92 protein-coding genes (2 of these 92 running past the window's edge) are annotated in these 115,343 nt (G+C 69.9%); 40 read left to right on the forward strand and 52 right to left on the reverse strand.

Going from position 1 to position 115,343, the window contains the following annotated elements; genetic code table 11:
• The 3 genes in view from ACYVOK_RS31350 to arfA are tightly spaced (at most 30 nt apart) and all read left to right on the forward strand, a layout consistent with a single transcriptional unit that may run on beyond the window.
• Nucleotides 1-871, forward strand: partial view of a carbohydrate ABC transporter permease gene (locus tag ACYVOK_RS31350; protein WP_460666193.1) — the 3' portion only. It extends 71 nt beyond the left edge of the window; 871 of the gene's 942 nt are visible here — the last part of the coding sequence; its start codon lies beyond the left edge, outside the window; the stop codon is at nucleotides 869-871.
• Nucleotides 871-1,743 (forward strand): carbohydrate ABC transporter permease, encoded by an 873-nt coding sequence (locus ACYVOK_RS31355; protein WP_460666194.1) that lies wholly within the window; start codon nucleotides 871-873, stop codon nucleotides 1,741-1,743. The genes ACYVOK_RS31350 and ACYVOK_RS31355 overlap by 1 nt, the downstream gene beginning before the upstream one ends.
• 30 nt (nucleotides 1,744-1,773) lie before the next feature.
• Complete coding sequence (arfA, locus tag ACYVOK_RS31360) at nucleotides 1,774-3,270, forward strand: arabinosylfuranosidase ArfA (protein ID WP_460666195.1); 1,497 nt, start codon at nucleotides 1,774-1,776, stop codon at nucleotides 3,268-3,270.
• Here arfA and ACYVOK_RS31365 read toward each other — a convergent pair.
• On the reverse strand, nucleotides 3,254-3,706 hold the full coding sequence (locus tag ACYVOK_RS31365; RefSeq protein ID WP_460666196.1) for a GNAT family N-acetyltransferase: 453 nt from the start codon (nucleotides 3,704-3,706) through the stop codon (nucleotides 3,254-3,256). The genes arfA and ACYVOK_RS31365 overlap by 17 nt on opposite strands.
• A gap of 49 nt (nucleotides 3,707-3,755) precedes the next feature.
• Between ACYVOK_RS31365 and ACYVOK_RS31370 the strand changes: the two genes are divergently transcribed.
• The gene (locus ACYVOK_RS31370; protein WP_460666197.1) at nucleotides 3,756-6,347 is read left to right on the forward strand and encodes a GNAT family N-acetyltransferase; all 2,592 of its coding nucleotides are present in this window, start codon (nucleotides 3,756-3,758) and stop codon (nucleotides 6,345-6,347) included.
• Here the strand turns inward: ACYVOK_RS31370 and ACYVOK_RS31375 are convergent.
• From ACYVOK_RS31375 to ACYVOK_RS31390, 4 genes are all read right to left on the reverse strand, one after another.
• Entirely contained in the window at nucleotides 6,309-6,737 is a 429-nt protein-coding gene (locus ACYVOK_RS31375; protein WP_460666198.1) for a hypothetical protein, read from the reverse strand. The genes ACYVOK_RS31370 and ACYVOK_RS31375 overlap by 39 nt on opposite strands.
• Before the next feature lie 101 nt (nucleotides 6,738-6,838).
• Nucleotides 6,839-18,217: a WXG100-like domain-containing protein gene (locus tag ACYVOK_RS31380; protein ID WP_460666199.1), complete on the reverse strand. Its 11,379-nt coding sequence runs from the start codon at nucleotides 18,215-18,217 to the stop codon at nucleotides 6,839-6,841.
• 6 nt (nucleotides 18,218-18,223) lie between these two features.
• On the reverse strand, nucleotides 18,224-18,556 hold the full coding sequence (locus ACYVOK_RS31385; RefSeq protein ID WP_460666200.1) for a hypothetical protein: 333 nt from the start codon (nucleotides 18,554-18,556) through the stop codon (nucleotides 18,224-18,226).
• Nucleotides 18,544-18,897, reverse strand: a complete 354-nt coding sequence (locus ACYVOK_RS31390; protein ID WP_460666201.1) for a YbaB/EbfC family nucleoid-associated protein — start codon at nucleotides 18,895-18,897, stop codon at nucleotides 18,544-18,546. The genes ACYVOK_RS31385 and ACYVOK_RS31390 overlap by 13 nt, the downstream gene beginning before the upstream one ends.
• Nucleotides 18,898-18,992: 95 nt before the next feature.
• Here ACYVOK_RS31390 and mycP point away from each other — a divergent pair, with 95 nt between their 5' ends.
• Complete coding sequence (gene mycP / locus ACYVOK_RS31395; protein ID WP_460666202.1) at nucleotides 18,993-20,276, forward strand: type VII secretion-associated serine protease mycosin; 1,284 nt, start codon at nucleotides 18,993-18,995, stop codon at nucleotides 20,274-20,276.
• Between the two features lie 76 nt (nucleotides 20,277-20,352).
• Here the strand turns inward: mycP and ACYVOK_RS31400 are convergent, their stop codons facing one another.
• Both ACYVOK_RS31400 and ACYVOK_RS31405 read right to left on the reverse strand, forming a co-directional pair.
• A complete protein-coding gene (locus ACYVOK_RS31400) occupies nucleotides 20,353-20,637 on the reverse strand; it encodes a hypothetical protein (protein WP_460666203.1) in 285 nt (94 codons plus the stop codon).
• A gap of 27 nt (nucleotides 20,638-20,664) precedes the next feature.
• Complete coding sequence (locus ACYVOK_RS31405; RefSeq protein ID WP_460666204.1) at nucleotides 20,665-21,000, reverse strand: WXG100 family type VII secretion target; 336 nt, start codon at nucleotides 20,998-21,000, stop codon at nucleotides 20,665-20,667.
• Between the two features lie 204 nt (nucleotides 21,001-21,204).
• Here ACYVOK_RS31405 and eccCa point away from each other — a divergent pair, with 204 nt between their 5' ends.
• The 3 genes from eccCa to ACYVOK_RS31420 all read left to right on the forward strand — a co-directional run bounded on the left by eccCa (nucleotide 21,205) and on the right by ACYVOK_RS31420 (nucleotide 27,338).
• Complete coding sequence (gene eccCa / locus ACYVOK_RS31410; protein WP_460666205.1) at nucleotides 21,205-25,206, forward strand: type VII secretion protein EccCa; 4,002 nt, start codon at nucleotides 21,205-21,207, stop codon at nucleotides 25,204-25,206.
• Between the two features lie 96 nt (nucleotides 25,207-25,302).
• Nucleotides 25,303-25,734: a hypothetical protein gene (locus tag ACYVOK_RS31415; RefSeq protein WP_460666206.1), complete on the forward strand. Its 432-nt coding sequence runs from the start codon at nucleotides 25,303-25,305 to the stop codon at nucleotides 25,732-25,734.
• Nucleotides 25,734-27,338 (forward strand): hypothetical protein, encoded by a 1,605-nt coding sequence (locus tag ACYVOK_RS31420; RefSeq protein ID WP_460666207.1) that lies wholly within the window; start codon nucleotides 25,734-25,736, stop codon nucleotides 27,336-27,338. Before ACYVOK_RS31415 ends, ACYVOK_RS31420 begins: the two co-directional genes overlap by 1 nt.
• Nucleotides 27,339-27,409: 71 nt before the next feature.
• Here the strand turns inward: ACYVOK_RS31420 and ACYVOK_RS31425 are convergent, their stop codons facing one another.
• From ACYVOK_RS31425 to eccD, 3 genes are all read right to left on the reverse strand, one after another.
• The gene (locus ACYVOK_RS31425; RefSeq protein ID WP_460666208.1) at nucleotides 27,410-27,646 is read right to left on the reverse strand and encodes an IS3 family transposase; all 237 of its coding nucleotides are present in this window, start codon (nucleotides 27,644-27,646) and stop codon (nucleotides 27,410-27,412) included.
• Nucleotides 27,647-27,748: 102 nt separating this feature from the next.
• Nucleotides 27,749-29,191, reverse strand: coding sequence for a type VII secretion protein EccB (eccB, locus tag ACYVOK_RS31430; RefSeq protein WP_460666209.1), 1,443 nt, complete (start codon nucleotides 29,189-29,191; stop codon nucleotides 27,749-27,751).
• Between the two features lies 1 nt (nucleotide 29,192).
• On the reverse strand, nucleotides 29,193-30,557 hold the full coding sequence (gene eccD, locus ACYVOK_RS31435; RefSeq protein ID WP_460666210.1) for a type VII secretion integral membrane protein EccD: 1,365 nt from the start codon (nucleotides 30,555-30,557) through the stop codon (nucleotides 29,193-29,195).
• A gap of 150 nt (nucleotides 30,558-30,707) precedes the next feature.
• Between eccD and ACYVOK_RS31440 the strand changes: the two genes are divergently transcribed.
• The 4 genes from ACYVOK_RS31440 to ACYVOK_RS31455 are packed head-to-tail and all read left to right on the forward strand — an operon-like array spanning nucleotide 30,708 to nucleotide 35,439.
• Nucleotides 30,708-31,331 (forward strand): hypothetical protein, encoded by a 624-nt coding sequence (locus tag ACYVOK_RS31440; protein WP_460666211.1) that lies wholly within the window; start codon nucleotides 30,708-30,710, stop codon nucleotides 31,329-31,331.
• Entirely contained in the window at nucleotides 31,328-31,915 is a 588-nt protein-coding gene (locus ACYVOK_RS31445) for a hypothetical protein (RefSeq protein WP_460666212.1), read from the forward strand. The genes ACYVOK_RS31440 and ACYVOK_RS31445 overlap by 4 nt, the downstream gene beginning before the upstream one ends.
• 13 nt (nucleotides 31,916-31,928) lie before the next feature.
• On the forward strand, nucleotides 31,929-33,254 hold the full coding sequence (locus tag ACYVOK_RS31450; RefSeq protein WP_460666213.1) for a protein kinase domain-containing protein: 1,326 nt from the start codon (nucleotides 31,929-31,931) through the stop codon (nucleotides 33,252-33,254).
• Between the two features lie 46 nt (nucleotides 33,255-33,300).
• A complete protein-coding gene (locus ACYVOK_RS31455) occupies nucleotides 33,301-35,439 on the forward strand; it encodes a fibronectin type III domain-containing protein (protein WP_460666214.1) in 2,139 nt (712 codons plus the stop codon).
• Nucleotides 35,440-35,442: 3 nt separating this feature from the next.
• Here ACYVOK_RS31455 and ACYVOK_RS31460 read toward each other — a convergent pair whose 3' ends face one another.
• The 5 genes from ACYVOK_RS31460 to ACYVOK_RS31480 all read right to left on the reverse strand — a co-directional run bounded on the left by ACYVOK_RS31460 (nucleotide 35,443) and on the right by ACYVOK_RS31480 (nucleotide 41,551).
• The gene (locus ACYVOK_RS31460; protein ID WP_460666215.1) at nucleotides 35,443-36,255 is read right to left on the reverse strand and encodes an SAM-dependent methyltransferase; all 813 of its coding nucleotides are present in this window, start codon (nucleotides 36,253-36,255) and stop codon (nucleotides 35,443-35,445) included.
• A gap of 80 nt (nucleotides 36,256-36,335) precedes the next feature.
• The gene (locus ACYVOK_RS31465) at nucleotides 36,336-37,970 is read right to left on the reverse strand and encodes a right-handed parallel beta-helix repeat-containing protein (RefSeq protein WP_460666216.1); all 1,635 of its coding nucleotides are present in this window, start codon (nucleotides 37,968-37,970) and stop codon (nucleotides 36,336-36,338) included.
• The gene (locus tag ACYVOK_RS31470; protein WP_460666217.1) at nucleotides 37,970-38,617 is read right to left on the reverse strand and encodes a helix-turn-helix transcriptional regulator; all 648 of its coding nucleotides are present in this window, start codon (nucleotides 38,615-38,617) and stop codon (nucleotides 37,970-37,972) included. The genes ACYVOK_RS31465 and ACYVOK_RS31470 overlap by 1 nt, the downstream gene beginning before the upstream one ends.
• A gap of 76 nt (nucleotides 38,618-38,693) precedes the next feature.
• Complete coding sequence (locus tag ACYVOK_RS31475) at nucleotides 38,694-39,953, reverse strand: type VII secretion protein EccE (RefSeq protein ID WP_460666218.1); 1,260 nt, start codon at nucleotides 39,951-39,953, stop codon at nucleotides 38,694-38,696.
• Complete coding sequence (locus ACYVOK_RS31480) at nucleotides 39,950-41,551, reverse strand: AfsR/SARP family transcriptional regulator (RefSeq protein ID WP_460666219.1); 1,602 nt, start codon at nucleotides 41,549-41,551, stop codon at nucleotides 39,950-39,952. The genes ACYVOK_RS31475 and ACYVOK_RS31480 overlap by 4 nt, the downstream gene beginning before the upstream one ends.
• Nucleotides 41,552-41,604: 53 nt before the next feature.
• On the opposite strand from ACYVOK_RS31480, the gene ACYVOK_RS31485 reads away from it, so the two are divergent.
• The 6 genes from ACYVOK_RS31485 to ACYVOK_RS31510 all read left to right on the forward strand — a co-directional run bounded on the left by ACYVOK_RS31485 (nucleotide 41,605) and on the right by ACYVOK_RS31510 (nucleotide 49,897).
• Nucleotides 41,605-42,270, forward strand: coding sequence for a response regulator transcription factor (locus ACYVOK_RS31485; RefSeq protein WP_460666220.1), 666 nt, complete (start codon nucleotides 41,605-41,607; stop codon nucleotides 42,268-42,270).
• Complete coding sequence (locus tag ACYVOK_RS31490) at nucleotides 42,270-43,526, forward strand: sensor histidine kinase (protein WP_460666221.1); 1,257 nt, start codon at nucleotides 42,270-42,272, stop codon at nucleotides 43,524-43,526. The genes ACYVOK_RS31485 and ACYVOK_RS31490 overlap by 1 nt, the downstream gene beginning before the upstream one ends.
• A gap of 80 nt (nucleotides 43,527-43,606) precedes the next feature.
• Nucleotides 43,607-44,569, forward strand: coding sequence for an AAA family ATPase (locus tag ACYVOK_RS31495; RefSeq protein WP_460666222.1), 963 nt, complete (start codon nucleotides 43,607-43,609; stop codon nucleotides 44,567-44,569).
• Nucleotides 44,570-44,581: 12 nt separating this feature from the next.
• Nucleotides 44,582-46,654 (forward strand): fibronectin type III domain-containing protein, encoded by a 2,073-nt coding sequence (locus ACYVOK_RS31500; protein ID WP_460666223.1) that lies wholly within the window; start codon nucleotides 44,582-44,584, stop codon nucleotides 46,652-46,654.
• Nucleotides 46,655-46,658: 4 nt separating this feature from the next.
• Nucleotides 46,659-47,795, forward strand: coding sequence for a DUF58 domain-containing protein (locus ACYVOK_RS31505; RefSeq protein ID WP_460666224.1), 1,137 nt, complete (start codon nucleotides 46,659-46,661; stop codon nucleotides 47,793-47,795).
• The gene (locus tag ACYVOK_RS31510) at nucleotides 47,792-49,897 is read left to right on the forward strand and encodes a transglutaminase family protein (protein WP_460666225.1); all 2,106 of its coding nucleotides are present in this window, start codon (nucleotides 47,792-47,794) and stop codon (nucleotides 49,895-49,897) included. Before ACYVOK_RS31505 ends, ACYVOK_RS31510 begins: the two co-directional genes overlap by 4 nt.
• Nucleotides 49,898-49,993: 96 nt before the next feature.
• Here ACYVOK_RS31510 and ACYVOK_RS31515 read toward each other — a convergent pair whose 3' ends face one another.
• From ACYVOK_RS31515 to ACYVOK_RS31540, 6 genes are all read right to left on the reverse strand, one after another.
• Nucleotides 49,994-50,200, reverse strand: a complete 207-nt coding sequence (locus ACYVOK_RS31515; RefSeq protein WP_460666226.1) for a hypothetical protein — start codon at nucleotides 50,198-50,200, stop codon at nucleotides 49,994-49,996.
• A 172-nt stretch (nucleotides 50,201-50,372) separates the two neighbouring features.
• Nucleotides 50,373-52,097, reverse strand: coding sequence for a malto-oligosyltrehalose trehalohydrolase (gene treZ, locus ACYVOK_RS31520; protein WP_460666227.1), 1,725 nt, complete (start codon nucleotides 52,095-52,097; stop codon nucleotides 50,373-50,375).
• Nucleotides 52,098-54,548 (reverse strand): malto-oligosyltrehalose synthase, encoded by a 2,451-nt coding sequence (gene treY, locus ACYVOK_RS31525; RefSeq protein ID WP_460666228.1) that lies wholly within the window; start codon nucleotides 54,546-54,548, stop codon nucleotides 52,098-52,100.
• Nucleotides 54,545-56,662, reverse strand: coding sequence for a glycogen debranching protein GlgX (glgX, locus tag ACYVOK_RS31530; protein ID WP_460666229.1), 2,118 nt, complete (start codon nucleotides 56,660-56,662; stop codon nucleotides 54,545-54,547). Before glgX ends, treY begins: the two co-directional genes overlap by 4 nt.
• Nucleotides 56,663-56,777: 115 nt before the next feature.
• A complete protein-coding gene (locus ACYVOK_RS31535; protein WP_460666230.1) occupies nucleotides 56,778-66,851 on the reverse strand; it encodes a calcium-binding protein in 10,074 nt (3,357 codons plus the stop codon).
• A gap of 404 nt (nucleotides 66,852-67,255) precedes the next feature.
• Nucleotides 67,256-67,732 (reverse strand): hypothetical protein, encoded by a 477-nt coding sequence (locus ACYVOK_RS31540; RefSeq protein ID WP_460666231.1) that lies wholly within the window; start codon nucleotides 67,730-67,732, stop codon nucleotides 67,256-67,258.
• Nucleotides 67,733-67,738: 6 nt separating this feature from the next.
• Here ACYVOK_RS31540 and ACYVOK_RS31545 point away from each other — a divergent pair, with 6 nt between their 5' ends.
• Nucleotides 67,739-69,817, forward strand: coding sequence for a bifunctional polysaccharide deacetylase/glycosyltransferase family 2 protein (locus ACYVOK_RS31545; RefSeq protein ID WP_460666232.1), 2,079 nt, complete (start codon nucleotides 67,739-67,741; stop codon nucleotides 69,815-69,817).
• 6 nt (nucleotides 69,818-69,823) lie between these two features.
• Here the strand turns inward: ACYVOK_RS31545 and ACYVOK_RS31550 are convergent, their stop codons facing one another.
• On the reverse strand, nucleotides 69,824-70,843 hold the full coding sequence (locus tag ACYVOK_RS31550) for a methyltransferase (protein ID WP_460666233.1): 1,020 nt from the start codon (nucleotides 70,841-70,843) through the stop codon (nucleotides 69,824-69,826).
• An 88-nt stretch (nucleotides 70,844-70,931) separates the two neighbouring features.
• On the opposite strand from ACYVOK_RS31550, the gene ACYVOK_RS31555 reads away from it, so the two are divergent.
• Complete coding sequence (locus tag ACYVOK_RS31555) at nucleotides 70,932-72,074, forward strand: LuxR C-terminal-related transcriptional regulator (RefSeq protein WP_460666234.1); 1,143 nt, start codon at nucleotides 70,932-70,934, stop codon at nucleotides 72,072-72,074.
• A 140-nt stretch (nucleotides 72,075-72,214) separates the two neighbouring features.
• The gene (locus tag ACYVOK_RS31560) at nucleotides 72,215-73,156 is read left to right on the forward strand and encodes a zinc metalloprotease (protein ID WP_460666235.1); all 942 of its coding nucleotides are present in this window, start codon (nucleotides 72,215-72,217) and stop codon (nucleotides 73,154-73,156) included.
• 48 nt (nucleotides 73,157-73,204) lie between these two features.
• Here the strand turns inward: ACYVOK_RS31560 and ACYVOK_RS31565 are convergent, their stop codons facing one another.
• Complete coding sequence (locus tag ACYVOK_RS31565) at nucleotides 73,205-74,878, reverse strand: alpha-amylase family protein (protein ID WP_460666236.1); 1,674 nt, start codon at nucleotides 74,876-74,878, stop codon at nucleotides 73,205-73,207.
• Nucleotides 74,879-74,960: 82 nt separating this feature from the next.
• Between ACYVOK_RS31565 and ACYVOK_RS31570 the strand changes: the two genes are divergently transcribed.
• The 3 genes from ACYVOK_RS31570 (at nucleotide 74,961) to ACYVOK_RS31580 (ending at nucleotide 78,079) form a co-directional block, all read left to right on the forward strand.
• Nucleotides 74,961-75,731, forward strand: coding sequence for a S1 family peptidase (locus ACYVOK_RS31570; protein WP_460666237.1), 771 nt, complete (start codon nucleotides 74,961-74,963; stop codon nucleotides 75,729-75,731).
• A 114-nt stretch (nucleotides 75,732-75,845) separates the two neighbouring features.
• Nucleotides 75,846-77,426 (forward strand): flavin monoamine oxidase family protein, encoded by a 1,581-nt coding sequence (locus ACYVOK_RS31575; protein ID WP_460666238.1) that lies wholly within the window; start codon nucleotides 75,846-75,848, stop codon nucleotides 77,424-77,426.
• A complete protein-coding gene (locus ACYVOK_RS31580) occupies nucleotides 77,423-78,079 on the forward strand; it encodes a Rid family hydrolase (protein WP_460666239.1) in 657 nt (218 codons plus the stop codon). Before ACYVOK_RS31575 ends, ACYVOK_RS31580 begins: the two co-directional genes overlap by 4 nt.
• A 43-nt stretch (nucleotides 78,080-78,122) precedes the next feature.
• Here ACYVOK_RS31580 and ACYVOK_RS31585 read toward each other — a convergent pair whose 3' ends face one another.
• The 4 genes from ACYVOK_RS31585 to ACYVOK_RS31600 form a co-directional block, all read right to left on the reverse strand.
• Nucleotides 78,123-78,347, reverse strand: a complete 225-nt coding sequence (locus ACYVOK_RS31585) for a hypothetical protein (RefSeq protein WP_460666240.1) — start codon at nucleotides 78,345-78,347, stop codon at nucleotides 78,123-78,125.
• A gap of 37 nt (nucleotides 78,348-78,384) precedes the next feature.
• A complete protein-coding gene (aceB, locus tag ACYVOK_RS31590) occupies nucleotides 78,385-79,953 on the reverse strand; it encodes a malate synthase A (RefSeq protein ID WP_460666241.1) in 1,569 nt (522 codons plus the stop codon).
• Nucleotides 79,954-80,060: 107 nt separating this feature from the next.
• Entirely contained in the window at nucleotides 80,061-80,933 is an 873-nt protein-coding gene (locus ACYVOK_RS31595) for an LLM class F420-dependent oxidoreductase (protein WP_460666242.1), read from the reverse strand.
• Nucleotides 80,930-81,481: a TetR/AcrR family transcriptional regulator gene (locus tag ACYVOK_RS31600; protein ID WP_460666350.1), complete on the reverse strand. Its 552-nt coding sequence runs from the start codon at nucleotides 81,479-81,481 to the stop codon at nucleotides 80,930-80,932. The genes ACYVOK_RS31595 and ACYVOK_RS31600 overlap by 4 nt, the downstream gene beginning before the upstream one ends.
• 81 nt (nucleotides 81,482-81,562) lie before the next feature.
• On the opposite strand from ACYVOK_RS31600, the gene ACYVOK_RS31605 reads away from it, so the two are divergent.
• A complete protein-coding gene (locus ACYVOK_RS31605; protein WP_460666243.1) occupies nucleotides 81,563-82,624 on the forward strand; it encodes a glycosyltransferase family 2 protein in 1,062 nt (353 codons plus the stop codon).
• Nucleotides 82,548-83,810: a hypothetical protein gene (locus ACYVOK_RS31610; protein WP_460666244.1), complete on the forward strand. Its 1,263-nt coding sequence runs from the start codon at nucleotides 82,548-82,550 to the stop codon at nucleotides 83,808-83,810. The genes ACYVOK_RS31605 and ACYVOK_RS31610 overlap by 77 nt, the downstream gene beginning before the upstream one ends.
• Here the strand turns inward: ACYVOK_RS31610 and ACYVOK_RS31615 are convergent.
• The gene (locus ACYVOK_RS31615) at nucleotides 83,781-84,350 is read right to left on the reverse strand and encodes a TIGR03086 family metal-binding protein (RefSeq protein ID WP_460666245.1); all 570 of its coding nucleotides are present in this window, start codon (nucleotides 84,348-84,350) and stop codon (nucleotides 83,781-83,783) included. The two genes, ACYVOK_RS31610 and ACYVOK_RS31615, sit on opposite strands and share 30 nt — an antisense overlap.
• Nucleotides 84,351-84,451: 101 nt before the next feature.
• Between ACYVOK_RS31615 and ACYVOK_RS31620 the strand changes: the two genes are divergently transcribed.
• Genes ACYVOK_RS31620 through ACYVOK_RS31630 form a run of 3 tightly spaced genes read left to right on the forward strand, consistent with a single transcriptional unit; the run spans nucleotide 84,452 to nucleotide 86,242 of the window.
• A complete protein-coding gene (locus tag ACYVOK_RS31620) occupies nucleotides 84,452-84,904 on the forward strand; it encodes an SRPBCC family protein (RefSeq protein ID WP_460666246.1) in 453 nt (150 codons plus the stop codon).
• Between the two features lie 39 nt (nucleotides 84,905-84,943).
• Nucleotides 84,944-85,885, forward strand: coding sequence for an aldo/keto reductase (locus ACYVOK_RS31625; protein ID WP_460666247.1), 942 nt, complete (start codon nucleotides 84,944-84,946; stop codon nucleotides 85,883-85,885).
• A 9-nt stretch (nucleotides 85,886-85,894) separates the two neighbouring features.
• Nucleotides 85,895-86,242 (forward strand): YciI family protein, encoded by a 348-nt coding sequence (locus tag ACYVOK_RS31630; protein ID WP_460666248.1) that lies wholly within the window; start codon nucleotides 85,895-85,897, stop codon nucleotides 86,240-86,242.
• Between the two features lie 126 nt (nucleotides 86,243-86,368).
• On the opposite strand, the gene ACYVOK_RS31635 is transcribed toward ACYVOK_RS31630, so the two are convergent.
• The 11 genes from ACYVOK_RS31635 to ACYVOK_RS31685 all read right to left on the reverse strand — a co-directional run bounded on the left by ACYVOK_RS31635 (nucleotide 86,369) and on the right by ACYVOK_RS31685 (nucleotide 98,035).
• Entirely contained in the window at nucleotides 86,369-86,653 is a 285-nt protein-coding gene (locus tag ACYVOK_RS31635) for an antibiotic biosynthesis monooxygenase family protein (protein WP_460666249.1), read from the reverse strand.
• 24 nt (nucleotides 86,654-86,677) lie between these two features.
• Complete coding sequence (locus ACYVOK_RS31640; protein WP_460666250.1) at nucleotides 86,678-87,835, reverse strand: VWA domain-containing protein; 1,158 nt, start codon at nucleotides 87,833-87,835, stop codon at nucleotides 86,678-86,680.
• A 14-nt stretch (nucleotides 87,836-87,849) separates the two neighbouring features.
• A complete protein-coding gene (locus ACYVOK_RS31645) occupies nucleotides 87,850-90,024 on the reverse strand; it encodes a DUF5682 family protein (RefSeq protein WP_460666251.1) in 2,175 nt (724 codons plus the stop codon).
• Nucleotides 90,021-91,109, reverse strand: a complete 1,089-nt coding sequence (locus tag ACYVOK_RS31650; RefSeq protein ID WP_460666252.1) for an ATP-binding protein — start codon at nucleotides 91,107-91,109, stop codon at nucleotides 90,021-90,023. The genes ACYVOK_RS31645 and ACYVOK_RS31650 overlap by 4 nt, the downstream gene beginning before the upstream one ends.
• Complete coding sequence (locus ACYVOK_RS31655; protein ID WP_460666253.1) at nucleotides 91,106-92,509, reverse strand: DUF5691 domain-containing protein; 1,404 nt, start codon at nucleotides 92,507-92,509, stop codon at nucleotides 91,106-91,108. Before ACYVOK_RS31655 ends, ACYVOK_RS31650 begins: the two co-directional genes overlap by 4 nt.
• On the reverse strand, nucleotides 92,506-93,804 hold the full coding sequence (locus ACYVOK_RS31660) for an SWIM zinc finger family protein (protein WP_460666254.1): 1,299 nt from the start codon (nucleotides 93,802-93,804) through the stop codon (nucleotides 92,506-92,508). Before ACYVOK_RS31660 ends, ACYVOK_RS31655 begins: the two co-directional genes overlap by 4 nt.
• Nucleotides 93,805-93,981: 177 nt before the next feature.
• Nucleotides 93,982-94,899 carry an amidohydrolase family protein gene (locus ACYVOK_RS31665; protein WP_460666255.1) on the reverse strand — a complete coding sequence of 306 codons (918 nt, stop codon included), beginning with the start codon at nucleotides 94,897-94,899 and terminating at the stop codon, nucleotides 93,982-93,984.
• Complete coding sequence (locus ACYVOK_RS31670; RefSeq protein WP_460666256.1) at nucleotides 94,896-95,297, reverse strand: Rossmann-fold NAD(P)-binding domain-containing protein; 402 nt, start codon at nucleotides 95,295-95,297, stop codon at nucleotides 94,896-94,898. Before ACYVOK_RS31670 ends, ACYVOK_RS31665 begins: the two co-directional genes overlap by 4 nt.
• Nucleotides 95,298-95,366: 69 nt before the next feature.
• Nucleotides 95,367-95,786, reverse strand: a complete 420-nt coding sequence (locus tag ACYVOK_RS31675; RefSeq protein ID WP_460666257.1) for an SDR family NAD(P)-dependent oxidoreductase — start codon at nucleotides 95,784-95,786, stop codon at nucleotides 95,367-95,369.
• 30 nt (nucleotides 95,787-95,816) lie between these two features.
• Entirely contained in the window at nucleotides 95,817-96,566 is a 750-nt protein-coding gene (locus tag ACYVOK_RS31680) for an SDR family oxidoreductase (RefSeq protein ID WP_460666258.1), read from the reverse strand.
• A gap of 536 nt (nucleotides 96,567-97,102) precedes the next feature.
• Nucleotides 97,103-98,035 (reverse strand): LysR family transcriptional regulator, encoded by a 933-nt coding sequence (locus tag ACYVOK_RS31685; RefSeq protein ID WP_460666259.1) that lies wholly within the window; start codon nucleotides 98,033-98,035, stop codon nucleotides 97,103-97,105.
• A gap of 91 nt (nucleotides 98,036-98,126) precedes the next feature.
• On the opposite strand from ACYVOK_RS31685, the gene ACYVOK_RS31690 reads away from it, so the two are divergent.
• Nucleotides 98,127-99,212, forward strand: coding sequence for a serine hydrolase domain-containing protein (locus ACYVOK_RS31690; RefSeq protein WP_460666260.1), 1,086 nt, complete (start codon nucleotides 98,127-98,129; stop codon nucleotides 99,210-99,212).
• 29 nt (nucleotides 99,213-99,241) lie between these two features.
• On the opposite strand, the gene ACYVOK_RS31695 is transcribed toward ACYVOK_RS31690, so the two are convergent.
• A complete protein-coding gene (locus ACYVOK_RS31695) occupies nucleotides 99,242-99,418 on the reverse strand; it encodes a hypothetical protein (RefSeq protein ID WP_460666261.1) in 177 nt (58 codons plus the stop codon).
• A gap of 233 nt (nucleotides 99,419-99,651) precedes the next feature.
• Between ACYVOK_RS31695 and ACYVOK_RS31700 the strand changes: the two genes are divergently transcribed.
• Complete coding sequence (locus ACYVOK_RS31700) at nucleotides 99,652-99,876, forward strand: hypothetical protein (RefSeq protein ID WP_460666262.1); 225 nt, start codon at nucleotides 99,652-99,654, stop codon at nucleotides 99,874-99,876.
• Here ACYVOK_RS31700 and ACYVOK_RS31705 read toward each other — a convergent pair whose 3' ends face one another.
• Nucleotides 99,877-100,248, reverse strand: coding sequence for a VOC family protein (locus tag ACYVOK_RS31705; RefSeq protein WP_460666263.1), 372 nt, complete (start codon nucleotides 100,246-100,248; stop codon nucleotides 99,877-99,879). It lies immediately after the preceding gene.
• 16 nt (nucleotides 100,249-100,264) lie between these two features.
• Nucleotides 100,265-100,411 carry a hypothetical protein gene (locus ACYVOK_RS31710; protein ID WP_460666264.1) on the reverse strand — a complete coding sequence of 49 codons (147 nt, stop codon included), beginning with the start codon at nucleotides 100,409-100,411 and terminating at the stop codon, nucleotides 100,265-100,267.
• A 199-nt stretch (nucleotides 100,412-100,610) separates the two neighbouring features.
• Between ACYVOK_RS31710 and ACYVOK_RS31715 the strand changes: the two genes are divergently transcribed.
• The 3 genes from ACYVOK_RS31715 to ACYVOK_RS31725 all read left to right on the forward strand — a co-directional run bounded on the left by ACYVOK_RS31715 (nucleotide 100,611) and on the right by ACYVOK_RS31725 (nucleotide 102,404).
• Nucleotides 100,611-101,438 (forward strand): SigB/SigF/SigG family RNA polymerase sigma factor, encoded by an 828-nt coding sequence (locus ACYVOK_RS31715; RefSeq protein ID WP_460666265.1) that lies wholly within the window; start codon nucleotides 100,611-100,613, stop codon nucleotides 101,436-101,438.
• Nucleotides 101,435-101,941: a DNA polymerase ligase N-terminal domain-containing protein gene (locus ACYVOK_RS31720; RefSeq protein ID WP_460666266.1), complete on the forward strand. Its 507-nt coding sequence runs from the start codon at nucleotides 101,435-101,437 to the stop codon at nucleotides 101,939-101,941. Before ACYVOK_RS31715 ends, ACYVOK_RS31720 begins: the two co-directional genes overlap by 4 nt.
• 61 nt (nucleotides 101,942-102,002) lie before the next feature.
• Nucleotides 102,003-102,404: a hypothetical protein gene (locus tag ACYVOK_RS31725; protein WP_460666267.1), complete on the forward strand. Its 402-nt coding sequence runs from the start codon at nucleotides 102,003-102,005 to the stop codon at nucleotides 102,402-102,404.
• Here ACYVOK_RS31725 and ACYVOK_RS31730 read toward each other — a convergent pair.
• From ACYVOK_RS31730 to ACYVOK_RS31745, 4 genes are all read right to left on the reverse strand, one after another.
• Complete coding sequence (locus tag ACYVOK_RS31730; RefSeq protein WP_460666268.1) at nucleotides 102,349-102,993, reverse strand: nitroreductase family protein; 645 nt, start codon at nucleotides 102,991-102,993, stop codon at nucleotides 102,349-102,351. The two genes, ACYVOK_RS31725 and ACYVOK_RS31730, sit on opposite strands and share 56 nt — an antisense overlap.
• 43 nt (nucleotides 102,994-103,036) lie before the next feature.
• On the reverse strand, nucleotides 103,037-103,654 hold the full coding sequence (locus ACYVOK_RS31735; protein ID WP_460666269.1) for an L-threonylcarbamoyladenylate synthase: 618 nt from the start codon (nucleotides 103,652-103,654) through the stop codon (nucleotides 103,037-103,039).
• 184 nt (nucleotides 103,655-103,838) lie between these two features.
• Nucleotides 103,839-104,456, reverse strand: coding sequence for a class F sortase (locus ACYVOK_RS31740; protein WP_460666270.1), 618 nt, complete (start codon nucleotides 104,454-104,456; stop codon nucleotides 103,839-103,841).
• A gap of 71 nt (nucleotides 104,457-104,527) precedes the next feature.
• Nucleotides 104,528-105,355: a DUF4397 domain-containing protein gene (locus tag ACYVOK_RS31745; RefSeq protein WP_460666271.1), complete on the reverse strand. Its 828-nt coding sequence runs from the start codon at nucleotides 105,353-105,355 to the stop codon at nucleotides 104,528-104,530.
• 537 nt (nucleotides 105,356-105,892) lie between these two features.
• Between ACYVOK_RS31745 and ACYVOK_RS31750 the strand changes: the two genes are divergently transcribed.
• Together ACYVOK_RS31750 and ACYVOK_RS31755 are read left to right on the forward strand one after the other, a co-directional pair.
• Entirely contained in the window at nucleotides 105,893-106,414 is a 522-nt protein-coding gene (locus tag ACYVOK_RS31750) for a hypothetical protein (RefSeq protein WP_460666272.1), read from the forward strand.
• A gap of 17 nt (nucleotides 106,415-106,431) precedes the next feature.
• On the forward strand, nucleotides 106,432-107,901 hold the full coding sequence (locus tag ACYVOK_RS31755; RefSeq protein ID WP_460666273.1) for an MFS transporter: 1,470 nt from the start codon (nucleotides 106,432-106,434) through the stop codon (nucleotides 107,899-107,901).
• A 41-nt stretch (nucleotides 107,902-107,942) separates the two neighbouring features.
• Here ACYVOK_RS31755 and ACYVOK_RS31760 read toward each other — a convergent pair whose 3' ends face one another.
• The 4 genes from ACYVOK_RS31760 to ACYVOK_RS31775 form a co-directional block, all read right to left on the reverse strand.
• The gene (locus ACYVOK_RS31760; protein WP_460666274.1) at nucleotides 107,943-108,746 is read right to left on the reverse strand and encodes a M23 family metallopeptidase; all 804 of its coding nucleotides are present in this window, start codon (nucleotides 108,744-108,746) and stop codon (nucleotides 107,943-107,945) included.
• A gap of 85 nt (nucleotides 108,747-108,831) precedes the next feature.
• Nucleotides 108,832-109,605 (reverse strand): DNA alkylation repair protein, encoded by a 774-nt coding sequence (locus tag ACYVOK_RS31765; protein ID WP_460666275.1) that lies wholly within the window; start codon nucleotides 109,603-109,605, stop codon nucleotides 108,832-108,834.
• Nucleotides 109,557-110,300, reverse strand: coding sequence for an SDR family oxidoreductase (locus ACYVOK_RS31770; RefSeq protein ID WP_460666276.1), 744 nt, complete (start codon nucleotides 110,298-110,300; stop codon nucleotides 109,557-109,559). The genes ACYVOK_RS31765 and ACYVOK_RS31770 overlap by 49 nt, the downstream gene beginning before the upstream one ends.
• Nucleotides 110,300-110,935 (reverse strand): DUF305 domain-containing protein, encoded by a 636-nt coding sequence (locus ACYVOK_RS31775; protein ID WP_460666277.1) that lies wholly within the window; start codon nucleotides 110,933-110,935, stop codon nucleotides 110,300-110,302. Before ACYVOK_RS31775 ends, ACYVOK_RS31770 begins: the two co-directional genes overlap by 1 nt.
• Before the next feature lie 89 nt (nucleotides 110,936-111,024).
• On the opposite strand from ACYVOK_RS31775, the gene ACYVOK_RS31780 reads away from it, so the two are divergent.
• The 4 genes from ACYVOK_RS31780 (at nucleotide 111,025) to ACYVOK_RS31795 (ending at nucleotide 113,944) form a co-directional block, all read left to right on the forward strand.
• Nucleotides 111,025-112,278 carry an LVIVD repeat-containing protein gene (locus ACYVOK_RS31780; RefSeq protein ID WP_460666278.1) on the forward strand — a complete coding sequence of 418 codons (1,254 nt, stop codon included), beginning with the start codon at nucleotides 111,025-111,027 and terminating at the stop codon, nucleotides 112,276-112,278.
• A complete protein-coding gene (locus ACYVOK_RS31785; RefSeq protein WP_460666279.1) occupies nucleotides 112,236-112,382 on the forward strand; it encodes a hypothetical protein in 147 nt (48 codons plus the stop codon). Before ACYVOK_RS31780 ends, ACYVOK_RS31785 begins: the two co-directional genes overlap by 43 nt.
• A gap of 213 nt (nucleotides 112,383-112,595) precedes the next feature.
• On the forward strand, nucleotides 112,596-112,946 hold the full coding sequence (locus ACYVOK_RS31790) for an STAS domain-containing protein (protein ID WP_460666280.1): 351 nt from the start codon (nucleotides 112,596-112,598) through the stop codon (nucleotides 112,944-112,946).
• A 41-nt stretch (nucleotides 112,947-112,987) separates the two neighbouring features.
• The gene (locus tag ACYVOK_RS31795; protein ID WP_460666281.1) at nucleotides 112,988-113,944 is read left to right on the forward strand and encodes a UDP-glucuronic acid decarboxylase family protein; all 957 of its coding nucleotides are present in this window, start codon (nucleotides 112,988-112,990) and stop codon (nucleotides 113,942-113,944) included.
• Here the strand turns inward: ACYVOK_RS31795 and ACYVOK_RS31800 are convergent.
• Complete coding sequence (locus tag ACYVOK_RS31800; protein ID WP_460666282.1) at nucleotides 113,883-114,806, reverse strand: glycosyltransferase family 9 protein; 924 nt, start codon at nucleotides 114,804-114,806, stop codon at nucleotides 113,883-113,885. The genes ACYVOK_RS31795 and ACYVOK_RS31800 overlap by 62 nt on opposite strands.
• Nucleotides 114,806-115,343, reverse strand: partial view of an SDR family oxidoreductase gene (locus ACYVOK_RS31805; RefSeq protein WP_460666283.1) — the 3' portion only. 152 nt of this gene lie beyond the right edge of the window; only the last 538 of its 690 coding nucleotides appear in the window; its start codon lies off the right edge, out of view — the gene reads right to left on this strand; its stop codon occupies nucleotides 114,806-114,808. The genes ACYVOK_RS31800 and ACYVOK_RS31805 overlap by 1 nt, the downstream gene beginning before the upstream one ends.

The following is a 115,343-nucleotide window of genomic DNA, read 5'->3' on the forward strand; positions in this document are numbered from 1 at the left end:
GCCGTGGAAGGAACGCTGGGCGGGGCTGTTCTTCGTCGCGCCGTTCCTGCTGCTGTTCGCCCTCTTCCTCCTCTGGCCGACCTTCTCCGGCCTCTGGAACAGCTTCTTCAACACCAGCCTCGCCGGGGTCAAGGGTGAGTTCCTCGGCCTGCAGAACTGGCGGGAGATGTTCAACGACCCGGCCGTCTGGTCGTCGCTGAAGAACACCTTCGTCTTCACCGCGATGACCACCCCGCCGCTGGTCGTCATCGCACTCGTGATGGCCTTGCTGGCCAACCGCCAGGGCCTGCTGGGCTGGCTGTTGCGGTTCTCGTACTTCGCTCCGTTCGTGCTGCCGGCGACCGTCGTGTCACTGATCTGGGTCTGGATCTACCAGCCCGGCTTCGGCCTGGTGAACGGTCTGCTGACGGCCGGCGGTTTCGCCGAGATCGACTGGCTGAACACCGAGAACCGGGCGATGCTGGCGGTGGTGATCACGACCATCTGGTGGACGGTCGGATTCAACTTCCTGCTCTATCTCGCCGCCCTGCAAGGGATTCCGGCCCAGATCTACGAGGCGGCCGCGATCGACGGCGCGAACGGGCGGCAGAAGCTGTTCCGGATCACGCTGCCGTTGCTCAGCCGCACCACCGGCCTGATCGTCGTCCTGCAACTGGTGGCCTCGCTGATGATCTTCGACCAGATCTACCTGATGACCGACGGCGGGCCGAACTACGCGACCCGGCCGATCGTGCAGTACATCTACCAGAACGGCTTCACCAACTACCGGATCGGCTACGCGTCGGCGATCTCGTACCTGTTCTTCGTGATCATCGTGATCGTCTCGGTCCTGCAATTCAAACTGTTCTCCGGCCGCAAGGAGGTGCGCTGATGGCCACCGCGACGTTGCCCGCGACAACCCGAAGCTCGGGGCCGGTGGAACCGCGCTGGAACTTCCCCAAGGTGGCGAGCATCGTCGGCGCGGTGATCCTGGCCGCGATCTGGCTGGTGCCGTTGCTGTGGGCCCTGGACACCTCGCTGAAACCCGAACCGGAGACCACCCGGACGCCGATCACCTGGTTGCCGGAGGCACCGACCCTGGCGGCCTACCAGGGCGTGATCGAGCAGGGTGATCTGCTCCGCTGGTTCCTGAACAGCACGATCGTGGCGGTGCTGGTGACGTCACTGACCCTGCTGGTCTCCGTGCTGGCGGCGTACGGGTTCTCCCGGACCGAGTTCCCCGGCCGGCGGGCGCTGTTCGGACTGATGATCGCCGGCATCCTGGTGCCGCCGCAGGTGCTGATCGTGCCGCTGTTCCAGGAGATGACCGGCCTCGGCCTGGTCGACACCTACTGGGGCATCGTGCTGCCGCAGGTGGCCGCACCGGTGATGGTGTTCGTACTGAAGAAGTTCTTCGACGGCATCTCCCGCGACTACGAGGACGCCGCCCGGGTGGACGGTGCGACCCGGTGGCGGATCGTCTGGAGTGTGATGGTGCCGATGTCCCGGCCGATCCTGGTCGCGGTCGGCATCTTCACCTTCATCGGCGCCTGGAACAACTTCCTCTGGCCGTTCATCGTCACCACCGACCCGTCGATGATGACGATCCCGGTCGGCCTGGCCAACGTGCAGGGCTCGTACGGCCTGCGCTACGCCCAGATCATGGCCTCGGCCGTACTGGGCGGACTCCCGCTGCTCATCGTCTACGCCTTGTTCCAGCGGCATGTGGTCCGCGGCGTCGGCGACGCGGGCATCAAGGGATAGATCCCCATCCATCACGACAGGAGCAACCTGGTGCCTTCTGCCAACTTCACCATCGACCCCGCGTTCACGATCGCGCCGGTGAACCGCCGTACCTTCGGCACGTTCGTCGAGCACATGGGGCGGTGCGTCTACACCGGCATCTACGAACCCGGACACGCCACCGCCGACGAGGACGGCTTCCGCAAGGACGTGCTCGAGCTGACCCGGGAGCTCGGGGTGTCCGTGGTCCGCTACCCCGGCGGCAACTTCGTCTCCGGCTACCGCTGGGAGGACGGCGTCGGCCCGCGGGAGGGCCGCCCGCGCCGGCTGGACCTGGCCTGGCACAGCGTCGAGACGAACGAGTTCGGCCTGGACGAGTTCATCCGCTGGTGCGCCAAGACCGGGGTCGAACCGATGATGGCGATCAACCTCGGCACCCGCGGCGTCCAGGAGGCGCTCGACCTGCAGGAGTACGCGAACCACCCGGGCGGCACGGCGCTGTCGGACCTCCGCGAGCAGCACGGCGCGTCACCCTACGGGATCAAGCTGTGGTGCCTGGGCAACGAGATGGACGGGCCCTGGCAGATCGGGCACAAGACGGCGGAGGAGTACGGGCGGCTGGCGGCCGAGACCGCCCGGGCGATGCGGATGATCGAGCCCGGCCTGGAGCTGGTCGCCTGCGGTTCGTCCTCGTCGTCGATGCCGACGTTCGGCAGCTGGGAGCAGACGGTCCTGCGGGAGACGTACGACTTCGTCGACTACATCTCCTGCCATGCGTACTACGGCAACGACGACGGCGACACCGCCTCGTTCCTCGGCTCGGCGGTCAACATGGACCGCTTCATCGAGGCCGTGGTCGCGACCGCGGACGCAGTCGGCGCGGAGCTGAAGAGCCGGAAGAAGATCGACATCTCCTTCGACGAGTGGAACGTCTGGTACGGCGAACGCTCGCGCCGGACCGACGGACCCGGTGACCAGTGGGAAGTCGCGCCGCGGCGGATCGAGGACGAGTACAACGTCACCGATGCCGTTGTCGTCGGCAACCTGTTGATCTCGTTGCTGCGGCACAGCGACCGGGTCGGCGTCGCCTGCCTGGCGCAGCTGGCGAACGTGATCGCGCCGATCATGACCGAGCCCGGCGGCCCGGCCTGGCGGCAGCCCATCTTCCACCCGTTCGCGATCACGTCCCGGTTCGCGGCCGGCCAGGTCCTGCGGGTGGAGGCCGACTCGCCGACGGTCAGCACCGCCAAGCACGGCGACATCACGGCGGTCGACGCGGTGGCGACGTACGACGAGGGCAAGCTGGCGGTGTTCCTGGTCAACCGGTCCACCGAGGGTCCGATCGAGGTGACCGTCGACGTCAGCCGCGCGGGAGTGTCCACGATCGCCGAGGCTTTGATCGTGAACGACGCGGACCCGCTGGCGACGAACTCCGCCGACCACCCTGACCGCGTCACCCCGCAGCCGGCCGAAGCCAAGCTGGTGGACGGAAAGCTGACCATCACCCTTCCGGCGATCAGCTGGGCCGCACTCAGCCTGGCCGGCTGAACCGCGTGACGGTGATCCCCGGCGCGATCTCGATCCGCGCGATCTCGTGGTAGCCACGGGACGTGTAGAGAGTGACCGCCGGGGTGTTCGCCGTCCCTGTCGAGACCAGGCTGGTCCGCCGCGGTTCCAGCCGGTCGAGGTGATCCAGGAGCGCACGCCCGTGACCGCGGCGGGCGTGCGCCGGGTCGACGATCAGCCGGGTGATGTCGACGGTGTCGTCGTCGGGGAGTTCGTACGCGACCGCGCCGACCAGCAGGTCATCGTCGTACCGGCCGAGCCAGTGCTCGGTGGACGACATCAGACCCTCGAGGTCCTCCTGGAGCGGTGGGATCCCGTCGAAGCCGATCAGTTCGGCCTCGACGGCGTACGCGCGATGCTGGATCTCGAGGAGCCGTTCGGCCAGGGCCCGGTCGCGGACGTCGAGAGGTCTGATCACCCGCGCCAGGTTATCCTCAGGCCTTGGCCGAACTGAAACGAGGAACGCAGTGAACGCGAGGGTCTTCCGGGACGCGTACGGCGTACCGCACCTGCACGCCGGAGACCCGTTGGCGCTGGTCTATCTGCAAGGCCGCAACGCGGCGCAGGACCGGGCCTGGCAGATCGAGGTCGAGCGCCGCCGGTTCCTCGGCACGAGTGCGGCGTTCCTCGGCCCGGAGGCCGCGCCCTGGGACGTGTTCGCGCGCCAGGCCCGGCTCGCCGACACGGCGCAGCGCTGCTTCGACGCGCTCGACGACGAGACCCGCGAGTGGATCACGGCGTACGTCGAGGGCGTCAACCACGCGATGCCGATCGGGGCCGCGCGGGCGCCCGAGTTCGAGCAGACCGGGCTGACACCACAGGCGTGGGAGCCGTGGGCACCGCTCGGCATCTGGCTCGCGGTGCACGTCCTGTTCGCCGGCTTCCCGGGCAAACTGTGGCAGACGCACGTCGCGCGACGCCTCGGCGACGACCGCATCGAACTGTTCTCCTCGGAAGGTCCCCGCACCGCGGGCAGCAACGGGTGGCTGATCCCCGGCTCCCTGACCACCTCGGGCCAGGCGATCATCGCCGGTGACCCGCACCGCTTCATCGAAAGCCCGGGCATCTACCAGCAGATCCGGCTGTCCTGCCCGGAGTACGACGTCCTCGGACTCGCCGTCCCGGGCGTCCCGGGGATCGCCCACTTCGGCCACACCGGGAAGGTCGCCTGGGCGATCACCAACGCGATGGCGGACTACCAGGATGTGTACGCCGAACAACTCCGGCGGACCGGGTCCTCGGTGGAGGCCCTCGGCCCGGACGGCTGGAAACCGGCCTCGGCACACACCGAGGTGGTCGAGGTGGCGGGCACCGACCCGATCCAGATCGAGGTGATCGAGACCGAACGCGGACCGGTGATCATCGACAACGCCGAGCAGACCGTCAGCCTGCGGTACCCACCGCGGGTGACCGGCCGGCTCGGCTTCGAGGTGCTGCCGAAGTTGCTGCGGGCAACCACCGTGGCCGACGTCGACGCCGCGCTGGATGCCTGGGTCGAGCCGGTCAACGTGGTCCTGGCGGCCGACACGTCCGGCGGGCTGCTGCACCGGACCGCCGGCCTGGTCCCGACGCGCGACCACTCGAACAAGCTGCGCGTCGTACCCGCCTGGGATCCGAAGCACCAGTGGCAGGGCTGGCACGAGTCGATGCCCCGGGCAACCGTCGACGGTCCGGCGGTGATGGCGAACGCGCGCGAGCTGGCCGAACCGCTCGGCGTCGAGTTCGCCGCACCGCACCGGTCCCGGCGGATCCGCGAGCTCCTGGCCTCTCAGCTGACCTGGTCGATCGACGAGATGCCCAGGATCCACACCGACACGTATCTGGGCTCGGCGGGCACCCTGCTGGACGTGCTGTCCGGTCTGGTGGAGCTCTCACCGGAAGCCGTTGCCCTGCGCAGCGAGCTGCTCAGCTGGGACCGGCGCATGGACGCTTCGAGTACGACGGCGTCGTCGTTCGCGGCGGTCCGCAAGGCGCTGGTGTCACGGTTGGCCGACCACTTCGCCGTACTGGAAGGTGATGCGGGCTGCCCGGAGGTGTTCCAGCCCTGGATCGACACGTTGACGCAGGTGTCGTACGCGCTGGAGAACCTGATCACCACTGACCTCCTCCCCGAGGTCAACGTGAGCTGGCTCGCGCGTGAGGCGCTGGAGGAGGTCGCCGCGCGCAAGCCTCGGCCGCCGTGGGGTGAAACCCACCAGCTGTCACCGTTGCACATGTTGCGCAGTCCGGTGTTCGCGCCGGGCGAGGAGCCGATCGACCTCGGCCTCTCCGGTGACCACCACTGCGTGATGTCGACGTCGAGCCTGCCCGGTCTGACCGACGTGTGTATCCGCGCTTCGGCGGCCCGGTACGCCTTCGACTTGGCGGACCGGTCGGCCAGCGGGTGGGTGGTGCCGCTCGGTGCGTCCGGCGTACTCGGGGATCCGCATCACCACGACCAGCTTCCGTTGTGGCTGCGCGGTGAGCTTGCTCCGGTCCTGGGTGAGCTCACCCGCGAGGAGACCCGGTTCGAGCAGGTGGTCGACGGGTTCGGCGCGGTGCGGATCGCCGAGGCGGATCCGGACCGGGATCTCGACCTGGTCCACGGCTGGGTGACGGCCGAACGGGCCGGCTTCTGGGGGATGGCGCACCTGTCGCGGGACGAGATCGCCGGGATCTATCGGTTCCTCGACTCGGTGCCGACGCATCACGTGTACCTCGTGCACCTTGACGACGTACCGATCGCTCTGCTGCAGACCTACGATCCACAGGCCGATCCGGTCGGAACGGCGTACGACGTCCGGGCCGGGGACCTCGGCCTGCACCTCCTGGTCGCACCCGGCGACCCGCGGCCGAACTTCACCGGAAAGCTGCTCGACGTGATCGTCCGGTTCGTGTTCGTCCACCTCGGCCACCCGCGCGTGGTGGTCGACCCGGACGTCCGCAACGACCGGGCGATCGACCGCTTCCACCGCGCCGGTTTCACCGCGGGCCCGGAAGTCAAGTTCACCCTCCCCGACGGCACCATCAAGACCGCCCAGCTAGCCTTCCTGACCCGCGAGCGTTTCCTTGGCCTCTAGATAGGTCTCGAGCACCACTTGCAGCCGGCCACGCCGGAACCGCCCCGGCTCCGCGTCGTACACCCGCCTGCCTTCCTCCGTCCAGAAGGCGTCCGCAGGTACGACGTCCTCGCCGGGCGGAATGAACTTCATCACCTCGGCGACGGCCGCGGCGGCGATCGCGAGTGCCTGTCGGGTTGTCTCCGGATCGTCCGGTGGCAGCATGCTCGCCAACTGGTCGGCCAGCGCGAGCCACCGCCCGGCATCCAGCAGCTGCGACGGCTCCGGTCCACCGAAGTTCGGGTAGTCACCCCCGGTCTCCCTCGGCGGCAACCCGAAGAAGTACTCCCGCTCAGCGCCACACTCCCCACAGGTGGCGTCGTACGCACTGACCAGCTCCCCGTCGACCATCCCGGTCCCATGCCGCCACTCCGCCTCGACGGACCCACACACGCACGGCGTCAAATCCAAAGACAACCGAGCCTCATCCCGAGTCCTTGCTATCGGCAACGTCACGGGAACGGCCCGTCCTCTTCCCACCGCGCTTCCTTCCATGCCTGCCACCGCTTCTCCTCCTCGAAGTTCCTGTCGATCGGGTCGTCGTACCGGCGCAACCGGTGCTCGATCTTGTCGTCGTCGCCGAACTGACGGTCGTCGGGCCACGGTTCCGGCCGGGTGAGTTCGCGGCTGATCGCCGTCAAAACGGCTTGCTGCACCTCGTCCTCCAGCGGCGGCAGGCCGGCACGCCCGTACAGCAGCCAAGCGGCAACCGCTTCGAAGCAGGCTCGTTCCAGCGGGGTCGGCGGCCGGTCGCGCTCGGCGACGTACGTCTCGCGGGCTGCCGGCTCACCTTCACAGTTGCCGTCCCCGTCTTGGTGATTCTCGTGAAGAACGTCTCCTTCAGGGGTGACGACGTAGACGTCGGTGGCCCAGTCGCCAGTCTCCATGAGGTGCACCATGTCCGGCAGCTCGGCCTCCGCGACGTCGTGCCAGTCGAGCGGGGCCCAGGGGCGGCCGCGGCTGTCGGGAATGTCCCGCCCCGACTGGTAGCCCTCGATCCGGCCGAGCAACCTGGTGGTCTCGTGCATCGCGACGTAGACGACGCTGACTCGGTAGTAGTTCACGTCGAAGTCCGCGATGTAGGACTTCGTCTGCAGCGTGTGAGCTGCCGGAACGATGATGACGACGTCGTACTGCTCAGGTCCCTTGACAAAGGCCTCCAAGCTCAGGAACCGCAGACCCAGCACGGCCAGGCCGATCAGTTCACTTCCGGCAGCACCCCACTCGCGCATGATCGCCTCGTACCGCGGATGCGCGTGATAGTCGTCCTCGGGGTCGTACCGGACCACGGAGTCGGGGTCGTCGAACCCGGCGAGGATCCGTTCCTGCATGGCCCTCAGATCTGCGCCCTGCGCCCCGTCGAGCAGGACGACTCGCGGACGACGCGAGAAACGGTGCAGCAGGGTCGGCTGCTCCGGGATCAGCTCCTGATGGCGAATCTCGGCGGCCTCGATCAGCTCCTCCTGTGTCAGCCAGGGGATCGCCGGTGGCCGGAATCCGCGTGCCTCGATCGCGCGGGCGAGGCCTTCGGCGTCGCGGCGGACTTCCTCCACCGAGTTCTGGTCGTCCTTGGCGAAGGCCTCGGACCACTGCCGGACGAGGAACCGGAACTCGTTGTACTGGGCGTCGACACAGGCGTTCTCACCATCGGTGGTCAGCGCACCGGTGATCCGCTGCAGCGGGCCCTCGCCGGACGCAGCCAGCTCCTGCAGTGTGTGGCTGATCTCGTGAACCCACACCCTGGCCAACTGATCGACAACAACTCCTGGGGCGAAGGTGACGACGTGCGGGTCGCCCTCGCTGCCCTCGTGCAACTCGGTGAAGGCCATCCCGCTGTCGACGTCCCCGACCTGCACGCTGAAGTACTGCGAGCTGTCCCCTTGCCGGACGACAACGGTCCGATCGCCGACAACGGCGGGATCGGCAGTGATGAGTCCACCGAAGTCGGCCGACCTGGTGCCCAGCGCCGCCAGCACGGCGTCCGCCGGTTTCAGCACTCCGTCCGAAGCCCGCCGCCCATCGGCGACGTAAAGCGTGTCTTCGACCTCAGGCGAGCGAACGACCTTCTTCCGGGTCAGCTTTCGGTAGTCGTGCTCGTGCAGGGTGAGGTACGCCTCGCCCGTGGTCAGGCCGGGACGGTACCGGCTGGCGAGGTTGAGTTCGGTGCCGTCCGGACCGATGGCCCGATGCACGATGGTGAGGTCGTAGTCGACCCGGACCCGGATGGTGACCAGATCGCTGCGCTCCATCCGGCTGATCTCGTCCCGGGTGCCCCAGGCGTCCGTCGTCGTGTCCGTCACCTGCTCACCGGCCGAGACCCTGACGCTGACCCCCGACTCCGGGGAGGTTCCGGTCCCAGCGCCCGTGAGCGGCAGCGAGCGGCCCGCGGTCGTGCTGGTCGAGACCGTGCGCTGGAACCGGTTGATGTCGCCGAGTTCACCGTTGGCGAGCGGCCCGCTGACCAGCTCCGGGCTGGAGATGCGCGCGTGGACCGTGACGTCGACGGTTTCACCGGCCGACCCCGGCTTGGTCATCGGTTGCAGCCGGAAACCCTCCTCGGTCGCCATCCGGCTGAACTCGCCGTGGGCCGCCGAAGCGGCGAGCTGGTTCTCCAGCTGAGCCCGGTAAACCCTGATCCCGTCGGGTCCGAGCAGGTCCGCGAACTCCCCGACGGCCGCTTCGAACAGATCCGGCCGGTCGAACCGTCCCGGACCGACGCCCTCGACGAAGTACGTCGGCGGCATCCGTACCGCCGTACCGGCAACCGGTACGGCGGTCTGATCGCCGGCCTGCGGTGCGGTCGCCTGACTCGGCTGTCCTCTGAGCATGGCAGTCGGGACGAGCTGCACCAGGTTTCCACGCAACGACCGCTTCGCGCGCGCGATCACCTTCTCGTCGGCCCCGAGGATGCGGGCGATGTCACCGCGGGTCGGGTCGACCGCATCGCGGGTGACTTCGACGACGAGTTCGAAGTCGCGACCGACGCGGGTCAGCTCGCCGAACGTGGCGATGCGTTCCAGCCGGGTCAGTTGCTCGGCCGTCGTGGTGGAGCTGCCGTCGGCGCGATCCGTGGCCGCCGATCCCGACGGCAGATCGCCGAGCAGGCCGTCGGCGCCGATGCCGGCCGCGCGTCCCGTGGTCCGGGTCCGGCTGCGGTCGTCGTACAGGTACCGCTGGACGATGCTGACGACGTCCTTCGTCGATCCCAGGTTCACCACCTCCCCGGCGAACCGGGCGGTGATCCGGATCTCGACCTGTTCGGCGGTGAGGTCGCCGGGCCGGCCGACCGGGTAGCGACGGACGAGACCGCGAGGTCCGAGCATGTCCTCCAGCCGGCCCCACCAGCGCTTGCCGGCCAGGTCCGCGAACAGGCTCTGCGCAAGCGCCGGATCGTGGTCGAGCTCCACGGGCAGGATCTCCTTCAGCATCGCCCGGACCTCGTCGAGCAACTGGACGTCATCTGTGCCGTCGTCGAGCTCTGCGCTTTCGACCAGACTCGACCCGAGGTGTTCGCGGTAGTGCGCGGGCAGGTCGACGCGGGGCAGGTCCTCCGCGCGGAGGAGCGCCTGCCGGAGCCGGCCTTCGTGATCGTCGGCTGCAGGCTGTGGCGCGTTCGGCGCCGACGGGTTCGGCGAGGGTCGCCAGAACTTGTCGGCAAGGGCTTTCGTGGTGTGCGCCGCCGACAGTTCCGGCACCGTGGTTCCCGCGTCCCTCGCCTGCGTCAGTTCCGCGTGGTAACGCCGGAGGAGACCACCGATCGTCCTGCGGTCGAGGGTCAGGTCGTCCTGCAGGTAGCGTTCGACCGCATCCGCTGCCTGGCGCAGCGACAGCGTCAGCTTGCCTTCCCCGTAGAAGCGAAGCGCGTCCCGTTCGGCGAGCTGGAAGACGACACCGGACTCGAGGTGCACCGGAGCGGCGTCGCCGATCGTGAGCTCGAAGTCGACGATCGCGTCGAACACGGTGTGCCGTCCGGTCTCGATCGTCAGCCGCTCGACACCCCAGATGTGCTGATCGGTGCGGGACCTCGCCCCGCTGCGGCCGGCGGTCACCTTGAGCCCGCCGCCGGTGGACTCCTCCGCCTCGGACGTGCCCACGTCCCCGCTGTGACCGGTCGGACGCGCGGACGAGACCCCGTGGCTGCCGAGGGCGAAGTTGATGTCACCGGCGGTCCCCTCGGTCTGTCCGACCGCTTTCGGATCCCTGATCCTGCCCGTCAACGTGACCCGAACGCGCCGTGGTGTTCCGTTCGGCCCGGCAACCACGATGGTGGTCGGCAAGCCGGTCCGCGCCCACTCCGGGTGGGCCAGCAGGTTGCGCTCGTTCAGGAACGCCGACAGCTGCTGCAGCGCGGCCGGATCCGACGTGATTGCCTCTGGCAACTGATCGACGAGCTTCGTCTCACCGACCGCGAGCAAGATCGCCCGGTCGAGCACCGCGACCGGCACCGGCCCGGGATCCCGCTGCTCGGACTCCCACGGCGACGGGTCACCGGAGGCGGAGTCGGCGTACGGGAGAAAGTCGCTGTCGATTAGGAGACGGGCGGATTCGCCGGTGCCCTGGTGGATCACGGTCCCGGTGCCGACCTCGGTGACGGTCAGGGTGTGCGGAACCTCGAACACGGCCACCGGCGAGTTGCTCTCCACCAGGGTCACCTGGTTGATCGTGCCGCCGCTGAGCCAGGAGAGCACGCGGCCGAGGAACTGCCGGCCGTACGCGAGCCCGGACTTCACCTCGGCGCCGTCCACGGACCGCTCCGGGCCGCCCCTCCCCTGCGCCGTGAACGCCCTGGTCCGTCCCCCGGAACGCCCGGCGGTGTCGGACCCGATGTTCAGGAACACCACGGCCTCGTCCGTGGTCACGCCGACCGGTGTCCGTACCTCGTGCTGGTCGATCCCGATCCGCAGGCTGATCGTCTCCGTCGGCTGCCGACTGCTCGGCAGGTTCAGCGTGACCACGATGCCCCCGCGGGCGGCGATGTCGTACCCGGCTTCGAGCCGTTCCGTCGACAGCTGCGTGCGCAATTCCTCCAGGTTGAGGATCTGCGCGTGCCGCTCGATCGGATCTGTCGAGAGCTTCCTCAGGTCGGGGTTGTGGTCGGCATCCAGTGGCGGCACGAACCCTCGTTCGGCCAGGTACTCGACGGTCTTCCGGAACGCCTTCTCGCCGCCCGTGACTTCTTGGATGTTCCACGGTCCGGCCGCCCGGAGCTTGCCGTTGCCCGCCGCCCACGACGGCAGCTCGAGCTTGCGCCCGGGGACTTCCACACCCGATTGGACCTCGCCCTGCAGCCCCGGCCGGCCGTCCGGCCGCACCAGGGCGGCGGAGTCCACGGGGAAGCCGGACCGGTAGGCGTCCTTCACCCGGATTCGCATCAGGGCATTGCTCGAGCCAGGTGTGGTCGTGGGCGCCTTGCCGTTGAGGACCACGGTGACGTCGTGATCGAGCACCATCCGGTAGCCCTGCGTCGGTCCCACGAATCGGTGCACCCCGACCTGGTACGCCGTACTCCCGCCGGACAACGACTCCGAACGCGACGCGGTCCGGCCTGCGGACGCGCCCACGGCGAACCCGATGCCGGAGCCGTCGTCTCCGGTTTCCGCACTGGTGTGCCCGAGCCCGACCGATTCCGAGTCGTTCGACCCGAAGGTCTGCTGCACACTCACCACGCTCTGGCCGACCCGGACCGACTCCTGCCAGTGCGTGACACTCTGTGCGCCGGCCAAGGTGACCGACTCGTACCGGATCTTCGTCGTCACCTCGATGTAGCCGGCCGGCTTGCCGTCCGCCATCAGCGGAAGGAGTAGGGGTCGCCGGGTGGACTCTGTCAGTCGCCCGGCGAGGTCAGTGGTGAGAGCGGCGTGGATCTGCTCTTCGACGTGCCCGCGCTGTGCCCCGAGCTGACGCAGTTCCTTGTCATTCGCCGCGATCACGTCGTCGGTGAGTTGTTCCAGGCCACTGATCGAACTGAGCAGCTGCGCAGGCAACCGCCCGCTCCGGAGATCGCGTCGTGGTGTCACGTCAGTTGCCGGGGGCACCGTATACGTGTGCGGGATCCAGGCCCGTAGCTCGTCAGTGCCGACCACGGTCTGCGCCGGACTCCACCCGGACTTCCGGTCGGTGCGGAGGTCCACTTCGTACGACGCCCTGCCGCTGAACATGACCGACTCACCGCGAATGTCCTCGACCGCACCGTCCTGCGCGAACTCGGCCCCGGTCGCCGTCACGGCCCGGCTGTCGCCGACGGAAACCTCCGCCTTGACCGCCAGCAGGGACAGGACGGCGGCGCTCAGCCAAGGCACATGCGTGAAACCGCCCAACCACTCCAGTACGTCGTTCGCCGAACGGCTGTACGTCTGGTTGAAGCGGGAGATCATCGTGGTGGCCACCCGCCGGGCCGGCTGCGGGAACCGGCCGCGCATGATCTCGCCGGCCGTCTTCGGCGGACCGGGCACCTCCCGCAACCTGGTGACCTCGAGCCGGATCCGCAGCTCCGCCGTCTTCTTCCGGCCCACCCGCAAGATCACACCGTCTTCACCGGCGAGGGCGCCGAAGCCGGCGTTGAGCCTGCTCTGCAGACCCGCGGCAGTGAACCGTTCGTCGATGCCGCGCGCCGCGAGCACCGCGTTGACCTGCTTCACCAATGCCGGCAGGTGTGGCAGCTCGTCAGTCGGCGTCATCGCGGCGACCACACTCCGCGGAGAGAGCTCGTCTAGGGCTTGCTCGTACGACGCCACCTCAGCCGCGAGCCTGGTCGCCTCGGCCAGCAGGTCCTCCGTCGTACTGGCGTCGAATCCGGCCAGCAGCTGTTGATAGCCGTCACGTGCGGCAATCGCCTTGGCCTGTTCTCGCCGGTAGTTTGCGGCGACCTGCCGATGCCACTCGGCCAGATCCTTCTGCTTTCTCGCCTCGGCCTCCGCCGCCCGTACCCGCCCGTACCGGCCTTCGTCCTTGGCACGCCCTGCCTTCTTGGCCTTCTCGGACTCCTCGTCCGCCTTGTCGACGGCCTTGCCGGCGACCGCGGTCTTGGTGTCGATCAGGCCTTGCAGCGTGGCGATCTCGTCGTCGAGTGCTTGCCGCCGCGCCTCGATCTCGGCTCGCAACTCCGCCCTCGGCCCGGCGACCGGCGGTCCCTCCCATGGCAGGGCGGGCGGGGTGCGACCGTGGTGGCCGATCGCGGCGGCGAGACCCCGGATGTCCTCCTCGAGCAGGCGAACCTCGGTGTCGTCACCTCTCTCCACAGCCGCGGCCCACTGCCGCCGGAGATACCGAAACTCGTTGAACTGCGCCTCGACACAGGGATTCGGACCGCCCCCGGTCATCTTGTTCCACAGCCGCCGTACCGGTGTCGCCTCCGCTGCCTTCACGTCTTGCAGGGTGTGAGAGATCTCGTGCACCCACAGCCGAGCCAGCTGGTCGTCCGCGACGCCAGGAGCGACCACGACCCGGTGCTCGTTCCCGGTGCCCACATGGGTGGCGGCCAGGCGGCCCGGCCGGACGGGCGCGGGCTCCTCGACCTTGAACGTGTGCACGACGCCGTCCGCCGTGACGACGACGACCGAATCGTCGGTCACCGTGATCGGCGCCTCGAGCAAATCCCCGAAGTCGGACGGCCTGAGCTGCCTGGCCGCGTCGAGAACAGCGTCCCGACTGAGCGCGCCCGCACCCTCCTCCCGCCCATCCTCGACGAACCTGGTGTCCTCGACCCTCGGAGCATGCCCGACCCGGCCGGTCGGACCGTCCCCGTCGTCTGCGGGTCGATCCGGATTCAGGGCACGGGCGATGTCGCTGCGGCGCCCAGGGTTGGCTCCGGCCGAATGGTTGCTCGGAGCATCCACTGGGTCGATCGAGGACAGATCGGAATCAGGCGCGACCGCCGGTCGGATCTGGTCAGCAAGGGCGGCGATCCCCGCCTGCGGATAGGTCACCAGCTGCCCGGTGGCCGGATCGGCGACCACGGCCTTTGCCTCTAGCGACATGGTGTCCGGATTGGTGACGAAGGCCAGATCGACCTCCTGCCCCCGCCGTACCACCTCGGCGACCGCCTCCTCCAGCCGCGCGAACGCCTCCCATGCCACGACGGCGCCGGGCGGGAATACGCTCTTCTCCGCCGCGTCCAGGAAGAATCCCCAACCGGGCACCCTGCCGTCCACTACCGGCCGGCCCGTCAGGCCCGCGTCGCCGTCCGCGGGCTGTGGGTGAACCTCCCGCACCCGCAGGATCTTCTCGCCGTTCGGTTCGCGCACCACCTCGTTGGCGCCCCACGTAGGCCCCCGGCCGGACTTCACCGTGGGCGGACTCGACGATGGCTCGAACAGGTTCTCGTTCTGGTCTGGTGGCTGGTGCGAACGAATGCGTTCGCCGGGGAGACGCTTGACGCCACTCCGCGGCTCGTTGTCGAAGGTTCGCCCGCCGGAGTACACGGCTCTGCCGGTGCCGGGATCGACCACGGTGTAGACGAAAGTGACCTGATCCGGGCGATCCTGGTTGGGTGACAGGAAGACGATGAGCTCCACCTGGTACCCCGCGTTGACCCAGTCGGCGACCTCGTTCTCGAAGGTCTTGTACGCGCCCCGGTTGAAGGTCAAGTTCTGCGGGAAGTAGTTGGCGGGCAGCACCTGCCGGAAGAACCGCCAGCCGACGACGTGACCGCCGTCGTCCTTGTCGATCCCCCGGGCGGCGGCTGCCTCGCGTTCCTTGTGGTCGTCCCGAGGGCGCTCGCCCTCCCCGAAGTCCTCCCGCAGTACCGCCTCGGCCGCTCGACCCCGCCCCGGCGATTCCTCCAGCCATCGCACCTTGTTGCCTTCGTAGGAATGCCACTGCGTCCAGTCCGGATTCGGTTCCGCCCGCCTCTCGGCCGGTGCGACCGGCAGGTCCGGATCGAACCAGGCGTTCTCACCGCTCGGCCCCTCCCACCGCTCGATCCGCACCGGGGCGCCGGGCCCCGGACCGGAAGGCACCCGGACGGGAGCGAAGTCGCCGGTGGCGACCAGATACTCGAGCGGAGGGACTGGAACTCTGAACACCTTCCCGTCGGGCCCAGCCGCCAAAAAGGTCCGCCTTCCCGGCAGCCGCTGCACGACGCCGGTCGGATTCCCGTCGCGCTCACCATCGGGACGCTTGTAATACTCCCGCCGCAACTCCTGTGCCACCTGCGTCAGTTCGTCGTTCGCATCCCGCTCGTTCAACGCCCGCACGAACGCCGCGAACGCCGCCGCCCCGACGGTAGGCCCGTCATCCAGACCGAATCCGATCACCCGCTCCCCGACCGGTGCGACATGCCCAAGAGCCTGCACGTCGCTCTGCTCCTTGGCTTGTCCGTCGCTCCGCTCGCCGGACGCGATGTCGCTCCGCTCGGGCCGCACATCGCCCTGCTCAGCAGCCGCGCTGTCACTCTGCTCGGATTCGGTGCCGGTCGGCCCGTTGTGTTGCGGATCATCGCGGTCGTCGGCCTCGTCAGCGGGTCCCCGCTTCGGCGGAGGGGGCGGATCGTTGTCGACCGGCCCCTTCGTCCCACTCTGAGCCGCAGGCCTGGCGGAGTCGTCCTCCGTCCGCGGCGGCCGGCCTGATCGCGACGACCTGGTGTGAACCGGTCCCGCCGAACTGGACGCGTCCCGGTTCGGACCGCGGCGCGCGGAGTTGGCAACCTGCGGAATCCCCGTCGGAGAGGCAGGTGCCAGGGCAGCGACCGCCGGCCCAGTTTCCCCGAACGGTCCACCGCTCAGCAGCTCCGGCGGAACGACCGAATCCCTGCCCTGGAACCCATCGGCATCCGGAACGAACTCTGTCGTCCGCACCTTCGCAAACTCCACCCCCCGAGCCACCTGCGCCGCCCTCGCCGCATCCTCGGCGCCCGTCGGTCCGTTGCCCTCGGCCGCCACCTGGTCGTCGACCGGAGCCGCCTCGGCATCGCGGTTATCGGCAACGCCTTCGTCGGTCGCCTCATCGGTCGACGAGTGCACCGGGATCTTGCGGCCCTTGGCCTCGACCGGTGCGGCGGGGTGGACAGCGTTGCCAGTGTTGGTCTGGTGCGCACCAAGCACCGAGGTGTGTGGGGGCGGGGCGGAGTGTCCGGAAGCCGAAGGGGCTGCGGCAGAGCCGACGGTGGCCGACGTCTGTGCCAGCGGGGCCGAGTGTCCGGCAGCGGAAGGGGCTCCGGCAGAGCCGATGGCGGCCGAGGTTTGCACGACCGGTGCGGTCGCGGGCTGTTCACCACTCGCGGTCGTGGGCGGGCCGGTCTCCGCAGTCGGCGAGGATTGCGCCGTCGCCGGATCGGCAATTTGGTTGCCTCTAGCATCGATTTGATCCGGCGCCTCGAGGCTGTCGGCCGGGAGGCCGGGTCCGCCGGTCACCGGATGCGTCTCGACCGCCTCCGTCCCGACCTGTCCTGCGTCGTCGGAATCGGTGAAGTGATGGCCTGCATCGGCGTTGCCAGGTCGCACGGTCGTGCTGTCATGGTGGCCCGTGGCCTGCGGGACAGCACGCGACCCAAGCGCTTCCGTCGTGGCCTGGCCGTCATCCGTCGTCGGCAGGCCGCTGGAGGCGTGGCCTTCTGCCTCACCTCCGGATGCTGCCGTTCCTGAAGCCCCCGCGCCGGCGTTGGCCGTCGTACCACTTCCGGCGTGGCTGACGTGGCTCGCGCCATCTGTCGCACCGACCGTGACTCCTGACGCTCCCTTTCCCGCAGCCGCCGGCCCGGCCGGGCCGGGTGACGGTCCAGGATCACCGGCCACGACGGGTGGTCCGCCGGGTGGCGGCGGCGTGAACGTGGTCGGGTCGAAGCCGAACCGATTGGCCAGGTTCGTCGACGCGATCTGGCTCGTGTTCCGGGAGAAGTCGACTCCGTTGGCCCGTAGGCTTCCGTGGACACCTGAGCTCAGCCAGTTGTCTGCGATCGACTTGACGTACCCCTGGATACCCGACCAGGTCCCGTTCAGGATGTCGCTCGCCAACTGGCTCGAGACCGGCGAACTGATCGAGTTCGTGCCGAACGAGGTGACCAAGGTGGTGACCTGACGCCGCGCCAGGTCGGATGCGCCGACCCGGTCCAAACCGCGTCCGAGATAGTCTGCCGCCACTCGGAACGGCTTCCCGACCACGCGTGAGATGCCCTCGCCCAGCCCGCCCCCGAGACCCGCCTGCTGCAGCTGTTGCCGGCCGAACTCGGTGTTCAGGAGATCGTTGTTGACCAACGGCGGCACGGTCGCCAGCAGTTCATCGCCGATCTCGAATGCCGTGCTCCTGACGAAGTGTGCCGGTGCTTCCCGCAGCGTCAGTGGGGCACCCAACGCGCGGGGGAAGGTGGAGGACGCGGCTTGGGAGGCGAGTTTCGTCAACGCCGAGCTCACGAGGCGAGCGGTTCCCCGGGAGATCAGGTAGCGTGCGACCGCCGCCGCGGCGAGGGCGGCTGGTCCGGCCGCGAACGTCGCCGCGTAGAACGGCAGATTGACCGCGACCTCCCAGACGATCTGCTCCTTGGTGTACTTGACCTTGACCGCGAGGTCACGCACAGCCTGGGCGAGATCGTGCGCCGCTTGTTCCGTCGCACCCGCACCGCCCGGACCGGAGCCGGCGAACTTGCTCAGGGTGTAGTTGAAGGCACCGCCGGCGTAGTCCGGCCAGCTCGAGGCCACTGTCGGCACCTGGTCCCCGGCCGCGGTGGCGATATCGCCCCCGAGATTGCCCAGGTCGTCCCACGCGACCGCAAGGACCTCGCGCAGGACGTCTTCGTCCTGGTCAGGCCAGCCGAAGATGTTTCCGACGGCTTCGGCAACCAGGCTCCTCACCAGAGGCCAGAATCCCCAGATGTCGTCCGGCGGCGGTGCGACTGGCATGCCCGGTCAGGCCTGCCGGATCCGGTCCAGCGTCGCCCGATGCCGCTGGTCGACCTCCTCGTACCTGCCCGCCTCCTCGATCAAGCTGTTGCCGAGGTCCGTCAGCGTCCTCGCTGCTGACTCGGTTCCCTGCTTCACGTCGGTGGCGGGCAGGTTGTACCCGAGATGGAAATTGTCCGCGGTGGGCCCGGTACCGATGGCGTACTCGCTGGAGTTGATCCGCTGGATGATCTGCTGAGCGGCGGCCGCGAACTGGGCGCCGCCGGCCGCCATCGACGAACCCGACGTCCGTACGGCGTCGGTGTCCATCTCCATCCCGTCGACACTCACCTTCGCCATCGCTCACTCCCTCCCGTACGTCTGTCGACCTCTGCCAGTAGGGGCTCGAACAGGAGTTCGTCCCGCTCGGCTTCGGGCAGCACCTTGCGCACGACGGCGAAGGCCTGCTGGGTCGCGTCGTCCAGTGCGCGGGCGATGGTCTGCTTGATGCAGTCGGCGAGCAGCGCCGAGTCCGGGTTGCGATAGATCCGTGGATCCAGCTCCAGCTCGGCCAGACCGCCGTCGCCGTCGACCACCACCGTCACCAGCCCGTCGTCCGAGACCGCGCGGCCGCGAACCTCGGACGCGGCCCGCCGAGCCGCGCCCAGCTCCTCCGCCAGCTTCGTCAGGTCCTCGATCATGTGAGCAGGATCGGCCGGCGTGCTTCGGTGCGGATCTCGTTGACAGCTTTCTGCCAGCGCGGCGAGCGGCGGGCGCATCCCCGGCACGATGAAGCGTGCCCAAGCGAATCACCGCCTTGCTGCTCACAGTTCTGACCGGTGGCCTCCTGATGCCGACCGGCGTCGCCGCTGCCAAGCCCCCGCCAGGCCTGTGCCCGAACGCCGATCCCGCGCTGCCGGTCATCCGGCAACTGCCCTGGGCTCAGCAGATCCTCGATCCGCCGAGTGTGTGGCCGTACAGCACGGGCGCCGGCGTCCTGGTCGCGGTCGTCGACAGCGGTGTCGACTCCGATCACCCGCAACTGAGCCGGCCCGGCAAGGTGGCCGAAGGCGAAGACTTCTTCCAGGTCGGCAGGCTGCGGGCGAACTTCGACTGCGACTCCCACGGGACGGCGGTGGCCGGCATCATCGCCGCCGATGCCGCCGACGGCACCGGCTTCCGGGGCATCGCCCCGAACGCCCGGATCCTGCCGGTCCGGGTGAGCGACCGTGGCACCACCGACGGTACGACCAACGAGATCGACCCTCTGGTCCTTGCCCAGGGCATCAGATATGCGGCGGACAGCGGCGCGAAGGTGATCAATCTGTCGCTCGCCGGCGCCCGCGACGACAAGGTGGTCCGGGAGGCGGTCGCCTATGCCCAGCGCAAGGACGCACTAGTCGTCGCAGCGGTCGGCAACGAGCAACGCGACGACACCGTGCACCCCTCCTTCCCGGCGGCGTACCCCGGCGTTCTCGGTGTCGGCGCCACCGACATCGCCGGAGTCAAGTTGCAAGGCTCTCAGATCGGACCGTACGTCGATGTGGTCGCGCCCGGTGGTTCAGTGGTCGGTGCAGCCCGCCGCGGTGGCCACAACTACTACACCGGTACGAGTTTCGCTGTGCCGTTCGTGGCCGGCACAGCGGCGCTGGTTCGATCGGCCTGGCCGCATCTGACCGCACCGCAAGTCGCCCAGCGTATCCTCGCCACCGCCACGCCGGCCCGGGGCGGAAGCGCCCGACAGGCCTACGGCGTCGGGATCATCGATCCCTACCGGGCCGTCACCGAAGGGCTGAGCACCAAGCGACCCGCAGCCATGCCGCGGATGACACACCCGCCCGTCGATCAGGCGGCCATCGCCCGGGCCGGCGCCGAACGACATCTGCTGGCTCAGGCCTGGCGTCAGTCGAGCATCGCGATCGGCGCTGCGCTGGCCGGTCTGCTCATCGCGTTGATCGTCCCCCGGGCGGTACGGCGGCGCTGGCGCCCCGGCCGTGCCGCCGTACCCGCGAGCGAGCCTCGACGTGACAATCCGCCGGACCAGATCTTCCTGCTGCAGCCGCCGCCCGCCGAACGCTGACCGACAACGAAGGGCTCCGATGCCTGGCAGGGCAGGCATCGGAGCCCATCTTCTTCCGATCGAACCTCTCAGGACATCAGTACCTTGCCGCGGCGCGGGCGACGGTCGCCATGTTCTCCGCCACCGCCTGAACGCCGGCCACCCGCAGGTGGGCCTGCATCTCCTGCATCGCCGCGGTCACCTGGTCCCAAGCCTGGTTGACCTCGGTGAACCGGCCACCTGCGTTGTCCAGCAGGTCCTGGGAGGTCAGCCCGACCGTCCGCAGCCACGCGTCCTTGTCGGCCATCACCGCCGTGTGGGTCGCCTGGACCTGGCCCAGCATCCCCTCGACGCTGCCGAACTCACACTTCTTCAGTCCCACGACATTGCCTCCTTGACTCGACGCCGGTCAGAGCACGCCGCTGAACATGGGCGCCTGAATCCTGTTCAGCGCGCCGGCCTGGACGGCGTCGGTCTCGACGTAACTGTTGTGATGAGCACCCACGTCGGTGCTCACCTTCTGCAGCGCGACGATCAACTTGCCCATGCCGTCGGCCCAGCTCTGGTGAGCGTTGGCAAAGCCGATCGCCTGATCCATGTGCCAGCCGGTACCGACCACGGCGCCGACCTCGGCGTTCAGCCGGGTCACGTGCCCGTGCAGACTCTCAGCCGTCGTACTCGACGTCGCCTGGGCGTGCTGGGCCGACTCGGTCACCATGTGCATCTGGTTGGCGGGACTTCCCATCCTGGCTCTCCTTTCCTGCCATCGCGGTCGGGCACCGGGCGTTCCGGGCCGGAGACCGGAGTCGCGGATCCATGCCACGACTCGCCTCGACGCTACGGTCCGCGCGCGTCGGCCGCCGGGCCGCGGCACCTTCCTGCCAGTGGGCCCCAGCAAGGCCGACGGCCACGCACGATCGAGACCTGCCGAGCCCTGAGGAGAACCGACATGGCAACGGTCATCGTCAAGCGACCGGCCCGTCGTCCGGCACCCGAGCTGCCGTCCGGAGAACTGATGCTGGAAGCGCCACCCGAGATTCCGTTGCCGAGCGGACGGCAGTGGACGCAGGGCCTGATGATGCTGCCGATGGTCGCGATGATGGGCGCGATGCTGCTCACCTTCTCGGGCAGCCTGCGCTCCAGCCTCCGGCTGGTGATCTACGGCCTGTTCGGCGCGGCGATGCTCGGCATGGTGATCGTGGCCGTCGTCCAGGCCGGCGGCACCGGCAAGCGCGAGATGGGTCATGCCCGCAGGGCGTACCTCAGGCAACTCGCCCAGCACCGGATCCGGCTGAACCGCGCGATCGACCGGCAGCGGAAGGCGCTTCACTACGCGCATCCGACGCCGGAGGCGCTGTGGAGCCTGGCCGCGAGTTACCGGCTGTGGGAACGTCGACGCGACGACATCGACTTCGGCGTCGCCCGGATCGGCGCCGGACGGCAGAGCGCCCCGATCGCGCTGGTCCCACCCGACACGCAGCCGCTGGAGCGGCTGGAACCTCTCTCCGCTCTGGCGCTGCGCCGGTTCCTCGCGACGTACGCCGAAGTCCCCGGGCTGCCGCTCGCGATCTCCGTCGGCGGCTTCAGCCGGATCCACATCCGCGGCGATCGCGAGCGCGGACTCGGCCTGACCCGGGCGATGCTCGCCCAGTTGGCGACGTTCCACGCACCCGATGACCTGCGTGTCGCGGTCTGTGCGGGACGCCACGAGCAGTCCGACTGGGAGTGGATCAAGTGGCTTCCGCACGGGCAGCATCCACATCGCGTCGACGCCGTGGGCCCGTTGCGGCTGGTCGCCCCGGCGATCACGGCGATCGAGGCCATGCTGGAGGACCTCATCGCCAGCCGTCCCCGGTTCGACCCCGAACTGGACAGCCGGACGTCGGGACCGTTGATCGTCGTGGTCATCGACGGCGGCGAGCTGGCCGGTTCCGATCACCTGATGACCGGCGGCGGAGTCGAAGGTGTGGTCGTCGTCGACCTGAGCAGTACGCCGCCCCGGGCGCTGGACCCGAGCTCCGTCGTACTCACTGTCGATGCCGAAGGCAACTTGGCGACCGAGACGATGGACGGCGAGACGGAACTGGGCGAGGCGGACGGCCTCGGCCTCGCGCCCGCCGAAGCGCTCGCCCGGCAGCTCGCACCGCTGCGGCTCACAGCGGGCGCGGTCGGCGAGCAGCCGCTGAGCGCGGAGCTCGGACTGGCCGAGCTGCTCGAGATCGGCGACCCGTACTCCTTCGATCCGACCGACACCTGGATTCAGCGCCCGAACCGCGACCGGCTGCGGATCCGGTTCGGCATCCGTCCGGACGGTATGCCGATCGAGATCGACCTGAAGGAGTCCGCCCAGGACGGGATGGGCCCGCACGGTCTGCTGATCGGCGCGACCGGCTCCGGAAAGAGCGAGCTTCTGCGCACGCTGGTGCTGGGTCTCGCGATCACCCATCCGCCGCGTTCGCTGAACTTCGCCCTGGTCGACTTCAAGGGCGGCGCCACCTTCGCGCGACTGGACCGGCTACCCCACACGAGTGCCGTCATCACCAACCTGGCCGACGAGCTCGACCTGGTGGACCGGATGACGGACGCGCTGAACGGCGAACTGCTCCGGCGACAGGAGCTGTTGCGGGCCGCCGGCAACTTCTCCTCGCTCCGGGACTACGACAAGGCACGCGCGGCCGGCGCTCCGTTGGACGAGGTACCGACCCTGCTCGTGATCGTCGACGAGTTCAGCGAGCTGCTGAGCGCCAAACCGGACTTCATCGACACCTTTGTCCAGATCGGACGAGTCGGCCGCTCGCTCGGCGTACACCTGCTGCTCGCCAGCCAGAAGCTGGAAGAGGGACGGCTCCGTGGCCTGGACGCCCACCTGTCGTACCGGATCGCCTTGCGGACCTTCTCCGACATGGACAGCCGGGCCGTGCTCGGCAACGGCGAGGCCTTCAAGCTGCCGCGGCCGCCGGGGCATGGCTTCCTCAGCTCGGGCACGGAGACGATGGTTCGTTTCCGCTCCGCCTATGTCTCCGGCGTTCACCAGCGCCCGGTCGCGCAGCTCAGCGGGCGGGGATACCAGGAGATCCCCGAACTGATGCCGTACTCCACCAGCTATCACGCGCCGGCTGTCGACGACTCCGCCGAGGAGGACGCGTTCGACGAGGTCAACGACGACGCCGTCGGTGAGAGCCTGCTGGACATCCTGGTGGATCGGCTGAGCGGCCGGGGCGATCCCGCTCACCAGGTCTGGCTGCCGCCACTCGGCGAGTCGCCGGCCGTCGGCGAGCTCTACGGAACCCTGCAGACCGATGAGACCAGGGGCCTGTCGGTCACCCACTCGGCGTGGTACGGAAGCCTGCGGGCCATTGCCGGAGTCGTCGACCGTCCGCTCGAGCAACGTCGTGATCCCCTGGTCCTGGACCTGTCCGGTGCGGAGGGACACATCGTCGTGATCGGCGGTCCACAGAGTGGCAAGAGCACGACCGTCCAGACGATCATCACCAGCCTGGCGCTGACCCACACTCCGGCCGAGGCACAGTTCTACTGCCTGGATTTCGGCGGTGGCTCGCTCGGCGCACTGCGCGACCTGCCGCACGTCGGCGGCGTCGCGGCACGGCAGAACCCAGGTGCGGTACGACGCACCGTCGCCGAGGTCGCCGGTCTGCTCGATCGACGGGAGCGCCAGTTCGCCGCGCAGGAGATCGACAGCATGGACACCTACCGCCGGCGACGGTCCGCGGGCGAGTTCACCGACGACCCCTTCGGTGACGTGTTCCTGGTCGTCGACGGCTGGGGAACCGTGCGCAGTGACTTCGAGGAACTCGAGACTCAGATCACCGACATCGCTGCCCGTGGTCTCTCGTACGGCGTCCACGTGGTCCTCACCTGTGCTCGGTCGTACGAGCTCCGGCTCAACATCCGTGACCTGCTCGGTACCCGGATCGAGCTCAAACTCGGCGATCCGATCGACTCGATGGTCGACCGGATCGCAGCCCTGGCCGTGCCCGCCAACCGACCCGGTCGCGGCATCACGATGAGCAAGCACCAGATGCTGATCGGCCTGCCGCACCTGCCCGCTGAGATCGGCGCAGAGGCCGACACCTCCGGACGCGGTTCCGTCGCCAGTGGTACGGCCGAGCTCGTGCGGGCCGTCAGAGCGGCCTGGACCGGTGAGCGCGCCCCCGGCGTACGGTTGCTGCCCACAGTATTTCCCTACGCGAGCCTGCCGCCCCGAGATCGAGTGGACGGCACTGGTCACCGGTTGTCGATCGGCCTGGCCGAGCACGATCTCCAGCCGGCCGAGCTCGACTTCGGCACGGAGCCGCACCTGCTGCTGTTCGGCGACGCCGAGTCCGGCAAGTCCACCTTCCTCCGGGTCCTCGCCGACCGCATCGTGGCCTCGTACGAACCCGAGCAGGCGCGGATCATCCTGATCGATCACCGCCGCGCGCTGCTCGGCGAAGTGACCACGCCGCACCTGATCGGGTACGGCGCGGATCGGCCGGCCACGACGCACCTGATGTCGGAGGCGGCCCGGTCGATGGCCGAGCGGATGCCACCGGACGACGTCACTCCGGAACAGCTCCGGCGCCGGAGCTGGTGGACGGGACCGGAACTGTTCGTCCTCGTCGACGACTACGACCTCGTGGTCACCCAGCTGGAGAATCCGTTCCTCCCGCTGCTCGACTTCGTCCAGCATGGCCGGGACATCGGCTTCCACCTCGTCGTCACGCGCCGGATGAACGGCGCCGGACGAGCCTTGTACGAGCCGATCATCGCCCGGATGCGGGACGTCGGAACGCCGGGCGTGATGTTGTCCGGCGACAAGCTGGAAGGCCCACTGCTCGGCGGGCTCAAGCCCGAGTCGTTCCCGCCGGGTCGCGGCCGCCTGATCCGCCACCGGGGTGAGCCCCAGCTGATCCAGCTGGCCTGGCGCCCACCCAGCGAGGAGGGCGCCTGACCCTCAGCCGATCGAATGACCACCATCAACCCCGGCAAACGACAAACTTCGGGAGATCACATGGCCTACGACGGAATGCATGGCCACACAGACGACATGAGAACCGCCGCCGGCAGCATCACCGCTGCCAAGCCGGTCGTACCTCCGTGGACCGGCACTCCGGTGCAGGGCGACCTGATGAACGGTGTCAAGGCGGTGAGTACGACGATCAACGACGCTGTTCTGCGCGGACAGGGGTTCGGCAAGAGTGCTGCTGAAGGGTTCGACCTCTTCAGCCAGATCATTCTCTTGTGTGCCGGCGAGTACGACCGGTCGGACGCTGCCGGCGCCGCGGAGATCGCCAGAGCGGCGGCTGCGACGCCGTTCCAGACGGACCGGGTCGACTTCCTCAACCGCGGCGGTCAGTACGACCGTGACTACTACGACTACCTCCGGCAGCACGGCAGGCCGGAAGACTTCGAAGGATTCACATTTCCCGGTGACGGAAGGCCAGCTGAGCCTTCGGCGAACACGGAGGAGGGCAACTGATGGCCGGAGGCGATCCCATCGCGGAACTCAGAAGAATGCTGCAGGCCCTGGATCAGGAGGCCACGCCGGCTGTCGGTCTGATCCGCGCCTTCACCGGGTGGTGGGTCGGCTTCACCGAAAGCATCGCGAAGGCGCAGAGCGGTCTCGGGGCAGCGAGATCTGGTCTTCGTGGCGGACTCGTGCGAGGTGGTAGTGGCGGCTGGATGGACGCTGCGGGTGACTCGTTCGACACCCGGTGGAAACTGGCCGACAACTCGATGGAGCCGTGGGCAACCGCTGCGCGCCCGGATCCCAAGGTGGCGGACGATCTCGACACCGACATCGCCGAGACGCGGCGGGTGATCGAGGCCGCCATCGCAGCGATCCAGGCGCATCAGGCCAATGAGGCCGTGATCACCTCCGGCGGTCCGGACACGGCTGACAGCAGGATGGCGAAGAGCAGTGCGATCATGAGGTCCGCTGAACTTCTGAACGCGGCGATCGCGGCACAGCAGGCTGCCCTGGCGAGGTTCAAGCAGCTCGACGATCACTTCGCCCGGGTCGGCGGCGAGATCGCCGCCCTGCCGCCGAACACGGTATGGAACGGGCCGGCCGGAAGTGCGGGACAGGCGCCGGCGACTGAAACAGGGCCGGGACCGCAGGTTGCGCCCGGGGGGCCGTCCACGCCGGGTGGGCCGGGTGGATCTTCGCAGATGCCTACTGGTCCGGCGGCCACCGGTCCGGCGGCCACTGATCCGGCGGCACCGGCGCCTGGCGCCGAGGCTCAGGGGCCCGCGGGTGGGCCCACCGGCGGCGGCCCGACCGGGACGCCCGGACAGATGCCACCGCAGACTGGTGGTCCGGGGCTCGCCGGTTCGACACCTACCTTGACGCCGCCGGCGACCGGGATGCCCACGGTGCCGAATCTGCCCACGCCACCCCAGGTTCCGTACGCTCCGACACCGGCCGGTGTTCCTTACCTGCCGACCGCGGTCGTGCCTCCGGCCGCGCAGACGAAGAACCCGGGCGCCGGACTGGGCAGGTCGGTGATCGGGGGTGGCGGCGTCGGTGGCGGTGGCGGTGGCGGTGGCGGTGGCAAGATCGGGGCGTTCGGCGTGGGAAAGCACGGCATCGGTGGAGTCCTGGACTCCTCCACCGGCCGCCCGGAAAACGACACCAGCAACGCGCCCGCACAAGCGGCTCGGCAGCTGAACCGCGGGCCGTTGCCGTCGGTCCCGCCGGCGCCGACCCCACCATCCGCGGGGGCGCCTGCTGCCACGTCGTCTCCGGTCGGCGGGAGCTCCATGCCGCCGCCGATGATGCCACCGATGCTGGGCGGCGCGGGCGAGGGCAAGCCGAAGCCCGGGACGGCATCACCGGTGCTGCAGGGCAAGGGCGGACCGAAGAACCGGATGCCCGGTGTGCCGCCGAAGTTGCGGGGTCGCTCCGGCAAGACCGATACCGCCAACGGCTTCGCCGTACCGGCGAGCGCTCGCCGGTCGCGTGCGGTGGAGGCTGAGAAGCTCGACACCGTTCAGTTGCTGGACGAGGAGGTCTGGGCGGTCGAGCAACCGGCCGCCCCGACAGCACCAACCGGCAACCGCATCAACCTGCGCGACCACTGAACCGCGCGGACAAAGGGCCTGCCGTCTCTCCCTGAACTGCTCCCCAAAAGTTGGACTGGCTGGGTAGGAGTCTAGGCCGCGAGGGTCTGGGTCCGGTATTGCACCGGGCTCAGGCCCTCGAGTCGTGTTGAGGTGCGGTGGTTGTTGTACCAGTGGATGTAGTCGGCGAGCGCGGTGATGAAGGCGTCGGTGCTGGTGTAGGTGGTGTGGTGGAAGAGTTCTTCTTTGAGGTGTCCGAGAAGTTCTCGATGTCGGCGTCGTCGTAGCAAGAACCGCTGATCCTCAGACAACGAACTACGTCCGCGCATACAACTGCTCCCCAGGAGTCGGAACCGAGTTTCTCAGTCCAACTTCTGGGGAGCAGTTCACCCAGAGGCGGCAGGCCCTTCGGTTGCCGGTGCGTCGGCGACTTACCGGAACGCCGGGCCAGCGGGCTGGACCGCGGCGGCCTTGGGATCGAGACCGCTGCCCAGCGGGACGCGGGCGACCAGCCCGGCCGGCATCCGGATCGGGCGAACACCGTCGAACCCGAGGATCTTCTGCACTTCCTGGCCTGCCAGCGGATATGCGATGCCCTGGTCGCTGATCAGCATCACTGTCCCGACCGGGGCCCGGGTCGACGGCATGGCCTCGACCAGCGCGGCATGACCGGGCGGTACGACGACACGGTCGGCGAGGGGAGTGCCACGTCCGCTCCGGGCGGCGGTCAGGGTCAGTTCGTCACGGGGTGGCATCGCGACATCGACGGCGAGCCGCGGCACGTTGGTTCCGGGATCGAACGTGGCGCACAACGCCGATCCGGTCGTCCTCGGGCCGACGAAGTCCGGCCGCTGCGCCGGCGGCTGGTCAGCGGTCGTGGCCGGCGCGGCACTCTGCTTCGCCTGCCCCACGGCGATCAGCCCGATCGGCAAGGCGACCGGATCCCGGCCGTTGTAGGCCTTCGCCGTCGGTGCATACGCACGCTGGATGTCGTACTGCAGCGGGGTGATGGGACGGAGCTGGTCGGATTCGACCAGATAGTACTGGCGCACACCGTCGGACGTCTGCGCTACCAGGAGGTGTCCGTTGCGCAGCGAGCGACTGCTGGGAATGGCTTTCGACGGCAGTCCCAGACCCTTGACCAGGATCGGCCGCAGCGGCGGGCCGGACGGCAGACCGTCGACCAGCTCCACCCCGACCGTTGCCCAGGGCTCCTTCTTCAGCGCGAGGCCGACCGTCACGATGTCCGCTTCCCGGATCTGATGCCGGTAGCCGTTCCACAGCAGGTACTGGTCACCCGTTTCGGCCACCGCGACGAGGACCGCCCGATCGGTCGCCGCACGGCCGGCGGAAGGCGCCTGGCCGATCATCAGCACCGACTCGTCGACTGCCTCCCCGCTGCTGTCGCGGCCCGGCTCCGAGCAGAGGGACCATGGGCCTTCCAGCAACCCCTTGGCTGTGGGCAGGGAGTCCGGCGCGTCGGCGATGCCGATCCGCGGGCCCCGCGGCACGCCCGACAGCGAAGCCGCCGAGACGTTCATCAACGGGGCGTAGCTGCCCTTGGCCAGCAGGGCGGAGACATAGTTGCTGACCGGATGCAATCGGCCGTCCACGTAGACGAACCGGGTGCCGGTCTCCTTCTCCACGATGACGGCCTCGCCGCTGCGCCAGGCGTTCTTGCCGCCCGGGACGATCAGCCCGTACACGGTGAATCCGGCCAGCACGAGGAGGGCGACGGCAATACTGCCGAAGGCGGCGGCGAGCGGCCGGCGGAACGGCGGTTGCTCCGGATCGGACTCGCGCAGGACGAGCGCGGACACGACCCGCTGGACCAGGAACTGGTGCGACTGCAGTTGTTCGCGTCTGGTCGCCATCTCAGCCTCCGATGCCGCGGACCACGGCGTACAGGTCGAGGACGGCGCAGCACACCGGGATGACGGCCAGGACGATGCCGATCTCGAGGAGTTCGGCGGACCGGCCGAGGTACGGGCTCAGCGGTCTGACACTCGCGAGGATCCCGATGGCGATGATCGCCGCTGCCGCTGCCAGCAGGATCAGCCCAGCAGCCGGGCTCGTCATCAGCGGTCCCACGACGAGCGCGACCACACCTCCGCAGCCGGCGGCGAGCATGGCGGACCGGTGCCGGAGGGCCGGGTACAACCGGGCTCTGACGAGGAAGCCGGCGCTGAGCAGGCCGACGTACCAGAGAGCGGCCGTGCTGCCGTGCCGCACGAGGAGGATCTGGCAGGCGATCGCCACGACGGCGGTCGCCAGCAGGAGTCCGGTGAGGAAGGCGTCGGCGCGGATGACCGCCAACTCCACCAGCCGGCGCGGCGTTCGTGGATCATCGCGGACCAGATCGGCCGTGGTTCGTGGCAGGACCGGCATCGGGACCCGGCCGAGCCGGATCGACAACACACCGAACGCCGGGGAGAACGCCAGCAGGCCACCCGCGACGACGGCTGCGGCCTCGAAGGCGTCGAAGAAGCTCCGGCTCGCCAGCCAACCGCCGATCAGTCCGAGTACGCCGGTCACGATGGCGGCGGCGAACAGCGCCGGACGATCGGCGATACCGGCCAGGGCGAGCAGACCGGTGACGAGCAGTACGGCAGACGCCGTGAGCAGGTCGGCGGTGCCCAGCGCGGTGAGCCCCCGGTCACCGGCCTGTGTCAGGCCGCCGCCGGCGACGGCGAAGAGCAACGACGCGCCGCCGAGCAGACTTCCCGCCGACGAGTCACCGAACGCCCGCGACATCACTGTTCCGGCGACCAGCAGGATCAGTGTCACGCCCAGGAACCAGCCGGCCGCGGGTGACAGCGGCGACCAGCGTAGGCCGTCCACCAGGATGAGCAGGAGCGCCAGGGCGCCCAGCGCGAGGCCGGCCTGCCGGGTGTGGCGCGGCGCCCAGAGCCGTCCGGTCCGGCCGGCGCCCTGTGCGATGGCGTCGACGACGTCGTCGTACTCGAGCTCCGGCCAGTCGACCGTCCGTTCCACCAGGTGCAGGACCTCGCCGTCCCGGATCCGCTGATGTCCCAGGGTCCGGGCCAACTCCAGGGGACGCCCGTCCGCACGACGCAAGACCCAGCCGCCGGCCTCGACGCCGTCGTCGGCCAGCTCCTCGCCGGCGCTCCGCAGCAACCCGGGCACCAGTTCCGCGACGGACGAGTGCTCCGGCAAGGCGACATCGATTCGGCGGCTGGGCGCCGCGACGGTGACCCGGACCAGACCTGTGATGTTCATCGACCACTTCCTCGCTTCCAGATGTCGGCCGGTGGGTCAACCTTCGGGTGATCGGAGGTGGAGAAGGCGTCGACGACAGCTTCCTGCCGTCGGCGGTCCAGGGCTGGTGGGCGTCCTAGCCTGACGGCACAGGCGATGTGGAGGAGAACCGTGACGTCCGATGGCGAGCTGCTGATTCCGGTGGGACATGACCTGGGGGTGCTGTATTCGGGGCCGGACGAGCGTCGGCAGCAGGTCCGGGTGGGACTCGGCGTCGCCGAGCTCGGGGATCGGGAGTTCGCGGTCTGGTTGCTGGCGCACGGGGTCGACGACGAGGATCGGCCGACCCGCGGGTCGTTGGCGCAGCGGGCGGTGAATCTCGGGCTGGAGACCGGGCAAGCGGCCGAGGCGATCGAGCGGCTCTTGGCCGACGGATTGCTGGCGGCGGTGGATCCGGGGGCGGACACCGCGGTCGAGTTTGCGCGGGAGCATCAGTTGTTTCCGTTGCTGCACGGGCTTGGGCCGGACAAGGACGACCCGTGGCTGCAGACGGTGGGGGTGCTGAACCAGCCGGTGGCGCAGGTTTCGCGGGCGATGTACGACGTGTGGGCCTGGGCGCAGCTGGCAACGGAGTTGTGGACGGCGTGCCGGGACGCTGCCGTGGTGGCGCGGGAGGCCGGGGTGACGAACGAAGAGGAGACCGATCCACGTCAGGTGCTGACGGGAGTGCTGAGTCAGGCCCACGGGTTGCTGGCGGTGCGGGCGGCGTACTTCGATCGGCGGAGGTTGCGGTGAGTACGACGGTGTTCCCGGTCGGGCACTACGGCGGGATCCGGCCAGGCGAGGACGGGATGGACGAGCAGGTGATCCGGGTCGGGTGGACGCAGCACCGGATCGATGAGGAGGCGTTTGGGGTCTGGGTTCTGGCGCATGGGTTGCCGGAGGTGGGCAAGGGGGCGTGGACTGTGGACGACGTTGTCGAGCAGGCGGCCAAGGCCGGAATTCGGGACGCGGCGAACCAGCTCGGCGCGCTCAATGATGCCGGCCTGGTTGCCGTCGTGGACGATGCCGCGACCTTTGCGCGGACGCATCGGATGGATGTGTTGTTCGTCGGGTTGGGGAACGCGCCGGATCGGTTGGACGGGCATGCGGTGGGGATTCCGGGGTTGGGGACGGCGGCTGTGCTGGATCCGGATTGCTATGAGTTGTGGCAGTGGGGGTCGGTGGCGCCGACGTTGTGGCACAGCTGTGAGGTGCGGGCGGGGGTGACGGCGGAGCATGGGCAGGCGCCTGATCGGGACGGCGCGATGGTGGAGATTCTGGGCGATCTGCGGTTCCTGATCGCCCACGGTTGCGCGTACCTGGACGTCGCCGGGTGACAAGATGACTCTGATGGCTGAGATTCCGCTTGAGGCGTTGGTGCCGCATGCTGTTGGGCCGGTTGCGTCGGTCTATCTGGTGCCGGGGGCGCGGACGACGGTTCTGAAGGTGTATCCGCAGCCGCTGGATCGGCGGACGTACAACGGGATCGAGGTCGAGCAGGCGAAGCTGGCCGGGTTGCGGTCGGCGCCGTCGATCGTGCGGGTCGAGTCGCTGGACGAACTTCCGGACGGGCGGACCGGGTTGCGGATGGAGTTCTGCCCGCAGTCGCTGCCGGATCTGGTCGCGGTCGGGCCGCTGCCGATCGGCGACGTGATCATCCTCGGCCAGATCCTGAGCTCGGTGCTGGCCGAGGCGCACGACGCCGGGCTGGTGCACGGCGGGGTGACGCCGGCCAACGTGCTCGAGCGGCCCAGCGGCCAGCCCGCGCTCGCCGACTTCGGGGTGGCGTTGCGACTGCGGTTCCCCCGGGATCTGATGGGCGACGCCGCCTACACGGCTCCTGAGGTACTGCGGGACGGCGAACTGTCCGAACACGCGGACGTCTACGGCCTCGGCGCCGTACTGTATCTGGCCCTCACCGGGCAGTCCCCGTTCCCGGCCCGACCGGGTGAGTCCGCGGACGGCGTCGTACTGCGGGTACTGCGTGAACCGCCGCCGGAGGTGTCGGGCCGGGATGTGCCGAGGGCGCTGTCCGGGCTGTTGATGCGGATGCTGGCGAAGGACCCGGAGGCGCGGCCGGACGCGGCGACGGTGCTGCGGGAGTTCGAGGCGTTGCTGGCCGCGGAGCCGGCCGAGGACGACCTCGACTTCGACGACTTCAGCGAGGAACTGGCCGCCGCCAGGATCGTGCCGGTGGCAACCATCCCGGCCGCCCCGAAGCCGAAGAAGACCAAGAAGCCCAGAACGACGCCACGCAAGGGGTTGCTGATCGGCGCGGCCGCCGCGGTGGCCCTGGTCGCGGTGGTGCCGGTGATGATCCAGCCGGGTCAGGACGACGAGGCAACCGTTCCTCCTCCGGCCGTCAGTACGCCAGCCGGCCCGACCGTGACCACCTCGGCCCCGACCCCGATCGAGTTGAAGCCGCCGCAGGACAAGGGCACGTCCGTCGTGCTGGCATGGTCGTTCCCGAAGCCGCTCGACCAGTACGTCGTCTTCGTCGCCGAGCAGGGCGCGAAGACTCCGCGGGTCGCGTACCGCGGTCCGAAGACCTCAGCCACCGTGCAGGTCAGCCCCGGGTTGAAGTACTGCTTCCAGGTGCAGGGCACCGACGGCGTCGCGCCGTACCGGAGCGCCCCGCGGAGCATTCGCGGAGCCACCTGCCTCGGCGGTCGCTAGACGGAAACTGGACCGTTCCTGGACCGTCCTCGCCTAGGCTGTCGGCGTGCGCGAGACCAGGAGAGCCCGGGCAGGACTGGCCGCGGTCGTGGCCGGCTGTATCGCCCTGACCAGTGTCGTCGTCCTGACCGGCGCGGGCAGCGCCGATTCCGGTCTCGCCTTCACCCAGTCCGGGCACTGGGTCTACAACAGCACGCTCGGCCGGGTCTTCCACCTGGACGGCGCGACCCGGAACGTCGACGCCGAGGTGAGGGTGGGCTCGGCCGATCCCGACGCCCAGGTGGTGCAGACCGACCAGCACGGGTACGTGCTGTCCCGGTCCGGGATCGACCAGTTCGGCAAGTCCGACCTGAGAGTCGCGGACCAGATCGAGGCGCCGGCCGACGAGCAACCGGTGCCGCTGGAGGCGGCCGGTGCCGCGTTCGCCGTCTATCCGAAGGCCGGGCACGTGATGCGGCTCGGCGAGCGGCAGACCGCCACGTTCCCCGGTGGACCGCTCGGCGACCCGGTGGTGACTTCGGACGGCACGCTGTGGGTGCACCGGGTCGACCACGGAGACCTGTGCCAGTTGCCGCTGAGCGCGGACCGGATGTCCTGCCCGGCCTCGGTGCCGAAGGGCCACAAGGGCGCGCTGACCGCGTTCGGCACGAAGGCCCTGTTCGTGGATCTCACCGCCCGGCAGGTGTACCGGCTGACGAGTGACGGGATCGGCGACCGCGAGGATCTCGGCGAGGTCGTCGTACCCGACGACGCGCTGGTCGCGGGGAACGACGTCGGCGGCCGGCTCGCGATCGTGGACCCGGGCCGGAGCGTCGTGCACCTGGTCGACATCCCGGCCGACGGCAGCAAGCCGGCCGCCCCGATCAGCAAACCGATCAGGCGTGGGAACTACGACCGGATCGCGTCCTCCGGTCAGGGCCTGGCCCTGCTGGACCGCAAGAACGAGGACCTGCTCACGCTGGGCCGCGACGGCAAGGAGACCTCGCACCAGAAGGTGACGAGCCAGGCGGTCGACGGCGAGCAGAAGCGTGAGCCGAACCTGTTCCGCGGTGACGACTCCCGCGTGTACGTCGAGAGCGGCAAGGGCGACCGGGTCGTCGTGGTCGACCGCGACGGTGAGGCCGAGGCCGTTCAGGTCGGACCGGGTGAACCCACCACCAAGCCGACCCCGAAGCCGACGCACACGCCGACACCCACTCCACCGAAGCAGGCTCCGCACACGCCGGCCAAGCCGAACGTTCCGCCGGCCAAGCAGACCACGACTCCGCCGAAGACCCCGCCGGCGAAGGTCGAGCCGCCGAGGAGAACGCCGACCAACCAGGCGACCGCGAGAGCCGGTCTGCCCGGCGCACCGAGCGCGGTCCAGGCCCGGCTCGTCAACGGCGCCGCCACCGTGACGTGGAAACCGGCGGCCGCCCACGGCGCGACAGTCACGTCGTACCGGCTGAGCTGGAGCGGCGGGTCGATGACGGTGCCGGGGACCGCCAGGTCGGCGCGGATCACCGACCTGGCCGAGAAGACCGGCTACTACATCACGATCCGCGCGGTGAACCGCGTCGGGGCCGGTCCGGCGGTCCGTTCGAACCGGGTCGAGTTCCGCTGGGCGGTGGCCGCGTCGCCGGGCGGCCTGGCGGTGAAAAGCAGACCGAGCAGCGGCACGCTGGTGCTGGGCTGGACGCGTCCCGAGCTGTACGAGGGCACGTTCGTCCGGTACGACGTCTCGATGGGATCGCGGACCCGGACGTCCACCACCGAGCAGATCACCTGGACCGGCCTGACCGACGGGACGCGGTACACGTTCACCGTACGGGCGGTCACGCGCGCGCCGGACGGCCGCACGCTGATCGGTGAGGCGGCCAGCGTGACCGCGGCACCGCAGGCCAGGGAACGGGTGATCGCGTCCCGCGGTGCCGGCGCGGAGTACAACAACTGCGAGCCGCCGGACTGCGCGTTCATCCTGGTCCGGATCGAGAACCTGCGCCCGAACACCAGGTACGAGATCAAGCCGTGGACGTCCCGCTGGGGCAACTTCAACCCGGGCGCGACGTTGACGACAGATGCCAAGGGCAACATGGTGGTCGACGACCGCTTCCCGTGCAGCGCCGTCGGCCAGACCGTCTGGGTGACCGTCGAAGGACCCGAGGGGACCTACACGTCCAACAAGTTCGTCTGGACCTCGGGCTGACGGTCAGTTCTTGACCGCGAGGACGGCGGCGATGAGGCGCTGCCAGTCGGTCAGGTCGTCGACCGGCTCAGGGTTGCGCCACTCGGCAGCCGGGACCAGACCGGGCTCGAGGACGGTGAAGCCGTCGGGGATCAGGCCGAGGATCTGCTCGTCGGTGCGCCACCGGCCGCGGCCGAGCGACCCTTGCAGCAGCTGCTGGAGTTCGGCGCTGCGCGGGTCGTTCTCGCTGCGGAAGTGGCTGATGAACAGGTGGCTGCCGGACGGGATGCGGTCGGCCCAGAATTTGACCAGGCCGGCCGGGTCCTCGTCGTCGTTGACGTGGTGCAGCGTCGCGCTGAAGACGACGGCGACCGGCTCGTCGAAGTCGATCAGCGCCTGGGTGTCCGGGTGGTCGTAGATCACCTTCGGCGTACGCAGGTCCGCCTGGAGGACGGTGGTGTTGCTGTTCTCGGCCAGCAGCGCGCGGCCGTGAGCGAGCACGATCGGGTCGTTGTCGACGTACACGACCTTCGCCTCCGGGTTGTACCGCTGGGCGACCTGGTGGACGTTGTCGGCGGTCGGCAGCCCGCTGCCGAGGTCGACGAACTGCCCGATCCTGCTCCTCGACACCAGTTCGCGGATCGCCCGGATCAGCGCGGCGCGGTTGTCCAGCGCGATCTGCCGCGAGCCGGGCAGGTCCTTGACGAACTTGTCCCCGAACGCACGGTCGACGGCGAAGTTGTCCTTGCCGCCGAGCAGGTAGTCGTACGTGCGCGCGATACTCGGCTTGGTCAGGTCGAAGCCGGGGTACGGCGCTTTCTCGTCTCCGTCGGCCATCGCGGCAGTCCTCCGATCCGGTCGTGACCCCGATCACTCTAAGCGATCCCGGGGTTACGCCTGATCCGGGCCGGGCCTGGTCAGCCGCCGGCAGCGGTCAGAACGTCGGCCGCCAGCAATGAGCGGAGCTCCTCGGTGGTGGGCATCCGGCCGAGCGTGCGCAGGCGCTGCGACTGGGCCTTGCGCATCGCCTCGACCAGGCGGCGGGCCTCGCGGGCGTTGCCGAAGTTCGGGCTGTGCGCGATCCGGTCGAAGTACGACGTCAGCGGCGGGGCGGCGGCCGGGTCGAGCAGGTAGTCGCCGCCGGCGACCATCCGGTCGGTGATCAGCAGCAGTTCCTCGGCGCTGTAGTTCTCGAACTCGATGGTCTTGGAGAACCGGGACGCCAGACCCGGGTTGGCGTCGAGGAAGTCGTTCATCTCGGCGGTGTACCCGGCGACGATGATCGCGATCTCGTCGCGGTGGTCCTCCATCAGCTTGACCAGCGCGTCGATCGCCTCCTGGCCGAAGTCGCCGCCGCTACCGGCCGACCGGGACAGCGTGTAGGCCTCGTCGATGAACAGCACCCCGCCGAGCGACTTCTCGAACACCTGCGCGGTCTTCTCCGCCGTGTGCCCGATGTACTGCCCGACCAGATCCCGCCGCGACACTTCGGTGAACCCGCCGTGCGGGAGGACGCCGAGCGCCTTCAGCAGCTTCCCGTACAGCCGGGCGACCGTGGTCTTCCCGGTCCCGGGCGCGCCCGCGAAGATCAGGTGGTGGCTGACCGCGCCGACCGACAGTCCGGCGGTACGGCGCCACTCGTTGACCTGGATCTCGTCGACCAGCGCATGCACCTCGGCCTTCACCCCGGGCAGACCCACCATCGCGTCGAGCTCGCCGAGCAATCCGTCGACCGGACCGCCACCGGCCGAGACGGCCGGACTCTCCTCGATCACCTCGACGGTCGCACCGTCCGCGACCAGCAGCGCCGGCTCGGCGGTGTTCGCGAAGCGGCTCCCCTCGACGGTCCCGCCACAACCGGGGGCGAAGGTGATCGCGGACCCGCGGGTGTCGTGCACGCTCACGCGCCGGATCACCGGCGTACTGCCGTGGGCGACGCCGATCCCCTCGGTGCCGGTGTGGGCGATCTCGGTGTCGGTCAGCTCCGGCCGACTGTACTGGTAGATGTAGACGCCCCGGCCGCCGCAGGCCGAGACCGTGCTGTTCCGGATCACCGGATCGGCGCCCAGGGCAACGACTATGCCGTCGCCGGAGATGTCCCGGACCGCGGTGTCCAGGATGCGCCCGCCGGCGCCCTCGACGACGATCCCGGTCTCGGCGCCGGTGACCGTGCAGCGGTCGACGGTGAACGACGTACTGGCGTGCACACTGATCGCGGGCCGGGTCCGGCCGGTGATCGTGCACCGCTCGACGGTCAGCGCCGTACGGTCGGCCGAGATCGCGATGCTCTCCGCCGCGCGGACCTCGAGACCCCTCAGCGTGAGCGTTCCGTCGACGGTCCGGATCGTCGGCCAGTCGGCGCCGGAGCCGTTGAGGACCACCGTCGCCCCGTTCTCCGCCTGGAGGGTGACCGAGCGGCCGGTCAGCTCGAGGGTCTCGGCGTACGTCCCGTCGGCGATCGCGATCGTCGCCCCATCCGGCGCCTCGAGCAAGGCGGAGCCGACAGTCGGGTACGCGCCGGGACGATCCGGCGCGACAGTCAGGACTCTCATCAGCTGGCCCGGTCCAGCAGCCAGCCGCGGTCGGCGGCCTTCACGCCGGCCTGGAAGCGGCTGCGCGCGCCCAGCCGGTTCATGATCTGCGCGACCATCCGCCGAACTGTCCGGACCGAGATGCCGAGCTGGGCCGCGGCCACCTCGTCGGTCGCACCGAGGGCGAGCAGCCGCAGCATCTCCTGCTCCCGCAGGGACAGGTCGGTGTCGTCGGGCAGATCGTCACCGGCCAGCGGTACGGCGTCCGGCCAGATCCGCTCGAAGAGCTCGATCGCCGTGGTGACCACGCCGGTCAGCCGGAGGACGGCGACACTGCCGTTCGCGGTGTCCGCCGGGAGGACCGCGATCGAGCCGTCGATCACCAGGGCGTTCATCGGGACGTACGGCATCGTGCGCACCGCGACCCCGGCCAGCGACATCGCGCCCAGGTGCCGGCACGCGGTCGGCGTGGTCCGGGCGGTGTCGGGGTAGATCGCCCGGTAGCGCAGGCCGGGCCGGACGTCGCGCGGACCGAACGCGGGCCCGGCCGGCGTGAGGTTGCTCATCGCGATCACCTCGTCCTGGGCGGACGCCAGCAGCTCGGCAATACCGCTGTGGGCAGGAACCTGGTGAAAGCCAGTGGGCCGGTTCAGCATCGTGATGCTCATCGACGTCCTCGCTTCGCTCCGGGCGCCGATGAGACACGGAGCAGGCTGTGCTTGATGATGAACTCGCTTCGCTCGTTCATGTGAAAGGAACCCCCAGAGGTAGCGTGGCGGCGACGCCGGTGGCGTGCCGCCCGTCGAGGCGCTCAGGCTCGACCCCGAAGGACCGGGCCAGAGTGGTCAGGACGGAGTAGGCCGTGTCGAGCGTGGCCGGGTGGGACGCGGCCAGCCGGAGTACGGCGTCATGGCGGTGCGGTGTGGGGTGATCGGCCGACGCCGTCACCGTGATGGCGATGGTCTGGGCGGCACCGGTCGCGGTGCCGAGGAGTGCGCCGGTCAGCATCGACATGGTTGCTGCGGGCAACGAGGCGGAGCCGGTCAGCCGGACGCACAGCTGCCGGACCGGCCCGCAGGACCAGGTCGACCAGCGTTCGTGGATCCGGCCGCGGCCGGCGTTCGCGTGGGCCAGCGCACCGAGCGACGCGAGGACGTCGGACTCGTCCAGCGGCATGCACTCGATGCCCTCCCGGTCGAACCGGCGGACCAGTCGGCGGACCGTGTTCGCGAGCACCTGGCGGAGTTGCTCGTCGGTGGCGATGTCCGGCGTCCGCTCGGCGGCGACGGCGATCCAGGCGCGCGGCGGCTGGTTCTGCTTCACGCCCGTGTGGAGGACCAGTTGTACGCCGACCTCGACCGGCTGCTCGTCCGCCGCGTCGGCCAGCGACCCCAACCGCGGCAGGACGTTCTGTTGCGCACCCGGGCCCAGCCGGAGGGCGACACTGGCACCGGACGGCCGGCTCAGGACGCCGTACGGCTGCTCGCGGACGACGACCTCCTCGGTGCCGGTCCGGCCGAGGAACGCGCTGACCAGGTTGATCGCGACACTGTCGCCGAGGTCGATCCGCCGGCGTCGGACCAGGAAGCCGAGCAGGACGCCGAGCCAGCGGTACAGCCACAGGCCGCGGACGCGGATGGCGGTCAGGGCCACCAGTGACACGGCCGCGAGTGAGGTCAGGATCAACGCCGTACGCGAGCCGGCCGTCGCCGCGCCGACCGCGACCACCGCGAACTGCCAGCAGACGATCTGACCGACCCGGATCGACCGGTCCGGCCGCTCGACGACGTCGGTCACCGGCTCGGGCGCCGGCGGTTGCTGGGACAGGCTGAGTCGCTGCACACGCTGCGGCGAAGGGATCGCCATCGGGGCCTGCGGCAACTTGACCGACGTCGGCCGGGCGATCGGCGTACCGACCGCTGTCGCCTGCGGAACGGCCCGGGTCGCGGAGACCTGAGCGGCCTCGCGCTGCGGAGCGGCGGTGGCCGCGGCCTGCGGCCTCATGCGACCAACTCGGCTTTCGACTCGGTGGCCAGCAGCAACCGGTAGGCGTGGTCGCGCACCACGGGGAGCAGGACGAACCGCTCGGGCGCGGGCTCCGCGACCAGGTTGAGGTCCATCAGCAGGTCGACCATCGGCTCGACCTCGTCCGGACCGACCCCGGCGATCCGGGCGGCCCGGCGCAGGTCGAACTGCGGTGTCGCGGCGATCCGCCGGTAGAACCGCTGGACCGGTGCCGGCATCGCGTCGTACGCGGCGTCGAGCGGCGCCAGCACCTCGGCGAGCGCGCGGCACCGGGCGGCCGGATCGTCGAGACGCGCAGCCATCCGGGCCACAGTCCACGGCTGCCGGTTGCGCATCCGCTCGACCAGGTGCCGGATCGCGCCGGGGTGGCCGGCGCACCAGCGCAGGACCTGATCGATGCCGGTGAGCTGCTCGGCCTCGTCGGCGGCCAGTACGTCGAGGGTGACCGCGCCGGTGCGGTCCAGGCCGGTCAGGCGGTGCCGGCTGATCACCAGGACGAGCGCGTCCGGGTCGTTCGGCAGCAGGCGCCGTATCTGGTCCGCGTTCTCGACGTTGTCCAGGATCAGCAGACCGGTTGCCGGCGGCAGCGGAACCGGCGAGCGGAGGTCGAGGTAGGTCTGGGTCTCGAACCCCGAGGCGGCCGCGACCTCGAGGGCGAACGCGGTCTTGCCGATCCCTGGCATCCCGTCGATCGTGACCACACCGGTCGCACCCTGGAGCGCTCGCAGTTCCGCGACCCGGCCGACGAAGCCGGGAACTCGCGGCGGCAGGTTCGAGCTCACCGGAGGCGCGGCCGCCCGGGGCGCCTCCTCGCTCAGGATCTGCTGGTGCAGCGCGGTGAGCTCGGCGCCCGGCTCGATCCCGAGATCGCGGATCAGCGCGGTCCGGACACGCTGGTACGCCGCGAGCGCGTCGTGGCGGCGGCCGGTGGTCCGGTACGCCGTCATCAGCCGCGCCCAGGCCAGCTCGCGCAGCGGCTCCTCCTCGGTGAGATTCCGCAGTACGGCGATCGCCTCGGCGGGCCGTCCGAGCGCGAGCTGCGCGTCGGCCAGATCCTCACGCAGACTCCGGTGCAGCTCGGTGAGCCGGTCGACGGCCGAGGTCGCGTCGACGGTCAGACCGTCGTACGGGCGACCGCGCCACAGGGCGAGGGCGCGCTCGACCACGGTCACCGCCTCGGCGGCGACGCCGCGGGTCAGCAGGTCGCGGACCTCGTCGCGCAGCCCCGCGGCGACGTCGGCGTCCAGTTCGCCGGGCAGGACGCGGACCCGGTAGGCGCCCGGCCGGCTCTCGATCCGCTCGTCCGGGAGCGCCCGGCGGAGCTGCCAGACATAGGTCTTCAGGTTGTTCTGCGCCGACGCCGGGACGTCCCGGTCGGCCCAGACGGCGTCGATCAGCTGCTCGGTGCTGACCCACGCGTTCCGGTGCAGCAGGAGCAGCGTCAGCACGGTGGCTGGTTTGCCGCCGCAGACGTCGAGCGGATGTCCGTCCGGGCCGTCGACCTCGAGCGGGCCCAGCACCCGGAAGGCGATCCGGGGGTCCGGACGCCCCGGTGAGTGCGCTGAGTGACCGTTCATGACACATACGATCCGTGTCGACGATGACATTTCGATGACACACGAGGTTGCCGGTGCGCGTACTGGTGGTAGAGGACGACGAGGACCTGCAGGTGGCGGTCCCGGCCGCGCTCCGGTCGGCGGCACTGGCGGTGGATGTCGCGGGCACCATCGCGGCCGCGGACGAGGCGCTGTGGGTGAACTCGTACGACTGCGTGGTGTTCGACCGGATGCTGCCGGACGGCGACTCGATCGAGTACGTCCGCGGCCGCCGGCAGGAGGGCTGGGCGGTCCCTGTCCTGTTCCTGACCGCGCGGGACACGCTGGCCGACCGCGTGCGAGGCTTCGAGCACGGTGGCGACGACTACCTGGTCAAGCCGTTCGCGGTGGCCGAGCTGACCGCCAGGGTGCTCAGCCTGTGCCGTCGCGCGGGCACCGGCCGCCCGCCGGTCCTGCGGTACGCCGATGTCGAGCTGGACTCGGGTCGCCGCGAGGTCCGCCGGGCCGGCGTACTGCTGACCCTGACAGCGAAGGAGTTCTCCGTGCTGGAGTACCTGATGGTCCGGCCCGAGCAGGCCGTGTCCCGCAGCGAGCTGATCGAGCACTGCTGGGACTCGGCCGCCGACCCGATGTCGAACGTCGTCGACGTGACCATCAAGCGGCTGCGCGGCAAGCTGCGCGGACCCGAACTGATCCGGGCCGTCCGGGGTCAGGGCTACCGGCTGACCGGCGGCGTCTGATGCGTGGTCCTTCGGTCGAGCGGCTGCGCCGGTTGCGCTGGTGGCTGACCGCGCTGTTCACGGTGATGAACACGGTCGGGCTGATCATCCTCGCGCCGGTCGTGATCACGCTGGACTCCGAACGCCGTACGACGCAGGTCGACAACGAGCTGAACGTCGTCACCGCACCGGTGCTGCGCCTGATCAAGGAGGACGGCGGCTCGCTCAGCTACCCGGCTGTCAGCAGCGACCCGCTGAACGCGAGCTGCCCCCAGTTCGTGATCGTGCCAGGCTCGGCCGAACCGTTCCCGAAGCACGAGAGCGCGCTCGACTGCACGCCGGTCGATGCCGCGGTGCTGGACGAGGTGGCGAAGCAGGCGACGACCGGCGTGGGGACGACCCTGTACGCCGATCGGAAGGCGGCGGACGGTGACCCGATCCGGGTGGCCGCCGAGCCGTTCAAGGGCCAGAACGGCACGGTCATCGGCGCTGTGGTGGCGTGGATCGACACCGAGGAGCAGGCGTCGCAGCACCAGCGGCTGGTGATGGTGGTGCTCGCGGTCTGCGCGGTCCTGATCGGTGCCGCGGCGCTGGCCGGCTACTGGTTGTCCGGGCGGGCGATCCGGCCCGCGATGGCGGCACTCGAACAGCAGGAAACGTTGCTGGCCGAGACCGCCCACGACCTTCGTACGCCGGTCGCCGCGCTGCGGGCGCTGGCCGAGACGGCGGCGCAGGATCCGGGGCAGCGGGCCGAACTGCTGCCGCGGACGGTCCGGCTCGCCGGGCGGATGGGCGACATCATCGACGGTCTCCTCGTCCGGGCGCGGCTGGCGGCCGGCGTCGAGCAGCTGGCCGTCCAACCGGTGTGGCTCGACCAGCTCGTCGCCGGGGTGGTCGAGGATCTGCCGACCGACGGCGCGCGGATCTCACTGGTGACCGCGCCGACGATGGTGCGGGCCGACCCGACCCTGGTGCAGCGCGCGATCGGCAACCTTCTGGACAACGCGATGCGGCACGGCCGGGCTCCGGGTGCCGACCAGGCGATCGTCACGGTCACGGTCGCCGACGGCCGGGTCACCGTGGCCGACCAGGGCCCCGGCATCGACCCCGCGGTCGGCGAGGACCTGTTCGACCGGTTCACCAGTGGCGGCGGGTCGTCCGGGCTCGGCCTGTCCATCGTCCGCTGGGTCGCGCTGTCGCACGGCGGCGACCTGAAGGTCTACAACGCCGACGAGGGCGGCGCGATCTTCGAGTTCCGGCTGCCTACCTCTGAGTAAAGGACCAGTTCTGTACGCGGAATGGACCAGCGCTGAGTAGGGTCACTGAGTGCGGTCCGGCGAACACCTGGGAGAACGACATGAGCGCCACGATTCCGCCCGGCGAGGCGTACCGGCTGGTTGCGGACAACCTCGGCAAGGTCATCCACGGCAAGCCGGAGGTGATCAGGCTCGCGCTGACCGCGTTGTTCGCCGAGGGGCACCTGCTGATCGAGGACGTGCCCGGCCTGGGCAAGACGACGCTGGCCCGGTGCATCGCCCGCAGTATCGACGCGACCTGGAACCGGATCCAGTTCACCCCGGACCTGCTGCCCGGTGACATCACCGGCGTGATGGTCTACCACCAGGGCACCGAGACGTTCGAGTTCCACCCCGGCGGCATCTTCGCCAACGTGGTGGTCGCCGACGAGATCAACCGCGGTACGCCGAAGACGCAGTCCGCCCTGCTCGAGGTGATGGCCGAGCGCCGGGTCACGGTCGACTCGAACACCCGCGCCGTACCCGACCCGTTCCTGGTCATCGGCACCCAGAACCCGATCGAGATGGAAGGCACCTACCGGCTGCCGGAGGCGCAGCTGGACCGGTTCCTGATGCGGATCGAGATCGGCTACCCCGACCACGACGCCGAGGTCCGGATCGTGCTCGGCGACACCGGCCGGATCGGCCCCGACTCGCTCAGCCCCGTGATCGACGTACCGGCGCTGCGGAACGCGATCGCCGCGGTCCGGTCGGTCCACGTCGACCCGGCGATCAGCTCGTACGCCGTCAAGCTCGCGGCCGCGACGCGGGAGCACACCGCCGTCCGGTACGGCGCCAGTCCACGCGGCAGCATCGCGTTGGTCCGGGCCGCGCGGGCGTTCGCCGCCACGGACGGGCGGGCCTTCACCACGCCGGACGACGTGAAACAGGTGGCCCAGCCGGTCCTCGCGCACCGGCTGGTGCTGACCCCGGACGCGGAGCTGAGCCAGCGGCCGCCGTCGTCCGTGGTGGAGGAAGTGCTGGCCGCGACACCGGCCCCGACGGCCGGCGTGAGCGCGGGCTGAGCGAGGTCTGCCGTGAGACGCATCTTCCGCGCCGAGGACGGTGGAACCGGCACCGGATGGCGTTCCCGCGCCGCCCTGGCCGGAGTGATCGCCGTCTGCATGGCCGTGACCACGCTCGCGGTGACCGGAGCCGGTGCGGACTCCGCCGGGATGAAGTTCGTCCAGTCCGGCCACCTGATCTACAACAGCACCCTCGGCACCGTCTTCCACGTCGACGGCGGCACCAAGAACATCGACGGTCAGGTGCAGGTCCCCGGGCTCGGCACCGGCGTACGCACGGTCCAGACCGACACGCAGGGCTTCGTGCTGTCGCGTGGCGGCGTCACCGAGTTCGGCAAGTCCGACCTCAAGGTTGCCGACCCGCGGCCGGCGCCGTCGGACGAGCAGCCGACCGCGTTGGAGGCGCCGGGCGCTGCGTTCGCCGTGTACCGGCAGGCCGGGGCGATCAGCCGGCTCGGCGTGAAGCCGGTGACGATCTCGGTGCCCGGTGCGCTCGGCCGGCCGGTCGTCACCTCGAACGGGACCCTGTGGGTGCATCGCATCACCAATCGCGAGCTCTGCCAGCTGCCGATGGACGCCGATCGCCTGTCCTGCCCGGCCGAGGTGGCCGGCGGGCACGCTGGCGCGCTGACCGTGGTCGGTGACCAGGTCGTGTTCGTGGACACCACCGCGCGCGAGCTGCGGACGCTCGGCGCCGACGGCTTCGGCCGGACCGTGCCGATCACGGGCGTCCAGCTCACGCCGGAGTCGCTGATCGCGCCGTACGACGTGAACGGCCGGATCGCGATCGTGGATCCGGCGAAGAACGAGCTCCAACTGGTCGACGCGGCCCTGTCCGGTGACCGCCGGCCGGCCGCGGCCGAGGTCCACAAACTACCGCGGGGCAAGTACTCGCAGGTCGCCTCGTCCGGCAACGGCGTCGCCCTGATCGACGAGTCGAGCAACACCCTGGTCACGGTGGACTCCGACGGCCGGAAGAAGGACGCGCGGCCGATTCCGGGACCGTCCGGGAAGGCCACGCCGGGCAAGGACGAACGGCCGGAGCTGTTCCGCGGCGCGGACAAGCGGCTGTACGTCGACAGCGTCACCGGTGAGCACACGATGGTCGTCGACGACGACGGCGCGGTCACCGAGGTCGAGGCCCGCGATCCCGGTCAGAAGGGCGGCGGGAAGCGGGTCCCGGAGACCAAGCCGAGCACACCGCCACCGTCGACACCGCCTTCCACGAAGCCGTCGGCACCGCCGTCCATGAAGCCGTCGCGCACCGAGCCACCCCGGACCACCGAGCCTCGCCGGACCACGGAACCGCGCCGGACCACTGCGCCGAAACGGACCGAGGGACCGGACGAGGGCAACGGCGAGGACAAGCCGGTCCGGCCGCGCCGGACCCCGCCGCCGGAGAGGTCCGAGCCGCGGGAGACCACCAAGCCGACGACCACACCGCCGGCCCGGAAGCCCGCACCGAAGCCGAAACCCAAGCCGGTGAAGGCAAGTCCGGCCGCTGCGCCGCCCGGGCTGCGGGCGGCCGTGTCCGACGGCGCGGTGACGCTGACCTGGCGGGAGCCGAACCTCAACGGCGGCAAGCTCACCGGTTACCGCGTCGTCCTCGGCGGCGAAGCCGCGTCGACGGCGGCCCGCCGGTACACCTGGGCCGGGCTGACGAACGAGACGGCGTACACCTTCCAGGTCCGTGCCGTCACCCGCGGGTCCAGTGGCGAAGTGCTGATCGGCGCGGCGGCGACGGTGACCGCGACGCCGAAGGGTGAGGGCCGGGTTCGGATCGCGTACGGCGAGAAGGTGACCAAGTACGAGGACAGCCACTGCCCGGAGGGGACGAGGGACGACTGCGCCTTCGTCCAGGTCGAGGCGAGTGGTCTCGAGCCGAACACCACCTACCTGTTCCGCGCCTACGCCAGCGCCTGGGGTGAGATCCACGACGGCGGTTACGAGGTGGAGACCGACGACGAGGGCAGGATCAGCAAGAAGATGTTCCACAACGCGGCGGTCGGGCAGCGGATTTACGTGACCGCGACCGGGCCGGGCGGACCGTACAGGTCGAACACCGTGACCTGGCCGAGCGGGTGACGGGATGCGGTTGACGGGGCGTGGTGTCGCGGTGCTGCTCGGCTCGGTCGCGGCGTACGGGCTCGGAGAGATCGCCGGGTACGCCGTCTTCCGGGCGCTCGGCGGGATCGGGCTGGGTGCGCTGATCGCCGCGATGGTGCTGACCGTGCGGCAGCCGCAGGTGACGGTGCAGCGGATGCTGTCACCGGACCGGGTCGAACGCGGCCGGCCCGCGTTGGCGACGCTGCGGGTACGGAACGAAGGGACCCGCTGGCAGGCGTCGTTCGCGGCGCACGACTCCGCGGGCGACGAGCGGCAGGAGGTCCGGATCCGGCGGCTCGGCCCGGGCAGTGAGGCGACGTACCGCTACGAACTGCCGACCTCGAAACGCGGCAAGGTCGCCGTCGGACCACTGACGCTGGAGCGGCGGGACCCGCTCGGCCTGGCCCGGAACAGCAAGGCCACCGGTGAGGCCGCGACCTTGTGGGTGCATCCGAAGCGGCATCCGACCAAGACGGTCGTCGCCGGCCGGCCGCGGCACCACCACGTCGGCCGGACCGCCGACGACTCGCTGCGTGGCTCGGCGGATCTGCGCGACGTCCGCCCGTACGTCGTCGGCGACGAGGTGCGCCACCTGCACTGGAAGGCGACCGCCCGGACCGGGCAACTGATGGTGCGCGACTTCGCCGATCCCGACCAGCCGCGGCTGACCGTGCTGCTGGACACCCGCCGCGAACCGTTGTCCGCGGCAACCTTCGAGGAGGCGACCGAGGTGGCGGCCTCGATCCTGTTCGCCGCCTCGACCGCGGGTCACCGCTGCCGTCTGGTCACCACGGCCGGCGCCGACCTCGCGGCGCGGGGCGGCGCGGTCGCCTCCCGCCAGTTTCTCGACGAGTTGTGCGTGGTCGGGCAGGGTGACGACCGCTCCGGACTGCTGCCGCCGGTGCTGACCACGGGTACGTCGGCAGGCGGCGCGATCGTGGTCGTCACCGGCGTCCGTGGATCGGCCGCCGAACTGGCTCCGCTGCTCACTCGCTACTCGTCCGTCACCGTCCTCGGTCTGGGCGACGTCCAGGGTGTGGCACCGATCCTGGGTGCCCAGGTCATCCTCGCCGGCAGCGCCCGCGAGGCGCTCCAGCAGTGGACGGCGGTGATCCAGTGAACCGCCGGCGGACGATCGCGGCGCTGGTCGGTGTGCTCATCGGCGGGTTGTGTTTCGCGCCCGTCTTCGGGGTCGGCAACCTGTGGCTTCCGGTGGGTGCGGTGTGCGTGATCGCCTACCTGGCCACGGAAGCCTGCCGGCAATGGCGCGGGCTCATGACCTGGCGCCCGTTGCTGGTGGTCCTCGGCGGCCTGCTGGCCGTGGTGGAAACGGTGCTTCGGGCAACGACTGTTGCCGGTGTGCCGACGGTGGAGTCGGTTCGGGCCCTGGGCCGTGGGCTGACCGGGTGGCGGCTGACGCTGGAGTCGACCTGGCCGGCCCGGCCCGATCCGGAGCTGGTGGTCTTCGTTCCGCTGCTCACGCTGGTGGCCTGTGTCCTGGCGGTCGAGTTGATCGACCGCGCGCCACCACTGGTCGCCCTCGTACCCGGGGTCGCGGTCCTCGGCGTCAGCCAGTTGTACATCGCCGCGACCGGGCTGACCGCCGTACTGATCGCCGCCGGTTACTGCCTGACGGTCATCGCTCTGCTGATCCCGGAGAACCTGGAGTACCGGCGCATCGCTCCGTGGGCGGCGACCGCGGCGGTCGCCGTTGCGGCGATCGTCGCCGCAGTGGCCGCGGCGTCGATCGATCCGGTCGGACGTACGCCGTACTCGCTGCAGAAGGTCCAGGCTGCCACCGCGTCCGGGGCACGGCTGACCAGTCCGCTCGACGAACTCGGCAGCCGGCTCAGCTCGCGCGGTACGACCAGGGACAAGGTCGTGTTCCGGTACCGGGCGTCCGAGCCGGTCGACCGCTGGCGCCTGGTCGCGCTGGACGACTTCGACGGTGCGGGCTGGTCCACCGACCACCCGTTGCTCCGGATGGGGTCCACGCTCACCCCCGGCCCGGAGGTCCGGGTCGACACCACGACCCAACGGGCATCCGTCCAACTCGAGGACCTGGACGGCCCCTGGCTGCCCGGCCAGTTGCTGCCGGCAACTGTCTCGGGCGTCACCGAACCCCAGGTGGAGCCGGTCGGGAGCACCCTGCTGGCACCGCAGCGGCCGGGGCACTACGAGCTGACCTGGCGGGAGCCGGCCGTCGACAGTTCCTACCTTCTCGGCGCGGGGATCGACGCGGACGCGCCCGGCGGACTGTCCGATCTCGGTCCGGTGCCGCCGGAGGTCTCCGAGATCAACCCGCTGCAGGGCAAACGCGCCACCTTCTCCACCGCGCTCGCACTCGAGAAGTACATGCGGGACAACTATCAACAGGCGGTCGGCGAACAACTGCCGACCGGTCACAGCTGGCCGCAACTGCGTTCGTTCCTGCTCAAGGAGCGGGCGGGGACGAGTGAGCAGTTCGCCGCCGGGTACGTCGCGCTGGCCCGGCTCAACGGCATTCCGGCCCGGCTCGTGGTCGGGTTCCGGGCGCCCGCCGAGCCGGATCCGGACGGTCTCTACACGGTCCGCGACAGCGACGCGTACGCCTGGCCGGAGGTCGCGGTCGACGGTGTCGGCTGGTGGCCGCTCGACCCGGTGGCCCAGGCCGCGACCGGGAAGGCGTCCGTGGCCGGGTCCACCGCGAAGGTCACCGAGCAGGCGCGCGCCGCGGTTCCGCCGGTCGAGCAGATCGAGGACCCCGAGGTGCCACCCTCGACCGACGACGGCACGTCCGCCCGGAGCTGGGATGGGGTCCGGATCCCGCTGCTGTGGATCTTCCTCGGCTCGACCGGATTGCTGCTGATGTGGCTGGCCGGCGTCCCCCCGCTGAAGTTCGTCCGGGCGCAGCGGCGAATGCGCCGTACCGGAAGCGCGTCCGTGGTCGGCGCGTGGGCCGAGGCGCGCGACCGGCTGCGCGCACACGGAGTGCAGGTCACCGCCGGTATGACGGTCCGGGACCTGGCGCACGCCGCACGCGAACTACCGGACACCGAGGTCGGCCTCAGCCGTGTCGCGACGGCGGTGGACCACGCGCTGTGGTCCGGCGGGCCGGTCGGTGCGGACCTCGGTCAGCAGGCGTGGACCGGCGTCCGCGAACTCCGCAAGGCACTCCGCCGCCGGCCCTGGCTGGATCGGCTCCAGGCGTCCCTCGAACTGCGGACCCTGTTCAGCCGTTGAGCGTGCCGCAGCGGCCGTCGGGTTCCGGCACGACGGCCGCTGTGGTGACTTGCCGGCTGCGGGGACCCGGTCCGGCGGGCCCTGCCATCCGGTCGTTCAGCTCAGGACGGTCTTCTTCTCGTCCCGGCCGTGGTGCTCGCGCCCGGCGGTGCGCCGTTCGCGGGCCGGCTCGTGCAGCGGGTGCTCGGCCGTCCGTGGTGCCGGGCACACCGGGCCGCGGCGGATCGGTCCGCCACCCAGTCTCCGGCTCTTCCACTGCTTCTCTTCGTAGTCGTAGTAAGTGTCGACGCCTCCGACTGTCATAGATGTCCCTCCGTCAACCCCCGCTACCCCTGCTGGCGGATTCCACAGTCCGTCAACAGTGGCCTGTGACACAAGCAATTCCGGAAATCCCCACCGACAAACGGATTCGAACAGCCGGATGTGTTCGGTTTCCGCGCAATTCTGCCCAAAAGCTGTTCAACGCTTGACGTTCTCAGATCTCGAAGATCGCGGCGCCGTGGCCGGACAGGCGGATACCGTCGGTCACCGGATCCGCCGAACCGAAGGCCAGCACCTGGTACGCCGGGGCGCCGTCGACCGGCACCACGGTCTCGCCGGCGGCCAGGCTCACCACGATCCGGAAGCGGCCGCGGGTGACCACGAGCCAGTTCCCGCTGACGTCGTACGCGATGCCGACCGAGTCCAGCCGGTCCTCGCGGAGGTCCGGTGTCCGGGCGCGCAGCGCGAGCAGGTCGCGGTACCAGGCGAGCAGCTCGCGGTGCGGTGACTCGTCGAGCTCGGACCAGTCGAGCACCGAGCTGCGCCACGTCTCCGGGTCCTGCGGATCCGGGATCTCCTCGGCATCCCAGCCGTGCGCGGCGAACTCGCGCCGGCGGCCGGTCCGGACGGCCTCGGCCAGCTCGGGTTCCTGGTGATCGGTGAAGTAGCGCCAGGGCGTCGAGGCACCCCACTCCTCGCCCATGAACAGCATCGGCGTGTACGGCGAGGTGATCACCAGCGCGGCGGCGATCGCGAGCTGGCCCGAGGTCAACGCCGGCCGGTCACCGAGGGCGCGGTTGCCGACCTGGTCGTGGTTGGACGTGTACGCGAGGAACTGGCCGCCGCGGTGCCGGGCCGGGTCGACCGGGCGGCCCCAGTCCTTGCCCCGGAAGGTCGAGTAGGACCCGTCGTGCAGGAACACCTGGGTGAGCGTCTTGGCGAACACGCCCGGCTCCCCGAAGTCCACGTAGTACCCGGCTCGTTCGCCGGTCAGCAGCGTGTGCAGCGCGTGGTGGAAGTCGTCACTCCACTGCGCGGTCATCCCCAGACCGCCCTCGTCCACCGGCTCGACCATCCGCGGGTCGTTGAGGTCTGACTCGGCCACCAGACCCAGCGGCCGCCCCAGCTCCTTCGACAGCTCGCCCGTCTCCGACGACAGCTGAGCCAGCAGGTGCGTCGGACTGTCGTCGGCCAGCGCGTGTACGGCGTCCAGCCGCAGAGCGTCGATGTGGAACGACCGGAACCACCGGAGCGCGTTGTCGCAGATCCACCGGCGTACCTCGTTGCTACCGGTGTCGTCCAGGTTGACCGCCGGTCCCCAGGGTGTGGTGTGCCGGTCGGTGAAGTACGGCCCGAACTCGGCCAGCCGGTTCCCACTGGGTCCAAGGTGGTTGTAGACCACGTCGAGGCAGACCGCCAACCCGACCTTGTGGCACCGACTCACGAACCGCTGCAACGCCTCCGGCCCGCCGTACGGCTCGTGGACGGCGTAGAGGTGTACACCGTCGTACCCCCAGCCGTGACGCCCCGGGAACGCGGCAACCGGCATCAGCGAGACCACCTCGACTCCGAGCGTCACCAGGTGGTCCAGATGCTCTGCGGCCGCCTCAAGCGTGCCTTCCGGGGTGAAGGTGCCGATGTGCAGCTCGTAGAACACCGAGCCCCGGACATCGCGCCCGGTCCACTCACTGTCCGTCCAGCGGAACAGGTCCTCGTCGAACACCCTGCTGAAGCCGTGGACGCCGTCCGGCTGCCAAGGGCTGCGCGGATCCGGCAGCGGCTCACTGCCGTCGACGGAGAACGCGTAGTCAGTGCCGTGGCCGGCCTCGGCCACCTCCCGCTCCCACCAGGCCCCAGCCTGATGCATGGGCAAGCGGCCGTCTCGCAGGACCAGGTCGACCGACGAGGCGTCGGGCGCCCACACGCGGAAGGTGTGCATTCAGCTCCTTACGAGCAGCGCCACCGGGAGGTCTTCCAGCAGCTCGTGGATCCGGGCTGCTCCACTACCCACGATGCGGCCGGTCAACACGTTCTTCCATTCGCCGGGTGGCAGGACGACCGTGCTCTCGCCCCAGCCGCCGAGGCGGTGGAGGGCAGCCGGGAGACGGGTCGCGACGGTGATGACGGTGTTGGCATCGTCGCCGCGGGCGAAGGCGACGGCATGGCCGTTCGAGGTCGGCAGCGGCGTGTAGCTGCCGGAGAAGGCTTCCGCGTACTGCCGGCGGATGCGGAGTGCCCTGGACGTGACCAGGAGCTTCTCGTCGGAGAGGTCGTCCGGTTTGGCGCCGGCGTCGAGACGCTGCAGCCGCTCGATCCGGTCCTGGTAGTCGACCGGACGCCGGTTGTCCGGGTCCACCAGGGACAGGTCCACCAACTCGGTGCCCTGATAGACGTCCGGTACGCCGGGCATGGTGAGCTGCACAAGCTTCTGGCCGAGCGTGGCGGCCCGGACGAACTCGCCCTGCCTTGCGGCAAAGCGTCGTACCGACTCCAGCACTGCGGTGTCGGCGAGGACGCCGGTGCAGAAGGAGGCGACGGCCTTTTCGTACTCCTCGTCCGGCGACGTCCAGGTGGTGTGACGCTTGGCCTCGCGGATCGCCTTCAACAGGTAGGCCTGCAGCCGGTCCTCGGGCAGCGGGCCGTCGTCCCACGTGCCGAAGAGCGTCTGCCAGAACAGGTACTCCGTGCTGCCGTCCAGCAGCGGGCTCCGATGGTCCTCCGACAGCCGTCGCCACTCCCGGACCGCCTCCGACCAGGCGGCGGGCTGCTCGGCCAGCACGCCGAGGCGCGCCCGCACGTCCTCGGACCGCTTGGTGTCGTGGGTGGACAGCGTTGTCATCGTCTTCGGCCACAGCTGGTTCAGCCGGGCCGCGTAGGCGTGGAACTCCTCCGGCGTGACGCCGAAGTGCTCCGGGTCCCCGCCGACCTCGTTGAGCGCCGCGAGCCGGAACCACCGGTAGAACGCGGTGTCCTCGACACCCTTCGCCATCACCGGCCCGCACGTCTGCTGGAACCGGACGATCAGCTCGTGCCGCGCGTGTTCGTCGATCCGGCCCGCCGTACCGGCCTCCCGGCCGAGCAGCAGGTCCAGTACGACGTCCAGCGTCTCCTGCCGGTCCTCGTCCAGGTTCTCCCGGGCCTTCGCCGCGGCGTGCTCCAGGGCGCGTACAGCGGCGGGTCCGGGCTGCTCCCCCGGTACGACGTACGCCCGGTAGATCTCGAAGTTGACCAGCAACTCGACCACCACCTCGTGGAACGCACGGCGGGTGTGGTCACGCAGTCGTACGTCGTCCTGGCAGATGCGAGCCAGCAACTCCACCAGCCGGTGCACCTCGGCGTACTGGCCGTGCTTCACGACCTCCCGCTTGGCCTCCTCCACCACCGGACCGAAGTCGGCCGGCTCACCGGTCAGCTCGGAGTGGAACGCCGCCAGCGGTGCAGCACCTGCCGGGTCGACGAACAGGCCGCCGACGCGCAGCAGCGCGTCGTACCCGGTGGTCCCGGCGCAGGGCCAGTCGTGCGGGAGCTCCTCGTCGCCTTCGAGGATCTTCTCCACCACGACCCACGCACCACCGGTCCGCTCGGCCAGACGGCGCAGGTACCCGCGCGGGTCGGCCAGACCGTCCGGGTGGTCGATGCGGAAGCCGTTGAGTTTCCCCTCGTGCAGCAGCTCCAGCAGCAGCTCATGCGTGGCTTCGAAGACCTCCTGGGTCTCCACGCGGACAGCGGCGAGCGTGTCGACGTCGAAGAAGCGCCGGTAGTTGAGTTCCTCGTCAGCGACCCGCCAGTGCGCCAGCCGGTACCACTGCTCGGTCACCAGCTCCGCGATCGGCAGATCCTCGGTGCCCGGCCGCAGCGGGTATTCGTGGTCGTAGTACCGCAGTACGTCGCCGTCGACCGAGAACTCGCCGTTCGCCAGCACCTTGCCGATGCGCTGACCGAGCACCGCCATCAGCAACGGCTGGTTCCCGGAACCCCAGTCGACGTCGAACCACTCGGCGTACGGCGACCCCGGTCCGTCCCGCAGCACCGACCACAACGCCTTGTTGAGCCGCGCCGGCGTCGGCACCGCCACATGGTTGGGTACGACGTCCGCCACCGCACCCATCCGGTGATCGGCCAGCCGGGCCGCCAGCCGGTCGAACGCGGGACGGCCCCCGGCCGGCTCCGACAGCCGGCTGTGGTCCACCACGTCGTACCCGTGCATGGAGCCGGGCGCCGCCTGGAGGATCGGGGACAGGTACGTGTGCGAGATCCCCAGGCTGTGCAGGTACGGGACGATCTCGGCCGCGTCGTCGAATCCGAACCCGCCGTGGAGCTGCAGGCGGTAGGTCGCCTGTGGGCTCTGACCTGAGCGGGTGGGCGGGGACGGATTCGACGCAGAACTCATCCGGCCGCCTTCCTGGGGCGGGTCAGCACCAGCGTGCTGCGGGCCTCGAGCCGGATCGTGCTGCCGGCCGCGAGCGGCTCGTCACTGGCCCCGCCCTGAGCAGCAGTCGTGTCCACGGCCACGGTCCAGTTCTCTGCGTACTGCTTGGGTGGGAGCAGGAAGTCCAGCGGCTCGTGGTTGCTGTTCAGCAGGACCAGGAACGAGTCATCCACAACCGGCTCACCGCGGGGATCCGGCTCGGAGATCGCGTCGCCGTTGAGGAACACCGCGACCGCCCGGGCGTCGTCGCGGGTCCAGTCGCCGTTCTGCATTTCGGTGCCCTTGGGCGTGAACCACACCAGGTCCCCAAGCCCGTCGACGCCGGTGTCGCCGTGGAAGAAGCGGCGCCGGCGGAAGACCGGGTGGTCGTTGCGCAGCCGGACCAGCGTGCGGGTGAACTCGAGCAGGTCCTTCTGCGCGTCGGTGAGCTTCCAGTCGACCCACGCGATCTCGTTGTCCTGGCAGTAGACGTTGTTGTTGCCGCTCTGGGTCCGGCCCAGCTCGTCGCCGTGGGACATCATCGGCACGCCCTGCGAGACCATCAGCGTGGTCAGGAAGTTGCGCTGCTGCCGGGCCCGCAGCCCGAGCACCGCCGGGTCGTCGGTCGAACCCTCGACACCGCAGTTCCAGGAACGGTTGTGACTCTCGCCGTCCTTGCCGCCCTCGCCGTTCGCCTCGTTGTGCTTCTCGTTGTACGACACCAGGTCGCGTAGCGTGAACCCGTCGTGCGCGGTGATGAAGTTGATGCTGGCCAGCGGCCGGCGGCCGTCGTCCTGGTACAGGTCCGACGAGCCGGTCAGCCGGGACGCGAACTCGGCCATCGTGTACTTCTCGCCGCGCCAGAAGTCCCGCACGGTGTCGCGGTACTTCCCGTTCCACTCCGTCCACAGCGGCGGGAAGTTGCCCACCTGGTAGCCGCCGTCACCGACGTCCCACGGCTCGGCGATCAGCTTCACCCGGCTGACCACCGGGTCCTGCTGGACCAGGTCGAAGAACGCCGACAGCCGGTCCACCTCGTGGAACTGCCGGGCCAGCGTCGCCGCGAGGTCGAACCGGAACCCGTCCACGTGCATCTCGGTGACCCAGTAGCGCAGCGAGTCCATGATCAGCTGCAGCACGTGCGGGTGCCGCATCAGCAGGCTGTTGCCGGTGCCGGTGGTGTCGTAGTAGTGCCGCTTGTCCTCGTCCACCAGCCGGTAGTACGCGGCGTTGTCGATGCCCTTGAACGACAGGGTCGGGCCGAACTCGTTGCCCTCGGCGGTGTGGTTGTAGACGACGTCGAGGATCACCTCGATGTCCGCCTCGTGCAGCGCCTGGACCATGGTCTTGAACTCGGCCACCTGCTGCCCGCGGGTGCCGGTCGAGGAGTAGGCGTTGTGCGGGGCGAAGAAGCCGATGGTGTTGTAGCCCCAGTAGTTCGACAGTCCACGTTCGGTCAGGTGCCCGTCCTGGGCGAACTGATGCACCGGCATCAGCTCGATCGCGCTGACCCCGAGCTGCTTGAGGTGGTCGATGATCACCGGGTGCCCGAGCGCGGCGTAGGTGCCGCGGATCTCCTCGGGCAGCCCCGGGTGGGTGACCGTCAGGCCCTTGACGTGGGCCTCGTAGATCACCGTCTCGTGGTACGCGTGCCCCGGCGGGCGGTCGTTGCCCCAGTCGAAGAACGGGTTGGTCACCACCGACAGCATGGTGTGCTCGCGGTTGTCCATCGTGTTCAACTCGTCCGGCTTGTCGAACCGGTAGCTGAACAGCGACTCGTCACCGTCGATCTGCCCGTCGATGGCCTTCGCGTACGGGTCCAGCAGCAGCTTGGACGGGTTGCACCGGTGTCCCTCGGCCGGGTTGTACGGCCCGTGCACCCGGAACCCGTACCGCTGGCCCGGCTGCACCGCCGGCAGGTACGCGTGCCAGACGAACCCGTCCACCTCGGTCAACTGCACCAACTGTTCGGACCCGTCGTCGCCGATCAGGGCCAGATCTACTCGCTCAGCTACCTCCGAGAACAGCGCGAAGTTCGTCCCGGAGCCGTCGTACGTGGCTCCGAGGGGGTAAGGACGGCCAGGCCATTTCTGCACGCGATGACAGTAGCCACCTCCACCCCCAGACCATGCATGGCGGGGTGTTTTGCTCCTGAGAGTTCACCCGTGTGCGCCGGACCGCTCACCACCGCGGCCCGGCGCACCGGATCAATCAGTCCGAACAGGCCACCGGTTCGTCGAAGTGCCCCGGCGTCCCCGGGTACGCCGGCCCGACGGCGTGGGTGTTGTAGTCCGGGTTGTAGGCGAAGGCCAGTTCCCGGTACGCCGACGTCCCGGCCGTCGTGACGTCCGTCACAGACCGTCCGGCGCCAGACCCCCAGGCCAACGAGGTCAGGAACCCGTGCATCGCCGGGGAGTGCTGGCGGACGTCGTTGAACCCGCCGTACGCCGCGTTGCAGTGGGTGTACAGGTTGTACGCGCCGTTCCAGTCCATCAGCCGGTCACCGGCGTTCGGCCCGTTCTGGGCCACGTCGGCCTGCATCACGTCCCGGTCCCAGCCGCCGTAGATCCAGTCCGTGCCCTGGTGGTGGTTGTTGTTCGCCAGGCTCGCCGGGCCGGCCGTGTCGTCGTCCTTGCCGGTCAGCTGGAACCAGAGGCACGGGTCGACCGTGACACCGTTGGCCGTCACCGGCCAGTCGCCCGGGGCACAGTTGCCGGGGAACGAACCCCGCGGGTTGAAGTCGAGCAGGTCCGACCCGGCCACGTCCTGCTTGGCCGCGTCCGACTCGCCGACGCCACCGAAGACGTGGTCCACGAACCGGTCGTTCGTCCCGCGCGCGTCGGGATCGAACGCGCCGTTGGTCAGGCAGTCCGGCGTGGCCGCGTCGAGGACCGGGTCACAGCCCTTGCCGCCCCACAGCACGTCCTCACCGTCGGCGCCGAACACCTGGTCGCCGCCGCTGTCACCGTTGGCGAGGTCGTCGCCGTACCCGGCGTGGATGTTGTCCGCACCCGCACCGCCCCGGAGCCGGTCCCGGCCGCCCACAGAGATGCCGTCGTGCGGCATCTCGGCGGCGGTCGAGGCACCGATCCACTGGTCGCCGTCGACGTCGTGCTCGAGGTCGACCCGCCGGTCGTAGGCCGTACGCCGGAAGCCGACGTAGGTCTCGGCCGGTGGCGAGGTCAGCGAGAAGGTGAACTGCGCCGGGCTGTCACCGGTGTCGAGGTACTGGTTCACCACGCCACCCCGGTCACCCAGGATCGCGTCCTCGCCCGACTCGCCGTGGACGGTGTCGTCACCGAGCTCGCCGTACAGGTCGTCGTCGTCCTGCCCGCCGAAGACGGTGTCGTTCCCGTCCTGACCCCAGATCCCGTCGTCGCCCGCTTCGCCGTACAAGGTGTCGGCGCCGAAGGCTCCGGTGACCTCGCACGTCGCCTGCGCCTCGGTGCAGAACCGCGTGCTCGGGTCACCCAGATCCGGGTCGTGGGTCCGGGCCACCGTCGCGCCGGCCGGCGGTGCGCCGTTCGGGTAGCGATCGGCGTACACCCGCTCGGTCCCACCGGTGACGGTCCGCAGCAGCGATCCGTTGTCACCCAGAACGACGTCGTCCGCGCCGTCGGCCTCGACCGTGTCACCGGTGTCGCGGAAGCCCTTGGCCGAGCTGCCGCCGATCAGGTCGTCCTGACCGTCAGGTGCGGTCGCACCCTCCAGGAGGGCCGGCGCACTCGCCGTACCGGGCCAGCCCGGGTCGGCGAGCGGCTGGACCGTGGTGAACGGCGAGTCCGCGGCCAGCGAGAGGTCGCCGCGCATGACGTCCGCTCCACCGTTGCCCTCGGCGTAGTCCGCGCGGGCACCGCCGGACACAAAGTCACCACCGTCCTGGCCGTACAGCACGTCCACACCGTCGCCACCCGACATCCGGTCCGCACCGAACCGGTCGGCCGGCGGAAGCGCGGCGAGGTCGTAGCGGTTCACGATCCGCGGCGCCATCGGCGTCCCGGCCTCCGTACCGAGCCGGACGGTCGCCCGGGTCGGCAGCTGGCCGGGAGCCGGCCGCAGTACGGCGGCGTTGTCGCCGGTGACGACGTCATCGCCAGGACCGCCGTGGATCGCGTCGGCGGTGTCCAGCTGACCTGTCGAGCCACTCAGCGGCGTCGAACTGCCACCGACAAGGTCGTCGTCGGCCAGATCGCCCTCGATCCAGTCGCTCGCCTGACCGCCTTCGACGTAGTCGTCGTCACCGTCACCCTTGGCCCGGTCGGCACCACCCTGGCCGTAGAGCACGTCCTGACCCTCACCACCCGACATCTGGTCGTTGCCAGAGGTGTTGGCCGCCGGAGTCAGCCCGAGGTCGAGAAGTGTCACGACATGGCCCTGTTGGAAGCCGCGCTGCCTCGTCACCGGGGTCGCCGCCGCCGGGTCGGTGGTCAAGGCGAGGACCGCGTTGTCACCGGCCAGCAGGTCCGGACCTTCGTCACCGAACAGCAGGTCGCCGGCGTCCGGTCGGCCGACCCCGTCCGACGCCTGCTGGAACGACCCACCGGCGATCGCGTCCTCGCCTGCGTTGCCGTGCACCACGTCGGAGCCGTTGTTGCCCTCCAGGTGGTCGTCGTCACCGTTCCCGTCCACGACGTCGCCACCGAGACCGCCGTACGCGACGTCGTTGCCGTCACCACCGCGGATCCGGTCACCGGTGCCGGCCGCGGGCGTCTCCCCGTCGAGATCCAGCGGTACGGCGAGTTCGCCGGCCGTGCCGTTGTCACCGATCAGCCGGTCGTTGCCCAGGTCGCCGTACAGGTCGTCGTCGCCGGTGTCGGTACGGCCCGCCGCACGGGTTCCGCCGTACAGGACGTCGTTGCCGTCGCCACCGGTCACCCAGTCCTTGCCGTTGTTGCCCTCGACGACGTCCGGGTCCAGACCGCCGTACCCGGTGTCGTCGCCGCCGTTGCCGAAGACCTGGTCGACGCCCGCGTCGCCGTACAGGATGTCGGCCTCCGAACCGCCCCAGAGCTGGTCCGCGTCCCCGCCACCGCGCAGGGTGTCCTTGCCCTGCTGGCCGCAGACGAGGTCGTTGCCCCCGGCAAGTTCAGCCAGGTCGTCCGCGCCGCCGGCCGAGACCGTGTCGACCCCGGCACCGCCGAGGATCCGGTCGTTGCCGTCACCGGTGTCCGCACCGGTGCTCTCGTCGATCGGGTCGGACGTGACCGGCGTACCGGCGGCACACTTTTCCGCGTCGATCCGCTTGTCACCGAACACCGTGGCCGGACCGTCGCCGCCGTAGATGTGGTCGTTGCCCAGACCGCCGACGAGGGTCTTCGCGTTGGACTGCACCCCGGCCGGAAGCGGCTGCTTGTCGACCTTGCGGAGCGGGCCGAAGCCCTGGTCGGTTCCGGTCACGTCGCCCACGGCCGCCGGCTCGGCGATCACGTAGTCGTCACCGGGACCGCCGTACACCGCATCGGTGCCGTAGCCGCCGGTGAGGACGTCGTTCTTGCCGCCGCCCCGGATCGTCGCGCCCTGGTCGCCCAGCGAATGACTCGTCACGGTCTCGATCGCGTCACTGCCCCAGACCTGGTCGTTGCCGGTCCCGGTGTCGACGGTGTTGATCGCGTCCCCATCGTCCGGCCCGGACGCGTCGACGCCGAACTCGCCCTCGGCCGCGGTGAAGATCCGGTCGGCATTGGAACCGCCGGTGATCCGGTCGCTCCCGCCGTCACCGACCAGCGTGTTCACGCCGGCCTTCTTGGACCCGTCCGGCGCGTCGGTCGCGACCGCCAGCTTGTCGTCGCCGGCGTTGCCACGGGCCTTGTTCGTGCCGAGGCCGAGTCCGATCGTGTCGTCGCCCGGCAGCGGCCCGTCGGTCTGCGTGGTCGGGTCGGCGATCGCCTCCCAGTTGAAGACACCGTCCAGTTTCCTGGTCCCGCCGCCGTCCTGGGCGTTGTGCGTCACTGTGCGCTCGACCCGGGCGTTGCCCAGCGACGCGTCGCCGCTGACCTTGTCGTCGCCGTTGCCGACCGTGATGGTGTCCTTGCCCGGACCGCCGGCCACGACGGCCTTCGAGGCCGCACCGCCGGTGTCACCGGTGACGATGATGTCGTCGCCGCCGCGGCCGTCGACGTACGACAGACCGCGTCCGGTGGTGATCACGTCGGCCGCCTTGCCGCCGATCACGACCGCGTCCTTGTCGAAGACCGCCGGGTTGTCACCCGCCGCGCCGCCGGACTGCTTCTTGCCGTCGCCGATGAACGTGATCGCCATCGGCTTGGCGTAGTCCTCGCCGTCGACCACGACCCGCTTCAGGTTCGGGTCGAGGTACTCGCGCCGTTCGCCGAGCATCTCCACGGCGAAGCCGTCGAAGTTGCCGTTGGCACCGGTCGGGTCGGCGGGGGTCTGCGCGTAGTGCAGCGAGATCACCTTGACGGTGTCCTTCTCCACCGGTTCGGCGTCGTTCGACCACGGCGCGCCGCGCTGGGCGTCCTTGCCGAACTTCCCGGCGAACACCACCAGCGTGTCGCCGACCGTGCCACCGAGTTTCGGCGGCGGCGGTTCGCAGTCCGGTGCCACCGAGAAGTCGAGCAGCGTCACGTCGGCCAGCGTGAAGCTGAACGACACCGAGAAGATGCTCACCCCGATGGTGATGTAGACCCGCAGGAACAGCGACAGCCGGCCGCTGACCGTGAACAGGCACAGCGGGTTGTTCAGCGCGGCGTGCAGGAACTCGCTGACCCGGAACTTGCCGTCCTTGTTCGGGTCGTTCCAGGAGAAGCCGATGGTCAGCCGCAGGCCGCCCTCGATGCCGACCGTGATGACCACCGCGCTGACCGCGGCACCGGCCGCGATCTCCCCGGTCAACTGGACGACCGGAAGCGGTGCGCCGGCGTCGTCCACGGTCTTGAAGAACAGCCCGTCCAGGACGTCCACCGCGTCGACCGGCGTACCGTTCTGGGCCGCCTCGACCGCCTTGCGGATGCCGTAGGTGTCCAGGCCGGCCACGATGCGCAGGCTTACCGACGCCGACCCGGCCAGCGTGACGAACACGGGTGGCGGCGCGTAGACCGGGCCGAAGGCCTGCCGCCAGCTGAAGCCGAGGGTGAGCGGGCCGGAGTCGAACTCGACCAGCGTCACGTCGCCGCCCATCAGCAGGTTGAAGGCCGTCGCCGGCTTCTCCAGGATCGGGAAGCTGAACCCGGACTTCTCCGCGTCACCCTTCTCCGCGGCCAGCCCGGTGCCACCGAAGACCGGGTGCCCGGCGGCGTTCGGGTTGTCGTTCTTGCTGTTCAGCGCCGACTTGATCTCGGCCGGCGACTTCTCCGTGACATTGGCGTACATCTTGTCCGCCGTGGTCGGGGAGTTGCTGGTGGTGAGCGCCTTGTCCCCGGCGATCTCGAAGTCGCCCAGCGGGACGTAGCAGTCGTTCGGATCGGCCGCGTTGCAGCTGGGCAGCCGGTTGATGAACTCGATCACCGCCTTGACCGTGTCGACGAAGTCCAGCTTCGGCCCGTCGGCCAGCGTGCTGAACGTCTTCGCGAGCGTCATCAGCGTGACGTCGTCGCCACCTGCCATCCGGCTCAGGTCGGACAGCACCGGGATCGGCGCGTACAGCGTGTCCATCACCGGCTGGAGCGGCCCGGTGACCCGTTTCATCTCCTTGACCACGTCACCGAGCAGACCTTCGAAGAATGTGCCGGCATTGATCCCGACGTCCTTGAAGGCGATGTACGGCGCCGGCGCGGCGTCGGGAGCCTGGTTGTCGAAGGCCCACTTCAGCTGGAAGTTCGCCCGCACGCCCGGGAAGGCGGAGTCCACCTCGGCCCGGACGATCCAGTCCAGCACGAACGCGCCCTTGATCGAGACCCCGAACAGGCCCTCGGTGCTGCCGAGGTCGGCGAACTTGATCTTCGCCTCCTCGACCGGTGCGCAGGCGGCCTCGTTGCCCTTGAAGCAGCTGCCGTCACCCGGCGCCTTCAGGTCGAGCTGGAACGCGCCGGCGAACAGCGGCAGGGACTTGTCGTGCCCCGGACCGTCGGCCTTGTCGACGTTGACCTTGATGAAGGCCAGTTCGGCGACCATGGTGTCCGGCAGGTCGAACGCCAGCCCGACCTGGAGCTCGGGCAGTGCCTTGTTCTCCGCACCCCAGCCGTCGTGGGTGTTGACGAAGAACCCGTCGTCCTTGGTCAGCCCGACCCGGAAGTGCAGCGCGAAACCGGCCGCGACACTGATCCCGTCGGTACCGTCCTTCCCCTGCCGCAGCGCCAGACCCGGGATGCCGATGTCCAGCGGGATGTTGGTCTTGTAACAGGGCTTCGGTGCCCCGGTGTCCTCACAGCCCTTGTCCGGCGTCACCTTGCCGCGCTGCGCGGTGAAGTCGAGGAACGCTCCGGTGATCTTGTCCAGCGGGCAGACCTCGAGTGCCTCGGTACAGGTGAAGGTGACCTCGATGTCCGTGGCGGCGATGTTCACCTCGGCGAGCGCGGTCGCGAGCCGGCCGTTGATGAAGTCCGCGAACTCCTTGGAGTTGGCGGGCCGGCCGGCACCGGGGAGCTCGTTCCAGATCGACGCCCGCAGTTTCGCCCGCAGGTCACCGATGAAGTCGGCGCCCTGCTGCAGGTCCTCACCGACCAGCGGCAGCTTGCCCTGCAGGCTCGCCGTACGGAAGGCCTGTTCGACCAGGGCCAGGTAGCCCTCGATGCCGTCCCCGAAGTTCTTGAAGTCGAGCAGCGCGGCGGTGAGCCGGTCGTCGAGGTCGTCGGGAAGCTGCAGTTCCTTCAGCGCGGCGTCCGGCGCCGGCAGGTTGTCGTCGAGGTCGAGCAGATCGGCCGGGTTGGTGGAGTCCGGCACCCGCAGCGCGATGGTGCCGATCGGCGCCCAGCCCGCCTCGGTGCCGGTGTTGTTCAGGTAGATCGGCAGGTTGCCGCAGACCATCAGCGGTGTGGTGACCGACTCGCCACAGGTCACGGTTCCGTTGGTGGCGTTGAAGTCGACCCCGACGGCGCCGAGGAAGTCGCTGAACGAGACCGGGGTGTCCGCGCTCGCACCGGACTTCGCCAACGCGATGCTCAGGTCCGCCTTGGCCTGCGCCTTCTCCGCGGCCGGAGCCCCGGCCGCCGGGTTGCCCAGCGCGATCGACAGCGGACCGATGACGCCCCGGATGACGCCGTTCTCCAGCTTCGCCTTCGCACCGATGCTGATCGAGGAGTCCTCCAGCACCTTGAGCGAGGCGGCGTCCGACGGGCCCTCACCGGCCTCGAGCGGGAGGACCAGGCCGACCTTGACCCGGCCGTCGACGTCCACCTGGGCGAGACCGGTCGCCTGTGCGCCGGCGAACGTCTGGTTCGCGCCGTTCAGGCTGCCCAGCGACAGTTTCACCGGCGACGCCGCGCGGTACTTCCGCTTCCAGTCGACGTCGAGCACCAGGTTCGGCTTGCCGTCCTTCTCCAGGTACCGGAACTTCACACTGTCCGTGCCGAGCGCCTTGTTCAGCAGCACGACCGCGTCCTGGATGCTGTCCGGCGTGTTCGCCAGCAACTGGTCGGTCACGTCGTCGAGGGCCGACCTCATCATGTACGCCGTACCCGCGGCCGGGATCGACTCCCACGGCTTGGTCAGCGTGAGCGTCTTCCCGTCCGGCGACACCGACTTCACGATCGCCACCTGGCTGCCGACCACGATCGACCGGCCCACCAGGGACGGCGTGAACACGTTGTCACCCGCGCGGGTCGCGTCGGTCACGGTGTCGGTGCCGTAGCTGACGCCGGTGCCGGCGTTCGACTCGTCGCTGACCAGCAGGTCGCGCAACGACTTTCCGAGGCCCGGGATCTCCTTGTCGTAGACCCCGCCGCTGGCGCCCGGGTTCGCCTTGGCCAGCTGCGCGGACAACGTCTGCAGGGCCTTGATCAGGGCGGTGAACAGCGCCTTCGGGTCGTTCGCGTCGAAGTCGAGCCGGAAGATCTCGGACAGGTCGGCGGTGTCGAGGGACAGCGTGGCCGGATCGGTCAGATCGGTCCACTTGGCCTTGAAGGCCGTGGTGGCTCCTGCGGGCAGGAACTGTTCCGCACCCGGGACGCTGACCGACAGGTCGCCGTACGCGCGGACGTTCACGTCGACATCCAGCAGCGTGGCGGGCGAGTCGACGAGTTGCTTGAAGAGCTCGGAGATCCGCAGGTCGCCCTGCGGCTTGAGTCCGACGCTCAGCATGTGGCCCGTCGGCGTACCGGCCGGGCAGGTCTCGGCGAGCGAGGAGTTGCAGACCTTGAGCTGGCCGTTGACCTTCACCTCGAAGAAGCCCGCGTTCGCGGTCAGATCCACCGCGGTGTCGATCGGGAAGTCCGCCGAGAACAGCGCCGAACCGGTCCGGATCAGGACCCGGTCGGTGTTCAGCGGCAACGCCGGTACGACGGTGTCGAGCGGACCGTTGTGCTGGGTGAACGGACAGGCCTGGGTGCTGCCGAGGAAGCCGATGCAGTCGTTGCCGGTCTTGGGGTCCTGCAGGTCCAGCACCAGGGTCAGCGCGGCGCTGAACGACGGTGTGACCTTCGCGAACGTCTGGTCCGCGTTCGCGTTGACGATGCCGTGGCCGCCCTGGTCGATCCGGTTCGCGAACGTGACCGCGCCGACGTGCGGTTCGGAGCCGGCGATCACGTACGGCGTGTCCTTGGCCGGGGTACCGCCGATCCAGTCCTGCTTCAGCGTGATCGTCGCCGCGTCGTTGCCGATCACCTCGCCGGCCGACGTCCCGGCGACCACGCGGCGGCCGAGCCACTGGTTCGGCTTCCAGCCGGCGCCCGCGACGGTGAGTGTCTTCGCGCCGTACGTCGCGACCTTGCCGGACGCCTCGATGCTGATCGGATCCAGGTCGGTCTGCGCACTGGTCTTGGTCATGTTCAGCGTCAGCGCGAGCTTGCTCGCCGCCGCGTCCCAGTCCAGGTTGCTCAGGTCGATACCGGTCGCGGTGTCGAGCTTCTTCAGCAGGTCCTGCAGCGACGTGAACGTCGGCTTGCCCGCCTGGGCCGGATCGGTGACACCCGGGACGAACCCGGGCTGACCGGGCGCGGGCACGGTGTTGGCCGCGATGAAGTCCTTGAGCACCTGGTTGACCTGGACCGCGTCGGCCAAGGTGCCCTTCATGAACGGGAGGTCCAGGTCGCCGATGGTCGGCAGCGGCCCGTCCTTGTCCGGATCGAACTTCGCCTTCTGTACGGCGGTGAGCGTGGCGACCACCTGGGCGAGGCCCTCGGCCAGGTCCTGCAGGCTCATGTTCTGGAACCGGCCGACGGTTGCCGCGAGGTCGGGCGCGGTCACGACCGGGGCGCCGGTGCCGATGTCGGCCCAGTCGACGTTGACCGTCGTAGTGATCTCACTCGGCAACGCGGCCGGAATCCCGGCCGCGGCGGCACCCAACTGGAAGCTCGCATGGACGGACCCGCGCGAGTTCGGGTCGGAGTCGTCGATCGGCAGCGAGCCCTGCGGGTCGAGGCCGACGCTCAGCAACCCCTCCAGCGAGCCCGGCTGGGCCAGCTCGCCGGCGGCGCCGAAGAACAGCTTGCCGTCGTTGTCCGGGTCGCTGACCGTGCCGGCGAAGTGTGCGTCCAGGTCGAGCGTGGAGCCGGTGAGCGAGACGCCCAGGATGCCGATGGCGGCCTGCGCGGTGGCGTTGTCGATGCTCGCGTGCGCGTCGACGTCGAGGCGCGGGGTGCTGTTCGACCGGACCAGGTAGACCTTGTCGTCGGCCAGGCCGGTCCAGACCAGGCTGAGCGCGAACCGCGACTTCAGCGTGGCCGTGATGCCGTCGGACACGGCCAGCTCGACCTTCGGCGACGCACTGGTGAGGCGCAGGTCCTGCTTGGTCACCGTCTTGTCCACGGTGACGACGACGTCGAGCTTCTTGCCCTCGCCCAGATCGCTGACCGACGTCTCGAGGTGGCCGCTGCGGTCACCGTCGATCGTGATCGGCTCGTCGACCTCCAGGTCGCCGAAGTCGCTCGCGGTCTTCAGTTCGTCCGCGATGCCCTTGGCCACCACGTCGTTCAGTCCGAGTAGGCCACCCGGACTGGCTCCGACGAGTGGTAGCTGTTCGCCCAGCTTGTCGATCGACGCGAGCCCGGAGGTCCACGTGGCCAGGCTGTTCGCCTCACCACCGGCACCGAGTGCCGCGAGCAGATCGTCCACACCGGCCTCGGCCGCACGGGCCGGTTGTGGCGTGTAGACGATCAGGCCGATCAGCAGGCTGAAGGCGGCGACAACCGCCGTCAACCGCGAGTGGACGAGCATGCGAGCACGACGGACCATCCCCATGGTTCACCCCCGCGGCCCCAGAGCCCGCGCTCCCCCCACGGTCGCGCAGTGGGCGACCCCCCGGCCGCCGGGCAAACCTAGATGACCCAGAGTCACTCTGGCAATACCTCAGGTGCCCTTTTGGGCACACCTGACCTCCGGGTAACTCCGCGGCCTGGTCCGTCCGGGCGTGTCGCGAGCGTCGGACAGACGGCTCGCGACCCGGAGATCCTTGCGATACAAGCGTTTGACGCATCTCAGCGGAGGTGTTCGGTGGTGCCCAGGCGCGGTCGGGGCTAGTAGGATCTCGCGCTTGTGAAGCCGCCCTCCGCTCGGCGGCCGGTTTTTCTCGACTCGACCGGGCGCCGTCATCGCACCATCCGCCGTGCCGGCGCGGTTCTCGCGGTTCCGACCGTCGGCTACGTGATCGTGCTGGCCAGCAGCCTGCTCGGGGGGCCCAGCCTGGACACCCCGCTGGTTCCGTTGCCGGAGGCGGTCAAGCCGGCACCCGGGAAACCGCTCGTCTCGCCCGGTCCGGCCGCCGTACAGTCGGTGCGCCCGAGTGAGGTGGCCGCGACGCCGGAGCGCGAGACCGAGCCGACCAGCACACCGAGTTCGGGTAGTACGCCGGTCTCGAGCAGCACACCGCGGCCGACCGGCACGCCGACCGTCGTACCCACTCCGACCATCGCACCGACCACTCCGGTCACCGGTTCGCCCACGGCTCCGCCCGGCAAGCCGACCACGCCGCCGACGACGGCACCCACGACGGCCACTCCGACGACCACGCACACCAGCAACAAACCCACCGTGCCGCCGGGCCGGACGAAGTCGCCGTCCAGGCCGTGAGCCGTCCCGTCGCGCGGCGTGCGAAGCCCGTCCCCCTGCGCACCCACTGGATCGTGCTGACCGTTCTGCTCGTCTGCCTGTCGAGCATGCTGGTCCTGCACGGCTACACGCATCACATGTTCGGCACGCAGCCGGACGGTGCTGTCACACCCCAGGGCGGGAACACCGCCGTACCGCGGCAGGTCCTCGACGGCGGTCCCGTGATCGACGCGACGCCCACCGACATCCGCTCGGTGCGCCCGGCCGCGCGGACCATCGCGCTGACGTTCGACGACGGTCCTGATCCGGCCTGGACGCCCAAGGTCCTCGACCTGCTCGCGGCACAGCAGGTGAAGGCGACGTTCTTCGTCGTCGGGACCGAGGTCGCCGCCCATCCCGAACTGGCCCGCCGGATCGTCGCGGAGGGCCACCAGATCGGCGTGCACACGTTCACCCACGCGAACCTGAGTACGGCGGCCGGCTGGCGACGGTCGCTCGAGCTACGGCAGAGCCAGCTGATCCTGGCCGGCGCGACCGGGATGATCACGCCGCTGCTGCGGCCGCCGTACTCGTCCGAGCCGGGCGAACTGACCGACGCGGACTGGTCCGCGATCAAGGCGGCCCGACGGGACGGGTACCTGACCGTGCTGAGCACGCAGGACAGCGAGGACTGGCGGCGCCCCGGGACGACCGAGGTCATCGCCAACTCGATGCCGCGCGGCAGCACGGGCGAGGTGCTGCTGCTGCACGACGCGGGTGGTGACCGGAGCGAGACGATCGCGGCGCTGGGCAAGCTGATCCCGAGGCTGAAGGCGCGCGGGTTCAGGTTCGCGACCGTGAGTGACGCGGTCGGTCTGCCGCAACCGGTCCACCAGGCCGGCCTGGTGGAGCGTGCGCGTGGCCTGGCCGCCATCTGGGCGCTGCGGATCAGTGACGGCATCCTGAGCCTGCTGACCTGGTTCCTGTACGCCGCCGGCGCGCTCAGTGTGCTCCGAGCGATCACCACCGTGGTCGCGGCCCGGCGGCATGCCCGGATGCGGGACTGGGCGTGGGGTGACCCCGTCACCGAGCCGGTCAGCGTGATCGTCCCGGCGTACAACGAGAGCGCCGGGATCGAGGCGGCGATCCGGTCACTGGTCACGTCCGACCACCCGATCGAGGTGATCGTCGTCGACGACGGCTCGACCGACGGTACGGCGGACATCGTGGAGGCGCTGCGGATCCCGGGCGTCCGGGTGATCCGGCAGCGCAACGCGGGCAAGCCCGTCGCGCTCAACACCGGGTTGCGGGCGGCGCGCTTCGACCTGATCGTGATGGTCGACGGTGACACGGTCTTCGAGCCGGACGCCGTGCGGATGCTCGTGCGGCCCTTCGCCGACCCGTCCGTCGGCGCGGTGTCGGGGAACGCGAAGGTCGGCAACCGGGGTGGGTTGCTGGGGCGCTGGCAGCACATCGAGTACGTGGTCGGCTTCAACCTGGACCGGCGGCTGTTCGACCTGGCCGAGTGCATGCCCACCGTTCCCGGTGCGGTCGGGGGTTTCCGTCGTACGGCGCTGGAACGCATCGGCGGACTGAGCGACGTGACGCTGGCCGAGGACACCGACCTGACGATGGCGCTGTGCCGCGACGGGTGGCGCGTGGTCTACGAGGAGCGTGCGATCGCCTGGACCGAGGCACCGGCGTCGCTGGGTGCGCTGTGGCGGCAGCGGTACCGGTGGTGCTACGGGACGTTGCAGGCGATGTGGAAGCACCGGGGTGCCTGGGTGCAGCGCGGTCCGGCCGGCAAGCTCGGCCGACGCGGCCTGACCTACCTCCTGCTGTTCCAGGTGCTGCTGCCGCTGCTCGCACCGGTGGTCGACGTGTTCGCGCTCTACGGCCTGCTCTTCCTCGACCCACTGCGGGTCGGGCTGGTCTGGCTGGGCTTCTTGGCGCTGCAACTCGGGATGGGCCTGTACGCGTTCCGGCTGGACGGTGAGCGCGCCGGGCCACTCTGGACGCTGCCGCTGCAGCAACTCGTCTACCGGCAGCTCATGTACCTGGTCGTCATCCAGTCGGTCTTCACCGCCCTCGCCGGCTCCCGCCTCCGCTGGCAGAGAATGGAACGCTACGGAAGCCTCGACGCACCGCGTACTCCGGCCGGCGCACGGTCCTGACCCGCGTCACACCGCCTCGGCTGTGACCAGGCTGATCGGTCCGGCGAGCGGTCTGTGCCCGGTCGGCTTCCAGCCGGTAGCCGTCAGCCAGCTCGCGCCTTCCTCCGCGCTGTAGACGTCTCCGTCGTTGACATGGACAGCGAACTCGCCGGCCATCAGCGCGGCTGCGAGCGGCTGGGTGTGGGTCGGGTCGGTCCAGAAGTCGGCGAGCAGCAGGTGAGCACCGGGGTCGGCTGCTCCCCGAATCCGGCTCAGGATCGACTGATTCGTCTCCGGCGTGTAGTAGTGCACCACGTTGGCGAGCAGGAACGCGTCGTACCCGCGTGGCAGGTCGTCGGTGAGGACGTCACCCGCGCGGACGTCGATGCGGGCGGAGTATGGCGTAGTGCGCAACTGGTCCTGCGCGACGGCGGCGACGTCGGGGAGTTCGAAGACGGTTGCGGTCAGGGTCGGGTCGGCCGCTGCCAAGGCGATCACCCAGGAGCCGGTGCCGCCGCCGATGTCCAGCACCCGGCTCCCGGGCGGCAGCGCGGCCGCCTCTGGAAGAGCGTGACAAGCGGCAGCAGTGGCGGCAGCGATACCGGCCGACATGATCGGGACCAACTCGTCGTCGATCTCGAAGATCTCGTGGGCCGGCCGGCCGCGCCCGAGTGCCCCGGCGAGATCCTGCCAGGCGGGGTAGCTCAACCGATCCCAGAACCTGAGCAGGGGCCGGAGATCGGCTGGAGTCGCCCCGGACAGGAAGGCGGCCGTCACCGGACTGTTCGCGTAGCGGTCGCCGTCGCGTTCCAGCAGGCCGAGCGCGACCATGGCGTCCGCGCTGATGCGCGCCGTACGCCGGGTCAGGCCCGTCCGGGCGGCGAGCCCGGCGAGATCCACCGGGCCTTCGCCCAGCGCCTCGAACAGGCCGAGCTCGCTGGCCGCGAACAGGTGCTTGCTGATCATGAAGCCCTGCGCGATCTCGAAGATGCGGCTCGGCGTCACGTCCTGGAGTGCCCCCGCGGGGGCCGCGTCTGTGGTCGTCATGCGTTCAGCCTGCGCAGCGGCTTCTTGCCGCCGCCATCCCACGATTCTGGGGGTGCCACGGCGGAACGACGCGCCGTACGCTCCAAGGGTGACCACCGGTGGTTTGGTGCCGCGGGTCCGGGACGAGATCCAGCGGCTCGGCGGCGACGGGCTGACCTGGGTGGACCTCGGGGCCGCCGTCGCCGACGTGCTCGCGACGGCCATCCCGTTCGACGCCTACTGCTGCCACACGGTCGACCCCGGAACCATCCTGTTCACCGGCAGCCTGAACCGGAACGTCGGCTGCTCGGGATCGTGGCTGGCCCATCACGAGTACGTCGTCGAGGACGTCAACAAGTGGTCCTTCCTGGCCCACAGCGGCCGGATCGCCGGCGCCACCAGCCTCGACACCCACGGCGACCTGTCCCGCTCGACCCGGCACCGCTCCCACCAGACCTACGGCTTCGGTGACGAACTGCGCGTCTCGCTGGTTGCCGATGGCATCTACTGGGGAGCGGCGGCCTTCCTCCGCCGCGCCGGCGAGCCGTGGTTCACCGAGGCCGACGTGCGGACGCTGGCCATGCTGGCTCCGCTGATGGCGGCCGGACTGCGACGTGCGCTGCTGGCGCAGCCGATCTCGCCGTCCGGCGGAGGTCCGCTCGACCACGGTCCAGGGGTGGTCGTCTTCGACGAGTACGGCGAACCGGAGTCGATCTCGGGCGCCGCGGAGCGGTGGATCGGCGAGATCATCGAAGAGCCGCCACCCAGTACGCCCAGCGAGTCGAAGACGGTGCAGGCGATCGCCGCCCGCGCTCGCGCCATCGCGCCAGGCACCGACCCTCTCGAGTTGGCGGCCCGGGCCCGCGTCCGCACCCGCTCCGGCAGTTGGCTGATGTTGTACGGGACGCGGCTCGGCGCGGACGCCGGCCGGACCGCGGTGGTCATCCATCCCGCCACCCCGCAGGACGTCGCGCCGGTGATCGCGCTGTCCTACGGCCTGACCGAGCGGGAGTGCCAGGTGGCGATGCAGTGCGTCCGCGGCCGGGTGACGAAGGAGATCGCCCGCGCCCTGACGATGTCGCCGTACACGGTGCAGGACCACCTCAAGTCCATCTTCGCCAAGACCGGTGTCCGCAGCCGGGGTGAGCTGGTCGGACAGATCTTCCTCGACCACTACGCGACCCGGTGGGAGGCACCGGCGGCTGCGGCACGCGGCCTGCTGGTCCGCGGCATCTCGCCCGACGGAACCTGACGCCGCGACTCGAGCACCGAAGGTTTTCCCTACACCACGGGAAATTTCCCGGTGATCGCTTCCGTCGCAGGGAAGTTGTTGCGCAGGATGCCGGGCAACCGGCCGCCCGCCCCGCGGCCCGACCCCGGAGGAGCGCAGGTATGCGATCTTTCATCACCCGTCCCCGAGCCCTGGCGGTCCTGCTGGCCGGTACGGCGCTCACCTTCAGCCCACTCGGCGGTCAGGCGACGGCGCAGTTGCCGATCGACCAGTTGCCCTCGGCCGACTGTCTCGTCCCGGAAGGCTCCGCCGCGAGGGGCGGTCCCGGCCCGGACACCCGCGAGGTGTCGCCCGCCGAGCAGAAGGCGATCGAGGCCCGGACCGCCCAGATCCTGAAGGCCAAGGCCGCCCGTGGGATCGGCGTTCCGCAGGGTGCGCTGGCGGCCGCGAACGTCCCGGTGTACGTGCACGTGATGCGCGATGCGGCCGGCAACGGCGACGTCACCGACACCCAGATCGCGCAGCAGATCGCCGTCCTGAACAAGACGTTCGCCGGCCAGGAGTCGTCGGCCGCCGCGAACACCGGCTTCACCTTCACGCTGGCCGGCACGTTCCGCTACAACAACAACAACTGGCACAAGGACAAGCAGAGCAGCACGTACCGCAAGCAGACCCGCAAGGGCGGTGCGAACGCGCTGAACATCTGGCTGGTCGACTTCGCCTACCTCGGGATCGCGACGTTCCCGTGGGACTACGACCGCAACCCGGGCGTCGACGGCATCCGGGTGCACTACGACTCGCTGCCGGGCGGCGGCATCGCCAACTACAACCTCGGTGAGACTGCGACCCACGAGGCCGGCCACTGGTTCGGGCTGTACCACACGTTCCAGGGCGGTTGCACCGCGACGAACGACGAGGTCGCGGACACCCCGGCGCAGAGCAGCGCCACGAACGGTTGCCCGGAGGGCCGCGACTCCTGCTCGCTGCCGGGCCTCGACCCGATCCACAACTACATGGACTACTCGTACGACTCCTGCTACAACCAGTTCACGCCCGACCAGAGCACCCGCATCAGCAACATGTGGACGGCCTACAGGGCCTAGCCTCTGAGACGTGGTCACCCCGGCATGCGTGGCCGGGGTGACCACCTTTTACACGATGTAGCGGTCGCCGGGCCGGATGATCCGGAGCCAGCGAGAGCCGTACGGCTCGAGGTCGAGTTCCATCACGCCGTCCTCGCGGACGGTCGCCGTACCGTCCTGCAGAAGGTCGACGGCCTGGACGCCGACGCCGGTGCCGCCCACCGCGAGCGTCACGTGCGCGGGCTGGTCGGCGAAGTTGTGTACGGCGACGATGCTGCCGCTCTCGTAGTCCGAGCGATGGGCGAACACCGACGGCGACTCGTGCTCGAGCACGGTGCAGTCGCCCCAGGAGAGCTCCGGGCACTCGCGGTAGCGCCGGATCAGCAGTTTGATCCAGTTGAGCAACGAGTCGGGATCGCGACGCTGGGCCGCGACGTTGACGTGCTCCGGGCTGTAGTCACCCTCGGGCAGCGGAGTGGCCAGGTCGTTCGGGTCCGCGGTCGAGAACCCGCCGTTCGCGTCCGCGGTCCACTGCATCGGCGTACGGACGGCGTTCCGGCCTTCCACCGCGAGGTTCTCACCCATACCGATCTCCTCGCCGTAGAACAGCACCGGCGTACCGGGCAGGGAGAACAGCAGGCTGTAGACCATCTTCAGCCGGGCGGGGTCGTTGCCGAGCATCGGCGGCAGCCGGCGGCGCAGGCCGCGGCCGTACAGCTGCATGCTCTCCTCGGGCCCGAAGGCGTCGAAGACCTCCTGCCGTTCCTCGTCGGAGAGCTTGTCAAGGGTGAGTTCGTCGTGGTTGCGCACGAACGTGCCCCACTGCGCCTCCTCCGGCGGATCCGGACGCTCCCGCAACGCCTTCACCAGTTCGGCCGGATCGTTGCGCGCCAGCGACAGGTAGAGCCGCTGCATCACGACGAAGTCGAACGACATGGTCAGCTCGTCGCCGTCCTCGTCACCGAAGAAGCGCCGCGTCTCCTTGTAGGGCAGGTTGACCTCGCCCAGCAGGATCGCCTGACCGGTCCGCCGGGACAGGAAGGCGCGCAGGTCCCGCAGGTAGTCGTGCGGATCCGGCAGCTCGGCGGCGTCGAGCGAACCTGCCGGGTCGATCAGGAACGGTACGGCGTCCACCCGGAACCCGGACAGCCCCAGCCGCAGCCAGAAGCCGATCACCCGCATGATCTCCTCGCGCACCGCCGGGTTCGTGATGTCGAGATCCGGCTGGTGCTTGTAGAACCTGTGCAGGTAGTACTGCCCGGCCTGCTCGTCGTACTGCCAGAGACTGGTCTCCTGGTCCGGGAACACGATGCCCTTGTCCCCGTCCGCCGGCGGTTCGTCCCGCCAGACGTACCAGTCCCGGTACGGCGACTGCCGCGAGGCCCGCGCGCTCTGGAACCACGGATGCTTGTCGGAGGTGTGGTTGACGACCAGGTCGGCGATCACCCGCATACCCCGGTCGTGTGCGAGCGTGATCAGCTCGACCAGGTCGCCGTGGGTGCCCAGCCGCGGGTCGACGCCGTAGAAGTCGGTGATGTCGTAGCCGTCGTCGCGGTCCGGGGTCGGATAGAACGGCATCAGCCACAGGCACGTCACCCCCAGTTCGGCGAGGTGATCGATCCGCTGGCTCACGCCGCGCAGATCACCGCGCCCGTCGCCGTCGGTGTCGAAGAAGGCCTCGACATCGAGGCAGTACACGACCGCGTTCTTCCACCAAACGTCCGCTGTCTCGGTCAGCCTCATGCTCCTCCCAGTCCCCATCGCCGGAAGGAATACACGGTCACCGATTGCTCATCGAGCGATTACGTGCAGTAAGTTCGGCGGCATGTTCAAACGTGCTGCCGTCCTTGCCGGGATCCTCGTGCTGGTGTCCGCCGGGGCGGTGTCCGCCTCGGTCGACAAACGGCTGATCGTCGGCGGGACCCTGGCGAGCGTCAGCGAGGCACCGTGGGCGGTGGCGTTGACGAACTCACAGTCGGCGCGGGCGACCGGGCGGTGGTGCGGTGGCGCGCTGGTCGCGCCGGACAAGGTGCTGACGGCCGCGCACTGCATGACGAAACCGCTGTCGACGTACACCGCGATCCAGGGCCGGGCCGATCTCACCGACACCTCGACCGGACGCGTGTCCGGGATCAGCAAGGTGTGGATCCATCCCGGTTACAACACGAAGAACAACCGCAACGACTTCGCGATCCTCACCCTGGCCCGGCCGTTCACGCAGGTCCCGGTGATCGCGCTCGAGACCGACCCGAAGGCGGATCGGAAGGGTGCCGTACCGACGGTCTACGGCTGGGGCGACACGGCGGACACCGGGCCGGACGACACGCTGCAGAAGGTCGCCGTACCCGATCTCGGTGACGCCGCCTGCCTGGCGAACAAGGAGTACGTCGCCAACGGGTACGCCGCCGCCTCGAACGTCTGCGCCGGCAACGGCACCGGTGACGCCTGCCAGGGCGACTCCGGCGGCCCTCTCGTCCTCAACGGCCGCCTGCTCGCCACCGTCTCCTGGGGCAAGGGCTGCGCCGACCCGGCCTACCCCGGCGTCTACGCCGAGATCGCCGCTGCCGCCAAGACGCTGCGGCAACAGGTTCGTTAACCGGAAACATACCTGTCAGTTCCGATCCCAGGTCGTCACCGCGCGGACACGGCGGGAAAACATCAAGTCCTTACCTTTCTGGTCAGCTACCCCGTTGCCCAGTGAGGAGAAGGCATGGCGCAAACCAGACGTCAGTTCCTGCAGCAGGTCGGTATCACCGGTGGGGCCGGTGTCCTGTACTCCACGATGTCGGCGCTCGGCCTCACGGGCGCCGCCGGAACTCCCGCGTACGCCGCCCCGTCGCGGGTCGAACTGAACGGCCGCGGCAAACACGTCGTCGTCCTCGGTGCGGGCATCGCCGGGCTGACCTCGGCGTACGAGCTGCTCAAAGGCGGGTACAAGGTCACCCTGCTGGAGGCCCGCAAACGCCCAGGCGGCCGGAACTGGACGGTGCGCGGCGGCACCACCGAGACCGACCTGGCCGGGCACACCCAGCGGGGACGGTTCTCCGCCGGGGAGTACATGAACGCCGGCCCGGCCCGCATCCCGCAGCACCATGTCACCCTGGACTACTGCCGTGAACTGGGCGTCGCGATCGAGCCGTTCGTCAACCAGAACGCCGACGCCTACCTGTACCGCGAAGGCAGCACCGCCCTGTCCAACCGGCCGATCCGGCACCGCACCGCCAAGGCCGACGTCTACGGCTACGTGTCCGAACTGCTCGCCAAGGCGACCGATCAAGGTGCCCTGGACAGCTACCTGACCGCGACCGACAAGCAGGCGCTGATCGGTTTCCTGACCAGTTTCGGTGCCATCGGCAACAAGGCGAGCGGTTTCCGGTACACCGGCACCGACGGCCGGCGCGGCTACGAGGTCGAGCCCGGGGCGGGACTGGAGGGCGGTACGACGGCCGCGCCGTACGCCCTGAGCGACGTCTTCGCCAGCGGGGTCGGCAACTACTTCTCGTTCGAGTTCGGCTGGGACCAGGCGATGATGATGTTCCAGCCGGTCGGCGGGATGGACCGGATCCCGTACGCGTTCGAGCAGGCGATCGGCCGGGAGAAGATCCAGTACGGCGCCGAGGTGCTCGGACTGCGCAACACCACGACCGGCGTCGAGGTCACCTACACGACCGGGGCACGGCCGCGGGCGCTGACCGCAGACTTCGCCATCTGCACACTGCCGCCGCACCTTGCCGCGAAGGTCCCGTCCAACCTGCCGGCCGACATCGTCGCCGCGCTGCGGTACGCGCGACCGACCAACGCCGGCAAGATCGGCATCGAGTACGGTCGCCGCTGGTGGGAGGAGGACCTGCGCATCTACGGCGGGATCACCAACAGCAACCTGGACACCGTCAACACCTGGTACCCGTCGAGCGGCTTCCACGGCAAGCGCGGGACGGTGATCGGCTACTACAACACCGGCGCCAACGCCAACGCGTACGGCGCCCTGGCCCCGGCGGCCCGGCTGGAGCGAGCGATTGCCCAGGGCACCAAGATCCACGGCGACGTGTACGGCAAGGACGTCGAGGCCGCGTTCTCGGTGAACTGGCAGGGCACCAAGTACTCCGAAGCGGCCTGGGTCGGCTGGCCGTCCCAGACCGACGGGGTCTACGCGAAACTGCTCGATGCCACCGGCAACATCTACTTCGCCGGTGACCACCTGTCCCACGCCATCGCCTGGCAGCACGGTGCGATGACGTCCGCCCGGGCGACCGTGACCGCCCTGCACAGCCGGGTGGTGGCGAGCCGATGAAGAAGACCCGTCTGATCGCCGGAGTCGTCGCTGTCGTCGTGTCGTTCGCCGCGGGCGCGGGCACCGCCGCGGGCTGGTGGGACAAGCCGAAACCGCCACGTCCCGGCACCGTCGAACCGGCACTGCCCGCCGGCCAGTCCAACCCGATGATCGCCACCGGCGTCGCGATCGGCGCCAACACACCGATCTACAAGACCAGCGGACTCGGACCGTCCGCACTCAACACGAGTGCTCCGGCCGGATCGGAAGCGTCGTACATCGACACCGCGGTCTTCCCCGGCGGCGTGCTGCCGGCCGGCGTCACGATCACCGAAGCCCAGGGCATCAACGTGTTGCGGCGGATCGGCGAGAACCTGCAGGCCCGGGGTCTCTCGTACGCCGACGTCTACACGATGCGCGTCTTCCTGCAGAACCCCGCCGGCGCCGCCACCGCCGACTTCGCCGGCTGGAATCGCGCGTACCGGCAGTACTTCGCCAACACCGACCTGACCACGGGCGCCTATGTCCCGGTCCCCCTCGGTACGGCGCCGCCCGCGAAACCGTTTGTGGTCAACTCGTCCCGCCCGTCCCGGTTCGCCCTCGAGATCGAGAACCTCCCCGTCAACGGCTGGCTCGTCGAGGTCGAGGTCGACGCGGCGTACCCGTCACGCTGACGGTCCCGGATGCCCTGGTGGATCCGCCAGGGCATCCGGCCGTCTACAGCACCGCGCCCCGCGGCGCGACCTCCAGCGCGGCAACACCCCGCGCGAACAACACGACAAGCCGGCCGCCGTGCCTGCACCGCAGCACGCCGCCGTCGTCGGTCAAGGCCGCGACGGCGTGCTCGACGGCGTCCTCGTCATCGACCGCCCCCGGATCCTCGTAGCTGACATCGAACTGGTCACCGCTCACAAGCCGGACGCGCAACACGACATTGACCATGCACGCAGCCTAGGCGCTCCGCTACGTTCTCGCCCGCTCACGGCATGCGTTCGTACGCCGGGAGGGTGAGGAAGTCGACGTAGTCGTCGTCCAGGGCGGTTTCGAGGAAGAGTTCGCGGGCCGCCTTGAAGCGCTCGGGGTCTCCGCCGAGCTTGGCGATCTCCTCGTCGGCGATGCGGTGGACCAGGTCGGTCGTGACGGTGTCGCCGGTGTCGAGGACCACCTGGTTCTGGCGCCACTGCCAGATCTGGGAGCGGGAGATCTCGGCGGTGGCGGCGTCCTCCATCAGGTTGAAGATGCCGACCGCGCCGGTGCCTTCCAGCCAGGCGGCCAGGTACTGGATCGCGACGCTGACGTTGTTGCGCAGCCCGGCCTCGGTCACCTCACCCGGCGTCGACGCGACGTCGAGCAGGTCCGCGGCCGTGACGGACACGTCCTCGCGCAGCTTGTCCAGCTGGTTGGGGCGGTCGCCGAGCACCGCGTCGAAGACCGCCTTGCAGGTCTCGACCATGCCGGGGTGCGCGACCCACGACCCGTCGAAACCGTCACCGGCCTCGCGCCGCTTGTCCGCCTCGACCTTCGCGAACGCCTGTTCGTTCACCGCCGGGTCCTTGCTCGGGATGAACGCCGCCATCCCGCCGATCGCGTGCGCGCCGCGCTTGTGGCAGGTGCGGACCAGCAGTTCGGTGTAGGCGCGCATGAACGGGACTGTCATGGTGACGCTGTTGCGGTCCGGCAGCTGGAAGTCCGTGCCCCGCGTCCGGTGGGTCTTGATCACGCTGAACATGTAGTCCCAGCGGCCGGCGTTCAGCCCGGCCGAATGCTCGCGCAGCTCGTAGAGGATCTCCTCCATCTCGAACGCGGCCGGGTAGGTCTCGATCAGCACGGTCGCCCGGATGGTTCCGCGCGGGATGCCGAGGTACTCCTGCGCGGTGACGAAGACGTCGTTCCAGAGCCGCGCCTCGAGGTGCGACTCCATCTTCGGCAGGTAGAAGTACGGACCCTGGCCGCGGTCGAGCTGCAGCTGTCCACAGGTGGCGAGGTACAGCGCGAAGTCGACCAGCGAGCCGGACACCCGCTCGCCGTCGACCAGGAGGTGCTTCTCCGGCAGATGCCAGCCGCGCGGCCGGACCACGATCGTGGCCAGCTCCTCGTCCGGCTTCAACTCGTACGACTTGGTCTCGGTGCTGAAGTCGATCCGCCGGGTGATCGCGTCGAGCAGGTTGAGCTGGCCGCCGATCACGTTCTCCCACAGTGGGGTGTTCGCGTCCTCCTGGTCGGCCAGCCACACCCTGGCGCCGGAGTTCAGCGCGTTGATCGTCATCTTCCGGTCGGTCGGCCCGGTGATCTCGACCCGCCGGTCGACCAGGCCGGGCGCCGCCGGGGCGACCCGCCAGTCCGGGTCGTCCCGCACCTCCTTCGTCTCCGGCAGGAACCCGAGCGACGCCCCGCCCGCGATCTCCGCCACCCGCTGCTGCCGGCGCTCGAGCAGTTCGAGCCGGCGCGCGCCGTACTCCCGGTGCAACGTCTCGATCAGCCCGAGGGCGCGCTCGGTGAGGATCTCGTCGTACCGCTCGTTCATCGGCCCGGTGACGTCGACAGACACTGAAGGCTCCTTTGGCTGACTACCACGACTTCGTGATCGGCTCTCCCTCCGACCGTAATCCAGCCGTCCTCAACCTTCACCCCCGCCTCCACCCCGCGGCCTGACAGCTAGTCCGACGCCGCCGAGCTCAGGACCGGTAAGACGTCGCGGAGTACCGCGGCGTGGTCTTCGGGGTGTTCGAGGCCGAGCTTCATGGTGTTGACGGCCAGGTGGGTGGCGCCCAGGGCGCGCCAGCCGTCGATGAAGGCGGGCCAGTCTCGCTCGGGGACCTCGGCCAGGGTGAGGCGGGGTTCGATGCCGATGGTGGCCGGGTCGCGGCCGGCTTCGGCGGCGTACGACCGGAGGCGTTCGACCCGGGCCTTGGTCTCGGCGTCCGGACCGGTCTGCGGCATCCAGCCATCACCGATCCGGCCGGTACGGCGAAGTACGGCGTCCGCGCCGCCGCCGAACCAGATCGGGATCTGCCGCCCCGGCAACGGGTTGAGCCCGGCCTCCTCGATCTGGTGGAACCTGCCGTCGTACGAGATGACCGGCTCGGCCCACAGCCGCCGCAGTACGTCCACCTGCTCTTCCAGCAACGCGCCGCGCTGCCGGAACGGTACGCCGAGCGCCTGGTACTCGACCTGGTTCCAGCCGATGCCGACACCGAGCCGCAGCCGGCCGCCGCTCAGCACGTCGACCTCCGCCGCCTGCTTGGCCACGAGGGCCGTCTGACGCTGCGGCAGGACGAGTACGCCGGTCACCAACTCCACCGAGCTCGTGATCGCCGCGAGGTAGCCGAACAGGACGAAAACCTCGTGAAACAAGGACTTGTCGGTGTATCCGGTCCACCCGGGCCGGTTCGCCGGGTCGGCACCCAGCACGTGGTCGTACGCGTGCACGTGGGTGTAGCCGGCCTGCTCGACGGTCGTCGCCCAGTCGCGGACGACGGCCGGATCCGCACCGATCTCGAGTTGGGGAAAGACAGCGCCGATCTTCACTTGGCCTCCGGTAGCAGGTCGATAAGTCCTCGGACGGCGAGCTCGAACGGCTCGTCGGAGTTCGCCGCGCGGGCCAGCACGTAGCCGCCCTGCAGTACGGCGGCGATCGTCGCCGCGGTCCGATCCGGGTCGAGGGACTCCGGGTACTCGCCTTTGCGTTTGCCCTCGGCAACGATCTCCGCGAGCCGGCCGCGCAACCAGCGGAACGTCTCGTCCACCGGCGCCCGCAACCGCGGATCCGCCATCACGTCCGGGTCCGCGGTCAGCCGCCCGATCCGGCAACCGCGCAGCACGTCCCGGTCCCGCTGGAGGTAACGGGAGATCCGCTCGGTCGCCGTACCGGGCCGCCCGAACTGCTCGTCGGCCGCCTGCCGCAACTCCGCGGCCGACCGCTCCATCGCGGCCTTCGCCAACTCCGCCTTGCCGCTGAAGTGGTGGTACATGCTGCCCTGGCCGGCATCGGCAGCCCGCTGGATCGCCTTCGGACTCGTGCCGACGTACCCGCGCTCCCACAGCAGTTCCTGCGTGCTGCGGATCAAGCGCTCCATTGTTTCCACCCCGTGAATTGTACCTACCGACAGGTACACCGGATGGCCGCTTGTTGGCGGGGACCGATAGTCTCGGGCGCCATGAGCACCCGGGTCGCCATCGCGGTCATCACCTTCCGGCGGCCTGCTCTGTTGCGTGCTCTGCTGACCAGCCTGGAGGCGCAGGAACTGCCCGAGGATTCCGATTACGCGGTCCGGATCGTGGTGGTCGACAACGACGCGGACGGTTCGGCGGCCCGGGTGATCGAGGAGTTCGGCGGCGGTACGCCGTACCCGATCGAATCCGTGGTCGAGCCGGAGCCGGGCATCCCGTTCGCGCGGGAGAAGTCGGTCGAACTGTGCTGGGACGACGACGCGCTGATCTTCGTGGACGACGACGAGATAGCGCCACCCAACTGGCTGGCGACCCTCCTGCACGCCTGGGAGGCATCCGGTGCCGACGTTGTCACCGGCCCGGTGAAGGGCAACCTGCCGCCCGGCGCGCCGGCCTGGAACCACTACAGCGACGTGCACGACTCGACCGGCAGGCACACCACCGGCGAGGAACTGCGCAAGGCGTACACGAACAACACCCTGGTGAGCCGGCGGGTCTACCACGCGATCACGCCCGGGTTCCATCCCGCGTTCCGCTACACCGGCTCCAGCGACCTGCACTTCTTCCTGCGCGTGCACCGGGCCGGGTTCCGGATCGTCTGGTGCGAGGAGGCGTGGATCGCCGAGGAGGTGCCGGCCGCACGGACGACGCTGCGCTGGCTGGTACGCCGGGCGTTCCGGTCCGGCAGCGGGGACACGATCAGCCGGCTGCTGATCCGGCCGGGCGCGGTCAGTTACCTGCTCGTCCTGGCCTATGCTTCGGCGCGGGTGGTCTCGGCAATCGGGTTCGCCCTCGCCGGGCTGCTGCTCGGCCGGAAGACGCACCTGCTGAAGGCAGTCCGCCGGTTCTTCTCGGGCGTCGGTAGTCTCGCCGGGATAGTAGGGATCAACCATGACGAGTACCGGGAACGGCACGGAGCCGAATCCAGGGCCGAATCCAGGGCCGAGCAGGGGGCCGAACACAGGTCCGACGGTGGCGGGCCTGTGCCGGGCGATCTGGCAGGTGGAGCGGGAGCTGAGTCTGCTCGACTGGCGGATCGGCGCCGTTAGCCCCTGGCCGGTCATCCGGATGCGCGTCTTCCACGAGCTGACCCGGCGCACCGGCATCCACGGCGCTCCGCATCCGGTACGACGTACGCAGTACGACAAAGCGCGTCTCGTCGCGCGGCACCTGACCGGCCTGGTCACCCGCAACCCGTTCTTCGGCTCGTACGACGCGCTGGTCGTACCGCATCCGCGGAAACCGGGCGGTGTCGAGATCTACACCGACGAACTCCGCCGGGCCCTCGGCCCGAACGCGCTGATCCTGGATTCGGGGATCAACGGGACGCCGCTCCCCGGCAGCCGGAACCTCGACTTCTTCACCTCCGCCGCCGGCGCGGTGCACAAGCGGCAGGCCGACGATCGCGGCATCGGTCGCGCGCTGCGGGAACTGACCGGTGTCTCGGTGCCGGTCGGTGCGTTGCTGGCCCGGGAGGTGCCCAAGCATCTGCGACTGCGGGCGCTTTATCGCGCGTTGTTGCGGAAGCACCGGATCGAGACGGTGTACGTCGTGGTCGCGTACTTCCACCAGCACATCGTCGGGGCGGCCCGCGACCTCGGGATCCGGGTGGTCGAACTCCAGCACGGCGCGATCAGCCCGTTCCACCTCGGCTACAGCTACCCGGGTCGTCCGGCGGTGGCCGACCAGCCGGACGAGCTCTGGTGCTTCGGCTCCTACTGGACCGACGTCGCGGACCTTCCGGCCGGGATGAGTACGTCGGTGATCGGGGCGTCGTACCTGCCCACGGCCGCGCCGAAGGACCCGAAGCTGGTGGTGTTCCTGTCCCAGGGCACCATCGGCGCCGAGTTGCTGCATGTGGCGGAGTCGGTGGCCAAGGAGCACCCGTCGCTGGATGTCGTCTTCCGGCCGCATCCGAGCGAGCGGGCGGCCGACTACACGATCCCGGCAGGCGTCCGCCTCTCCACCGAGGGCAACACGCTGGACCTCCTCGCCTCGGCCACCTACCAGGTCGGGGTGTCCACGACGGCTTTGTTCGAGGGTATGGCGCTCGGCTGCCGTACGGCGGTGGCGAACCTGCCAGGCCACGAGTACCTCGAGCGGCCGATCAGCCGTGGCCACGCCCTGCTGATGACCAACCCGACGCAGCTGACGAGCGCGCCGCTCTGCTCGGCGCCCGCGGAGTACTACGCGCCGAGCGATCTCTCAGGGCTGACGCCCGATCAGACCGAGTAGGCGGTCCTGGAGCGGAGCGTCCGGCGGGACCGCGACCTCCGGGCCGTAGACCTCGACACCTTCGCCGAAGGCACCCGGCGTACGGAACTTCTCCATCACGTCCGGAGGAATCGCCACCGCGGCGGCCCAGAGCCGCTCCACGTCGACCGGGTCCATCGTCTCGTCCTGGCCGGTCGCGCGGGCCAGGTCCCAGCCGTGCAGGACCAGGTCGTCGGAGACCACCTGGTCGATGTGCTGCTCGGCCGTCATCCGGCCGGTCGGCGTGTCCGTCTCGGTGAGAGCGAGCACCGGGTCGTCGAGCACCTCCTCGACCGCCGCGCGCGCCTCCTGGAACGCGGTCAGCGGGTCGTCGGCCGGCTCCAGCTTCCGGGCCACCGGCATCAGCATGACGCCGTGCATCATCACGACGTGGTCGACCACGTCCCGGGCCGTCCACTTCTCGCACGGCGACTGGTTGGCCCACTGGTCCGGCTGTACCGCGGCGACCTTGCGCTCGAAGGCGTCGGCACGTCGCCGGTACCGCTCCGCGATCTCACCCATGTCCGCATGGTGCCGCCTCGGCGGTGGCGTGAAAAGAGCAGGGGTACGACGGGCGCTCCGCGGGTACCGGGCCGGCTGGAACGAACCGAGGAGGAACGACCATGAGCACCATCACCCAGTCCGTCGACGTCGAGGTCCCGGTGACGACGGCGTACAACCAGTGGACGCAGTTCGAGTCCTTCCCTCAGTTCATGGAAGGCGTCGAGGAAGTCCGGCAACTGGACGACACGCACACCCACTGGGTGACCAGGATCGGCGGTACGACGCGTGAGTTCGACGCGACCATCACCGAGCAGCACCCGGACGAGCGGGTCGCGTGGCGATCCGACTCGGGCCCGCAGCACGCCGGTGTGATCACGTTCCACAAGCTGTCCCCGGAGCGGACCCGGGTGACGGCGCAGATGGACATCGAGCCGGAAGGGATCGTGGAGACGGCCGGCGACAAGCTCGGCGTCGTCGAGGGCCGGGTCAAGGGCGACCTGCAGCGGTTCAAGCAGTTCATCGAGGAGCGCCCGAGCGAAACCGGAGCCTGGCGAGGCGACGTCCCCCGCTGAACGGACGGAACTGTCGGCGGCGGCTTCTAGGGTCGCCGCATGCGGAGCGTGGAGCTGGGCCGGACGGGGTTGCGGGTGAGCAGGCTGGGGCTCGGACTCGCCTCGATCGGCGGGATGTTCGCCGCCGTACCTGAGCAGCAGGCGATCGCGACCATCGACCGCGCCTGGGAGCTCGGCATCCGCCTGTTCGACACCGCGCCGGTCTACGGCTACGGGCTGTCGGAGCATCGGGCCGGGCTCGCGCTCCGCGGGCGGCCGCGGGACCGGTTCGTGCTCTGCAGCAAGGTCGGCCGGCTGATCGAGCCGGGTGGTCCGGACATCCAGCCGATCTGGGCCGACCCTCCGTCCGGTCTCGGTCCACGGCTCGACTACTCATACCGCGCGGTGATGCGGTCGTTCGAGGAGAGCCTGGAGCGGATGGGCATCGACCGGATCGACGTCCTGCACATCCACGACCCCGATCTCGACTACCCGACCGCCTCGACCGAGGCCCTCCGCGCCCTCGCCGAGCTGCGCGGCCGCGGGACCATCCAGGCCGTCTCACTGGGCGTGAACCACGCCGACGTCGCGGCCCGCTTCCTCCGGGAGACCGGGACGGCCGGGCCGGACTGCATCCTGCTCGCCGGTCGCTACACGCTCCTCGACCAGTCAGGCGCCGACGAGCTCCTGCCACTCTGCGAGAAGCTCGGTGTCGCGGTGCTCGCGGCCGGCGTCTTCCAGGGCGGCGTACTGGCCGAGGGCGCCCCGCATGGGCACGAGCGCCTGCCGTCGGCCCTGGTACGGCGGATCGAGCTGCTGCGTGAGCTGTGTCGCCGCTACGACGTGCCGTTGCTGGCCGCCGCCGTCCAGTTCCCGCTCGCGCACCCCGCGGTACCGGCGGTGGTGGTCGGGGCGCGCAGTCCGCGGGAGATCACCGAGGTCGCGGAGTGGATGGACCACGAGATCCCGTCGGCGTTCTGGAAGGCACTCGACCACCACTAAGGTCTGCTTATGCGGTACATGCTGCTCCACAAGACCAACGACAGCCTCGAGGCGGGCAACCCGCCGGACCCGGAGATGCTGGCCCGGGCGGACGCCGTCCTCGAGGAGATGCGGCAGGCCGGCGTACTGCTCGCCGCCGAAGGGCTGATGCCGAGCTCCCGCGGCGCCCGGATCACCTTCCCGGCCCTCGGCGCGGAGCCGCGCGTCCTCGACGGCCCGTTCGCCGAGACCAAGGAACTGATCGCCGGTCTCTCGATCATCCGGGTCGACTCCAAGGAAGAGGCGATCCACTGGGCCCTCCGCTTCGCCGAAGCCGACCCCAACACCCCCATCGACATCCTGGAAATCGCTGACTGACGCGGAAGCCGCGGTGCAGATAGAAGCCGATCGCCTGCGGGTTCTGCTCGTTGACGTCGACCGAGGTCGCGGCGAACGCCGATAGAGCATGGTCCAGGAGCAGGGTCCCACCGCCGCGACGACGTGTCAGGCGAGTGTGCCTTCTTCGGCGGTGACCAGCGAGTCGATTGCGGCGAAGAAGCGGGCGATGCCGGGGAGGTTCGGGCCCTTGGCGCGGGAGGCGGCGTAGTCTTCCGGGCTCGCCCATTCGACGACGTCCAGCCATTCGTCGTCCGGGAGGCGGATCAGGCGGGCGCCGAGGAAGCCGGCGCGGTCGGCGGCGAACTCCTTCAGCATGTCCGGGCGAGCGGCCAGCAGTTCCTCGACCTTCTCCGGCCGGACCCGGAACCGGGTCAGTTCGATCGTCGTCATGTCGATCAGCAACTGCCGACGGGCTCAGTTCCTTCCCTCGAGGTTGGTTGCGGCCCAGCCGGTGATGTCCTCGCGTTTGATCGCGGCCGCCATCAGGTCGGGGAAGAGATCCGGCGTGCAGGCGAAGGTGGGTACGCCGAGGTCCGCGAGGGCGGCGGCGTTCTCGGCGTCGTACGACGGTGTGCCCGAGTCGGCCAGGGCGAGCAAGGCGATCAGCTGGACGCCGGAGTCGACCAGGGACCGGGCCCGGCGCAACATCTCCTCGCGGACACCGCCTTCGTAGAGGTCCGAGATCAGCACCATCACCGTCTCCGCGGGCTTGGTGACGAGCTCCTCGCAGTACGCGAGTGCCCGGTTGATGTCGGTGCCGCCGCCCAGCTGCGTCCCGAACAGTACGTCGACCGGATCCTCCAGCTGATCGGTCAGGTCGACCACCGCGGTGTCGAACACGACCAGACTCGTCCGCAGCGTCCGGATCGACCCGAGCACGGCGCCGAACAGCGACGCGTACACCACCGACTCCGCCATCGAGCCGGACTGGTCGATCGCCAGCACGATGTCGCGCTGCACGCTGTGGTTCCGCCGCGCGTACCCGATCAGCCGGTCCGGGACGATCGTGCCGAGGGCCGGCGAGAAGTGCTTGAGATTGGCCCGGATGGTCCGGTCCCAGTCGATGTCGGAGTGCCGGGGGCGTCCGGTCCGCCCGGCCCGGTCGAGTGCGCCGGTGACCGCGGCCCGGGTCCGCTCGGCGAGCCGCGCCTCCAGCTCGGCGACGACGCGGCCGACGACGTCCCGTGCGGTCTGCTTGGTCTCCTCCGGCATCACCTCGTTGAGTGCGAGCAGTGTGCTGACCAGGTGCACGTCCGGCTCGACCGCGCCCAGCAGCTCCGGCTCCATCAGCATCCGGGTGATACCGAGCCGCTCGACCGCGTCCCGCTGCATCACCTGGACGACCGTGCTCGGGAAGTACTGCCGGATATCCCCGAGCCACCGCGCCACCCGCGGCGCCGACGACCCCAGCCCGGCCGCTCGCTGACCGGTGGACTCGCCCGGTGTCGCGTCGTACAGGGCGGCCAATGCCGCGTCGACGGAGCGGTCCTCGGCCGAGAGCGTCGTACCGGTCTCCGGCTCGGCCTCGCCGCCCAGCACGAGTCGCCACCGGCGCATCCGTTCGCCATCCATGGACGACACAGTCATCACACCCCCAGCAACCGCGCGACGACCGGGAGGACCGATGCGGCCAGCTCGGTGTCGAGGTCGTTGTCGTCGGCAACCACGACGGCCGCCGGGTCACCCAGCGCGCGGGCCCGGGTGCCGATCGACCGCCGTTCCGGCGACGCGAAGGTCCCGAAGGTACGGCGAAGCAACGGCAACACCTCGACGAACGCGTCGTCGGGAATCGCGGCCAGCCACGCGTCCACCAACGCCAGCAGCCGCTCGTCGTGCACCAGCAGCAACCCGCCCCCGGCCAGGAACCCCTCGACATAACCGGCAGCGTCGGCGGTCGGCGTACCAGGAGACAACGCCCGCCCGAGGCGTAGCGCGACCTCGTGATCGGGCAGTCGCGACGTGTCGAGCATCAACCGGGTCAGCCGCCCACGGATCAACGGCGGCACCGACGACCGATCGCTCAGTCCCTCCAGCGTCGCCAGCCACTCGGACCGCACATCCTCGTTCAGCAGGGCGGTCGCGTCCTGCACCCCGTCGATCAGTTCCTGTACGGCGGCCGCCGCATCCGGATCGAGTCCGTGCACAGTCCGGCCCAGACCGGCACAAACGCGAGACACCATCCGGCCCGCGACCGCCGCCAGCCCGGCCGTGTCGGTGCCACGCACATCGCCGTACCTGGAGGACCGCGCCAGCGCCGGCAACGCCGCCATCAGATGACCGACGTCCGCATCGGCCGCCGCCCGGGTGTCGACGGCACGCAATAAGTCGGGCAAGGCGTCGGCGAGGTCGGCCAGCAGCGACTTCTCCAGCGCCGCGGTCACCTCGGCCAGGGTCGACGACTCGTCGGCGACCCGCAGCATCACGGTCGTCGCCGCGCCGAGGACAGTCGTACCGTGCGCACCGGCGGCGACCAACTCCACCTCGAGCCCGGGATCCCAGGCGAGCCGCCACATCTCCCGGAACGTGCCCTGCGCCCGCCGCTCGTCGGCGGCCGGCACACCCCAGTGCACACCGAGGATCCGCAACCGGTGCAACAGCCGCGACTTCTCCAGGTCGTTCGGCTTGCGCAGGTCGAGTTCGACCACCCGCTCGGTCGCGTCCCGGCGCATCCGCAACCGCCGCGCCTGTGCCGCCAGATCCGCCGCGACCGGAGCCTGCGGCGTCTCACCCGGCACCAGGCCGAGCAGTTCGCCGACGACCGCTTCCCGCGTGACGAGATCGAGCAGTACGTCGTTCCCGCCGCACAGCACGGCCCGCGTCGCCTCGGTGACCTCACTCAAACCGGCGAGCGGACGTTCCCGCAGCGCGGCCAGGGTGTCCGCGAGGCGGACCGCCTCGATCACATGGGCACTCGAGACCGGCAGGTCCTCGTTCCGCAGGACCTGCGCGACCTTCGCCAACCACCGGGTGGTGATCTGATCGGAAGCGGTGAACAGGTGGTGGTACCAGCCAGGCGAGGTGATGCCGGCGCCGTACCCGCTCGCCGCCGCCAATCGACCGTGCGTCCACGGCACCCAGGTGCACGCGACCTTGCGTTTCGGCAGACCCTTCAGGATCCGCGCGTCGTGAGTTGCCGGAGGCAACGGCGCCTCCAGCGCAGGCACGTGCCAGGCGCCGCAGATCACCGCGATCCGCTCGTACCCTTCGCGCATCGCCTTCCGCAGCACGGTCCGCATGTACGCCTCGCGCTGCGCCTCGCGGCCACGCGCCTCCTCGCCGTGCCGGAGTTCACGCATCGCGTCGGCGATCACGGTGAACGGCTCGGCGCCCTCGCGCCGGGACTCGATCACGTCGTCCCACCAGCGCTCGGGATCGTCGTACCCGCCGGCGTGCGCCAGTGTGGCCAGCGGGTCCATCGACAACCCGCGCCGGCCCTCACCGGACGAGGCGAACTGGTGCGCGGCCGGAAGGTCGCAGAACCGCACCGGTACGCCGGCCGACAACGCGTAGACGATCGCCTGCCACTCGGGGCTGAACACCGCGAACGGCCAGAACGCGGCCCGGGTCGAGTCGTCCACCGCGTACGCGAGCAACGCGACCGGCGGCACCATCTCCTCCGACCCGGCCAGTTCGACGACCTTGTCGGCCTCCGGCGGTCCCTCGATCAGCACCATGTCCGGCCGGATCTCGGCCAGCGCGGCCGCCACCGCCCGCGCCGACCCCGGCCCGTGATGCCGAATCCCGAGCAGATGCACACTCACCCGCTGATCTCCCGGCAGGCTCGGTAGAACGGGGCCCAGTCGTCACGTTCGCGGACGACGGTCTCCAGGTACTCCGACCAGACCACACGATCCGCCGCCGGGTCCTTGATCACCGCACCGAGGATCCCGCCGGCCACGTCGGTCGGCCGCAGTACGCCGTCGCCGAAGTGAGCCGCCAGCGCGAGACCGCCGGTCACCACGCTGATCGCCTCGGCGGTGGAGAGCGTCGCGGACGGCGACTTCACCGCGGTGCGGCCGTCCTCGGTCCGGCCGGAGCGCAGTTCGCGGAAGATCGTCACCACCCGGCGGATCTCGTCCAGCGCCGCGTCCGGCTGCGGCAGTTCCAGCGCGGACCCGAGTTGCGCGACCCGGCGGGACACGATCTCCACCTCGTCCTCGGCCGAGTCGGGCAGCGGCAGGACGACGGTGTTGAACCGTCGCCGGAGCGCGCTGGACAGTTCGTTGACCCCCTTGTCGCGGTCGTTCGCGGTGGCGATGACGTTGAAGCCCTTGCGGGCCTGGACCTCGGTGGCCAGCTCGGAGATCGGCAGGGCCTTCTCGGACAGGATCGTGATCAGCGCGTCCTGGACGTCGGACGGCATCCGGGTCAGCTCCTCGATCCGGGCGATCTTCGCCTCCGCCATCGCCCGGTGCACCGGACTCGGCACCAGCGCCGCCTCACTGGGGCCCTGGGCGATCAGTTGCGCGTAGTTCCAGCCGTACCGGATCGATTCCTCGGCGGTGCCGGCCGTCCCCTGCACCAGCAGGGTCGAGTCGCCGCTGATCGCGGCGGCGAGGTGCTCGCTGACCCACGTCTTCGCCGTTCCCGGTACGCCGAGGAGCAACAGCGCGCGGTCGGTCGCCAGGGTCGCGACCGCAACCTCGACCAGCCGGCGCGGGCCGACGTACTTCGGCGAGATCTCCACGTCACCGGCCCGTCCGCCCAGCAGATAGGTGACGACTGCCGCCGGTGAGAGCCGCCACGCCGGCGGGCGCGGCCGGTCGTCCGCAGCGGCCAGCGCGGCCAGCTCACCGGCGTACTCGTCCTCGGCGTGCGGCCGCAGAACCTCTGTGGTCGTGGTCATGAGAGCTCCTCGTAGAGTTCGCGGCGGAAGATCAAGGTTTCGACGAGACGCCGACGCCAGGTGTCTTCCTCGCCGGTCGGTTCCCGGGTGATCGGATGGTCCAGTACGTCGGGCGGCACCGCGCGGGCCGCGATACTGGCCAACCGGGCCCAGCCTCGCGCGGTCCCGGCTTCCGCGAGTTGGTCCAGGATCATGGTTCCGAGCGACGTCGGCCACGGCACCGGCAAGCCACCGACCAACTCGGTCAGGTCGATGGTCTCCTTCAGCGCGGCCACCGCCCGGGCCCACTCGTCGGCCGGCAGCACCCGCAGCAGTTCGGCCGCACTCCGGCCGCCGGTCGAGGCATTTTCCTTCAGCAACTCCCGTGCCCACGTCTCGGAGCCTTCGCGTACGGCGGCCTCGGTCCAGGCCGCCTGCAGCACGTCGGGTGCACAGCCCTCGACCGGCATGCTCAGCCAGGCCGGATCCATCGCGGACAGCGGGGTGTTGGCGACGATCTGCAGGAACCACCAGGCCCGCTTGCCGATGCCCTCCGGGTTCTCCGAGTCGATGCCGTCGCGCTCCATCGACGCACTGAGCCGCTTCGGCAGGTCGACCGCCAGCACACCTTGGCTGACGACGAGATGCGACCACAGCCGCTCAATCATGCGCTCGCCGTACCGCGATCCGGGCAGCCGCGCGAGCAACCGGGCCGCGCCCCGGCGGACCTCCTTGGCGCGGTCGTCCAGCGCCGCCTCGAGGAACTCCTCGTCGGCCGCCGACAGTCCGTCGGCCAGCAACCCGAGGAACTCGGCGCGAGTCACGGCCGACTCGGTCTGCCAGACCTCCCGCAACGCCTCGAGCGCGGCAGCCGGATCGCGTTCGCGCGTCCTCCGCAACCATGTCCGCCGCTGCAGCGCGTTGCCATGGGTCCACAGCTCAGGGTCATTGCTCTCGGCAACTGCTGCATGCAGGAACTTCCACTCCGGATTGAGCTCCGCCAGCCCGGCCGCCCGCCGGCCGGCCGCGACCACGACGAGCGGCCGATAGTCCGGGCGATTGCGGGCGTAGTCGGCCAACGCCGGCAGGTGCTCCGGAGGCACACCCCAGCCCCGCGCGTCGGCCGCGCGCAACCACTCCCCGAGCGCCGTGGTCTGGAATCCGCCGAGCATCGCCGCCAGCCGCCGGATCGCGACCGGCCGGGGCAACGGACGATCCTCACCAGGGGCCACCGCCAACGGTTCGAGATCGCGCAACGGCTTGCGGCCCGCACGTTTGTACACGGTCGCCAGCGCGGCGGCGTCCAGCAACCCACCGTCGCCGAGCCGCTCCCGGATCGGCTCGGGCAGCTCCTCCAAGTGCACCGGCCGCCGATCGGTCCCGAGCAGCGCCGAACTGACCAGCCCGTCCCAGCCCTTCACAGGATCACCGGCCTGTCACCGTGCCAGCAGGTCATCGGGCGGAATCCCGCGCGGTTCCATTCGCCCGCGACGGTGATCGGATCGCCCGCGGACACCGCCAGCAGCCTCATCGGGTCCAGCCCGGGCAGCAGCTCGAGACCGTCACCGGCCTGGTCCACCAGTGCCCACCCCTCGCCGTACCGGGCCGGCCGGACGTCCTGCAGGACCAGCGGCCAGCGTTCGTTCCACGGGTCGGCCGCGACGGATTCGACGTACGACGCCAACGCCTGTTTGGCCGTGAATCCGGCCGGCCGGGGTGCGGGCAGGCGTGGCGCCGTCTGGGTGAGGAGGGCGCGCATCGGGAGCGAGCCGGGGTAGTACGAGAGCGCGCCGGGGACGTACTCGCCCGGTCGGGCCGGCAGTGGATCGAGAGGCCGCCCGGCTGCCGCGAAGCTGAGGATCAGGCCGAGCCGGCCGGTTGTTGCTCCGCGCAACCACACTCGGCGGACGGTCAGCCGGTCGTCGGGCTCGATCACCCGGCCGAGCACCAGCCAGTCGTCCTCGATCTTCTCGCCCTCGGCCAGCACCCGCGCGGTCTCGACGGTCCAGCCGATCCGCGACTGCACGGTGTCGGCCAGCGAGGGCGGGAGCTCGGCCAGCCGGGAGTGCGCGGAGACGATCAGGTGGATGAGCGAGAGCTCCTCCAGCAGTTCCCCGGGCCAGCCGTGCCCACGGCCGACCACGCCCGCCGCTCGCCGTACCGCTCCGGCAACCCCTGGCGCCTGCGCGTCCACCATGCGTGCGGCCAGCCGGCTCAGCTCGCTGTACGCCCGCTGGTCGAACCCGCCGAGCCCCTGCCGCACCTGGTCGTCCAGCCAACTCGCCAACTCGGCCATCCCGGCGGACACCCGATCGGCCCGCCTCGACGCACGCTGCTGAGCCGCCAACGGGTCGGCGACCTCACCCGGCTTCCGCTCCGGCCGCTCCGCCCGGGCGGCCCGCTGATCCACCCAGGTCTTCACCCACTCGGGCTCGTCGGCGGACCGGACCTCACCGGTCGCCCAGAGCAGCAGCAACCCCACCGCGTGCTTGCACGGGAACTTCCGGCTCGGACACGAGCACTTGTACGCCGGACCGCTCAGATCGACCGTGGTTTCGTACGGCTGCTTGCCGCTGCCCTGGCACAGTCCCCACACGGCCCGCTCGGAGCTCCCAGTCTCCGGCCACTTCGTCGTCCGCGCCTGAGCCTGGGCTGCTTTGGCCGACGCAGGATCCGGCGCCAGCCCCAGCACCTGATCCACATCCCACGGCCCCACGGCACTCCTCGCCAGACGACTCTCCCTCAGCCGAGAGCATGCCACCCGCCGCCGACACCACCCCCGACCGGGCCATCGCCGGGGGGTCGTGGAAGCGGCCGGTCCGTCGTATGATCCGGTGGCTGTTGAGAGATCAACAGCCACCCCGGCGGAGCTGTCAGGGCCCGCCGGGGTCTTTCACGTCACGACGTCGGCGCCGACCAGACGCAGAGCGTTCGACCGGACCCGCTCGCGCCAGTCGCCGGATCGGGCGTCCAGGGCCGCGAGCTCGCGTTCGACCGCGTCGGCCGGGGTGAAGCAGGAGCCGCTGCCGTACACCGCCCGGTCACCCGTGACCGCGTCCGGCGTACCGGTGACGTCGTACCAGAGGTTCTCCAGCTGCGGTGCCACGCTGGGCAGACTGTCGGGGGCGAAGGTACGGCGGAAGTGGTCGAGCCGATCGCCGAGCAGGGGCAGTACGCCGCCCTGGGCGACGATGAACCGGATGCCGGGGTAACGGGTGAAGATCCCGGTCAGGGCCAGGTCGGTGACCGCCCGGGTGCTGTCGAACAGGAACTCGATCATCGGCCGCGGCCGGTCCAGCGCCACCTGCCGCCACTGCGGGGGCGAGGTCGGATGCAACAGGACGACGGCCGCTCTCTCGTTCAGCGCTCGCCAGAGCGGTTCCCACGACGGTTCACCCGGGTACAGCCCGCCCGCGTTGCTCATCAGTACGACGCCGTCCGTGTGCAAGACGTCGTACGCGTACTCCAACTCCACCAGCGCACCCTCGACGTCGGGCAACGGCAGACTGGCGAAGAACCCGAACCGTCCCGGGTGGTCGCGGCCCAGCTCGGCCGCCCGCTCGTTGACCCGCCGCGCCAGGACCCGGGCCCGGAAGTCGTCACCGAAGTGCACGCCAGGCGACGACACCGACAGCAGTGCGGTCTCGATGTCGTTCCGGTCCATCAGGTCCAGGTGCTTCTGCTCGGTCCACACGGGCCAGCCGGGCATCCCGTCTGGACGGAGATGCCCGGCCCGTTCCGCCGCCGCGACGTACTCCGGCGGCAGAAAGTGCGAGTGGACGTCGATCAGCCCGGCCAACGACACGGTCATGCCGCCGGGTGGAGCAGGTCCTCGAGACCGATCCGGCGGAGGAGTTCGGCGCGGACCCGGTCGGCGACCGCGTTCACCACGGTCGAGCCGTCGTCGGACGGGTCGATGTGCACCCGGAACGGCCGGCGGCCCTTCTCGGTGTCGACCACGGTCACGATCGCCTTGGCGACCTCGGCGACGTCGGCCCACGCGGGTTCCAGCTCGGCGAGCTTCTCGCTGACCTGTTCCATCAGGCCGGCGTACTTCGTCTCGTACGCCGCGACGACGTCCGCGTCGGCCGGCGAACCGCTGTGCGCGAAGTGGTTGGTGCCGTGCGTGAACGCCCCCGGGACGATGATCGTGGTCTCGATCCCGAACCGCGACACCTCCAGCGCGTAGCTCTGGGCGAGCGCGTCCATCGCCGCCTTCGCCGCGAAGTACGGGGCCAGGTACGGCGGGGTGCCGCCGCGCGTGCTGGAACTGCCGACCTACAGCAGCAGTCCGTCGCCTTGTTCCCGAAGGTGCGGGAGCGCGGCCCGGTTCAGCCGCTGCGTGCCGAGGACGTTGGTGTCGTACAGCTGGGCGAGCTGCTCGGGCGTGAAGGCCTCGGCCGGGCCGGTGACCATGTGCCCGGCGTTGTGGATCAGGACGTCGATGCGTCCCTGCTCCTTGATGACGGTGTCGACGGCCTGCTGGACGGAGGTCTCCGAGCTGACGTCGAGTTCCACCGGGCGGAGGTCGACGTCGTGCTCGCTCGCGTACTGCTTGGCGTCGGCCGCGGCGGCCGCGTTCCGGCCGGTGAGGTCGCGCATCCCGGCGTACACGAGGTGGCCGGCGTCGGCGAGGGCGCGGGCGGTCAGGGCACCGAAACCGCTCGATGCGCCGCTGATCAGAACTGTCTTGCTCATGACGATCTTTCCTTTCGACTGAAGAGGGGTTCAGGCGGCCGAGCCGCCGTTGGCGTAGATGACCTGGCCGTTGATCCAGCGGGCCGGGCCGGCCAGGAACGCGATGATCTCGGCGATGTCGGAGGGCTCGCCCAGGCGTTCCAGCGGCGGCTCGGCGGCGATCCGGTCGATCAGTTCCTGCGGCTTGCCCTCGAAGAACAGCGGGGTCGCGGTCGGCCCCGGGGCGACGGTGTTGACGGTGACGTCGCGACCGCGCAGCTCGCGGGCCAGGATCAGCGTGATGGCCTCGACGCCGCCCTTGGTCGCGGAGTACGCCGAGTACCCCGGGCGGGCCAGCTTCGTCAGGGAGCTGGAGACGTTGATCAGTGCGCCGCCCTTGCGGAGCCGCCGGACCGCCTGCTGGTCGACGACGATGGTGCCGCGCAGGTTGGTCCGGACGACGCGGTCGAACACCTCGAGGTCGAGGTCGGCCAGCGGCGCCAGCGGCATGATCCCGGCCGCGTTCACGACCACGTCGATCCCGCCGAACTCCTGCTCGGCCCGGTCGAACAGTGCGGCCACGGCGGTCTCGTCGGCGACGTCGGCCGGGACCGCGCTCGCCCGGCCGCCGGCCTGCTCGACCTCCTTGATTGCTTCCTCGGCGGCGGTCCGGTTGCCGCCGTACCCGATCACCACCGCGTAGCCGTCGCGGCCCAGCCGGGCCGCCGCCTCGCGGCCGATCCCGCTCGACCCGCCGGTCACGATCGCGACCCGCTCGGTGCTCGTGGTGTTCTCGGTCATCGCCGTTGCTCCTCGAATCTTCGGTGTACTGCTGACACCAAAAATCCTGCTCCGACCGATCCATCAAGTCCAACGACTCAACTCGATACCCAAATCAATTCCGTTGATCCATGCCGCCCTACGGGCGGAGTGCAGGGGCGACGAGCCCACCAACTCCACCCCGCCAATACCGCCCTTCGGGCGGGACGTGGAGGGGCGACGAGCCCATCAACTCCGCTCGGTCAAAGCCGCCCTCCGGGCGGGAGGTGGGGGGTGATGTGTGGATTGACTCCACTCGGCCAAGCCGCCCCGTGGGCGGGAGGTGGGGGCACGAGCCGACCAACATCAAACCGTCCACAGCCGCCCTGCGGGCGGGAGGTGGAGGGTGATGTGCGGATCGACTCCACTCGGTCAAGTCGCCCCGTGGGCGGGAGGTGGGGGACGAGCCGACCAACGTCAACGGTCCACGGCCGCCCTCCGGGCGGGAGGTGGAGGGCCGTGAGCGAATGAACTCTCTCGTCCAAAAGCCGCCCTCGGCGGCGGTGGAGGGGTGGGGATCAGGTCGGTTGATCCATCGCGGTGCCGAGGGTGGTGCCGGGTGGGTGGTGGAGGTGGGTGGTGACCAGGGCGAGGAGGGCGCGGAGGGCGGCTGAGGGTTTTCGTTTCTTCAGCGTGGCGAGGTAGAGGGACCAGCGGAACGACTCGTCGGAGACCGGTACGACGCGGATCGAGTCGAACCCGGCGACGGCGTACTCCGGCAGGATGCCGAGCCCCACGCCGTGGGCGACGAACTGGACCCCGCCCTCGATGCCGAGCGCCTCGACCACCACCTGCCGTTCGATCCCGGCCGCCTCGAACTTCTGGTCGATCAGCGTCCGGGTGCCGGACCCGGGCGGGAAGTCGACGAACGCCTCGTCGGCCAGGTCCGCCAGCGTCACCGACCGCCGCCGGGCGAGCCGGTGCCCGACCGGAACGGCGAGTACCTGCGGGACCCGGAGCAGTTCCCAGGTGGTCAGGTCGCGCGGCGCACTGCCGGCCGCGATGCCGAGGAAGCCGCAGTCGATGTCGCCGTTCCGCAGCCCGGCGATCACCCCGGCCGACCCCTCGGCCTCGGCACGCAACTGCAACTCGACGTTCGGGTACCGCCGCCGGAACTCACCCGCCGCGGCCGGCAGGTCGACCAGGCCGAGGCCCGGCAGCAGCCCGACCCGGACCGAGCCGCGCATCCCCGCGCCGAGTTCGTCGACGACGTCACGAGCACTCTGTACGGCGTCCATCACGGCCAGCGCCTCCGGAAGGAGCGCCGTACCGGCCTCGGTCAGCACCACCCGCTGGGCGTTGCGTTCGAACAGCGTGACCTTGAGATCCCGTTCCAGGGCCGCGATCGCCGCGCTCACCGCGCTTTGGACCACATGCAGCCGCCGAGCCGCCAGCGTGAAGCTGCGCTCATGCGCCACCGCCACGAAGTACTCCAGTTGCCGCAACTCCACAGGAGGAGCGTACGGAACGACACCATGTCAAAACCGCCGAACGTGCTCCGACCTGTCGGTGAGAACCACTCGAACAGACAGGATGACGATCGTGACGAACCTCCAGGACCAGGTACAGCAGCGCCTCGACGAGCTGGCCGAGACCGAACTCGGCCTGCAGGTCGCCGTCTACAAGGACGGCGAACTCGTGGTCGACGCCGTCGCGGGCAGCGCCGGCGATCGCCCGGTCACCTCGGACACGCTCTTCTACAGCGCCTCCACCGGCAAGGCGGTGACCGCGACGGTCGCGAACGTCCTGGTCGACCGCGGCGTCCTCGAGTACGACGCTCCGATCGCGGACGTCTGGCCCGAGTTCGCGGCCAACGGCAAGGAGGACGCGACGCTGCGGCACGTGCTGACCCACTCGGTCGGTCTGCCGGCGGTCCCGGCCGACAGCACGCTCGAGGACCTGGCCGACTGGGACGGGATCACGGCGTACCTGGCCTCGGCGGAGCCGTGGTGGGAGCCGGGGACCCGGATGACGTACCACGCCGAGACGTTCGGGTTCCTGGTCGGCGAGATCGTCCGCCGCGCCACCGGCCGGACGCTTTCCGACGTACTGCGGGAGATCGCCGCACCACTCGGGATCGCGGACGAGGTGTACGTCGCCGTTCCCCGTGACCAGCTGGATCGGGTCGTACCCCTGGTCGAGCCGGACGGCGCCGAGGACACCTTCGCGATGCTGGCCGGCCTGTTCGGCAAGGTCAGCCCGGCCGCGGTCCTTCCGCGAGCGGCGCACTGCAACCGGCCCGACTACCTCGTCACCCCGAGGCCGTCCGCCGGCGTGCTGACCGCCCGCGGCATCGCCAGGTTGTACGCCGCTCTGATCGGGGAGGTGGACGGTGTCCGGCTGGTCCGTCCGGAGGCCGTCGCGGAGATCACCGGCCCCGCCCTGGTCGCGAACGACGAACTGCTCGGCAATCCGGCGACCTGGGCCCACGGCTACTCGATCGGGCGGCTGGGATCGACCGCGGAGGAAAGCCCGACCACGTTCGGGATGCCGGGTATGGGTGGGAGCGCGGCCTGGGCCGACCGGCGGGCAGGCGTGACGTTCGCACTCACCCGGCGGCTGTTCGACCCCGCGCAGTCCGCGTCGGCGATCGAGATCGGCAACCTGGTTGCGAAAACTCTTTGCTGAATCCCTTCACCACAAGGGATTCAGGGGTCCTACGAGCTGCGGACCGACTGGTGGTCGACCCAGACCAGGTGGCCGTGGTGGCTGACGAGCACCTCGTCAGCACCGGCGGCACCGGTCCGGCGGCCGAGTTCCTGACCCGCGATCCAGCGGCCGCCGATGCGGACCTGCACGGCGACGGGCCTGGCCGGGGAAGGGGCTACGGGCATGACACCTGACTTCTGGACAGGGGCGGCGGGGGAACGGCGTCGTACTGCTCTGAGATGGTGCTGGAGATCGGTCATCGTCGCCCTCACAGGGACACGCAACCAAGAACTTCGGGGGCTGGGTACTCAACCAAGGGCAACCCTACAACCGCCGGATGACTGAGCGTTAGCGATAACTGGAATTGACCTCGAACCCTCTGGGTACCGGAAAGATCTCACCTAAGGGAGGTGGAGTCATGAGCACCAACCCGATCCCGCCCATGCCGGTCGGTCCGGGCGACTCCCGGAACCCGGACAACCCGGATCCGGACATGCCGGACATCGTCGACCCCGGTATCGACGAGGAACCGGCCGTCGAGACCCGGCCGGGCGACGACTCACCGCTGACGCAGCCGGCCTCCAACCCGGACAGCCCGGACGAGGAGGACCCGAACGACCAACTCCCCCGCTTCGACAGCTAGCTAGTCCTGCGGAGGCAGCTGCTGCAAGGCCCAGGAGTTCCCGTCGGGGTCGCTGAAGAAGGCGAAGATCCCCCACGGGAACTCCTGCAGGTCCGACACCTCGACCCCGCGATCGAGGAGTTCGGCGCGGGCCGCGGCGACGTCGGGTACGACGACCTGCAGCCCCCGGACCGAACCGGGTTCGCCCTGGTCCATCCCGCTGCCGATCGCGATCGAGCACGCCGAACCCGGCGGGGTGAGCTGAACAAATCTCAGTTCTTCGCTTACTCGGTGGTCGTGGTCGGCGTTGAACCCCACCTGCTCGGTGTAGAACGCTTTCGCCCGGTCCACGTCCGACACCGGCACCGACACCAACTCGAGCTTCCAGTCCATGGACCAGAACCTACGGTCAGTCGGGGATCTCGGGAACCTCCGGAGTCGTCGGCGGGTCGGGTTGCTCCTGGTCAACGGCCGGCCGGCGGGTCTCGTCCAGGAGGTCGTCGACCAGCGGCTCGTCGTCGGCGCCGGTCCCGTCGTGGTGGTGCGGCTCTGACATCGCGCTTCCTCCTATCTGAACATCACGTCGTACCCACCATTGCGTAACGCATGCGGGGGTGCCGTGTTGCGGTCCGTGGTCGGTATGGGTGCGGATGCATAACGCCGCGAATCATGGGGTAGGAATGTCTCCAGAACAGCTCTGACCGCGGTCCAGACATGTGCCGCGCCGTGACTCAACGTCGCGAGGTCAGTAAAAAATGGTCACCGTAGTTTCCAGCAGCACCGTCGACGATCAGCGCAGCAGCACCGATCCGAAGCAGCGCAGAGACAAGACGACCCGAGCCCTTCTGAGCCGGCGGGCCGCCACGACGGACGAGGATCTCCGGCAGTCCCTCCTGAACGAGGCGATCGAGCTCAACCTGAGCATCGCCCACAGCATCGCCACCCGGTTCCGGGGCCGGGGCGTGGAACCCGAGGACCTGGACCAGGTCGCCTACCTGGGCCTGGTCAAGGCCGCCCGCAGCTACGACCCGGACACCGACACGCCGTTCCTGGCGTACGCCGTACCGACCATCAGGGGCGAGGTGAAACGGTACTTCCGCGACTGCTCGTGGACGGTCCGGATCCCGCGCCGCCTGCAGGAGCTGCAGGGCTCGATCGCCTCGGTCCGCCCGCAGCTGGTCCAGGACCTGCACCGCGAGCCCACGCTCCAGGAGCTTGCCGACAAAATTGGTGCCGAGGTCAACGAAATCGAGGCCGCCGTGGCCGCCGACGGCTGTTTCTCGGTGCTGTCGCTCGACCGCCCGGTCGACGACGACTCGACCGCCAACCTGGCGGACACGCTCGCGGACGAGGAGGACACCGCGTTCGAGCGGACCGAGGCGGTCGCCGTCCTCGAGCCGGTGCTCAGCGGGCTGGCGCCGCGGGAGCGGAGGATCCTCGAACTGCGCTTCGTCGAGGGACACACCCAGGCCGATATCGGCGCCGAGATCGGAGTCAGCCAGATGCAGGTCTCCCGGCTGCTCCGCGGCATCCTCGACCGGTTGCGCGAACGCATCGAACCACCCACGGCAGCTGCCGCTTGACGACCGGCGCGGCCTATCGGCCGATCTTCGTGGTGCAGCTGCACGATGCCCGGCGGCTGCACTACGACGTTCGGCTGGAGGTGGACGGCGTGCTGAAGTCGTGGGCCGTCCCGCGGGGGCCGTCGCTGGACCCGACCGTGAAGCGGCTCGCGGTGTTCACCACCGATCACGACCTGGAGTACGCCTCGTACGAGGGCGTGATCGCGGACAGTCAGTACGGCAGCGGTGCCGTCATCGTGTGGGACGCCGGCGTCTACACCAACCTGACCCGCGACGATCGCCATCGGCCGGTGGACCCGGCGGTGGCGATCGAACGCGGGCACCTCAAGGTGCGGTTGCACGGCGTGAAGCTGAACGGCGCATGGGCCTTCACCAGGACCGGTGCGGACTGGTTGCTGGTGAAGGTCCGTGACGCCGACGCCGATCCGGAGCTCGATCTGACCGTCACCGAGCCACGGTCCGTGCTCAGCGGTCTGACCATCGAGGAGATGGCCGCCTCCTGACCGGTTGAGTCGTCGGCGGAGGGGGTACCTGCGGGGCTTCAGGCGACGCAGGAGGTACGGAATGTGCGGTGCTGACCCGGGTGAGGCCTTCGCGAGGGCCACGACCGCGCTCAACGAGCTGACGCGGCTCGAGGAGGTTCGCTCGGACTTCACCGCGGAGAACTGGGAGCAGTTGCTGGCCGGCCTCGGCACCGTGGTCACGTCGGCGGCGCGGCTGGCCGACTGCCTGGGTGACCACCTGGCCCGGGCGACCTCCCAGGCCGACTGGCGCGACGGCACGGGCGTCGGAGAGCCGGACAAGCTGCTGTCGGCGGCCGCCCAGTCGGTCGAGCTCGTGAGCCGGCAGCTGATCGAGGTCGCCGGCACCATCGCCACCTCCCGCGACCAGGTCGGCCAGCTCCACCTGGCTACCAGGCGTCGAGGTGGAGGACCTCGTCCAGCGGCTGACGAGGAGCGGGCCTGAACTTCGTCCCGATCGTGTACGCGGTCGGGATCAGCACCGTCTGCCGCACCTCCTCGGGCAGGCCGAGGAGTTCGGCCACCTCCTGCTCGTAGTTCAGGTGCAGGGTGGTCCACGCCGTACCGAGGCCCCGGGCCCGCGCGGCCAGCATGTAACTCCAGGCGGCCGGCAGGATCGAGCCCCACAGGCCGGCCTGGTTCCCGGCCGGGAGTGACCCTGCTTCGAGGCACGGGATCACCAGCACCGGGACCTGTCCCATCCGCTCGCCGAGGTACGCCACGCTCTCACCGATCCGGCGCTGCACCGGACCGCGAACCGGGTCGTCGGCGAACAGCTTCCCGGCCGCACCGCGTCCGGCCAGGTACTTCTCCACCGCGAGCCGGTAGTACTCCCCGATCGCCGCCCGCTTGTCCGGGTCCGTGATCACCAGCCAGTGCCACGCCTGCCGGTTGCTTCCGGACGGCGCCTGCAGGGCGATCTCGATGCACTCGCGAATCAGCTCGAGCGGGACCGGCTTCTCCAGGTCCAGCCGCTTGCGGACGGTACGCGTGGTGGTGAGCAGTTCGTCCGGCGACAGATCGAGGGTGGTCACCGGCCCACTATCTCAGCCGGTGCAGGTGTCTCCGGTGCGGAACTCACTGGAACGGTGTCGGGTCCCCGGCCCCGACGCGGACCACTTCGGGGACGTCGTCGGAGAAGTCGATCACGGTGGTGGGTTCGGTGCCGGTCTCACCTTCGAGGACGGCATCGATCTGGTTGTCCAGTTCTTCCTTGATCTCCCACGCCTGCGTCATCGGCGCCTCGTGATCCGGCAGCAGGAGGGTGCTGGACAGCAGCGGTTCGCCGAGTTCCGCGACCAGGGCGTGGGCCACGACATGGTCCGGGATGCGCACGCCGACGGTCTTCTTCTTCGGGTGCAGGAGGCGGCGCGGTACTTCCTTCGTGGCCGGGAGGATGAAGGTGTAGCTGCCCGGCGTGGCTGCCTTGATCGAGCGGAACACGGCGTTGCTGATGTGCACGAACTGTCCGAGTTGCGCGAAGTCCTGGCACACCAGGGTGAAGTGGTGCCGGTCGTCGAGGTGCCGGATGGCGCGGATCCGGTCGATCCCCTCCTTGTTCCCCAGCTGGCAGCCGAGGGCGAATCCCGAGTCGGTCGGGTACGCGATCAGCCCGCCGTCGCGCACCAGGTCGACCACCTGGCCGATGGCCCGGCGCTGCGGATTCTCCGGATGTACGTCGAAATACCTCGCCATAACCGCCGAGCCTAGGGCACGTCTCTCGATTCCCTGCAGTCGCGAGCAGGTGCTCGGCGGAGTGCAGCGCAAGGCGGAGGACGAGGCTCGGAGTGGGGTTCTCCGTGCCTCGTCCTCCAACGCAGCGATGTGCCCGCCGAGCGCCGCGCAGCACGCAGGGAATCGAGAGACGTGCCCTGATGGCTCAGCGTGCCGGTCCGGTGGGGGTGGCCGTGACGATCAGGTTCTCCTCGTAGCCGCCGCGGGCGGCGTCGTAGGCGCCGGTGCAGGTGATGAGCACGAGACGATGGTCGACCTCCTGGTCGAACGCGCCACTGTGGGTGGCGAGTGCGTCCTTCGGGACCGACACGACCGAGCTCACCCGGTACGTCGCGGTGTGGCCCGAGCCGTGCAGTACGACGAGTTCACCCGGCGTGATCCGGAGCAGCCGGGCGAAGTACCCGATGCCCTCGGTCCTGGTGTCGACGTGACCGGCCAGGACCACCGAGCCGAACGGATCACCGGCCTGGGCGCCACCGTCCCACCAACCGACCCATCGGCCTTGCTCCGGGACCTTCAGCTCGCCGTTGACCGTGCGGACCGGAAACACCGGTGCTGTCGCCCCACCCGGCAGCACCACCTGGGCGGGAACGAACCAGATCCGCTGGCTCGGCGCCGGCGTACCCTCGCGGGCGGGCGGCGCCGACGCCGTCCTGGGCTCGACCGGCCGAGCCTCGATCTCCGGCGCGAACCCAGGGACACCACGAGGGGCCGGGGCGGACGACAGGGCTGGGGTACCGCCGTCCGCCCCGGGTCGGGGCACGGAAGTTGCCGTCTGCGCAGCGCACCCCTCCAGGCCCGCGCAGCACAGCACCAGTGCCAGCAGGAGTCTCCTCAGCGACGGACCACCTTTCTGACTGTCACAACCCGCCGGACCGTCACCACCGCGGCCAGCAAGCCGGCCAGGACGACCACGACCCACAGGCCGGAGGTGGAACTGGGCGGAACTTCCCGCTCCGCGGCCTGGCCGCCGGTGCCGGTGTTCACCAGTTCAGGCATGCCGGAGCCCGACGCGGGCAACTTGATCGTTCCGACCGCGACATTCATGGTCTGCTGATTCGGATTTCCGACCGCGAACACCCGGGTCAGATACCCGGCCCGCGCCGGTAAATCCAACGGACCGAGAACAACAGGTGAACTCGTCCCGGCCGCCACGATGTCCACTGTGTAGGTGGCCGCCGGGACGACCGCCTCGAACGATTCCCCGTTCGCCACGTTCGCGAACGCGACCTTTCCGTTCACCCGGATGTCGGCCGGGCCGACGGCGGCGTCGTGGGCGACCCGCAAGGCGGCCTTGTCCTTCGGGATCGCGCTCAGTTTGTTCACGTACGACGTCAGCACCGGAGCGCCCGTGGGCGAGACCGGCAGGTGGATCACGGCGTCGACGCTGGCCCCCGATCGGACCGTCACCTCGCGCTGGATCACCACATTCCCTCCCTGTCGCGCGGTGATCATCCGCCGGCCGGCGGCGACGTTGAACGGCCCGGCGATCTTGGCGGCCTGCAGACCGGTCACCACCGTGCGTCCGTCGACGGTGATGTCGAGCGACCGGCCGGGCAGTCCCTGGACGACGTACAGGTGGGTGGCTGCGGCCCCCTCGGCCGGGACCGCGAGCAGCGCCGGAGTTGCCGCGACGGTCACGGCCAGCGTCAGTGGAATCACCCTACGAATTGCCGGACCAGGAATTCTTGAAATTCCCATGAATACCGCCCGGAACGATCCGGACACACTCCGTCCCATCATTTTCCCGCCCCCTCGAAGTCCCCATGAATTTCGGCGGTAATTGCCGAACCCCACCAATTCGGGCGTATCGTATGCGCAAGTCCGATCCGGCCGCCAGAGGAAGCGGCCGAATCCGTTGGGGGGCGATGCCACGTGTCCGAGCGCGGTTCCCCGGACACGTCGCCGACGGCAGCCCAGGAGTTCCTCCCGCGCGTTCCATCGGGGGTGGAGGACCTCAGGCAGCGGGTTTCGGGGGCACGGTGGCTGGCTACGGCCGCGCTGACTCTGGGGCCCACTCTGGGGCTCAGTGCGACCGCGGCCTGCTCGCCGGACCTCGCCGGACCGGTCGCGCCCAGCCCAGGGCTGCCGGCACCCGCTCTCGCCACCGCGCCCGGCCGGACGCCGACCTCGACCCCGACCCCAAACCCGGCTCCGTCCGCCACCCCCGGGACCGGCGGGACACGACCCGGGATCCGGATGCTCGTCGTTCCCCGGCCGGACGGGTCGTTCGACATCGCCGAGGACGTGATGTTGCCGAAGGCTACGAACATCCTGCAGATCCAGCTACCTCCCTCCGGCGAACAACTGCCCGGCATGATGACCAGGACCGCGCCGGCGGCGACCGATCTGCGCCTGCTGGCCAACGGCGCGAACGTCCCGTTGAGCAGCTCCGAGATCACCGGGACGACCGACGTACCCCTGACCCCGGCGGCCACCAGCCTCCGCCTGCGCTACCGGCTGAACGGCTCGACGGTGCGACGTACGCCGTCGAAACCGGAGCGTGCGGCGTCGGCCATCAGGCCGCTCACCTCGCTCGCCGACGGCGAGCTGCCGACCGACGTGACCGTGTCCGGCGGCGCACTGCTGAACGCGGTCTGCCCACTGCTCACCGAGACCCGGTGCGCGGTCGGGAATCCGCCGAGGCTCTCGGTACTGCCGGGCATCCGGGCCGACAAGGCACTCGTCGTTCTCCAGCTGGACCTCCCGCAGCCCCAGTGAGGGCCTACTGTTTGTCCATGACGGACGAGCGGATCGCGTTCGGGACGAGCCGGGCCAGATGGGTCCTTGCGGCCACGGCGCTCGGGTCGGGGATGGCCTTCCTCGACGGCACGGTGGTGAACGTCGCACTGCCTGCGATGGGCGAGGATCTCGACGCCGACGTGGCCGGCCTGCAGTGGATCATCAACGGGTACATGCTGCCGCTCGCCGCGCTGATCCTGCTCAGCGGTTCGCTCGGCGACCGGCTCGGCCGGCGGTGGGCGTTCGTCGTCGGGGTGGTCTGGTTCGCGGCCGCGTCGGTGATCTGCACAGTGGCGCCGAACCTCGAGGTGATGATCGCGGGCCGGGTCCTGCAGGGCATCGGCGGCGCGTTGCTCACGCCGGGCAGCCTGGCGATCCTGCAGACCACGTTCACCCCGTCCGATCGCGCGAAGGCGGTCGGCGCCTGGTCCGGTCTCACCTCGGTCGCCGCGGCGATCGGCCCGTTCGTGGGCGGCGGCCTGGTCGACAGTGGATCGTGGCGGCTGATCTTCCTGCTGAACGTCCCGCTCGCGGTGGTTACCGTCCTCGTCACACTGCGGCACGTGCCGGAGACCCGGGACGAGACCGCGGCCGGCAGACTCGACCTCACCGGCGCGGCCGTCGCGACCGTCGGCCTGGCCGGCCTCACCTTCGGACTGATCCGCGCGGGCGACCACGGCTTCGGTGACGCCCTGGTCCTCGTCTCCCTGGCCGTCGGAGTGGTCGCGCTCGCGGCCTTCGTGGTGGTCGAGCGCCGCGAGTCGCACCCGATGCTGCCACCGGGCATCTTCGCCAACCTCCGCTTCACCGGCGCGAACCTGGTCACGGTCGTGGTGTACGGCGCTCTCGGTACGGCGACGTTCCTCGTCGTCGTGTACCTCCAGACCGTGCTCGGGTACTCGGCGCTGTGGGCCGGAGCCGCGCTGCTGCCGATGACCGTTCTCATGCTCGTCCTGTCCGGCTACGCCGGTGCACTCGCGGAGAAGATCGGCGCCCGGATCCCGATGACGGTCGGCCCGCTGCTGATGGGTGCGGGTTTCCTCCTGATGCTGCGGATCGAACCGGGTGCGAGCTATGCCGGCGCGGTCCTGCCGGCGGTCGTCGTCCTGGGGTTCGGCCTCGTCGCGACGGTCGCACCGCTGACGGCGACCGTGCTGTCGGCCGTCGAGGATCACCATGCCGGGATCGCGTCGGGGGTGAACAACGCGATCGCCCGGTCGGCGCAGTTGATGGCGGTCGCGGCGATCCCGATCGCGGCCGGCATCACCGGTGACAGCTACCGGGATCCGGTTGCCTTCGGCAATGGATTTGCCGACGCCCTGTGGATCTCGGCGGTCCTGGCCGCGGCGGGCGGCGTGCTGGCATGGGTCACGTTGGGCGACCGCGGGCTGAAGCCGGTCCTGGTTCATCACCACCGGCACTGCGCCGTGGAAGCTCCGCCGTACGCCCAGACCCGCAAGTCCTGAGCGCCGCCGCCGCGGAGACATGTCGACAAATCGGCGATCGGTCAGGTGCAGTTCGGCAGGTCCCGGCCGCTGTTGTCCTTGGCCTCGTCGTTGCCCCAGCGGGACAGGTAGTACGCCGAGACCCACTGGCCGGCCGGACCGACGTCGAGATCGGTCTTCATCCACCAGTGGTTGTACGCCGACCCGACCCGGACCTCGGGTCCCCACACCTTGCAGAACACGTAGTTGGTCCCCGCGTACAGCGTGCCGGTCTGGGTTCCGCCGGGCGTGCTGTGGCCGGGTGCGTTGGCGAACGTGTCGACCCAGTACTTCCCGCTGTTGGCACAGTTGGCGCTGGTCTCGTAGTGCTGGTTGTAGGACCAGGTGAGCGGCACCGCGTGTCCGTTGAACCAGGCCTGCTGGACGACACCGTTGAGCTTCTGCTCGTAGTGCAGGTGCGGGCCGGTGCTCTGGCCGGTGCTGCCGACGGTGCCGAGCTGCCTGCCCTGGTTCACGACGTTGCCAACGGCAACGTCACGGCGGTCCATGTGCAGGTACCGGGTCTGCCAGCCGCCACCGTGGTCGATGACGACCATGTGGCCGCCGCTGGACGACAGCAGGGACGCGCTGACCGTGCCACCGGCCGAGGCGAGCACCGGCGTACCGCGGGTGGCGCCGCTCGGCGACACCATGTCGAGCATCCATTGGCTGGCGTGACCGCTGTGTGTCGCGGTGGTCCAGCGCAGACCGCACGGGATCGGCATCTGGAAGCCGGGTGCGGCCGTGGCCGAGGTCGGCACGCCGACCAGGCCGGCGGCGACGAGTGTTGCGAGCAGCACCAGGTGGATGATGCGCTTCAGGTTCATGGGGCGGCCCCTTCGCGAATCGAGGTGGGATTCAGGCTAACGCCGCACCGCTGCCTGAACAGGCCCTTCGATCTCCGCCGAAAGGTCAGCGCAGCGCCAGGTAGTGCCTGCGCACCTCGGGTGCGAGCCGCTCGATCGCGTACCGGAGCATCGTGCGTGGCATCACCGCCGCGTGCCGGTCCAGGAACGCCAGCAGCTCGTCCTCCGAGACCCGCTTGCCGGCCTCGCGCAGCATCCACCCGGACGCCTTGTGGATCAGGTCTTCCCGGTCGTCGAGGACCAGTTCGGACAGCGCGTACGTGTCCGCGCTCTCGCCGCGCATGATGAACCGATGGGTCGCGACCAGCGCGATCCGCCGTTCCCATACCGACGACGACCGGACCAGGGTGTGGAGAACGTCCCGCGGCTTGTCGAGCAGGTACCCGCCGACGATCTCCGACGTACTGCAGTCGACCAGGTCCCAGTTGTTGACGTACGGCGTACTGCGCAGGTACAGCTCGTAGATCGCGGTGAGTTCGGCCGGGTTCGCCGTACGCGGCTTGAGACTCCGTGCGGCGCGATCGGCGAGCAGACAGAGGATTGCCAGCCGGTGTTCGTGGACCGGGCTCTGCAACGCCCGCTCCAGTTCGGCCAACGGGAGGTCCGCGCGCAGGTAGGGCTTGATCAGGCCACGGATCGTGGACAGCTTGACGCCGATGATCCGGTCGCCGTGACCGTATCCGCCCTCCTGGAGCTGGAAGTAGCGCGCGAGCGCCTCCGCCACGGCCGGGTCGGCCGCGGCGTCGATGTCGGCGAGGAGGTCGGCGGTGCTCAGATCACCAGCCCTCCAGTGGCCAGCAGGTTCCGGCCGGTGAGCCACCGGCTGTCGGGACCCGCCAGGAACGCGACGACATCCGCGATGTCCGACGGTTGGCCGAGCCGGCCCAACGGCGTGAGCGCGGTCATCTGCGCCGCGGCTTCCGGCGGGTTCGAGGTGTGGAACATGTCGGTGTCGGTGGTCCCCGGCGACACCGTGTTGACGGTGATCCCGCGCGATCCGTACTCACGGGCGGCGACCTTGACGAACTGCTCGAGCGCGCCCTTGCTGCCGGCGTACAGGGAGATGCCCGGACCGGGCAGGGCGGTGTTGAGCGTCGAGAGCGCGATGATTCGCCCGCCGTCGGCGAGCACCCGGGCCGTCTGCTGGATCAGGAAGTAGGGGCCTTTCAGGTTCGTCGCCATCAGCCGGTCGAACTCGTCCTCGGTGACGTCGGCGATCGCCTTCACGTGGGACACCGCCGCATTGCAGACGAGGATGTCGAGCGCACCGGTCGGCTCGGCCGCACGCTCGATCAGTTCGGCGTGGGCGGTCAGGTCGGCCTGGTCCGACCGCACCGCGATCGCCTGGCCACCGGCCGCCTTCACCTCGTCGACCACGTCCGCGGCGGCGGACTCCTGCGACACATAGGTGAAGGTGACCACGGCGCCGTCGGCGGCGAGCCGCCGGACGATGGCCGCGCCGATGCCGCGCGAACCGCCGGTGACCAGCGCCGCCTTGCCGTCGAGTACGCCCATCACAACTCCTTCTGCAGTTGCCGCATCGTCGCGATCTCCTTGGTCTGGGTGGCCCCGACCTCCTGCGCCAACTCCGCCACCTGAGGGTCCGTCCCCTTGTCTATCACCGTGCGGCTCATCGTCACCGCACCTTGGTGGTGCTTGATCATCAGGGTCAGGAACAGCTGGTCGAACGCCTTGCCCCGCGCCTTCTCCAGAGTGGCGAGCTCGTCGTGAGTCGCCATCCCCGGCATGCCGCTGTGGTCCATGTGGTCGACGTGGGTGAGATCCGGCGGGTTCTGCCCGCGGGCGACGAGCATTTGCCGCATCGCCTCGATCTCCGGCTGCTGGCCGACCCGGATCCGCTCGGCGAGTGACTTGACCTTCGCGTTCTGCGCCGAACTCCCGGCGTACCCGGCCATCCGGAGCGCCTGGGTGTGGTGGACCATCATGTCGGCCAGGAACGTGACGTCGTCGGGGTCCGGCGTGCTCGCCGTGGTCGGCAGTGTCGAGACGGTCCGGTTCGGCCCGCCCGGCGTACCGGGCACGATCACCGGCGGCTGGGAGCCGGGCGGTTCGACGGCGCGGTCCGGCGTACTGCATCCGGCCAGCACCGCGACGAGCGCGGCGGCCACCCCTGAGCGGCGGATCCCCACGGCCTCACTCCTTGTGTCAGATCGCTTCCATAACGTGTCTATCACGCTTAGGCTTGAGGCCGAAGGAAAACCGAAGAAGGGACCTTGGCATGCGCCGCCCCCGCACGCTCGTCCGTCTCGCCGTGACCGTTGCTCTGCTCACCGGCCTGGCCGGCACGGCCACCGCCGCTCCACCCGACACCGGTGCGTCGAAGAGCGACAACATCACCCATCTGGCCAGTGTCCCGATGACCGGTCCGCTGACCGGCGGTGTGAACACCGATATCGCGTTCGCCGGCACGAAGGCGTACGTCGGCAACTACGCCGGCTTCGCGATCTACGACGTCGCCGAACCGGCGAATCCGCGGATGATCAGCCAGGTGTCCTGCCCCGGCAGCCAGAACGACATCAGCGTGTACGCCGGCCTGCTGTTCCTCAGCACGGACCAGTCCCGCAGCGACAGTTCGTGCCAGAGCGTGCCGCAGTCGCCGACGATCAAGGAGTCGTGGGAGGGCATCAAGATCTTCGACGTCCGCGACCCGGCGAACCCGCGGTACGTCGCCGCCGTCGAGACCAAGTGCGGTTCGCACACGCATACGCTGGTCCCGGATCCGGCCAGGCGCTCGGTGTACATCTACAACTCGTCGTACTTCCCGGACGCCACCTACCCGGACTGCCAGCCGCCGAACGACCGGATCGACATCGTCAAGGTGCCGCTGCGCGACCCGGCCGAGGCCGCCGTGGTCGCCTCGCCGGTGCTGTTCCCGGACGGCGGGTTCCCCGGCAGCGAGACCGGCTACGAGACCAGCGGCTGCCACGACATCACCGCGTTCCCGGCCCGCGGGATCGCGGCCGCGGCGTGCATGGGTGACGGCGTGCTGCTGGACATCTCCCGGCCGGCCGCGCCGCGGGTGATCGACCGGGTCCAGGACGCGGCGAACTTCTCCTTCTGGCACGGCGCCACGTTCAACGGCGACGGCAGCAAGGTCGTCTTCATGGACGAACTCGGCGGCGGTGGCGGTGCCGAGTGCAACGAGGCGGTCGGGCCGAACAAGGGCGCGACCGCGGTCTTCGACATCGAGAACCGGAAGCTGACGTTCCGCAGCTACTACAAGATCCCGCGGCACCAGGCCGAGCGGGAGAACTGCGTCTCGCACAACGGCTCACTGATCAAACGGTGCCCGGCCGCGACATCATGGTGCAGGCCTGGTACCAGGGCGGCTTCTCGGTCTGGGACTTCACCGATTCGGCGCGTCCGTACGAGATCGGGTACTTCGACCGGCCGCCGCGCAAGCCGGCGTCGTTCGGCGGGTACTGGTCGGTGTACTACTACAACGGCACGATCTACGGCACCGAGTCGGTGATCGCGTTCGACACCTTCAAGATCTCCGACAAGAGGACCGACCCGGCCGCCCGGGTGAAGTTGCCGGAGCTCAACGTCCAGACCCAACCGGCGTTCTGGGGGTGATGTCAGTCGTTCGACCACCTGACCTGGTAGCGCTTACACAGCTGCTTGGATCACGCTGCGAGTTCATCCCGCTCAGACCCGTTGTGACGCCTGCGCGTTGGGGCATACGGTGAGGGCAGGGCAGTTCCGCCTCGCCAGGACCGACCGGTGTTCGCGGGACTACCCGGGGGAGAGACCGGCGTGACAAGCCAGCCTGAGCCGCAGGACGGCGAGATGATCAGAACCACGTTCGACGCTGTGACCGAGGAGCTGGAACCAGGCGTACTGCTGGTCCGGCTGTCCGGTGAGATCGACATCGCGACCACCGACTTCGCCGCCGAGGCGATCCGTGCCGCGGTGGCGCCGCCGGCCCGGCTGGTTCTGATCGACGTCTCCGCCGTCACCTTCTGCAGCTCCGCCGGCCTGGGCAACCTGGTCGAGGCCCGCAACCTGGCCGGCCGGCACAACATCACGCTGGCTCTGGTGGGCGTCGGACGACCGGTCGACCGTCCGTTGGCCGTCACCGGTCTGGGCGGTCAGTTCCGCATCTTCTCGACCGTCGAGGAAGCCCTGCGCGAGCTCTGATCCCGCTGTTTCCACACCGGTTCGCCGGGTACCCGTGGCCAATGGAGCATGTCGTGGTCACCGGCGGAGCGGGCTTCGTCGGCAGTCATCTGTGCGAGCGGCTGATCTCCGACGGGTACCGGGTGACGTGCCTGGACAACCTGCTGACCGGTACGCCGGACAACATCGCGCACCTGATGGAGGAGCCGCGCTTCACCTTCACCCGCTGCGATCTGACCGGGTTCGTCCACGTACCGGGCGATGTCGACCTGGTGCTGCACTTCGCCAGTCCGGCGTCGCCGATCGACTACCTGCGACTGCCGATCCAGACCTTGAAGGTCGGAGCGATCGGGACGTGGCACGTTCTCGGCCTGGCGAAGGAGAAGAACGCCCGGTTCCTGCTCGCCAGTACGTCGGAGGTGTACGGCGACCCGCAGGTGCATCCGCAGCCCGAGTCGTACTGGGGTCACGTGAACCCGATCGGCCCGCGGGGTGTGTATGACGAGGCGAAACGGTACGCCGAGGCACTCACCACCGCGTACCGGACCAGCGAGGGTGTCGACACCGCGATCGTCCGCATCTTCAACACCTACGGCCCGCGGATGCGTCCCGACGACGGCCGCGCGATCCCGACCTTCATCCGCCAGGCGCTGGCCGGCGAACCGCTGACCGTCGCCGGGGACGGCAGCCAGACCCGATCGGTCTGTCATGTCAGCGACACCGTGGACGGCATCCTCCGGCTCGCGTTCAGCGGTCATCCGGGGCCGGTCAACATCGGCAACCCGGACGAGCGCTCGGTCCTGCGGATCGCACAGGACGTCATCGCGGCGACCGGCTCGCATTCGACGGTCGAGTTCGTCGACCGGCCTGTCGACGATCCCGGCGTACGGCGTCCGGACACGACGCTGGCCGAGCAACTGCTGGACTGGCGGCCGCGGATCGACTGGCGCGAAGGGCTCACATCGACGGTCGAATGGTTCCGTGCAGCTGTGCGCGTGCCGCAGCCAACACCTCGCTGACCTCGATCCGCAGCAAGGCCTCGTCCGGCTGGTCCGCATGCGGATCGCCGAGCCGGCTGCCGTGGTAGAGCACGGTGTGCAGGTCCAGGTCGATACACGGACCCCACCACGCCGGCGGGACCGGTCCGAACAACGTCACGGACCGCGTCCCCACCGCCGTCGCGAGATGTGCGACTCCGGTGTCGCCGCTCAACAGCACCGCGGCCGACGCCACGCGCAGCGCCAACTCGCCCAGGGACAACTTCCCACTGAGGTCCTCGTCCGCTGGTATCGCGGCACACAGCTCCGCCTCGGATCCGGATCCGGTCAGTACGACGCGATGCCCGTCGGCCCGGAGCTGCGTGACGACCTCCGCCCACCGCGACGCCGGCCACTGCCGCGCCTGGCTCGCCGCGCCCGGATGAACCACGACGGCACCGTCGCCGTTGGCAACGATCGGCAGCCGCAGATCCTCGGGACCGCAAGGACCGCCGGCCCACGACACCAGCCGGCACCACCGGTCCACCTCGTGCTCGTCCAGCTGCCACGGGCAGCCACGCACGTGATCGGCCGCCACACAGTCGAACGCGATCAGCTCATCCGGTCCGCCTTCCTGAAGAACGCGGTGGCTCTCCGGCCCGCGGCCGTGCAGATTGACCGCGTCGTGCGGTCCCAACCCGAGACCCGGTGGCCGCGCTGCCAGCGAGGTCGTCGGGATCACGTCGTCGACCAGGCCGAGCCGTACCAACCACGACGACAGCGGCACGGGTCCCGCGAGCAGCAGCGGCCGCTCGCCGTACCGGCGCCGCAAACCACGCAACGCGGGTACGGCGGTCAGCGCGTCACCCAGGCCGAGCGCGCGGAGGACGACGACCGGTCGCATCAGGGCCAGGACGGTTCGACCGACGGGCAGACGACGAGTTCGCGGATCTCGACGCCGGCCGGCTGGGACAGCGCGTAGAGGACGGTCTCGGCCACCGCCCCGGGATCGTTCAGCATCGCGTCCTCTCCCGGCTTGTACTGCTCGGGACGGCCGTCGAAGAACGCCGTCTTCATACCGCCCGGGACCAGCATCGTGACGCCGACCCGGCCGGCGGTCTCCACCGCGAGCGCCCGGCTGAACCCGACCACACCGAACTTCGACGCGCAGTACGCCGTCGCATCGCTCAGTGCCCGCAGCCCGAGGGTCGAGGCGACGGTCACAATCCGCCCGCGGGTACGTTCCAGCCGCGGTACGGCGGCCCGCGCGATCGCGGCCGTGCCGATCAGGTTCACGGTGACGACGCGGACCCAGTCCTCCAGCGGGACGTCCTCGATCCGCCCGCACGCGTCGATACCGGCGGCCGTGACCACACCGGTCAGCGGTCCGTCGGCCAGCGCCTCGGCCGCGGCCAGGGCCGGCTCGGCCGACGCGGGGTCA

The sequence above is a fragment of the Kribbella swartbergensis genome (genome assembly GCF_054784135.1).

Coding starts and splice junctions, on each gene's coding strand:
- ACYVOK_RS31535 (WP_460666230.1), bottom strand. CDS start 66,851: ATGGTCCGTCGTGCTCGCATGCTCGTCCACTCGCGGTTGACGGCGGTT.
- ACYVOK_RS31705 (WP_460666263.1), bottom strand. CDS start 100,248: ATGGACTGGAAGCTCGAGTTGGTGTCGGTGCCGGTGTCGGACGTGGAC.
- ACYVOK_RS31615 (WP_460666245.1), bottom strand. CDS start 84,350: ATGGGTGAGATCGCGGAGCGGTACCGGCGACGTGCCGACGCCTTCGAG.
- ACYVOK_RS31465 (WP_460666216.1), bottom strand. CDS start 37,970: ATGAGAGTCCTGACTGTCGCGCCGGATCGTCCCGGCGCGTACCCGACT.
- ACYVOK_RS31515 (WP_460666226.1), bottom strand. CDS start 50,200: ATGACAGTCGGAGGCGTCGACACTTACTACGACTACGAAGAGAAGCAG.
- ACYVOK_RS31375 (WP_460666198.1), bottom strand. CDS start 6,737: ATGGTCGACGGGGAGCTGGTCAGTGCGTACGACGCCACCTGTGGGGAG.
- ACYVOK_RS31640 (WP_460666250.1), bottom strand. CDS start 87,835: ATGGATGGCGAACGGATGCGCCGGTGGCGACTCGTGCTGGGCGGCGAG.
- ACYVOK_RS31695 (WP_460666261.1), bottom strand. CDS start 99,418: ATGCCCGTAGCCCCTTCCCCGGCCAGGCCCGTCGCCGTGCAGGTCCGC.
- eccCa (WP_460666205.1), top strand. CDS start 21,205: ATGGCAACGGTCATCGTCAAGCGACCGGCCCGTCGTCCGGCACCCGAG.
- ACYVOK_RS31480 (WP_460666219.1), bottom strand. CDS start 41,551: ATGAACGGTCACTCAGCGCACTCACCGGGGCGTCCGGACCCCCGGATC.
- ACYVOK_RS31725 (WP_460666267.1), top strand. CDS start 102,003: ATGTGCGGTGCTGACCCGGGTGAGGCCTTCGCGAGGGCCACGACCGCG.
- ACYVOK_RS31735 (WP_460666269.1), bottom strand. CDS start 103,654: ATGGCGAGGTATTTCGACGTACATCCGGAGAATCCGCAGCGCCGGGCC.
- ACYVOK_RS31585 (WP_460666240.1), bottom strand. CDS start 78,347: ATGGTCAATGTCGTGTTGCGCGTCCGGCTTGTGAGCGGTGACCAGTTC.
- ACYVOK_RS31570 (WP_460666237.1), top strand. CDS start 74,961: ATGTTCAAACGTGCTGCCGTCCTTGCCGGGATCCTCGTGCTGGTGTCC.
- ACYVOK_RS31355 (WP_460666194.1), top strand. CDS start 871: ATGGCCACCGCGACGTTGCCCGCGACAACCCGAAGCTCGGGGCCGGTG.
- ACYVOK_RS31790 (WP_460666280.1), top strand. CDS start 112,596: ATGATCAGAACCACGTTCGACGCTGTGACCGAGGAGCTGGAACCAGGC.
- ACYVOK_RS31380 (WP_460666199.1), bottom strand. CDS start 18,217: ATGCCAGTCGCACCGCCGCCGGACGACATCTGGGGATTCTGGCCTCTG.
- ACYVOK_RS31550 (WP_460666233.1), bottom strand. CDS start 70,843: ATGACGACCACAGACGCGGCCCCCGCGGGGGCACTCCAGGACGTGACG.
- ACYVOK_RS31630 (WP_460666248.1), top strand. CDS start 85,895: ATGCGGTACATGCTGCTCCACAAGACCAACGACAGCCTCGAGGCGGGC.
- ACYVOK_RS31565 (WP_460666236.1), bottom strand. CDS start 74,878: ATGAGGCTGACCGAGACAGCGGACGTTTGGTGGAAGAACGCGGTCGTG.
- ACYVOK_RS31385 (WP_460666200.1), bottom strand. CDS start 18,556: ATGGCGAAGGTGAGTGTCGACGGGATGGAGATGGACACCGACGCCGTA.
- ACYVOK_RS31475 (WP_460666218.1), bottom strand. CDS start 39,953: ATGAGGCCGCAGGCCGCGGCCACCGCCGCTCCGCAGCGCGAGGCCGCT.
- ACYVOK_RS31800 (WP_460666282.1), bottom strand. CDS start 114,806: ATGCGACCGGTCGTCGTCCTCCGCGCGCTCGGCCTGGGTGACGCGCTG.
- ACYVOK_RS31625 (WP_460666247.1), top strand. CDS start 84,944: ATGCGGAGCGTGGAGCTGGGCCGGACGGGGTTGCGGGTGAGCAGGCTG.
- ACYVOK_RS31700 (WP_460666262.1), top strand. CDS start 99,652: ATGAGCACCAACCCGATCCCGCCCATGCCGGTCGGTCCGGGCGACTCC.
- ACYVOK_RS31470 (WP_460666217.1), bottom strand. CDS start 38,617: ATGAGCATCACGATGCTGAACCGGCCCACTGGCTTTCACCAGGTTCCT.
- ACYVOK_RS31495 (WP_460666222.1), top strand. CDS start 43,607: ATGAGCGCCACGATTCCGCCCGGCGAGGCGTACCGGCTGGTTGCGGAC.
- ACYVOK_RS31715 (WP_460666265.1), top strand. CDS start 100,611: ATGGTCACCGTAGTTTCCAGCAGCACCGTCGACGATCAGCGCAGCAGC.
- ACYVOK_RS31605 (WP_460666243.1), top strand. CDS start 81,563: ATGAGCACCCGGGTCGCCATCGCGGTCATCACCTTCCGGCGGCCTGCT.
- ACYVOK_RS31710 (WP_460666264.1), bottom strand. CDS start 100,411: ATGTCAGAGCCGCACCACCACGACGGGACCGGCGCCGACGACGAGCCG.
- ACYVOK_RS31450 (WP_460666213.1), top strand. CDS start 31,929: ATGGCTGAGATTCCGCTTGAGGCGTTGGTGCCGCATGCTGTTGGGCCG.
- ACYVOK_RS31755 (WP_460666273.1), top strand. CDS start 106,432: ATGACGGACGAGCGGATCGCGTTCGGGACGAGCCGGGCCAGATGGGTC.
- ACYVOK_RS31505 (WP_460666224.1), top strand. CDS start 46,659: ATGCGGTTGACGGGGCGTGGTGTCGCGGTGCTGCTCGGCTCGGTCGCG.
- ACYVOK_RS31650 (WP_460666252.1), bottom strand. CDS start 91,109: ATGACCACGACCACAGAGGTTCTGCGGCCGCACGCCGAGGACGAGTAC.
- ACYVOK_RS31425 (WP_460666208.1), bottom strand. CDS start 27,646: ATGCGCGGACGTAGTTCGTTGTCTGAGGATCAGCGGTTCTTGCTACGA.
- ACYVOK_RS31460 (WP_460666215.1), bottom strand. CDS start 36,255: ATGGCCGACGGAGACGAGAAAGCGCCGTACCCCGGCTTCGACCTGACC.
- ACYVOK_RS31560 (WP_460666235.1), top strand. CDS start 72,215: ATGCGATCTTTCATCACCCGTCCCCGAGCCCTGGCGGTCCTGCTGGCC.
- eccD (WP_460666210.1), bottom strand. CDS start 30,557: ATGAACATCACAGGTCTGGTCCGGGTCACCGTCGCGGCGCCCAGCCGC.
- ACYVOK_RS31635 (WP_460666249.1), bottom strand. CDS start 86,653: ATGACGACGATCGAACTGACCCGGTTCCGGGTCCGGCCGGAGAAGGTC.
- ACYVOK_RS31575 (WP_460666238.1), top strand. CDS start 75,846: ATGGCGCAAACCAGACGTCAGTTCCTGCAGCAGGTCGGTATCACCGGT.
- ACYVOK_RS31760 (WP_460666274.1), bottom strand. CDS start 108,746: ATGAACCTGAAGCGCATCATCCACCTGGTGCTGCTCGCAACACTCGTC.
- ACYVOK_RS31680 (WP_460666258.1), bottom strand. CDS start 96,566: ATGACCGAGAACACCACGAGCACCGAGCGGGTCGCGATCGTGACCGGC.
- eccB (WP_460666209.1), bottom strand. CDS start 29,191: ATGGCGACCAGACGCGAACAACTGCAGTCGCACCAGTTCCTGGTCCAG.
- ACYVOK_RS31770 (WP_460666276.1), bottom strand. CDS start 110,300: ATGGGCGTACTCGACGGCAAGGCGGCGCTGGTCACCGGCGGTTCGCGC.
- ACYVOK_RS31415 (WP_460666206.1), top strand. CDS start 25,303: ATGAGAACCGCCGCCGGCAGCATCACCGCTGCCAAGCCGGTCGTACCT.
- ACYVOK_RS31780 (WP_460666278.1), top strand. CDS start 111,025: ATGCGCCGCCCCCGCACGCTCGTCCGTCTCGCCGTGACCGTTGCTCTG.
- treY (WP_460666228.1), bottom strand. CDS start 54,548: ATGAGTTCTGCGTCGAATCCGTCCCCGCCCACCCGCTCAGGTCAGAGC.
- ACYVOK_RS31420 (WP_460666207.1), top strand. CDS start 25,734: ATGGCCGGAGGCGATCCCATCGCGGAACTCAGAAGAATGCTGCAGGCC.
- ACYVOK_RS31390 (WP_460666201.1), bottom strand. CDS start 18,897: ATGATCGAGGACCTGACGAAGCTGGCGGAGGAGCTGGGCGCGGCTCGG.
- treZ (WP_460666227.1), bottom strand. CDS start 52,097: ATGCACACCTTCCGCGTGTGGGCGCCCGACGCCTCGTCGGTCGACCTG.
- ACYVOK_RS31600 (WP_460666350.1), bottom strand. CDS start 81,481: ATGGAGCGCTTGATCCGCAGCACGCAGGAACTGCTGTGGGAGCGCGGG.
- ACYVOK_RS31665 (WP_460666255.1), bottom strand. CDS start 94,899: ATGACCGTGTCGTTGGCCGGGCTGATCGACGTCCACTCGCACTTTCTG.
- ACYVOK_RS31675 (WP_460666257.1), bottom strand. CDS start 95,786: ATGAGCAAGACAGTTCTGATCAGCGGCGCATCGAGCGGTTTCGGTGCC.
- ACYVOK_RS31490 (WP_460666221.1), top strand. CDS start 42,270: ATGCGTGGTCCTTCGGTCGAGCGGCTGCGCCGGTTGCGCTGGTGGCTG.
- ACYVOK_RS31405 (WP_460666204.1), bottom strand. CDS start 21,000: ATGGGAAGTCCCGCCAACCAGATGCACATGGTGACCGAGTCGGCCCAG.
- ACYVOK_RS31795 (WP_460666281.1), top strand. CDS start 112,988: ATGGAGCATGTCGTGGTCACCGGCGGAGCGGGCTTCGTCGGCAGTCAT.
- ACYVOK_RS31620 (WP_460666246.1), top strand. CDS start 84,452: ATGAGCACCATCACCCAGTCCGTCGACGTCGAGGTCCCGGTGACGACG.
- ACYVOK_RS31750 (WP_460666272.1), top strand. CDS start 105,893: ATGCTCGTCGTTCCCCGGCCGGACGGGTCGTTCGACATCGCCGAGGAC.
- ACYVOK_RS31580 (WP_460666239.1), top strand. CDS start 77,423: ATGAAGAAGACCCGTCTGATCGCCGGAGTCGTCGCTGTCGTCGTGTCG.
- ACYVOK_RS31670 (WP_460666256.1), bottom strand. CDS start 95,297: ATGGACGCGCTCGCCCAGAGCTACGCGCTGGAGGTGTCGCGGTTCGGG.